Raw genomic sequence first — 111,142 nt, 5'->3', positions numbered from 1 at the left:
ACGGCTACCGCGCCGTCGACCACCTGCGCCGGCTGGGGCTGCGGCCGGTGCTGGCCACCGGGGACCGCGCGGCCACCGCCCGAGCGGTGGCCCGGCAGCTCGCCATCACCGAGGTGCACGCCCAGGCCCGCCCGCAGGACAAGGCCGCGCTGGTCGCGACGTTGCGGGAGCAGGGCGGCCGGGTCGCGGTGGTCGGCGACGGGGTCAACGACGCGGCGGCCCTGGCCCGCGCCGACCTCGGCATCGCCATGGGCAGCGGCACCGACGCGGCGATCGGCGCCGCCGACGTCACCCTCGTCCGCGAGGACCTCCAGGCCATCGCCGACGCCGTCCGCCTCGCCCGCCGCACCCTGGGCACCATCCGCGGCAACCTCCTCTGGGCCTTCGGCTACAACCTCGTCACCGTGCCGCTGGCCGCCGTCGGGCTGCTCAACCCGATGCTGGCCGCGGCGGCCATGTCCGCCAGCTCCCTCCTGGTCGTCGGCAACAGCCTGCGGCTCCGCGCCTGGCAACCACCGGGCGCCGACCGCACCTCCCGCCGCCGTCCGCACGCACCGCGCTCCGGCGCCAACCCGCCCCGCCCTCGGGGCACTCGGGAATCCGTATGAACCGCTCACGCCTCGCCGCCGGCGCCGTGCCGTTGGTCACCTGCCTGGCGACCCTCGGCGCCCTCACCGCCTGGACCGCCACCGGCAACGCCGGCACGCCCGCCCGGCTGACCGCCGCCGAGGGCCGGGTGCTGATCCCCGCCGGGAACGACGCCACCGCGGCGTTCTTCACGATCCGCAACTCCGGCACCGCGAACGACGTCCTGACCGGCGTCACCGGACCGGCCGGTCACCGCACCATGCTCAGCCGGGACGTCGAAGTCGGCCGCAACGCCCGGTCCATGGCCATGGTCCAGGGCGCCACCGTCCCCGCCCGCGGCGCGCTCACCATGACGCCGACCACCCTCGACATCATGATCAGCCCGCCGCCCCGGTTGGCCCCCGGCGACCGCCTCACCTTCACCCTGCACTTCCGGGACAGTCCGCCGCTGGTCGTCACCGCCCGGGCGGTACGCCCCGGCCAGTAGCGACGACGGGGCCGTGGCGTCCGGTCGCCACCGGGGCTCATGGGCCGGCCACCGCCCGTCCATGAGCCCCAGCAGCCCGCCGCGCCCGGCCGGTCAGGCCACCGCGGCGGCGAGCCGGCGCGGCCGCAGGTCAGCCGGCCCCGGTCTGCGGTGCGGTGCGCCGTGCGGGGCGGTGTCCGCCGCCCGCTGCCGGCCCACCCCGTCGGCGGACAGCACGGCCCCGGTATCCGCCTCCGCCCCGGTTTCCGCCTCCGCCAGCAGGGCGATCAGCGCCTCCCGGGCCCGGGCCACCCGCGAGCGCACCGTCCCCACCGGACAGCCCATCACCCCGGCTGCCGCCGCGTACGACAGTCCCAGCAGCTGCGTGAGCACGAACGCCTCCCGCCGCTGCGGCGTCAGCGCCGCCAGCAACTCGGCGAGCGCGATGCCCTCCTCGAAGCCCGGCACCCCGCGCGGCTGGACGCGCTCGGCGGCGGACTGCCAGTCGTCGGTCGCCGACAACCGAGGGCGCACCGCGTGGGTGCGGATCCGGTCCGCCACCACCCGCCGGGCGATCGTCAGCAGCCAGGTCCGCGCCGACGACCGGCCCTCGAACCGCGGCAGCCCCCGCAGCGCCCGCACATAGGTGTCCTGCATCAGGTCGTCGGCAGCCTGGGCCTCCCCGCTGAGGTGCGTCACATACCGCCGCACATCGAGTTGGGTGGCCCGTACGAACTGCTCGACGGCCCGTTCGTCGCCGTCCCGGGCAGCCAGCGCCCAGGCCGTGACCCTCTCGTCGTCACGCATTCACAACCACCCCTCGCCGGTCCGGACCAATTCGGGGAGACTGGGCGCATGCTCTGCTCGCGCATTCGTACGGCACTTTCCGCCCGCCTCGACGGCGAGGCGCTGCCCCCGGGGCTGACCGTCCACCCTCTCGACGACCACCTCGCGGGCTGCCGGGACTGCCGCCGGTGGGAGGCCCGGGCGCGAGCGTTGACCACGGCCCTCGGCGACGCCACCGCGCACGAGGACGAGGCGGCCCCGGCCGCCGTCGAGGCGCTGCTCGCCGGCCTCCGGACGGGGCGTCGGGCGGGCTGAACTGCCGGGGAGCGCCGGGCGTCCGCCGCGGCCCTCCCCCTGGCGGGAATCGGACGCGGGCGGCGGCGCCACCGGCATCCGGACAGGATTCGTCATCTGGAGTCCTTCGGAGTCCTTCGCGTGATCCGGCCACCGCGCCACGGCGCGGACGACCGGTGAAGTCGCAGCCGGAACACCGGGCACGGGGCAGTGGCCCGCGGTGCCCGTCCGTCGTTCCGGCTCGGGAATTCGACCGTGCTGTCAGCCGACAGCCGGTTCACGCGGGGGACCCCGCAAGGACATCGCATGCGCCAGCAGCAGCTGCCGCACCGCGCACCGCGGCTCCTGCCGGGCGGGGCGCGGGACCGGACGGGACGCCGGCAGCACCGCCCGCAGCACCAGCAGCAGGGGCGCGAACAGCCAGGCGGACACGCTCCGTACGAGCCGGAACGCCGCCCGCTCGCCGCCCCACAGCCACCACGCGCTGAGCAGGGCGACCAACAGGTGCGCCGCGAGCATGCCGCCGGCGCTGCCGTGCATGCCCATGGCGGACATATCGGTGTGTGCCGTGCCCAGATGGGACATCGCGCCGTGCGACAGGCCCGTCCCGCCCATGCCGCCCGAGGAGTCCATCGAACCCATCGAACCCATCGAGCCCATCGACCCGGTCGCGTCCGGCAGCCCCATCGGGGTCTGCGCCCGCGCCGCGTCGATCTCCTGGAGCGACAACCCCTGGGCGCCGCAGAGCCAGGTGTTCGCCCACGCGCGGGCGAGGGCGGCCCGGTCCGTGCCGGCGCCGGCCATCGCCTGCCCCAGGGAGAACGCGCTGTGCAGGGCGGCCTGGGTGCCGACGGTCAGCAATCCCACCAGCACGGGGCCGCGTTCGCGTGCGGCGAAGCACCAGGCCCCGGCCGCGGTCGCCAGACCGGCCGCGAGCAGCATCCAGCCGGGCACCGCGGCATCCGACATCACCGCGTGCCCGAGCGCAGCCAGGAGCACGCAGACCGCCGCGAACACCGCGGCGCGCAGCCCCCTGAGAACGTGCCCCGCATCCATGACAGGCCCCATCGTCGCACCTCGCCCCCGGAAGGGAGCCGGGAGGTCCGCAAGAGGCGCACTTCGGTGCACCGGCGCCGCTACCCGGCGTCGTTCCCCGACCGCGCCGCCGATCCGCCGCCGCAGGGTGTCCCGGACCTTCGGCCAGGTGCTCCTGCCGACCGGCTGGAACGCGGCGTTGGGCATCTGGTCGATGAACTCCCGCAGGGCGCGTTCGGACCGCTGCGCCCGCAGGCGCTCGGAGCCCGAGACGGTGACCGGGGGAAGGCCGCGTGCGCGTACGGGACGCGGGCCCGGTCGGCCGCATGGAGGAGCATCGGGTAGGCCGGCAGCATCCCCACGTCTCCCTTCAGGAAGGCGTGACGCGTTCTCGGCGCCCATCCGGGATGCCCGGGGCGTGCGCCGGCACCGGTGAACGGCCCACCGCACGCGCACGGCTGGCACATTGTGTCATGAGGGCAATGGGTGTCGGACGGTCGCGCCTTGCATCAGCCGTACTCCGACGGACGCGTCGGCGCCGGCTCCGCTACTGTCCTCCGCCATGACCGTCTCCGATGCCACCTCCCCGCCCGAACCGTCCTTCCTGCGCAGCGTCCGGACCGCCTACGACACCGTCGCCGCGGACTACGAACGACTGCTGCGCACCGCCCTCGCCGAGATGCCGATGGACCGCGCGATGCTCGGCGCCTTCGCCGACCTGGTGCGGGCGGACGGCGCCGGCCCGGTCGCCGACCTCGGCTGCGGCCCCGGCCGCATCACCGGCCATCTGCACGCGCTCGGTCTGGACGTCTTCGGCGTCGACCTGTCGCCCGAGATGGTGGCCGTGGCCCGCAGGGCGCACCCGGAGATCCGGTTCGAGGAAGGCTCGATGACGGGGCTGGACCTGGCCGACGGCGCGCTCGCCGGCGTCGTCGCCTGGTACTCGATCATCCACACCCCGCCGGAGCGACTGCCGGCGGTCTTCGAGGAGTTCCACCGCGTCCTCGCCCCGGGCGGCCGTCTGCTGCTCGCCTTCAAGGCCGGTGACGAACTCCGCCACCTGGACCACGCCTACGGCCACGACCTCTCACTGGACGTCTACTGGCTGGCACCGGACCGGGTTGCCGAACTGGCGGGCCGGGCCGGGTTCGCGGTGGGGACGCGGGTGCACCGCGAGCCCGAGGGCCACGAGAACGGTCCGCAGGCATACCTGTTGGCCCGGAAGCCGGCGGAGTAGCCGCCGGCGCCGGGCTGTTGGGGGGCCGGTCAGGAATCCCCGGCCAGGCCCTCCCAGCGGTCGGCCAGCGACGTCAGCAGATGCATCACATCGGCGCGCTGCCCCGCGTCGTAGGGCGCCAACAGCCGCTCGTCCAGCTGCCGGGTCCGCTCGCGCGCCGCGTGCAGCGTCCGCTCGCCCTCCTCGGTCAGGAACAGCAGCTTGCGGCGGCCGTCGGCGGTGTCGGTGCGGCGGACTATCAGCCCCCGGCCCTCCAGCCGCCGGGCCACGTCCGCCATCGTGGAGGTGTCCAGCGCCACCGCCGACGCCATCGACCGCTGATCCCGTCCGGGCGTCGCGTCCACCGCGGTCAGCACCGCGAACTGCGGCCCGGTCAGCGTCGGATCGACCGCGCGCACCCACACGGCCAGATACGCCTGGTAGAGCCGGCGCACCTGATAGCCGGGCGCCGCTGTCAGGGCGTGCGGGATCGCCACACCGGCCTCGGCGGTGCGGGGAGCCTCGGGGGATCCGGGAGTGGAGGATGTGGTCTCGTCAGCCATGGGGCAACTCAATCACGGTGCACGGGGACGGCTCCCGCGGGCGGCCTGTCCCGCTCACCCCACCATGGGGCGCAGCGCCGCACGCAGCGCGGCCAGTGCGGCCGGCGGGTTGTCCCAGAAGATCATGTGGCCGGCGTCCGGGACCGCGGTCACCGCGGCCGACGGCAGCGACGCCCGCGCCTCCTGTGCCCCGGCCGCGGTGACCACCGGGCTCTGCGCGCCGTACAGCAGCGCCGTGCGGCCGGTGACCGCGGGCCACCAGGCGAAGAAGTCCTCGGTCTCGAAACCGCGGTGGGTGGCGGCGATCGCCCGCCGGTCGCAGCTGGACAACCACCGTGCCCGCAACTCCTGTTCCCGACGCGGCCACCGTGGCCACGACCGGGCGACCTCCTCGGCGTCCGTACCCCGCTCGGCCTCCGCCAACTGCCCGAGGAACGCCGCCAGCGTGGTGGGGTACGGGCCGCGGCCCGGCCCGCTCATCGGCGGATCGGCCAGCACGCTGCCGCCGATCGCGACCCTGCCGCGGGCCGCGACCACCGCCGCGATCCGCGCGCCCATGGAGTGCCCGAACAGCAGCGGCCGGGCCAGCCCGAGCCCCCCGATCACCGCCTCGGTGTCCTCGGCGTAGACCTCCAGCCGGTAGCCGCGCCCGTCGCTGTCGCTGTCGTCGTCGCCGTCCGCCGGGCCGTCGGCACTCCCGTCCGACAACCCGCGCCCGCGCACGTCGATCACCAACGGCCGCACCAGATCGGTGAGTTCCCGCACCACGAAGTCCATGGTGACGGCCGGGCTGGTGATGCCCGGCAGGACCACCAGGGCGGGCCCGTCCCCGCCGTAGTCCAGGACGTGCAGCCGGGTGGCGCCCGAGCGCACCCACCGGCTGGTGGCCGGCACGTCGGCCAGGTCCGCCAGCGCGGACTGGAGAACGGACCGGCCGGACGCGGCGGGTCGCCGGGACTGAGGCATGGCGGTCACCTTCCTGAGGGTGCAAGCGGAGGCGGGGCGGGAGACGGGGCGGGCGACGGGCACGGCGGATGCTGCGGTCGTGGCTGCTCAGCCGCCCGCCGGCCCGCCCAGATAGCCGATCGCGTCCGCCAGCGCGATGACATCGCCGTACTTGGCCTGGATGTCGAAGAGGGCGGCGTCGTGCGGGCCCGCCGCCCGGTCCCCGACGCACTCCCGCGGCACCAGCACCGGGAATCCGGACTGCACCGCGTCGACCGCGGTGGCCCGTACGCAGCCGCTGGTGGTCGCGCCGCACACCACCGCGGTGTCGCAGCCCAGCCCGGTCAGGGTGGCGGCCAACGGGGTGCCGAAGAACGCCGAGGCGCCCTTCTTGACCACCAGCGGATCGCTCTCCCGCCGCGGCAGTCGCGGATCGAGGGCGACCGCCTCGCTCCCCTCCAACAGGGTGCCCAGGCCCGGTGCCTTGCGCAGCCAGGTGATGTGGTCACCGCCCACCTCTGCGGAGGTGTAGGCGATCGCGGTGAACACGACCGGGACGCCGGCGGGCCGGCCCGCCTCGATCAGCCGGGCGGTGGCCGTGACGACCTCGGTCAGATCGGCACCGGTCGGGAACCGGTCCTCGGTGAACCCCCGGGTCAGATCGACGACGATGAGCGCCGGCCGTCGACCGCGACGCACCGGGGCGCCGAACCCGGCCCGCTCGTAGGTCCGGTCGGTGGCCGTCCCGTAGTGGCTCATGCCCGCCCCCGGCGCAATGTCCGCAGCTCCCGCCGCATCCCCGCGAGCCGCCCCAGCAGCCAGCCCTCGCCCACCCCGACCGCGAACGCGACGGCCAACGGGCCGTACTTGGCCAGCGCGGGCCGGACAGCGGGTCCAAGGAGAACCGACAGACCGTCAAAATCCGTGATTGAGGCGGTGGTTGGTGTCGACGCCGGCACCCGCCCGGCCGCCGGCGCCGCTGTCGTCGCCGGCGCCGTCGTCGAGGTGCCGTCCCGTTCGGCCTCCAGCAACCCGCCCAGGTTCCGGGCGAACTGCTCCAGGATCCGCGTCGAGACGGTCCCGATCGCGCCCTTGCCGAACTGGGCCAGCTTGCCCCGGATCACCAGATCCGTCACCAGCTCCAGCCGCGCACCCTCCGGTGCCTCGGCGACGGTCAGCGTCACCTCCGCCTCCGCGTCGCCGTTGCCGTGGGCGTCCGCGCCGCGGGCCTGCACCCGCAGCCGTCGGCGGTCGGCGTCGGTCTCCAGGAACCGCACCGTGCCGGCGTACGCGGCCGTGATCGGCCCGACCCTGACCCGGACCCGCCCCTGCCAGGCATCGCCGTCCCGGCCGTCGAGCACCGCGCCCGGCATGCAGGACGCCACCCGCTGCACGTCGTTGACCAGGGCGAACACCGCATCCGGCGCGGCGTTCACCGGCACCGTGTTGCTGAGCTGCATCACTTCTCCTTCCGGACGTCCGACCGGGCCGCCCGCCGGGCCGCGGCGCACTGTTCGATCGCCTCGACGATGGGCTGGTAGCCGGTGCACCGGCACAGGTTGGCGGCGACCACCTCGCGGATCTGCTCCCGGTCGGCGTCCGGCCGCTCGGCGAGGAAACCCTCGGCGAGCATCAGGAACCCGGGTGTGCAGAAGCCGCACTGCAGGGCGTGCCGCTCCCGGAACGCGCGCTGCAGATCGCCGAGTTCGTCGGGCCGGCCGCAGGACCCCGCCGACAGCGATTCGACGGTGCGGATCCGGGCCCCCTCCGCCTGCGCGGCGAACATCAGGCAGGCCCGCACCGGCCGGTCGTCGACCAGGACCGTGCAGGCGCCGCAGATGCCGTGCTCGCAGCCGACGTGGGTGCCGGTCAGCCGCAGTTCGTGGCGGAGCACGTCCACCAGCGTGCGGCGCGGCTCGGTGATCACCTCGTGCCGCTCCCCGTTCACGTCGAGGACCATCAGCTGGAGCTCCGGCGCCTGCAGGGCGAGGGCGTCGGCGTCGGCGGCGTCGGGCGGCCGGGGGTGCGTGGTCATCGGGTGCTCTCCTGGTAGTGCCGGCGGTGCAGCGCGCGGTGCACCGTCTCCGGGGTGATCGGGGTGTCGTCCAGTTCCACGCCGGTGGGGCGCAGGGCGTCGTTGACGGCGTTGAGCACGGCCGCGGGGGCGCCGATCGTGCCGCCCTCGCCCGCGCCCTTCGCGCCGGTCTCGGTGAACGCGCACGGCGTCTGCAGGTGGTGGATCGCCACGTCGGGGATCTCGTGTGCGGTGGGCACCTTGTAGTCCATGAAGCTGGTCGCCGACGGCTCGCCCTGGGCGTCGTAGGTCACCCGCTCGAACAGCGCCCCGGCGATGCCCTGGGCGATCCCGCCCCGGCACTGGCCCTCCACCACCTGGGGGTTGATGGCCACCCCGCAGTCCTCGACGCAGACGTAGCGCAGGATCTCCACCCGGCCGGTGTCGGGGGCGAGTTCGACGACGGTGCCGTGTGTGGCGTTGGAGAACGTGCCGTCGTTGAAGACGTCGAACGACGCCGTGGCGGTGAGCCCCGGCTCGATGTCCTTGGGCAGCAGATCGGCTCGTAGGTAGGCGAGTTCGGCCAGTTCGACGTAGCCGATCGCGGTGTCGGGATCGTCCCGGCGGAACACCTCGCCGCGGCCGAGGGCGGTCCGGTCCACGGGAACGTCCCAGCGGGCCGCGGCGAGCGCGCGCAGCTTGTCGCCGAGCCGCCCGGCGGCCAGCCGTACGGCGCTGCCGCCGATCGCCGCCGAACGGCTGGCGAAGGTGCCCCAGCCGTAGGCGATCCGATCGGTGTCCCCCTGGTGCAGCCGCACCTTGTCGATGTCCAGGCCGAGTTCGTCCGCGACGATCTGCGCCAGGGTCGTCTCGTGGCTCTGCCCGTGGCTCATCGTCCCGGTGGTGACGGTCACCGCCCCGCTGGGGTCCATCCGCGCCTCGGAGAGGTCGAAGCCGGGGACGACCGCCATCCTCCGCTGCGCGAAGGCGGCGGAGCCGTAGCCGGTCCGCTCGCTGAAGCAGGCGTATCCGATGCCCAGGTGGCGGCCCTCGGCGCGGGCCGTGCGCCGCTTCTCGTACCAGCCCTCCGCGCGCAGCGTCCGCTCGCACAGGTCCAGCGATTCCCGGTAGGAGCCGGGGTCGTAGGTGATGCCGTTGACGCCGGTGTAGGGGAAGGAGGTGATGAGGTTGCGGCGGCGGATCTCCACCGGGTCGAGGTCCAGTTCCCGGGCGGCGCGCTCGAACAGCCGCTCCATGACCATCACGTACTGCGGGCGGCTGACCCCGCGGTACGGGGCGGAGGGCGCCTTGTTGGTGGCCACCGCCCGGCCGCGCACCCGATAGGCGGGCACGGTGTAGACCCCCGGCATCTCCGCGGCGGCCATCAGCGGTTCGATGCCCGCGGTGAACGGATAGCAGGAGTAGGCGCCCATGTCGCACACCACGTCCGCGTCCAGCGCCAGGATCCGGCCGTTCGCGTCGAAGGCGGCCCGCACGTCGTAGTGCTGCTCGCGGGCGAGGAACGACGCCGACAGCGCGTCCTTGCGGTCCTCGATCCACTTCACCGGGCGCCGCAGCCGGAGCGCGGCCGCCGCCGTGGCGATCTCCTCCCGCCCCACCACGCACTTCAACCCGAAGCCGCCGCCCATGTCGGGCACCACCACCCGCACCGCCCGCTCGGCCAGGTGCAGGCACCGGGACGCCACCGTCCGCACCTGGTGCGGGACCTGGGTGCAGGTGTGGAGGACCAGCTGCTCCTCCCGGTCGTCCCAGTGCGCCACCGCGCCCCGGGTCTCCAGCGGCAGGGCGTTCTGCCGGCCGGTGCGGGCCTCGACCCGGACGACGCGGTCGGCGGTGGCGAAGACCTCGTCGATGCCGTCGGTGGCGAACAGCTCCACGTCCACCAGGGTGTTCCGGGCGGCCTCGGCGTGGACCAGCGGCGCGTCGTCGGCCAGTGCCGCCGCCTCGCTGGTCACCGGGGGGCGGACGACGTAGCGGACCCGGGCGGCCTCGACGCCGTCCTCGGCGGCATAGGCGTCGCGGGCGACCACGATCGCGACCGGCTCGCCGACGTACCGCACCCGGTCGCGCGCCAGTACCGGCATCGCCGTGGGGACGAACTCCTGTGGCGGGCGATCGAGTTGGGCGACGATGTCGCCCGCCGCCAGGTCCTCCGCGGTGAACGCGGCGATCACCCCCGGCACCGCGCGCACCGCGCTCAGATCGATCGCGGTGATCTCGCCGTGCGCGACCGTGCTGCGGACGAACTGCGCGTGCAGCGTGCCCGGCAGCGCGATGTCGTCGACGAACCGCCCGCGCCCGGTCAGCAGTCGGGGGTCCTCCCGCCGCGGCACGGACCGCCCGATCAGCCGCCCCTCGCCCTCCCGCGCACCGTCCTCGCCCCGGGTCATCGTCGCCCCGCCTCCCGCCGCTCCGTCGCTTCCGCCGCCTCCGTGCAGGCCCGCTCGACCAGGGCCCGGACGAGCTGCCGCCGGTAGGCCGTGCTGCCGCCCGCGTCGTCCGGTGGATCGACGGCCGCGGCCGCCACCGCCGCGCACTCGGCGAACGATCCGCCGCCGGCCAGCACCGCCTCCGCCGCCGGCACCCGGACCGGCACCGGCGCCACCCCGCCGAGCCCCACCCGGCCTCCGCGCACCCGGCCTGCGCCGATGTCGAGGTCCACCACCGCCGACACGAGCGCGAAGTCCCCCTTGCGCTCGGCGAATTCGGTGAGCGCGGCGTGCGGCGCGGGCCGCGGGAAGACGATCTCGGTGAGCAGCTCGTCGGGCTCCAGGACGCTGGTGTACGGGCCGAGGAAGAACCCCTCGGCCGGGAGCAGGCGTTGCCCACCGGGGCCGGCGACGCGCAGCCGGGCGCCGAGGGCGACCGCGAGCAGGCACCACTCGGCGGTCGCGTCGGCGTGCGCGATGCTGCCGCCGACCGTGCCGCGGGCCCGGATCGGCAGATGGCCGATCCAGCCCATGGCCCGGCGCAGCACCGCGAATCCGGTGCCCAGCACCTCGTCGGGGGCGGTCTCCACGGTGTGATGGGTCGTCAGCGCGCCGATGCGCAGGGCACCGTCGGGCCCGACGCCGAGGTGGTCGAGTTCGCGCAGGGCGCCGATGTCGACGAGGTGACGCGGCCGGGCCAGCCGGAAGTTCATCATCGCGACCAGGCTCTGGCCGCCGGCGATGACCTTGGCGTCCTCGCCCAGCTCGGCCAGTAGCTGGGTGGTGCCGTGGACGTCGCGGGCTCGGTGGTAGCGGAAGGGGGCGGGTTTCATGGGCTTCCTGTTCGTGTCGTCAGGCCGGTGCGGTGGGGCCTCAGCGGGCGAACGGATAGGAGAACGCCACCTGGTCGGGGTCGTTGAGCGGGGTCCCGCGCCACAGCCAGTCGTAGGAGAGGTCCGACTCGCCTTCGAAGCGGCGCAGTTGCGCGTCCCGGGCCCGCTGCTCGGGGCCGTCGGGGAAGTGGTAGAAGGTCTTGTTCTGCAAGGACGCCTCCTGCACCATCCCGGCGTGCTTGGCGCGCCGGTCGACGTACCGGCGCAGTGCCTGCGACACCCCGGAGACGGTGACCGCCCCCAGCTCCTCGGCCAGCACCGCGGCGTCCTCCATGGCCTGCGAGGCACCCTGCGCCTGGTAGGGGAGCATGGCGTGGCAGGCGTCGCCGAGCAGCGCCACGTGCCCGTCCGTCCAGACCGGGTCCCGCCGCCGGTGGTAGAGGGCGAAGCAGCCGACGTTCTCCTTGGCCTTGGACAGCATCGCCGGCACCCGGTCGTCCCAGCCGGGGAAGGCGTCCACCAGGTCCTGCGGGGTGGCGGGCACCGTCCACTTCTCGGCGACCTCGTCGGTGCACGGCACGCAGGCCACCACGTTCAGATACGCGCCGCCGCGGATCAGGTAGTGGACGAGGTGCCGTTCGGGCCCGTACCAGATGGTGCTCTGGAAGCGGTCCACCAGCCAGCGGGTGGCCGGGTCGGCGGCGATCAGCTCGCCCGGGATCAGGGCCCGGTAGGCCATCTCGCCGGAGAACAGCAGGGTGTCCGGCGCCCCGATCAGCTCCCGCACCCGCGAGCGGACGCCGTCCGCGCCGATCAGCACGTCGCCGGCGAACCGCCGCCCGTCGTCGGTGACCGCCACCGGCCGCTCGGACCGGGTGCGGTCCAGCTCGACCACCCGGCTCGCGGTGTGCATCGTCACGACCGGGCCCGGACCGGTCGGATCGAGACAGGCTTCCATGATCACCTGGTGCAGATCGGCGCGGTGGTAGTGCCAGTACGGGGCGTCGAACCGGTCCTTGCACGCCTGGCCGAGCGGCGTGAGCGCCACCACGCGGCCGTCCTGCCAGCGCCGCCGCACCTGGTCCAGCGGCTCGGTGTGGATCGCCTCCAGCTGCCGGCGCAGACCCAGCCCGAGCAGGATCCGGCTGGCGTTGGGCGCGGTCTGGATGCCGGCGCCGACCTCGCCGAGCAGCGGTGCCTGCTCCAGGACGGTGACCCGCAGCCCGCGCTGGCGCAGCGCCAGCGCCGCGGTCAGGCCGCCGAGACCGCCGCCGGTGATGGTGACTTCGTAGGACTGGCTGGGCACCACGTTTCCTCCAGGACGTTCCGCACGGACACGACGGGACAGGACGCGGTGGCCGGTCAGCCGTCGGCGGGCCGGGCGTCGTCGACGAGCCGGCCGTCCACCACCACCTCCGTCCCGTCGACCGTCACCGAGCAGCCGCGCATCGCGATGTCGAGGTGGGCGTAGGACTCCCGGCCCAGTACGGGGTGCGGGCCCGTCGACCACAGGAAGTTGCCGGCGAAGGCCCGGGCGTCCATGCCCATCAGCTCGTCCTTGCCGTACATGGCGGTGGCGAACCAGTCGGCGGTCCGCATCAGCCCCCAGCCCAGGTGCGACAGGCTGCGCGCCCAGGTGTCCCCGGAGTCCTCGAAGAACGTGGTGAGCAGGTCGGCGTCGGCGCCGCCGCCGACCTTCTCGATGTGGCCGCCGGTGATCTGCAGCGTCACCGGCTCGCGGACGTACTCCTTGAACGGCAGCAGGATGTCGCCCGGCGCCAGCACGATCTGCCCGTCGGAGAGCTCCGGCCAGCACAGCACCATGGTGCTCGGCCAGTGGTCCCACCGGCCCGGATCGTCGGCGAAACCGCACTGGAACTCCGGGCGGGAGCCGCTGAGCTGGACGGTCAGGTCGGTGCCGGCGGCGGAGCGCACCCGCATCTGCGACGACCGCCGGAGCAGCTCGACGCCGCGCAGCACCTCGGCCTTGTCCTCCTCCTTGGGGAGGTTGCGGATCAGCACCTCGGGGGCGTCGCAGACGAAGAGGATGCGGGTGCCGGCCCGGAGGATCTCCTGCTGGACCGGGGCGTGGATGAAGCCCTCGCGGGTCAGATCGACCACCAGGTCCGCCGATTTGAGCAGGTCCTGGGCGGTGGTGTCGTTGAGGACGGAGGTCAGCCCGGGGCCGGCACCGGTGTGCGTGCTGGGCATCGGCGCGGGCGTGCCGCCGGGGACGGTCGCGGCGATGACGTGCGCGCCGCACGCCTTGGCCGCGCCGAACGCCGCCGCGACATAGTCGCCGCGACTGTCCGGCTCGGCCAGCACCACGACGTGTTCGTCGCTGCGCAGTTTGCACAGCCGCAGCTGGCGGGTGAAGACGTCGAGCAGATCGACGGACGAGAGGTCGAACACGGGGACCCTCCAGAAGACGCGTTCGGGGGCTGGGTGGTCGTCGGTGCGTGCGGCGGGACGCTGCCGGCCCGTCGCCGTGGTCCTGTGGACATGCTCTGATCTGTGGTGATGCCATGCTGATGGCACCCCGACGAAGATAATCCGAACACGTACTATCTCGCCTTGGCAAGGGGTGCGCGCCGAGTTCGCCCACCCGGATCCCCGATCGACCGTCAGGACCGTGTCTCCCGCGGCCCGATCGGCGCCCGGGCACGCGCAGCGGGGCGCGGCCCCCGGCCGCGCCCCGCCAACTGCCCCCGGATCCCGCTACGACAGGGGGCCGATCACCTGCCCGGAGGCGTCCCGCACCGTGATGGCCATCGCCGGGCACACCTCGGCCGCGTCCAACGCCCGCTCGTCCTCCGGGATCTCCTCCCGCACCGCCCGGGCGCGCGGCCCGTCCAGCGCGAACAGCTCCGGTGCGATCGCCGGGCAGGAACCCGAGGCGATGCACAGCCCCGGATCGATCTCCACCTTCCACGCCATCGCGCTCACCACCCCACCGGCAGGACCCGCGGACCGCGCACCAGCATCTGGGTCTTCCACTCGATGTCCCCGGCCACGTGCAGCCCGGGGAACCGGGTGATCAGCGCGGAGAGCGCCTCCTGGAGCTCCAGCCGGGCCAGCGGCGCGCCCAGGCAGTGGTGGACGCCGTGCCCGAAGCCGAGGTGCTGGGTGCCGGTCCGCTGGATGTTCAGCTTCCCCGGGGCGTCGAACCGCAGTGCGTCGCGGTTGGCCGCGCCCATCGCGACCAGCACGGGCTCGCCGGCCCGCACCAGCGTGCCCCCGACCTCGATGTCCTCCGTGGCGTACCGCGCCTGACCCGCACCGCTCCCCAGGGGGACGAACCGCAGTAACTCCTCCACGGCGCCCCCGATCAGCTCGGGCTGCTCCCGCAGCAGGGCCAGCTGTTCCGGGTGGTCCAGCAGTGCCAGTACGAAGTTGGGGATCTGGGTGGCGGTGGTCTCGTGCCCGGCGACCAGGATGCCGACGCACAGATCGACCAGTTCGAGCTCCGACAGCCGGTCGTCGACGTCCCGCGCGTCGATCAGCGCGGTCATCAGGTCGTCCTGCGGATCCTTCCGGTGCTGCGCGATCAACTTCCCCATGTACGCCCGGAGTTCCTCGCGATTGGCGTCGAACTCCTCGGCCGTCAGGGAACTCGTCGACAGGGCGGCGTCGCTCCAGGCCCGGAACTGCGGCCGGTCCTCGGTCGGCACCCCCAGCAGCCGGCAGATGACCGCCACCGGGATGGGCAGGGCGTAATGGTCGACCAGGTCGACCGGCGGCCCGGCCGCTTCCAGCTCGTCGAGCAGCTCCCGGGTCAGCTCCCTGACCTGTGGCCGAAGTCTTTCGACCTGACGGACCGTGAACGCCTTGGCGACCAGGGTGCGCAGTCGGGTGTGATCGGGTGGATCCATGCTCAGGATGCCGCTGTCGCGGCTTCCCTCGGACTGTCGGGGCTCATCGTGCTTGATGCCCTCGGCCCGGCTGAAGCGCTGGTCGCCCAGGACGAACCGGGCCTCGGCGTACCGCGTCACGAGCCAGGCCGGCTCGCCGTATGCCAACTTGACCTTGAGAAGACCGGGGCTACTGCGCACCCGCTCGTACTCCGCCGAAAGATCGAGGCTCTCAGCGATATTGAAGGGGTAGGAGACGGGTGCTGTGCCGGCTGTGGTCACGGTGACCTCCCTTGTGTAAGCACCTGCTTACAACGGTAGGACGTGCGCTCGGGGCGGTCAACGATGGATTGTGGCCGTCGTCATGGCCGGCACGGCGGGCCACGGTGGTCATCTGACGGACCGATGGAAAGGGGAGTGGCGATGCGGGAGGCAATGCAGGAGGTCGCGGCGCGGCCGGCGGGGGAGGCCCGGCGGGGCGGCGCCGCCGGCGAACACCGCCGGGACGCACAGAGCACCCGGCGGCTGTTGCTCGACGCCGCCTCGGAACTCTTCGCCGAGCGCGGCTACGAGCGCGCCACGGTCCGCGACATCGCGGCCCGGGCCGGTGTCAACCAGGCCCTGCTGTTCCGCTACTTCGGCTCGAAGAAGGCGCTGTTCGGCGAGGTGATGGCGCGCGGCGGGCACGAGCAGCTGCGCAGCACCCCCGCCGAGCGGCTCTTCGACGTCGCGCTGCGCGGCATGCTCGCCGAGGGCCGCGGCCCCGGTGCCGACCGGTCGCTGGAGGTCTGCCTCCGCTCCATCGGCGGCAGCGACGAAATCGCCGAGGCGCTGCGGGGGCTTGGTGACGAGTACGCCGAGGTGTTGGCCACCCTCTCGCGGGCCGAGGACGGCGCGCTGCGCGGCGATCTGGCGCTGTCCTGGCTGCTGGGCATCGGCCTGATGCGCGTGGTGGTCGGAAAGGAGCCACTGGCCAGCGCCGATCCGAACACCGTCTCCCGCCTGGTCGGGGAGGCCCTGGGCTCCCTGCTGGAAGGACTGCCGAAGACGGAGTGACACCGTGCGGCAGGGGGTGTGCTCGGGGTGGCGCGGCCGGTGCTGCGTTCCGGTGACCCTCCGGCGGGTCTCCGCGCAGGGCTGGATGGCCGACCTATTGTCGCGATTGCAGCAGAATGTTCCTTTTCTGCCCAGCCGAGTAAAGGTGGAAGAATGCTTCGTTCGATTCCTCGCGGGCTCGCGGTGGCCGGCCTCGCCGCGGCCACCCTGGTGGTCCCGGCGGCGGGCGCCGCCACCGCGACGACCCCCAGCAGTGCGCACACCACGCTGTGCCCTGCCCACAGCCGGTGCCACGCCAAGCCCGCCCGCCACCACGGCAAGGGCGGCAGCCACGAAGGCCGGCACGGGCACGCCCGTTACGACGACGGTTACGGGCGCAGCAGCGAGCACCGTCGCTACGACGACGACTACGGCCGCCGGGACGACGACTACGGCCGCCGCGACGACGACGGCGGCCGTCGCAGCGACTCGGGTCGGCGCGACGACGACTCCGGGCGCCGCGGTGACGACTCCGGGCGCCGCGGCGACTCGGGTCGGCGCGACGACGACAGTCGCGAGGAGTCGGCCCGCCTCGCCGACGGCCTGGGCCGGCACGGCCTCCTCGGCCTCGACTTCCTCGGGCTGCTCTAGTCGTCGAGTTTCACCGCGTCGCCACCCCAGTGGGCCCGGGTCCGGTACCCGGGCCCACGGGCATGAGGGGGCGCCGCCCTCCCCGGCCGGGCCGTCACGGGTGTGCGAGCGGCCGCAATCCGCCGTGCACCGGTGTCAGTTCGGTCGCGTACCGTGCCGGTGGCACCGGAAGGGTGCGGCGCGGCGGCAGCACGTCCGGCGCCCGGTGCGGCCGCAGTGCGGTCAGCGCCAGCTCGGTCTCCTCCATCAGCGCCCGGTAGGACACCAGCCGTTGCCATTCGGGATCGGCGACCCCGGGCACCGTCGCGCACCGCTCCGTCCAGATCTTCACCAGCCCCGCGTACACGGGGGTCTGCCGGACGACCTCGGCGTTGATCCGCGGCGGCGCGGGTGCGACCTCCGTGCCGGGCGGCAGCGACGGGTCCACCGGAGGGCGGGGGACGAAGGCGGTTCGGCCGTGGCCGGCAACGGTGACGGATGAGGGAACACTCATGGCCGTTGAAACGATGCGTCCCGACGATCGGTCACTGCGGATACGCCCGGTCGGCCCCGTATGCCCCGTCTCATGACATCCCAAAGCACTGCGCGCGATGCGGGGAATATCACCTCTTACAGTGATCTCTCATTGAGAACCGGACCAACACCGGCCAAAAGGCGTTGACGCTGACATGGAACCGAGGGAGTTGTGGGAGCGCCACGCGGTACTCGCACAGGCGTTTTGCATCAGCGATGACGAGGTCCGCCGGACGCAAGGACTCCTCGACGAGGCCGAGGCCCGCCGCTCGCGGACCCTGGCCGCCTTCGCGGTGACCGTCGGCAGCGACGAGGTGGTCGCCGATCTGCTCGGCCTCGACGCCCGCGAGGTGCGCCTGGCCCGCCGTACGGTCGGCAAGGACGACGCCCGTGCGGTGGCCAAGAGCCTGCTCGACGAGTCGGCCAGGGAGCGCCGCGCCGCCCGCCGGGCCGACACCTCGGAGCGGCCGGAGCGGCCGGAGCCGAACCGGTCCATCTCGCCGGCCGCCGCGGCCGCCGCGGCAGCGGCCGCGGCCGCTGCGATCGGCAACAGCTGGCCCCGGGCCACCACCGCCGGCAGCGCGACCTCCATCCCCGTCGCCCCGGCCGCCCCGCCGGACGCCACCCGCATCCCACCGCGCCCGCCCGCGCCCGCGCCCGCACCCATGCCCCCGCCCGCCCCCACGCCCCCGCCCGTATCCGAACCGGCCTGGTCACCGGCGTTGGACGCGGTCCTGGTGCACAGTCACCACACCGGCGCCGACCTCTCCGCGCTCGCCGCCGAACTGGGCCTGGACGTGACGATCCTGGCCGCCCGCGCCCACCAGCTCGCCGCCGAGTCCCACACTGCCCGTCCCGCGGCCCCGGACCGCATCGGCCGCCATCGACGAATGGCCGACGTCCAACCCACCGCCCCGGCCGACGCCGGCCACCTGCCCCGCACCGAGGCACCACCGCCCCAGCCCCCGTACGAGCCGCACGCCACCTGGGCGTCGTCCGGCCACCCCGCCGCATGGGCGGCGCCACAGGATCCCTATGCCTCCTGGACGCCACAGGAGTCCCATGCCGCCTGGTCAACCCCACCGCCACCGGTGGCCCCGGCGCCCACCTGGGATCCCAGTGCCGTCACCGTCGCCCAGCACGACTGGGACGGCATCCTCAGCCAATGGGAGGCCGCCAGCGCGCCGTACACCTCCAGTCCGGGGCAACAATTCCCCTGACCCCGGGCGGCCCGCGCCGCCGCCCGCGAACACCCGTTCCCACCGTCTCCCGGCCATCGCCTAAAGTGGTGCGCGAGCCGTGACTGGCGCTTGGGTGGAGTACCACCGGGAAGCGGCTCGGCCACTTCGGCCAATGCCGTGCGCCTGGGCGATCCCGTACGACGTACGACGCTCAGGAGGCGCCATGTCGCAGACCACGTCCCCCACCGCCCGCCTGATGGACGGCAGCGCGCTCGCCCGCCGGATGGTCGAGGAGGCCGCCGAGCGCGCCGCGGCACTCGCCGCGCGCACCGGCCGGGCGCCGTGCCTGGCCACCGTCCTCGTGGGCGACGACCCGGCCTCGGTCACCTACGTCCGGATGAAGCGCAACCGCTGCGCCAAGGCCGGCGTCCAGTCGCGGCACATCGCGCTGCCCGCCGACACCACCACCGCCCAACTGGTCGACACCATCGGCGAGTTGTCGGACGACTCCGGTGTGCACGGCATCCTGCTCCAGCACCCGGTCGGCCCGCACATCGACGAGCGCGCCGCCTTCGAGGCCATCGCCCCCGAGAAGGACGTCGACGGGGTCACCGCGCACTCCTTCGCCGCGATGAGCCTCGGCATGGACGGCTTCGCGTCCTGCACCCCCGGCGGCATCATGCACCTCCTGGACCACTACGACGTCGATCTGACCGGCAAGCACGCGGTGGTCGTCGGGCGCAGCGCGATCCTGGGCAAGCCCGTGGGGATGCTGCTGCTCGGCCGCGACGCCACCGTCACCTACTGCCACTCCCGCACCACCGACCTCGCCGCCCACACCAGGGAGGCCGATGTGCTGATCGCCGCGGTCGGTCGTCCCCGCTTCCTCCACGGCGACCAGCTCAAGCCCGGAGCCGTCGTCATCGACGCCGGCTACAACCCCGGGAACGTCGGCGACGTCGATTTCCCGTCCGCGGCGGCGGTCGCGAGCCTGATCACCCCCGTGCCCGGCGGTGTCGGCCCGATGACCATCGCCACCCTGCTCACCCAGACCGTCGACGCCGCCACCCGGCAGCTGGGGGCGGCGGGCTGAGGCCCGATCACGCCACCGTGACCGTGGCTTTCCAGAGCCGGACCAGGTGCGCGCAGAGCGAGCCGGGGGCGGCGTGACAGGTCCGCTGCGCGGTGAGCGTGGCGGTGCCCCGCCCGGCCGCGACGAAGCGCCCGGTGGCGCCCCCGGCCGGTGTCACGCCGGCCGTCGTGCGCCGGAGCACCGCGGTGCCGCCGGCGGTCGGAGCGCTCCAGGTGTAGGTCGTGCCGCCGGTGCGCTCACCGGTGAGCCGGACCTCGATCACGTCCCCGGTGTGCACGGTGAGCGTCCGGCCGTTGTCCGCGTCGGCGAGCAGGACGCCGTGGGCCGCGGTGGCTCGGACCGCACGGGGGAGGGCCGGGCCCGGCGCGGCCGGCGCCGTGGCGGAGGCCGTTCCCATGCCCAGTGCCGCACTCGCGGCACACGCCGCGGCCAGATACCTCGTTGCCTTCATGGGACTCCAAATGCCGGAAGAGGACTGTCGGTCGAGTGCCGGGCGCGGGCGCGGCCCGGTCGTCCGCGCGGTGGCGCCGTCATGCTCCCAGGCGGGGCGGATCGGTGGTATCAGCAGAAAGGGTGAACGGCGGCGGGGGCGGGCGGGTTGATCCGGTCAGGGTGAGACCCGGTGCGGGGCTCGGCGTGATGCCGGTTCGGTGCCTGGGGTGTTGCCCCGCGCGCGGGGTGTGCGCGCAGGTCACGGGACCGGTCGGTAGCATTCCCTGCCGCCGCAGCTGCCGGCTCATGTTCATGTCACACGGGGGGTTTGCTCTTACATGTTCGGAATCGTCAGGCCCTGTACCCATCGGCTGACCCAAGGGCTCAAGACCGAGTGGATGGCCCACTTGTGCGGCCTGTGCCTGGCGCTGCGCGCCGACCACGGCCAGTTCGCACGGATCGTCACCAACTACGACGGGCTGATCGTCTCGGTGCTGACCGACGCCCAGTCCGGCCGGGCCGAACTCCGACGCCGCACCGCCGGCCCGTGCCCCCTGCGCGGGATGCGCACTGCCTCGGTCGCCCAGGGGGAGGGCGCGCGCCTCGCGGCGTCGGTGTCCCTCGTCCTCGCCTCGGCGAAGATCCGTGACCACGTCGCCGACGGGAACGGGGTGCTGCGCCGCCGTCCGATGGCCGCCGCGGCGCGCCGGGTCGCCGCGGGCTGGGACCGGGCCGGGGCCCGCACCGGCGCCGCACTCGGCTTCGACACCGCCGTCCTCGTCGACGCGGTGGACCGGCAGTTGGGCATCGAGGAACTGGCCGGCCCGGGGACGCCGCTGACGGTGATCACCGAGCCGACCGAGACGGCCACCGCCGCGGCCTTCGCGCACACCGCGGTGCTGGCGGGCCGGCCCGGCAACGCCGCGCCGCTGGCCGAGGCCGGCCGGCTCTTCGGCCGGCTGGCCCACCTCCTCGACGCCGTGGAGGACCGTACGGCGGACGCCGCCGAGGGCGCCTGGAACCCGATCACGGCCACCGGCGCCGGCCTGGCTGAGGCCCGCCGGCTGTGCGACGACGCGCTGCACGGCATCCGACTGGCGCTGCGCGACGTGGAGTTCACCGACTCCGCCCTGGTCCATGTGCTGCTGGTGCACGAACTGCGGCGCTCGGTGGACCGGGCCTTCGGGACGTCCTCCTGCTCCCACCAGGGCCACGGCGCGACACCCGGCCCCTACGACCCGCAGGGTGGGAACCCGTACGCCAACAATCCCTACGGGAACAACCCCTACGGGAACCCGTACGGGAACGGGGGCGTGCCCAATGGGGGTTCCCCGTACGGGCAGCCGCCGGTCGGCGGTCCGTACGCCGGTGGTCAGCAGCACCTGAACGTCCCGCAGGCCCCGGCCGGCGGCGGGCCGGTTCCGCCCGGCGGCTCGGGCGGTGGCTACGGCGGCGGGGACGGCGGCTCGGGCGGCGACGGCCGGTCGCCGCACTTCCCGCAGCCGCCGAGGAAGCCGCGCGGCTTCTGGGCGGGCTGCGCGGTGGCCATCGGGCTGTGCTGCACCTGCAAGGTCTGCTGCGCGTCGGAGTTCGAGGGGCCGTGGTCGCGCAAGACGCGCGAGGGCTGCTGCCACAGCTGTGACTGTTGCGACTGCTGCAACTGCGGTGACGGCTGCGGCTGCTGCTGCGACGGCTGTGACTGTTGCGATGGTTGTGGCTGTTGCGACTGCTGAGCGGCGTGGCGCACGGGAAAAGCAGGGGTGGGGTCCGCGGCGCGAGTGTTAGCGTCGGGTCCCTGTCACCGCGTCCCGGACCTCGGCGCCGGATTGCGCCGGTCGTCGGCCCCGCACCCAGAACGGAACTGCCGTGAGCACCACCTGGACCACCCGCCCCGAGACGCCCGAGGACGCCGCCGCGATCCGCGGGATCAACCTCGCCGCGTTCCCCTCCGCCGAGGAGGCCGACCTGGTGGACGCCCTGCGCGCGGACCCGGACGCCTGGATCGACGGCCTCTCCCTGGTGTCCCGGGCGCCGGACGGCACCCCCGCCGGGCACGCCCTGCTCACCCGCTGCCATATCGACGGCCGGCCCGCGCTGGCGCTGGCCCCGTGCGCCGTACTGCCGGCCCACCAGCGCCAGGGCGCCGGGACGGCCGCCGTCCGCGCCGCGCTCGACGCCGCCCGGGCGAAGGGCGAGGGCCTGGTGGTGGTCCTCGGTCACCCCGACTACTACCCGCGGTTCGGCTTCGTCCCGGCGTCCCGCTTCGGCATCCGGGCCCCGTTCGACGTGCCCGACGAGGCGCTGATGGCGCTCGTGCTGGACGCGTCCCGCGCCGTGCCGAGCGGAGTGATCCGGTACGCGGCGGCGTTCGGAATCTGACGTACCATCAGGCGCCGGTGTGCCGACGGGGTGTGCCCGGCCGCCGGTCGCGGACGGGCACACCCCGGACTCCGGGCGGCGCCGGGCCCTACGCGGCGTCCCAGGTGACGGGGAGGCGCTGCACCCCGTGCATGGACAGGTCGTTGCGCAGCGGCACCTCGTGCGGCGGTACGGCCAGCCGCAGCGTCGGGAAGCGGGTGAGCAGCGCGGGGAAGGCCACCCGCATCTCGACGCGGGCCAACTGCTGGCCCAGGCACTGGTGGATGCCGTGGCCGAAGGCGAGATGGCCGGTGGCCTTGCGCCGCAGGTCCAGGCGGTCCGGGTCGGGGAAGCGCTCCGGGTCGCGGTTGGCGGCCTGCAGGGAGACGGTCACCGACTCCCCGGCCCTGATCGACTGCCCGTCCAGCTCGATGTCCTCCAGCGCCGCTCGGACCCCGGTGTGGGCGATGGTGAGGTAGCGCATCAGCTCCTCCACCGCCTGCTCGGCGAGGCCGGGATCGGCGCGCAGGGCGTCGGCCTGGTCCGGATGGGTCAGCAGGGCGAAGGTGCCGAGCGAGAGCATGTTCGAGGTGGTGTCCAGCCCCGCGCCCAGGAGGAAGCTCCCGAGGCCGGCCAGTTCCTCGTCGGTGAGGTCGGTGCCGGTCAGGTCGCTGAGCAGATCGTCGGTGGGCCGGGCGCGCTTGGCGAGCACCAGCTCCCCGACGAACTCCTGGAGCGCGGCCATGGCGGCGTACTGGTCCTCCACCGACCCCTCCGTGCTGGACGCCGTCATGGCGTGCTGCTGGAAGCGCGCGCGGTCGGCGTAGGGCACCCCGAGCAGTTCACAGATCATCAGCGCCGGAACGGGGTGCGCGAACGCTTTCACCAGGTCGACCTGCGGGCCCTGCCGCTCCATGGCGTCCAGGTGCTCGGCGGTGATCTGCTCGACGCGTGAGGTCAGCTCGCGCATCCGGCGGACCGTGAACTTGCCCATGAGCAGCCGCCGGTAGCGGGTGTGGTGCGGCGGGTCGATGCCGGTCAGGTCGCCGACCGTGGCCGGCGGGAGCTCCACGGCCGGCATGCCCGGGAACGGCATGTGCATCAGCTCGTAGCGCGAACTGAAGCGGCGGTCGGCGGCCACCGCACGGGCCACGGAGTACCCGGTGGCCAGCCAGCCGAGGTGCCCGTCGGGGTACCGCATCCGGCGCAGCGGCTGTTCCTCGCGCAGTTCCGCCAGTTCGGCGGGCGGGGCGAAGGGGCATCCCTCGGGGCGGGTGATCGGCAGCTCGGCGAGCGGCTCCCGCGCCGGCCGCGCGGCCTTCGTGGACGAGGGCGTCGACGGTGCCGAGGACGTCGTAGGAGTCGCGGGTTCGTGTGACATGGGTCAAGTCCTCCCGTATGCAACGCAGTTGGGTGATCGCGTGGAGTGGTCGAGGTGTGGCGTGCCCGGGGCGCGGCGGAGCCGTCGGGCCCGGTCAGCGCTTGGCGTGGCGGCGGAGGGCGATGCGCGCCCACCCGTAGCCGGCCAGGGCGAGGCCGACGCACCAGGCGAGGGCGGCCAGCCCGCTGTTGCCGATCGGCGTGCCCGTCAGCAGGCCCCGCACGGTCTCGTTGATCGGGGTGAAGGGCTGGTACTCGGCGAACCAGCGGATGCCGGCCGGCATGGACTCCGGCGGGACGAAGGCGCTGCCCAGGAAGGGCAGGAAGGTCAGTGGCATCGGGGCGTTGCTCGCCGATTCGACGGTCCTGGCCACCAGCCCCATCGCGGCGGCCAGCCAGGTGAGGGCGAAGGTCAGCAGGGCGAGCAGGCCGATCGCGGCGATCCAGTCGAGGGGGGTGGCGTGCGGCCGGAAGCCGATGGCCAGCGCGACGGCGATGACCAGGGTGAGGCTGACCATGGTCTGGACGACGCTGCCGACCACATGACCGGTGAGCACCGAACCGCGCGAGATCGGCATGGTGCGGAAGCGGTTGATGATTCCCTCGGTCATGTCGGTGCACACCGACACCGCGGTGGCGACCGCGCCCGAGGTCGCGGCCATCAGGATGATCCCCGGTGCGAGGTAGTTGATGTACCCGCTCCGGTCGTCGGCGCCGTTCGGGAGCCCGATGCCGTTGCCGAGCGCTCCGCCCAGGACGTAGACGAACAGCAGCATCATCAGGATGGGCATGGCGACGATCGAGATCGTCATGGACGGATAGCGCCGCGCGTGCTTGAGGTTGCGCCGCAGCATCGTCATCGAGTCGCGCAGCGCGTACGAGGGGGTGCTCATCGGGCGTTCTCCATCCGGGAGTCGGGTGACCGGCGGGCCTGCGGGGACCGCTCTTCGTGCTGCGGACGGCCGGTGAGGGCGAGGAAGACGTCGTCGAGGTCGGGGGTGTGCACGGTGAGGGACTCGGCCTGCAGCGACGCGGTGTCCAGGGCGTCGAGCACGGCGCGCACGGTGGGGATCCGGCCGTCGCCGGGGATCTGCAGGGAGAGCGCGTCGCGGTCCGGTGTGGCGGCGCCGAAGAGGGCGGCGGCCGACTCCAGGTCGTCGAGGCCGGCGAACCGGAGGCGGATGTGACCGCCGGGCATCCGGCGCTTGAGCTCGTCCGCGGTGCCCTCGGCGACCAGCTTGCCGCGGTCCAGGACCGCGATGCGGTCGGCGAGTTGGTCGGCCTCGTCCAGATACTGGGTGGTCAGGAAGATGGTCACGCCGTCGTCGGCGACCAGACTGCGGATGATCTCCCACATGGTCCGGCGGCTGCGCGGATCGAGTCCGGTGGTCGGCTCGTCCAGGAAGATGATGCGGGGGTCGCCGACCAGGGTCATCGCCAGGTCGAGCTTGCGGCGCATACCGCCCGAGAAGGTGGCGACGGGCTTGGTCGCGGCCTCGGTGAGGTCGAAGCGGCGCAGCAGTTCGGTGGCGCGGCGACGGCCTTCGCGGCGGTCGAGATGGTGCAGGTCCGCCATCAGGAGGAGGTTCTCCCGGGCGTTGAGGAGGTTGTCCAGCGCCGCGAACTGACCGGTCACGCCGATCGCGGTGCGCACGGCGTCGGGTTCGCGGGTGATGTCGTGGCCCGCCACGCGCGCCTGGCCGGCGGACGCCGACAGGAGCGTGGAGAGGATCTGGACCGTGGTGGTCTTGCCTGCGCCGTTGGGCCCCAGCAGGGCGAAGACCGTGCCTTCGGGGATGGTCAGGTCGATCCCGTCGAGCACCACCTTGTCGCCGTAGGACTTGGCGAGCCCGACGGCCGATATCGCCGCGGGGCGGGTGGGGGTGCGCAGGGGCGAGGTCGTGGCGGCGGACGCCGCATGAGGCGTGAGGTCCATGACGCCATCATGGCACACGTCTGGCGCCATCGCGAGATTATTGGCGTCAGATGTGTGCCGTGATGGCGTCGGGTGGGTGATCGTGTCGCATGGTCGGGTGTGTCGTGGGGTGTGGCCTGGGTGCGTCCTGGGTGTGTTCGTCGACGTCAGGTGGGTGGTGGCCGGGGTGAGGTGCCTTGCGGTGCCTGCGATATGTGCCCGGCGCGGGTCGATGGTGCGGATGGTGTTAGGAGTGACGCCATGGTGGCGTCAGGTGTGGCGCCGCCGGTCGTGCCTTCGTCGCCGTCATGGTCGCGGCTGGCCGCCGACCTTGCGGGGACGGGCGAGCCCGACCGCGTCGACGGGCATCGGACGGTGTCCCTCCTGGCCCTCCGGCCTAACCCTCCGGGTAGAACACGAACAGCGTGCAGCCCGCCGTCGTCTGCGGGACGTGCCAGGATCCGGCCGGCGCATGGATGAACGAGCCGGCCGGATAGTCCCGTTCGCCGTCGTTGAACACGCCCGAGACCACGAACACCTCCTCCGGGCCCGGCTCGTGGACGTCGATGCCCTCCCAGCAGGTCTGCGGATCCATCTCCAGGACCTGGGCCTTGGCGCCGTTCTCCCCGCTCCACAGGGGGCGGGCCCGGATGCCGGGAAATATCTCGTGCGCCGGTGCGTCCGCCAGCGCGGTCCACACATAGCCGGCCTGTCCGTTTCCTGCGTTCTCTTGCGTCGTCATGCGGACAGCCTCGTCGGCCGGCGCCGACCGGCCGAGTGTCAGAAATGACATCCTGAGGTACTTTTCTGCCATGCCTGCCGTCCACCGTGTCGTCGCACTCGTCCGCCCGCCGCAGTCCACCTTCGAACTGGGCTGTGTGGCCGAGGTGTTCGGGATCGAGCGGCGCGGGGTCGCGGTCCGGTACGTCTTCGGAGTGTGCACCGAGGACCCCGGCCCGGTGGCCACGCTCGCCGGGTACGACATGCTCGTGCCGGACGGGCTGACCGTGCTCGACCGGGCGGACACCATCGTCCTTCCCGGGTGGCTGCCGCCGGGTGAGCCGCCGTCACCCGCCATCGTCCGGGCGCTGCGCCGGGCGCACGACCGCGGGGCGCGGGTGGTCAGCATCTGCTCCGGCGCCTTCGCGCTGGCGCACGCCGGGCTGCTGGACGGGCGGCGGGCGACCACCCACTGGGCGCGCGCCGGTGAACTGGCCGAACGGTTCCCGGCCGTCCAGGTGGACCCGGACGTGCTGTACGTGGACCACGGAGACGTCGCGACCAGCGCGGGCTCGGGGGCGGGCATCGACCTGTGCCTGCACCTCGTCCGCGCCGACCACGGGGCCGGCTACGCGGCGCAGGTCGCCCGGAGCATGGTCATGCCGCCGCATCGCGAAGGCGGTCAGCTCCAGTTCACCGCCCCACCGCACCCCGTCCAGATGGACGGTTCACTGGCGCCGCTCCTGGAGTGGACGACCGCCCGGCTCGACGAACCGCTCACGGTCGAGGAACTGGCCGCGCACGAGGGCGTATCCGCCCGGACGCTGGCCCGCCGCTTCACCGACCAACTCGGCGCGAGCCCCGGGCAGTGGCTGCTCGCCCAGCGCATCGCCGCGGCGCGGGAACTCCTGGAGTCCACCGACCTCCCGCTGGACGCCGTCGCCCGCCGCGTCGGCCTCTCCTCGGCCACCAACCTCCGCCGACGCTTCCTGCGCGCCCTGGGGACGACGCCGGGGGCCTATCGCCGGGCGTTCCGGGCGGCGGCGTAGCGCGACGCGCCGGGGGGAGGCGGTCCCGTGACCTCGGCCCCCTGCTGCGGGCCCTGGTCGCCGTCGTGGACGGTGTCGCGGTCGGTCGCCGCACGGGGCGCGGCCGCCGGCGTCAGTGCGCGCGGCCGACTTCCGTGTGGGTGAGCACCATCCGGAACCGTGCCGTCCCGGAGAGCATCCGCCCGTACGCCTCGTTGGCGTTGTCCAGCGGCATGGTTTCGATCATCGGGCGGATCCCCTGGAGGGCGCAGAACTCCAGCGTGTCCTGGACGTCCTGCGCGGTGCCGGAGGGGTGGCCGCGGACGACCCTTGCGCGCATCAGGAGTTGGGTGGGGGTGAGGCTCAGCGGTTCGGTGTCCGCGCCGATGACCACCAGTTCGCCGCGGTGCGCCAGGCCGTCCACGGTCGCGGTGATGGCGGCGGAGTTGGCGGCGGTGGCGAGCACCACCTGCGCGCCGCCGAGCGACTGCAGCGCGTCCGCGACGGCGGTGCCGGCGGTGCTGTCGACGTAGTGGTGCGCGCCGAGCTGCTTGGCGAAGTCCGCCTTGTCGGCGCCGCGGGCGATCGCGACGGTCTCGAAGCCCATGGCGACGGCGAACCGCACGCCCAGGTGCCCCAGGCCGCCGAGGCCCAGTACGGCGACCAGATCGCCCGGCCGGGCCGAGCTGCGCCGCAGCCCGTTGTAGGTGGTGACCCCGGCACAGGCCATCGGGCCCGCGTCGGCCGCCGCCAGGCCGTCGGGGATCCGCGCCAGCGCGTCGGCCGGGGCGATCACCTGCTCGCCGAACCCGCCGTCGTACGCCCAGCCCGGCACCTTCAGCTGTTCGCACACGATGAAGTCGCCCTGCCGGCAGGGCGTGCAGTGGTGGCAGCTGCCGCCGAACCAGCCCACCGTGACCCGGTCGCCCACCTTCCAGCGGTCGTTCGTGCCCTCGCCGACCTCCTCGATGCGGCCGGCGATCTCATGACCGGGGACCACCGGGAAGCGGACGCCCGGCAGCACGCCGTTGACGAACATGGCGTCGCTGTGACAGACGCCGCAGGCGTCCACGGCGATGCGGACGTGCCGTGGTCCCGGCCGCGGCACCGCCCGCTCGACGATCTCGAAGGGTGCGCCGACGGCACCGACCTGCGCGACTCGGTAGCTGCTCATCTGGATCTCTCCCGCATGGACGTGCCGGCCGCCCGGACCTGCCGGCGCGGTCGCGCCACGTGCCGTCGGCTCTGCCACCTGCCGGCGCGTGACGCGCTGGTGCAACGGCCTCCTGTCACCAGCACACCAGCTCCGGGCCGATCACGCGCGCCGAGCGGGCGGCGGCGGTTCGTGGCGGAGGGCTCACGGTGGGTGGGGGCCGGTGCGGCACCGATCGAGGGACGTACGGGTGTTGCCCGGGAGGAGAAACGCGTTCAACGTGACCGGATTGGCGGGAAGTAGCCCTGCACCCGCCGCACCCCGCCGCTCCCGCACAGTCGCACCCGTTACCCTGACCGCCGCGTGCGGACCGGCCCGGCCGGGCGGGAGGGTCGGCCGGGCCGTCCGCCGCACGGCCCGGCACGTACCCGAGAAGGACACGCTCACCATGCCACTCAAGCGCCCGCACCAGCACCGCGACGCCAGCCGCAACCTCGCCGTCAACCCGGTCTTCAGCCGGCAGCCGGTCCATGTCCCCCGGTACGAGCTGCCGGCCGACGGCATGGACCCCGACACCGCCTACCAGATCGTCCACGACGAACTCATGCTGGACGGCAACGCCCGGCTCAACCTCGCCACCTTCGTGAGCACCTGGGCCGAGCCGCAGGCCCAGCGGCTGATGGCCGAGTGCGCCGAGAAGAACATGATCGACAAGGACGAGTACCCGCAGACCGCCGAGATCGAGGCGCGCTGCGTGCACATGCTCGCCGACCTGTGGCACGCCCCCGACTCCCATGCCGCGGTGGGCTGTTCGACGACCGGGTCCAGCGAGGCGGCGATGCTCGCCGGGCTGGCGCTCAAGCGCCGCTGGCAGCACCGCCGGCGCGCCGAGGGCAGGTCCACCGAGCGCCCCAACATGGTGATGGGCATCAACGTCCAGATCTGCTGGGAGAAGTTCGCCAACTACTTCGAGGTCGAGCCGCGCTACGTGCCTATGGAGGGCGACCGGTTCGTCCTCTCCCCGGAGCAGGCCGTCGAGCTCTGCGACGAGAACACCATCGGCGTCGTCGCCGTCCTCGGCTCCACCTTCGACGGCGCCTACGAACCGGTCGCCGAGATCTCCGCGGCCCTCGACGACCTCCAGGAGCGCACCGGCATCGACGTCCCGCTGCACGTCGACGGCGCCTCCGGCGCGATGATCGCGCCCTTCCTCGACCCCGAACTCGTCTGGGACTTCCGGCTCCCGCGGGTCGCCTCCATCAACACCTCGGGCCACAAGTACGGCCTGGTGATGCCCGGTGTCGGCTGGGCCCTGTGGCGGGACGCCGACGCGCTCCCCGAGGACCTGGTCTTCCACGTCAACTACCTCGGCGGCGACATGCCGACCTTCGCGCTGAACTTCTCGCGGCCCGGCGCCCAAGTCATCGCCCAGTACTACAACTTCCTGCGGCTGGGCTTCGAGGGCTACCGCGCCGTCCAGCAGACCAGCCGGGACGTCGCCACCCGGATCGCCGCCGAGATCGCCGGGATGGGACCGTTCACGCTGCTCACCGACGGCAGCCAACTCCCCGTCTTCGCCTTCCGGACCAGCGACGACGTCACCAACTTCACCGTCTTCGACGTCTCCGCCGCACTCCGCGAACGCGGCTGGCAGGTCCCCGCCTACACCTTCCCCGCCAACCGCACCGACCTCGCGGCCCTCCGCGTCGTCGTCCGCAACGGCTTCGGCCACGACCTCGGCGACCTGTTCCTGGAGGACCTCCGCCGGGTCCTGCCGCGTCTGCAGGCCCAGCAGCGCCCGCACCGCGACGCCGCCGACGCCGGCGGCTTCGCCCACGGCGCGGAGAGCAAGCAGGCCGCCCGCCCGGTCATCCCGGAGCAGACGGTCCGCGACTGACCGCGGTCGGTCACGCCCCGGCCGCCGCGCCGGGCCGGGGCGCAGGTCCGTCGTCCACAGCCCCTGCCCAAACCGGCCCGACTCGGTCACTCTGGTGGTGAGGGGGCGCTCCGGCCGGATCCGGCCACTGTGGCGGAAGGAGCTGACGGCCATGTCGACGATCGCCGCGGAGTACCAGCCGGTACGGGTCGAGGCGGACCTGGACGAGCCGCTGTCCCGCTGGCTCTGGGCGGTGAAGTGGCTGCTCCTCGTCCCGCACCACGTCCTGCTGACCGCCCTGGGCATCGGCTTCCTGATCGCCACCGCGCTGGCGGTCCCGGTGATCTTCTTCACCGGGCGCTACCCCCGGTGGCTGTTCCTCTTCAGCACCGGCGTGCTGCGCTGGGCCTGGCGCGTGGCCTACTACTCCTACGGGGCGCTGGCCACCGACCGCTACCCGCCCTTCACCCTCGGCGCGGTCCCCGACTACCCCGCCCGCCTCTTCATCGACCGCCCGGAGCACCTGCCCCGCGGCCCGGGGCTGCTCCTGTCGCGGCTGCGCGCCTTCCCGCAGCTCCTGCTGGTGGTGCTGGTCGGCCTGGTCTTCCGGCTCGTGTGGTGGATCGGCGGGCTGTCCGCCGTCCTGGCCCTGGCCGCCCTGACGATCCTGATCCTCAGCTCGCCGGCCGCCGCGCTGCTCCGCACCGGGCACTACCCCCGGAGCCAGTTCCGCAGCCTCGTCGCCTTCGACCGCTGGGCGATACAGGTCCTGGCCTACCTCTTCTTCCTGACCGACGCCCTCCCGCCGCTGCGGCCCGAGTCCGCCAGCCGCCGCTCCGGGCGCCTGCAGGCCCTCCTGCACAACCGCCACCACCGACCGCCCCGCAGTCGCGCCGCGGTCAGCGCCCGCTGATCCGCCCGGCCACGCAGGGGTCCTCGTTGCGGTAGCCAAGGCGGGTGTAGAGCCGGTCGGCGGGGGCGTTGTCGGCGAGCTGCCACAGGGTGCAGAAGCCGTACCGGCGGACGGCGTACCGGGTCAGCCACGACGTCAGGGCCGCCCCCAGGCCCTGGCCGCGCTGGGCCGCGTCGGTGGCGACCGACGCCATCAGCGGGGCGCCGCTGTCCCGCAGGCTGCTCAGCGCGCCGCACGCCACCAGCCGGCCGTCCGTGCCGCGGATCCCGGTCCACAGGCTGACGTCCGCGGAGCCGGGCCCGGTGGAGTGCGCCGGGCTGTGCTCGGTGAGGAAGGCGAGCAGCTCGTCATGGTGCGTCTCGTCCAGCGGGACCACCCGCTCCTCCGTTGGATGGGCCGGCGGCTCGGCCAGCGTCCACCGGAAGTCCCAGGCGATCGGGTCGGTCACTGCAAGGTGCCGACCGAGCAGCGTCTCGGTGCCCCGCGGCGCGGTGAACTCCCTTACGGCGTCCGGGAGTTGATGGGTGGCGCGAAGGACGAGACCGGCCGCCGCGGTCGGCTCGCCGACACTCCAGAGATGGCCGCGCGGCTCGTCGAGCCAGGCCACCGCACCCTCGCCGGACCAGCTGATCCGGCCGGCCGGGCGGGGTCGGGCGGCGCCGAAACGCAGCAGCGCGGAGCCGCTCTGCGACTCCAGGCCCTGGGTGAACAGGTCCGTGGTCCGGGGGAGAAGAGTCGTCGCCTGCATCGCTCTCTGGGGGAAGAAATCACTCGGGGGAGGGCGGACGTACGGGCAGGATCCGCGCACGGCGCGGCCTGAACCGTCGTTCGGGGATGGGGAATGTCAGAGTTCCGGCGGCCACCGCCGCACACGGCGAAACGCCCGGCCGACCGGAGGGCCCACTGTCGCACACCGCCCCCGGCCCGGGGCAAATCAGCCCACGTCAGCCGCCCCGGCGGCAGCTTCACCGGGCGGTACGGGCCGACCAGCGCGCCCTCCGCGGGGTCGCCGGAGAACAGCAGGGCCTGCGCGCCCAGCTCCTCGAACGCCGTGACGCGGTCCCCTCTGGCACAGCTGCCGACGGAGGTGCCGCCCGGCCCGTCGGGCGGCAACCCCGAGACCCGGTGGTGGGAGCCCGTACGGGTTGCCCCTCACCGCCCCCCGAGGCCGGGCGCCCGGCGCGTCGTCCGCGTGGGTGATGAACGTCCGCCGGGGCGACCGGATGCTGGAGGTGACCGTACGCAGGGGCGCGCCGCCGCTCCGCACGACAGAAGGGACCACCACCATGAACGCCCGGAGCCCGCGCCCCACCGCGGTTCCCCCCGAAGCGCTCCAACACCCCCGCACCACCAGTGCGTTACGAGGCATAAAGCTGCTGGTCGCCGGCTACCTCGGCCTGAGCGCGCTCACCCTCGCGGCCGTCTACCTCCTCCGCGGCGATCCCGCCGTCGTCAACGACGCGGTCTGGGTGCGGGCGAGCATCGTCGTCGTCAGCGCCGTGCTGACCTACCTCTTCGCCGCCGGGACGGCCCGTGGGTCCCGCGGCGCCTACCGCAGACTGCGGATCGTCTCCGCCGTCATGACGGCGGCGATCGCCGTGATCATCGCGGTCCCCGGCCCGTTCCCGACCTGGCTGAAGGTGGAGCAGGGCGTCTGCGGGCTCGCACTGGCGGGCGTCGTCGTGCTCGCCAACGGCAGCCGGCTGCGCGGCCTGTTCGCCGGTGCGTAGGCCGCCGGCCCGGCCGGTCCCGGCACGGGGGCCCGCGCCCCCGCCGGGCCGTGGCGCCGCCGCCCGTCCGCTCAGGCCGACATCGTCCGCTGGACCTTTATCGACTGCAGCAGCCCGACGGCGACCCAGCCGGCGAACATCGACGACCCGCCGTAGCTGACGAACGGCAGTGGCAGCCCGGTGACCGGCATGATGCCGAGGTTCATCCCGATGTTCTCGAACGCCTGGAAGGCCAGCCAGCCGACGATCCCGGCCGCGGTGACCGTGCCGTAGAGATCCGGGCAGTGCCGCGCGATCCGGCAGGCCCGCCACAGCACCACCCCGATCAGGACGATGATCAGGCCCGCCCCGAGGAAGCCCAGTTCCTCCCCGGCGACCGAGAAGACGAAGTCGGTCTGCTGCTCGGGCACGAACTGCCCGTTGGTCTGGGCCCCGTGGAAGAGCCCGGAGCCGGTCAGCCCGCCCGCGCCGATGGCGATCCTCGCCTGACTGGTGTTGTAGCCGACGCCCGACGGGTCGAGCGCGGGGTCGGCGAACGCCGCGAATCGGTTGATCTGGTACTGGTCCAGCAGGTGGAACTGCCAGACGGCCAGGCAGCCCGCCACGCCGATCCCCAGCAGCCCCAGGACCCAGCGCTTCGGCGCCCCCGCCGCGACGAGCATGCACAGCACGATCGCCGCGATGCCGAGCGCCTGCCCGAGATCGGGGGTGAGCAGGACGAGCAGCGCCGGGACCCCGCCCAGGGCGAGCGCCCGGACGATGCCCCGCCGGTCCGGCTCGATCAGGTCGCCGGCGTCCACCCGTGCGGTGAGCGCCACCGCCATGGCGATGATGATCGCGACCTTGACGAACTCGGCGGGCTGGATCGACATGCCGCCGCCGATCACGATCCACCGCCGGGAGCCGTTGATGGTCGCGCCGACCGGCGTCAGCACGAGCGCCACCAGCAGCACCGTCACGACGTAGAGGACGGCCGCGGTGTCGCGCAGGCGCCGGTGGCCGTACCACAGGGTGAGCGCGCCGAGGGCGAGGCCGATCCCGGTGTTGATGAGGTGCCGCACCACGAAGAAGTACGGGTCGCCCTGGTTGAGTTGCATCCGCCCGCGGGTCGCGGAGAAGACCAGCAGCGCGCCGATCACGGAAAGCGCGAAGGCCGCGCCGAACAACATCCAGTCGAGCCGGCGGACCAGGGACCCCCGTCCGAGGATCCGACCCCACACCGTTGCGGCGCGGGTCGTCCCGCGCACGGGAAAGCTGACGGCACCCAACCTTGGCCTCCTGCCCGGACGAAGCCACGACAGGCAGACAGTACTCCTGAAACTTGCGCAAGTGAGAAAACATGTGGTGTGTCGGTGCACGCGACCGGCGCACGCCGCGCGGCTACCCCCGGGCCGGGCGCCGGAACAACGCCGTCCACAGGAACGCCTCGCCGAACGCGGGGGACTGCGGCGGCTCGTCCCGCATCCGGCGCAGCTCGACCTCCGTCAGATCGGCGAACAGCGCGCGCAACGACTCCGGGGTGTACGCGAGGCCGCCGTGCAGCCCCGGCCCGCGGTAGAAGTCGGCGTCCGGGAGTTCGGACCCCATCGCCCCGGCCGCGAAACAGGCGAGGCCGAAGTGGCCGCCGGGGGCCAGGGCCCGGTCGAGGAGGGCGAGATAGCTGATCCGGCGGTGCGGCGGCAGATGGTGGAAGCAGCCGGAGTCGTAGACCAGGTCGTACGGGCCGCCGAGCCCGGTGTCCGGGTCGGCGAGGGCGGCGAAGGCGTCGCCGCAGTGGAAGCGGACGACGGCCCCCGCCTCGCGGGCCCGTTCCCGGGCCCAGGAGACGGCGGCGGGGGAGAGGTCGACGGCGTCCACCTCGAAGCCCAGCGAGGCCAGGTGCAGCGCGTTGCGGCCCGGACCGCAGCCCAGGTCCAGTGCCCGGCCGACGGTGATCAGCCCGCGGTCGAGATACGACACGAGGTTCTCGTCGGGCTTCGCCGCGAAGAACGGCACCGGCCGGTCGCGGTCCGCGTAGAACCCGTCCCACCAGGCGGCGCCGTCCGCCGTCCAGCGGTCGGCCGCCGGCGCGAACAGGCCGTCCAGCAGCCGGAGTACGTCCTCCACCGTCCGGATGTTCCGCGCGTCCGGCTCCCCCCGTCCGCCGTCGCCGGACCCCTCCGGCTGCCTGCATCCGTCCACCGTGCCCATCGGCCCTCCCCGTCCCGCTGTCCGGCTCCGTGGTCCCTGGCGAGGCTACGGCGTCATGCGACGCACGGCGACGTACGCCCAGGTCAGGCCCGTCGGCCGGAGCGTCCCCGGGCCCGCCTGGTGCGCCGCGCCGAGGCGGGCCGACCGACGCCCCACGTGCCGCGGGAAACCCCGTCCGCCGCCCCGTCGAACTCCGCCACGGGCCCCGTGAGGGCCGTGCCACGACCGGTTTTTCCCGCGATCCCCCGCACCGCGGCTCCGCTCACGCCCCTGGCACGACCTCCACCGATCCGATGTACTCCCGCGTCTCCTCGTCCGGCAGCCGCACCGCCTGCGCCCAGAAGTAGATGACGAGGCTGAAGGCGGCGATGAGCGCGATGTCCCACCACAGCGGAAGAGCGTCGGTCGCGCCGCAGGACACCTTGGCCGCCGGTCCGGTGCTGCAGAAGCCGCCCTGCCAGGAGATCACCCCCATGCCCAGCAGATACACCGGCAGCCACTGCGCGTTCCGCCAGTTCAGGCGCGGGGCCTTGGGGTTGAGCTTCAGCAGCGCCGAGCCTCCCAGGACGGCATAGCCCAGGACGATCGCCACCCCGAGGCGCCACAGCGTGTCCCAACCGGCCCAGTAAATGATCAGGTTGGCGACGATGAAGGCCACCGGGGCCCAGAACAGCCCACCGGGCAACCGGTACGGACGCGGCCGGTGGGGATCCTGCTTCCGCAGGCAGCCGAAGGCGAGCGGGGCGCCGGCGTACATCAGCACGCTCGCCGAGGTCACGAAGCCGACCAGCTTCTGCCAGGTGGGGAACGGCAGGAAGACGATCAGCCCGACGACGAACGCCACCAGCAGCCCGAACCACGGCACGCCGTGCCGGGTGGTCCGCTCGAAGACCGCCGGTACGTAGCCGTTGCGGGACAGCCCGTACGAGACCCGGGAGGTGGCCGTCACATAGACCAGGCCGGTACCGGACGGCGAGACGACCGCGTCGATGTAGACGAGCGTCGCCAACCAGCCGAGGCCGATGGAGGTGGCGAGCCCCGCGAACGGCCCCGCCTTGCCGCTGAACGTCAGATCGGCCCAGCCGCCGTGCGCGAAGGCGGTGCGCGGGAGCGCCCCGATGAACACCGCCTGCAGGGCGACGTAGACCAACACGCCGATGAAGATCGAGCCGATCACCGCCCGCGGGATGTCCCGCGCCGGATTGCGGCTCTCGCCCGCCAACTGGTCGGCCTGCTCGAAGCCGAGGAGGGCGAAGATGATGCCGCTGGTGCTGATCGCCGAGAGCATGCCCTTGGCGCCGAAGGGTGCGAAGCCCTGGTATCCGAAGTTCCCCGGGTGGAAGGCCGCGGCCCCCATCACGATGATGGTGACGACGGGGACGGCCAGCTTCCACCAGGTCGCCACGCTGTTGGTGTGGGCCAGCCACCTGATGCCGAAGAAGTTGACGACGACGAAGAACGCCATGAAGGCGACCGCGAGTCCGTAGCCGGCCGGGGTGAGGTGGTTCTTGCCGGTCTGCACCCAGGGGGCGTGCACGCTGAGGTAGTTCAGCGACGCCATCACCTCGATCGGCGCCACGGTGACCGCCTGCAGCCAGGAGAACCAGCCGAAGGACGCGCCCGCCGCGCTGCCGAACGCGTAGTGCGGGAAGCGCGCGGTGCCGCCCGCGACCGGGTACATCGCCCCCAGCTCGGCATGGACGAACGCGAGGATGACGATGGCCACCGCCCCGATGCCCCAGGAGACCAGCGCCGCAGTGCCGGCCGCCTGCGCCGCGAACAGCGCCCCGAACAGCCATCCGGATCCGATGATGGACCCCTCCGAGGTCCAGATCAGCCCGACCAGCCCGATGTCGCGTTTCAGGCCGGGATTCCGGGGCGCGGCAGGTGCGGTCGGTTGGTGCATCTCCATGGGACGTGCCCTCGTTCTGCTGCGATGGGTGCGGCGGGTTCGGCCGGTGACGCGGCACCCGCGGGGTTCTGCGGGTGTACGCACCTTTTGTCCCATACTTCAGGACGGGCGCGAGGAGACGGGGCACGCCGCGCCGGGCACGCCGCGGCCGGGTGGCACCGCCGGCGCGCCAACTGCCGCGGCGCTACGGGCGGGAGGGCGCGGCGCGGTGCGGGGACGGCGGCGGGGCGGGGGTGGCGGCGGGGCGGAGCGTGTCGCCGCTCGGCGGCGCGACCTCCACGCCGGTCTCGTCGAGGCCGGCGGTCCAGACGATGCCGGCGATGCTGCACGCCAGCGCGAGAGTGAGGCCGATGGCCCCGAACGGGATGCGGTGACGCGCCTCCCGCTCGCCTCCGTCGCGCTGCAAGCCCGTCACCGGTCCCCTCCCCGCGGCCGCGCCGGCTTCATGGAGTGCGTTCCGGCCGCGCGCTCCCTTTCATGTTCCTTGGAAATGAAGCGAGTTGGCCATCACCCATAAGGGGGGAGGGTGTCGTGCCGACCGGATCAGGTCACGGTTTGACGGCGTGCAGGACCCGCATCCCCCGCGGCCCGGTCTCGTCGTGCCGCACCTCCAGGCCGACGGCGCGGCACTGCTCCACCAGCCACTGCGCCGGGATCCGCAGCTTCGGATAGCTGCTGGTCCGCTGTTCCCAACCCGCCGCCGAGCGGGTGTGCAACAGGTCGTGGACCAGCACCGTGTCGTCGTCGACGTATTCGAGGAAGCAGGTCAGCAGGCGGTCGTCCGAGCTGCGGACCGGCAGGAAGCGGTCCGTGCCGTGCAGCGCCGCCGTCAGATCGCGGTAGGTGGCGACGAAATGGCCGCCGGGGCGGAGCGCGCGTGCCACGTCGCCGAGCAGCTCGGTGACGTCGGTCTTGGCGGGCAGGTGCGGCAGGGTGTCGCCCATGCACACCACGGCGGCCACCGAGTCCGCGGGCGCCGCCTCGGCGAGGGCGCCGCGGATGTCCCGCCGGAGGGGGCGGAGCGCCTCCGCGGCGCCGCCGGTCCCCGCGTGGGTCGCGGTCAGCTCGGCCAGCAGGTGCGCGCTGGTGTCCACGGCGACGACGGGCGCGAACCCGAGGCGGACCAGGGCCAGCGTCTGGGTACCGGGCCCGCAGCCCAGATCGACGGCGACGGCCTCCCCGCGCGCGTCGTCCGACGTGTCGGACGCGCCCCAGTCCGCGTGCACGCCCAGCTTCCGCAGGAGTTCGAGCTGGCCCGACGCGGCGGCGGGTATGTCGCCGCCCAGCATCCAGGTGTAGTGCTCGGCGAGCAGTCGCGCGTAGTGGTCGACGGCATCGGTCATCAGGAGCTCCCTTCGGATGCGTGGGGCGTGCCCCCGACGGCCGACTCGCCGGTGCGCACCCACGCCGCGAGGTCGGCGAGGTAGATATTGGCCATGGAGGCTTCCAGGGCGGCACCGAGCGCCGCCCGGTAGGTGGGGGTCGCCTCCGCGTACCGCTGTCGGCCGGCTGCGGTGATGCGGGCCGCGACCGCCCGCCCGTCGCCGGGGGCGGCGGCGCGCTCCGCCAGGTCCTGCGCCTCCAACCGGCCGATCAGGCGGGTGACCGTGCTGTCCTGCAGGCCGATCCGGTCGGCGAGTTCGCCCATCCGGAGCGCCGGCCCGCTGTCCGGGCGGCTGAGCGCGCACAGTGCCCGGTACTCCGAGAGCGGCAGGCCGTGGCGGCGCTGGAGGGTCGCGTCCAGCTGTTTCTCCACCCGGCCCAACAGCCGCACCGCCATGCACCAGCGCTCGTCCTCCGCGTTGCCGGCGGGTGCCGCGGAGCTGCCCTGTGACATCGACTCGAACCCGATCACGGACGTAACGTAACTGCTTGCTCAAGCAATTACCAGGGGTGGGGAGGGTTCTCCTTGATATCGGCGAGGCCAACGTCCCCTGCGGGGAGGGAGTTTGAGGCATCCGGCCGGCGCCCGCTGCCCTGGCCCTACTCCCGGTGCTGCCCCAGGACGACGCCGCGTCCGGCGTAGACCCGGTCCAGCCGCCGCCACTCGACGTGGGTGAACTCCTGGGAGTGGCCGGGGAGTCCGGACGGATTGTGGATCACGACGTGGTCCGGGGTGACGCCGACGGCCAGGACCAGATGGCCGCCCCGCTGCGGCGGTTCGGGGTCGGCGTCCCGGATGGAGGGGTGGACGGAGAGCAGGACGAGCCGACCGGCACCGATCAGCGCCGGGATCTCCTCCCGGGGCAGGTCGGGCCGGGACTCGGCGCTCAGTCCCCAACGGCGTTCCGCGTAGGCGGCGAACGGCGCGTAGACCAAACCGTGCAGGCCCTCCGGATGGCGGACGTAGGCGCCGGCGTCCAGGCATTCGGTGGCCAGCTCCATGGCGGTGGGAGCGGAGTGCCGCCAGAACTCCAACGCCATCCGCAGGCAGGCCATCCCGCACAGGCGCCAGGACCACCAGGCGTATTCCTCGGGGGTCCGGGCGCCGTACTCCGGCCAGCGGGGGTCCTCGGTGGCCGACGTCGTCCCGGCGAGGAGCGCGGGGACGAGTTCGGGCGAGGCCCACTGGGAGTGGTACGGGACGGGGTGGATGACGGTGCGGTGGGTGGTCATGGTGCACCGTACCCGCGAGGGGCCGCGCGGCGTCCGGGCGACCCCGGCCCGCGGTGCGTCATGGGGCGTGCGGCGGCTCCCAGACCGAGCAGTCGTGGGCGAAGTACACCCGCCGTGGAGCGAAGGCGGCGAGCCGGTCGAGCCACGGGCGGTAGCCCGGGAGCGGCCGGGCCGCGCCGTCCAGGGCGGCCTGCCGGGCCAGGTGGTCCGAGGCGTAGTGCGAGGCGAAGTCATGGGCCTGGCCGGCCAGTACCACCGTGCCGTCGGGGTGGTGGAGGACCAGTGACTGGTGCCCGTCGGTGTGGCCGGGCGTCGGGACGATCCGGACGCCGGGCCAGACCTCCGCCTCGCCGGTCAGTTGCTCGTAGCGCGCCCCGGGGAAGTCGATCAGCTCGTCGATGGTGTAGTCGCCCCGGCGGGCGGTGGCCAGCTCCACGTCCTGAACCAGGATGGGCTTGCCGGCCAACAGCGGGTTCCCGCCGCAGTGGTCGAAGTGCAGATGGCAGTTGACGACGAGCGAGATGTCCGCGAGGGTCGTCCCGACGGCGGCCAACGCGGCCTGGAGCGGGCGGCGTCGGGGGCGGTAGTGGGCCTCGGTCTCCGGGTCGGCGGCGCCGATGCCGGTGTCGAAGAGGAGCAGTCCCCGGTCGTGCTCCACCAGATAGGCCAGTGCCGGCTCCACGCGGGGCTCCGGGCCGCCGGTCTCCGACGCCGGCCGGACGAAGTAGCCCAGGTCGAGCCGGTGCACCGTCGGGTGCGCTGATGTCGAGTGCATGCCCCCATGGTCACCGGGCCGGCGTACCGTCCGCAGCCGGTTTCCGCGCCGCGCCGCACCGTGCCGCGCCACCGCCCGCCCGTACCGGGACCGACGGTGGCCGAAATCAGCCGCACCGCCCGAGTGCCGACGACGTCCCCTCAGGTCATCCCGACGCACATCACATCGAGCCGGTGCGCCGTCGGAGCGGAGATCTCCAGCTCCGGCCGCCACACGGTGAGGATCTGCGCGGACGGCGTGAACAGCGGGCCGGGCAGCGCGGTGGGGGAGTGCCACTCCCAGCTGCTGACGTGCTGCGGCTCGGCGGCGTACGGCGTGCCCTGGTAGCGGGTGACGAGCGACGCCATCGTGATGCGGTTCAGACCGTGCACGTCGTCGTGCAACATCGCGAAGACCCGGACGTCGTCCGGCGCGGTGTCCAGCCCGGTCTCCTCGCGCAGCTCCCGGGCCGCGGCGCGCCGCACGCCCTCGCCGGGATCGACCTTGCCGCCGGGCAGTTCCCAGGTCCCCGCGTGGTGCAGACCGAGCAGAATCCGCCCGTCCGGGTCCAGCACGATGACGCCGACCCCGAACGTGGCGTGTGCCTGCGGCGGTCGATCACCGCGCTGCCGGCTCGTCACCGCGCCCGTACCCCTGCCCGTTCCGCTGCCCATCCCGTCCCTCTCTCGGCTCTTGCGCGACCCGCCCCGGCGCCGGGGCGGCAACACTTTCCCCCACATTCACCCACGGGAGTGGGCCACATCCACGGTTCCGGCCAAAATCGGCGCGGCCAGCGACCACAATGCGCTCATGACCGATGACTGGAAGCGACAGATCGACCGGCTCCACGCGGAGTTGGTGCGGCGCGACGATCCGGCCGAGTGGGTCGTGGAGGCCGACGCCGTGGACGCGTCCCGCCGCTACCCGGACCTCGCCTTCCGCGGCCCGGTCTTCGGTCTCGCCGTCCTCGACCCCGCGGACGCCGAACGCGCCCCGGAATGGCGCCTGTTGAAACCGGTGACCGACGCCACGCCGCAGGACGCCCGGGACACCCTCAACTCCCATCTCTGGTTCAAGGCCAAGGACGACACCGACGATCCCGCGGTGCGGCGCGAACTGCTGGCCGCGGTGGCGCGGTTGGAACGCGAACCGATCGACGACCTGACGGTCTGCGGCGCCCGCTACCGGATCGTCCGCGGCGACGAGTTCGCCCGCGCCGGCCGGAGCGGCCTGGAGCCGCCCCGGCCCACCGACCCCGAGCCGGCCGACCGCGCCTGGGGCGGCCGGAGCGACACCCCCTCGCCGGACCGGGACTTCGCCCTCGTCCCCGGCCGGGAGACCAGCCCCATGGTCGTCGCCATGAAGGTGGCGCTCCAGGGCTACGCCTACTCCGGGGCGCGCTTCCCCGCCGCCGTCCGCGAGGAGTCCGAGCGGGCCCGCACGGCCTACCCGGAGGTCGTCCTGCTGCCCGTCGGCTTCGGCGTCGCCGAACGCCGCCGCGGGTGCTGGCAGCCGCGGGGAGCGCTGATGCCGACCCCGCACGAGGCGCGCCGACTGCTCGTCGACGCCATGATCGAATTCTGGCCGCAGCTCTACGAGTTCAGCGCCGCCGAACGCCAGCGGTACGTCGAGGCCGCCGAGGAGTTCAAGGCCGCCGATCGCGCCAACGAGGTGCGGGTGGACGACAAGAGGTTCCAGATCTGCCGCATCGAGCGGATGGTCAGGATCGGCCCCGACGGCCCGGAACCGCCCCGCCGGTCGGACGTGGACGACTACGGCCCGACGAAGATCCACCCGACCATGGACGAGGACGGCACCCTGCACTACGACAGTTGACCACCGGTGAGCACGGCCCGGTGCCGGGCCTCGGCCGCGATGTCGGCGGCGGTCTCCTCGGGCGTCTGCCCGGTGCTGTCCAGCCACCACCCCACGCCGCCCAGTTCGTCGTGCATCGCGCGGTGGAAGGGGGCGATGTCGTAGTCGACGCGTTCCCGGGCGGAGCGCGCGGCGTTGCGCCGCATGCACACCTCCGGCGGCGGGGCCAGTACCACGAACATCACCGGACGGGGCGCGAGCAACCCGACCATGAAGTCCAGGAGTTCGCGGTCGGTGATGGCGTACTCGATGATCGGGAAGATGCCGTGCTCGACGAAGTTGTCGGCCAACGCGCACATGTTGCGGGCGCACAGCAGTAGTTGCCGCCGCGACTCCTCGGCCGGCCGGCCGAGGAATCCGACCCTCCCCTGGACGACCATGTACGACAGGAAGTCCCCGTTGATGTGCGCCGCCCGCTCGAAGTGCCCCGCCACCAGCGGTGACACCGTCGACTTCCCGGCCCCCGGCATCCCCGAGACGATCAGACACCCGGACGCCGCCGGCCCGGCCGCCCGCCCGCGCTGTGTGGTCATCCGCCGCTCCCTCTCCGCCGGCTGCCGTCGGCCCGGCATCGGGGGATCATCGCAGCGTCCACCACCGCCGCGCACGCCAATTTCCGCCGCTCCGCGGAACATTCGCGCGACCGTCACCCGGGCCGTGGCGGTCAGTCGGCGGCCCGGTGCTCCCGCGCCCGGCGGTACACCTGGCGCGAACCGCCCTCCGGACCCGGCGGAGCGGGCTCGGCGGGGACGAGGCCCAGCGACGCGTAGAAGCGGCGCGCCCCGCTGGCCTCGGCCCCGGGATGGTCGCTCCCGAAGGTGACCACCTCGATGCTCGCGGGAACCGTCACGAACCGCCGTACCGCGTCCGCCATCAGGGCACGGCCCACGCCCCGCCCCCGCGCCTGAGCCGCGACGACGAGCCAATGGACGTGATGGCACGGCGCCTCCGGGGAACCCGAGGCGTCGGCCCCGAACAGCAGGCCGCCGAGCAGGGCCGGCCCGCCGGAGGAGGGGACGGCGACGAGTGCGGCGCATCGTCCGGGAACACGACGCGGAGGTGGCACCGGGCGAATTCACCCTGCTCGGGCTGCTCGTGGTCCCCGCCGCGCTGGTGCTCTCCGTGGTAGCACTGTGGCTGTCGCTGCACGTCCTCGGAAGCTGAGCACGGAGGCCGACCGCGTGACCGTCATCGTCTGGATCGCCGAGGGCACCTGGCCGGCCTGTGTGGACGCCGCCCGCCGTCACGTCCCCGAGGGCGCCGAGATCGTCCTCCTGCACGTCACCGGCCCCGACGTCCAGGCCGCCGCCCACGGTGCCTACGCCGGACTGCTCGGCCGCGGCCACAGCCGGGGGCACCGCCCGGCCGAAGGCTGGGGGAGCGCCCCCGGCACCCGCCTGGAAGACCTGGCCGCCACCTCCGCCGCCGCGCTCCTGCGCACCGCCGCCGCCCGCCTCGCCCGCCCCTGCGCCCGCCAGGAACGCCCCGGCCGCCCCGAACGCGTGGTGGTCGCCGCCGCCGACGGCGCCGACCTGCTGATCCTCGCCCGCGACGGCGACCGCCGCCACCTCGGCCCGCACAGCCTCTCGCCCGCCAGCCGGTTCGTGGTCGACCACGCCCCCTGCCCGGTCCTGCTGGTCTGGCCCGAAGCGGCCCCCGACATCGGCACGATGCCGTCCCCGCCACCCCACGACCCGGCCTGAGGGACCCGCGGTGCGGCCGGGGCGCCGGTCGTGCTCCCGCAGGAGGACCCGGTGTCGAACTCGATGACGGGCGCGGGTCGGCCGTTCGGCCGACCCGCCGCGGGCGGGCGCTTCCGTAGCCTGCCGGAGTGGAACCGCACGCACCCCTCCCGCGCCGTGCCCGATGGACGGCCACCGGCGCGCTGTACCTGCTCCTCGTCCTGCTCTGGCTCGCCGACTGGGAGAGCCTGCAACCGCTGACCGGATACCCGCACACCGCGGCGGACTTCGTCGCGCTCGCCGCCGCACCGCTCTTCGCGGCGCTGCTGCTGGCGCCCCACCGGTGGCTGTCCGTACGGCGCCGTGCCGCGATCGCGGCGGCCGCCTCGTGGGCGGTGACCCTCGCACTGGTCGCGCTGCCCGTCCGCAGCGCCGCCGGGAGCTGGGGACTGCCGGAGACCGCGGCGCTGCTCGGCCTGCTGCTGGGCACCGCCCGCCGGGCCGCCCCCGCACGAGCCGCCGTCGTGCTGTGCGCCGCGCTCGGCACCGCCGTCGTCGCGGCGCCGCTGCGCCTGCGGCACTACGGCGACCTCGTCAACTACGCCTTCGTCCTCACCCTCGCCGTCGGCGCGGCGCTCGGCCTGGGCTGTTACCTCCGCGCCCTGGACGCCCGCCGGGCCCGCGCCGTCGCCGCGGTCCGGCAGGGCGAACGCCTTGAACTCGCCCGCGACCTCCACGACTTCGTCGCCCACCACGTGACCGGCATCGTGGTCCAGGCCCAGGCCGCCCGGACGATCCGCGAGACCGCCCCCGAACGGGTCGACACCATGCTGCTCGGCATCGAGCGGGCGGGCCTGGAGACGCTGGACTCGATGCGCCGCCTGGTACGCGTCCTCCGCGAGGAGGAGGGCCGCGGGGTGCGCCCCGGAGAGCTGTACGCCGGGCTCGCCGAACTCGCCGCCGACTTCGCCCGGCGCGGCGGCCCGGACGTCACCGTCCGGATCGACGCCGCCGCCCGCCGCGCCCGCCTCGCGCCCGAGGTGGAGACCTCCGTCCAGCGCGCGGTCCAGGAGGCCCTGACCAATGTGCGGCGGCACGCGCCCGCGGCGGCCACCGTCACCGTCCGCGCCGCCCTCCGCGGCGGGCAGCTGACCGTCGAGGTGCACAACGGCCCGGCGGCCGAGCGCGCCGCCGCCCCGGCAGGCGGTCGCGGCGGCTTCGGACTGGTCGGCCTGCGGGAACGGGCCGAGGCGGTCGGCGGCGCGCTGACCGCCGGGCCCACCCCCGAGGGCGGCTGGCAGCTGACCGCGTCGTTCCCCGTGCTGGACCCGGGACCCGGCGCGGGACCGGATGCCGAAGGCGGCATGGCACGATCGGACCCGTGAGCCCTTCCCTGCCGTCCCCACCCGCGCTGGAACCCGCGCACCGGCCCCCCGCGACCCGGGTGCTGATCGCCGACGACCAGGACATGGTCCGCACCGGCTTCCGGCTGATCCTCGACGCCCAACCGGACATCGAGGTGATCGCCGAGGTCCCCGACGGCGCGGCATGCGTGGAAGCCGCCCGCCGGCTGCGCCCCGACGTCTGCCTGGTGGACATCCGGATGCCCGAACTGGACGGCCTGGACGTCACCCGGATCCTCGCCGGACCGGACGCCACCGATCCACTGCGGGTCGTCGTGGTGACCACCTTCGACCAGGACGACTACGTCTACGGCGCCCTTCAGGGCGGTGCCTGCGGCTTCCTCCTCAAGGACGCCGGCCCCGGGCTGCTGGTGGAGGCCGTCCGGGCCGCGGCCCGCGGCGATGCGCTGGTCTCCCCGTCGGTGACGGTACGGCTGCTGGAACGGCTCGGACCGCACCCCGGCCCGGCCGCCGACGGACGCCCCGCGAGCCCGCTCACGGACCGGGAGACGGACGTGGCCAGGCTGGTGGCCCGGGGCCGCACGAACCAGGAGATCTGCCAGGAGCTCTATGTCTCCCTCGGCACCGTGAAGACCCACCTCGGGAGCATCCAGACCAAGCTGGGCGTCCGCAACCGCGTGGAGATCGCCGCCTGGGCCTGGGAGACCGGCACGGTCCGCTCCCGCTGACCGCCGCCCGGCCCCCGCGGCGGCGCTGGGCGCGGCATCGGCCGTTCGGCCGAGGGCCTCCGCACGATTCCGGCCGAACGGCAGAGGTCCCGCGCACCCCCGCCGGCCGACGGTGGAACCATGCAGCCGACCACCGCCACCGCACCGCCCGCACCGGCCCGGCCCCCGGGCCCCGCCGCCCGCCGCATCCGCGCCCTCGACGCGCTCCGCGGATTCGCGCTCTGCGGCATCCTCCTGGTGAACATCCCGCAGATCACCGCCATGGCCTTCGGGCCGCGCCCCGGCGAGCTCCACCCCGTCCGCGCGTTCCTCGACCTCGCCGTCCAGGAGCGCTTCTTCCCGATCTTCTCCTTCCTCTTCGGCATCAGCTTCGCGCTCTTCCTCGACGGTGCCGCGCGCCGCTCGGACCGGCCGCGGCTGCTCCTCGTACGGCGTCTGATCGCGCTCGGCCTCCTGGGGGCGGCGCACCAACTGCTGCACCCCGGCGAGGCCCTGACGCCCTACGCGATCTTCGGGCTGCTCGTGCTGCTGCCCGCCACCTGGCTGCCCACCCCGCTCGTCCTGGCCGCCGGCGGCGGCCTCACCCTGGCCTCCGTGACGCTCGCCTCGGGCGGCCTGGTCACCATCCCCGGCCTGTTCCTGCTCGGCCTCGCGGTGGCCCGCCTGGGCGTGCCGCGCGCCCTGGAGCAGCGCACCGGCACGCTCGTCGCGGTGCTGGCGGTGGCCGCGCCCGCCGCGGCGGCGGCGCTGTGGTGGCAGTACGCCACCGACCCCGCCGATGCCCACGCCACCCGGATCGCCGCCGCGGCCGGGCTGCTGGCCGCCGTCGCCTACGCCGTCACCCTGCTCCTGCTGTTGCGCACCCCGCTGGGCACGGCGCTGTCCGCCGTCCTCGAACCGCTCGGCCGCATGGCGCTCACCAACTACCTGGCCGCCACCCTCCTGGTCGTCGCGGCCGCCCCGCTCCTCGACCTGCGGCACTCCCTCCGCTGGGGCACCGCCATGCTCCTGGCCCTGGTGATCCTCACTCTCCAGACGCTCTTCAGCCGCTGGTGGCTGGCCCGCTTCCGATACGGCCCGGCGGAGTGGTGCCTGCGCACGGTCACGTGGTGGGAACGGGTCCCCAACCGCCGCTGAAGGCCGGTGCGTTGGCGGATACGGTGTCGGGCGGGTGCCAACGTGATGGCGTCGGCACCCGCCCGCCGGGAATCCCTTTCGCCAGATCCGATTCCCGATCCGATTTCACCCCGTATTTCCTGCGAATCGCACAGAGCCTTATACTCACTCGCTTACTCAACGGAATGCCGGAAACCCGAATTTACCCACCAAGGAGTGAATTTCGGGATGCCGAACCGTTTCGCCTGGTGATGCTCTCCGGGTGTTGACCAACGCATGGTGGCGCCGCGTCGCCACCACAACAGCCCTGATCGCCGCCGTGGTTCTGCCGAGCGCGTCGACGACCGCGACAGCCGCCCCGGATCCGCAGACCACCCTCGCCTCCGCGTCGCGGCCCGCGGAGACCGCATTCGACGCCGTTCCGCTGAGACTCCCCGAGCCACCGCCGGTGGGCGCGGTGCGCACCGAACTCGCCGGACTGCACGTCGCGAAGCCGCATTCGATGGAGGGCTACAGCCGCGCGAAATTCCCGCACTGGATCAACCAGTACGGGAAATGCGACACCCGAGAGGTCGTCCTCGCCAGGGACGGTGAAGACGTCAAGCAGGACGAGGAGTGCCGGGCCATTTCGGGGGCATGGTTCAGCGAATACGACGCGGAGGTTTTCCACAACTCCCGCCAGCTCGACATCGACCACGTCGTCCCGCTGGCGAACGCCTGGCGTTCCGGTGCCGACACATGGACCACCCCCGAGCGCCGGAAGTTCGCCAACGACCTCGTCCACTCCCAGCTGATCGCGGTGTCGGCCCGCTCCAACCGGTCGAAGGGCGACCAGTCCCCGGACCAGTGGGCCCCGCCCCGGCGTGCCTACTGGTGCACCTACGCCCGCGCCTGGACCGACGTCAAGCACGTCTACCACCTCAACGTCACCGAACCCGAGAAGGCCAAACTCACCGAGATGCTGGACACCTGCGCACCGTGACCACCTCCGATCCCGACACACTCACCGACCGGGTCACCGCCGGTCCCGGTGGCGCGATGACGGTTCAGGTCGGCGTCATCACCGGCGACCTGACCATCACCACCACCGACCGGGGCGACGGCACGGCCCAGGTCGTCATCCACTACACCGGAGCCGAGGACCGCTACGACCTCGAAGGGGGCCCGGTCCGGATCCCACCCGGCGGCGTGGGCGTGCTCCACCGGGCCGTGCTCGAAGCGGTACGCGCCGGTGGTGCCGCCCAGATGCCGGGGACCGCCCCACGCCCCTGACGCTCCCCGTGACATTCACCGCACTCGTAACTTCCGATATTTCTGTGTCAGTTGTTGCTGCAGTGGTGTCAAATGACTCAAGTGGCCAGTGTGGCCACTTGAGTCTGCATGTTTGAACGGGGAGTTCATACGTGGAACGTCGAAACACATCCATATCTGCCATGAAGCGGACGGGACTTGCGGCGGCCTCGCTCGCCGCGACCGTCCTCGCCGGGGCACTGGCTGCCACGGGGACGGCGGCCGCCGCGCCCGCCGACAACGCGCCGAAGATCATCGGCGGCGGATCGGCGCCGGCCTACTCCTTCATGGCCTCGATCCAGGGAGGAGGGGCGGAGGACCCGACCCGCCACCGCTGCGGCGGCGGCCTCATCGGCGACGACTGGGTGATCACCGCCGCGCACTGCGTGACCCTGCCGGGCAAGGACGGCAAGCCCTTCGAGATCAAGCCGGCATCGCAGTTCCAGCTGCGCATCGGCTCCAACGACCGCACCACCGGCGGCACCCTGACCGGTGTCGACCGCATCGAGGTCCACCCCGCCTACGTCGCGTCGGACGACCGCAGCTCCGGATCCGACCTGGCGCTGATGCACCTGAAGACCAAGGTGGCGCAGCGACCCGTCGCACTGGCGGGTACGGCGACCGCGGCCGGCACCCCGGTCCGGGAGATCGGCTGGGGTTACGACGACCCGGCGAGCGCCGGCGACTACAGCAAGCTGCCGAAGCTGCTCAAGCAACTCGACACCAGGACCATCCCGGGCGACACGCCCAAGTGCGTCAAGAACCCGGCGAACGGGAGCGACGCCTGGGGCATCCGCGCCGGCGATGTGTGCGCCGACAACCCCGAGAACACCCTCGGTCCCTGCAACGGCGACTCCGGTTCCCCGCTGCTGCGGTGGGCCGCCGGCCGTTGGGAGATCGTCGGCGTCGACAGCCGCGGGGTCGGTTCGACCTGCGGTACGACGCCGGACATCTACACCGAGATCCACGCCTTCAAGAAGTGGGTGAACGGCGTCCGGGGCTGACCGGCCCGAAGGGACGCGCTGACAAGCGGGGGTTCGGCCGAACGGCCGGGCCCCCGCGCCCCGTTCGGCCCCGGAGCGGCGTGGCGTCGGCACGTGCGTCGCCCGATTCTCAGGGATACCACCGACCACTGACAGCGGCCCCCACTTCGCACCCGCGAACCATGCCGGTCATGCGCAGGACGCAGCCCTCGCCGGAGCGCCGGAGCGCACTCCTCGACGTACGGGCGGCAGAAGTGGCATGCGACGGGAGGGAGTTCGACGGCCGCCGCTATGCCGTGAAGCGGCGGACGTACCGCTTCTGCCAGGGGGTTTCCACGGCGTGCCGGTCGTAGTTCCGGCGGACGAACTCCACCGCCTCGTCGGCCGGGACGCCGTCGAGTACGGCGAGGCAGGCCAGCGCCGTGCCGGTCCGACCGCGCCCGCCGCCGCAGGCGAACTCGACGCGTTCCCCCGCCGCTCGCTCCCACGCGTCGCGGAGCACGTGCTGCGCCTGTGCGCGATGGCGCGGCAGTCGGAAGTCCGGCCAGAGCAACCATCGTGCCTCCCAGGGGACTTCGGGCGGTTGCTTGCCGAGGAGGTGGACGGCGTAGGAGGGTGTCGGGCCGGCGGGGAGCTGGTGGCGCAGGCCGCGTCCGCGGACCAGACGGCCGGAGGGCAGTCGCAGGACTCCGGGGTCGGTGGTCTGCCAGGTCTCGATCACCTGTTCACCCTACGTCGCCCGCAGGCGCGTTCAGGGGGAAACCGCGGGAACAGGGCGAACGCCCCTTCCGCGGCGCGGAATCCGAACGGGCGTTGCGGCGGGAGTCGGATTCGCAACTGGAAAGACAACGGCAACCGCAATCGTGCCAATAACCGACTGTAGCGTTGGTGGATGGGTTCTGTGACGATGTACCGTCCCGGGAACACGAGGTGGCCCTGGCAAGGCTCGGAACCGGCGCCAGGGCCACTCATTCGCATCCCACTCGATCAAGGAGGACAGATGCCCCCTGACCGAACACCTCGCTGGCGCCCGAGGGCAGCCCAGTTGAGGCGCTACGAAGCTAACATCCCTCGCGGGGGCCCGGTTGAAACCGGGGGCCGGCGTGACTTCCCGGTCAACGACCGGGCGGGCACCCGGTCCGCGGCCCGGTTGGGCATCCGGTGCGACGTCCAACTCGCCGTGCCGTGCGGTGCGTTCCTCGCGATTCCGTATCTGGGGAACGTCCTGGTGCAGGGTGCCGACACCCGTTGGGCGTCCGCCGTGGCGCTGGCCGGGCTGATCGCCATCTGCCGTTCCCGTCTCCGCCACCAGCGCCGACGCGCCGGCTGACCCGGTGCGGCGCGCAGCCGCCCGGTCCTGGTGAGACGCGCTCGGACGGTGGTCCGAGACCTGGGCCCGCCGTGGCGCCGGAGATCCTTCCGGCGCCACGGCGGGCCGCCCGGCACGGTGCCGGGGTCGTGACGCGGCGCCCGACGGCCCGCGGGGCGCGACTCCGATGCCCGCCGGCAAACCGCAAATCGCCCATTTCTGCGGCGAGTTCACGGTGGCACATCCCCCAGAAGGATTACAGCTGATGACTCCTAAGGATCCTGGATCGGTCCCCTGCGCGAGGGCCGGCTGCCCCAACACGGTGGAGAGCGGATCCGGCCCGGGGCGGCGTCGGAAGTACTGCGGCGACGCCTGCGGCCGGGCCGCCCGCAAGATCCGCAGCTCGCGGCGGACACCGGAGGCCAGGTCGCACGACGAGGACGCCCTCCAGGTCGCCAACGACATGGCCTGCCGGATCGCGGTGCTGCGGACCCAGATACGCGACGGCGACGCCCTCGCCGGGCTCCGGCAGGTCGTCGAGCTCACCAGCGACCTCGACCACGTCACCGCCGCAGTGGTGCAACAGGCCCGCGACCGCGGCCACAAGGGACCGGCGATCGCCGAGGCCCTGCGCATCACCGTGGACAAGGTCGGCCGGTCGTACACGGCGGAGCGGATCGTCCGGAAGATGACCAAGCGCCGCGAGCGGCGTGCGGCCACCCTCGCCGCCGTCCCGGTGGCGCTGCCGGCCGGCCGGGCCGAGCCGCCGCCCTGCCACGCCCGCCCGGAGCAGTTGACCGCCCCGCCCCGCCTGGAACCGCCGTCCGCCGCCCGCGCGGACGGCGAGCGCCGTCGGGTCGGCGCCGTCCGCACCGCCCCGCAGCGCGGCGCGTACCCGGAGGGCGAGGGCGGCGGCGAAGGCGGGGGAAGAGACGGCGACGGGGGCGCGGGCGGCGGCACGGCCGGGCCGGGTGGCGGACCGCCGGGCCAGGACTCCCGCACCGCGCTCGCCTCGGCGCTGTCCCACCTCCAGCGGGCCAGCGACAAGACCCTCCGGGCCCTGGCCGACGAGGCGCGGGTGAGCGCCTCGTACATCTCGCGGATCCTCTCCGGCGAGCGCAGCCCCTCCTGGAAGGTCACCCGCCGGCTGGTGCACGCCTGCGGCGGCGACCCGGAGACCGTCCGCCCGCTGTGGGACGCCGCGCACGGACGGCGCCCGGCGCGCGCCGGGAGCCTGCACGCGGCGCTGCGCGGGCTCTATCTCTCCGCGGCCTGCCCGGATCCCACCCAGATCTGCCTCTCCAGCGGGCACGCCCTGAACGAGCGGGAGGTCGCCGGCCTGCTGCACGGCTCCCTCGTCCCGGACTGGGAGACCGTCGGCACGGTCGTCGGCATCCTGCACGGCCGCCCGGACGACATCCGCCCGCTCTGGGACCACGCCCGACTCACCCAACTCGCCCGCCGTACCTGCGGGTTGGTGTCCGAACGTCGCACTCCGCGTGCCGAGGCGTTCGGATGACGCCGCCGCCCTCCCGTGCGCCGGCCCCGGCGAGCCGGCGGTCCGCGGCCCCCGCCGCCCCGCCGGCGGTCACCCTGCCGCCCGCCTTCGAAGCCTTCTACGCCCTGCACTGCGGGCGCTACCTCGACTACGCCCTGGCCCACGCGGCGGAACCGGCGGCCTCCCGGATCCTGGGCGAGGCCATGGGCGAAGTCGCCATCCGCTGGGCCGACATCGTCCGCCGGCCCAACCCGGCCGCCTGCGCCTGGACCCTGGTGAGCACCCGCATACGGCAGCGCGGCGGAGGCCCGGGCCCCACCCTGGAGGAGGGCGCGTTACGTCGCCGTGCGCAGCCGGCGCTCCGCCATCCCGCCCTGGAATACGACGCGTTCGTCCTGCACGAGGTGCTCGGCTACTCGGTGGAGGACGCCGCGGAGGCGATGGGGGAGGAGGCCAGCCGGGTCCGCTACGCCCTGGCGACGGGGTGCCGTCGAGCGCGGTCGGGGGCGGTGCGGCGCCCGCCCGGGAGCCGCGCACCGAGCCCGGCTCGCAATACCCCGCAGGAGTGACCCGAGCTGTTCGAGTGGTCGTCGGCGCCCGGACGTCAGATCTCCCACGGCTTCCCGCGGGCGGGGGAACGTCTGTGCAATGTCTGCCCCTGGATTACCCGTTACGGGGTCCGCGGCAGGCCGTTCTGTAGGGCACCTGTGCCCATCGACCGCCTCGGAGAGAGCGGGGCGGGCCGGCGCCCGTGTCCGGGCGCGGTCCGGTTCCGTTCGAATTCCTCTCCGGTGGCCCGTCCGGGCGCGGCGCGCGGTTGACACCGCGGGAGCCGGGACGGCGCGCCCTGCGGGCCCGGCCGGCCCGGCCGCGAGCACCAGCCGATGACCGTGGAAGGGGAACAAGAGCGATGCGCAGAACGCGAGTTGGGGGATACGGCCGGGTACGGAAGGAGAAACCCGCGTCGGTGGCCGGCGGGGTGACGAGCGGGGAGGAGCTCCAGTACGTCGACCGCACCGGCAGCCGGGAGCGGGCCGCGCGGCAGATCCGCCTGGTGGACATGGCGCGCCGACTGCCGCAACTGGTGCGGCGGTCGGTCACCCTGGCCTGGCGCACCGACCGCGCGGCGGCCCTGGGACTGCTGGTCTGCCAGGCGGCCTCGGGGGCGTTGCAGGCGCTCGGACTGCTGGCGGTCAGCGGGACGATCACGGCGCTGCTGACCGGCGGGGACATCTACGGCCGGCTGCTCGGGGCCTGGCCGTCGGTGGTTCTGCTGGCGGTCGCCGCCGGGGTGCGGGCGGCGCTCGGCATCGTGGTGGTCTGGCTGTCGTCCAGGCTGGGGCCGCAGATGTCCCGGGAGGCCGAACTCCGGCTGCTCCAGGCGGTGACCGAGGTCGAGCTGACGGCCTATGACGCGCCCGGCTTCACCCACCGCAAGGAGGCCGCCGACCGCGGTGCCGAGATCGCCCAGGACCTGGTGGGGGAGGGGCAGGACCTGATCGCCTCGCTCGCCTCGCTGGCGGCCGGCGCGGGTGTGCTGACGACGCTGCACCCGGCGCTGTTGCCGCTGTTGGCGCTGGCCAGTCTGCCCCAGGCGGTGGCCCAGGTGGGTGCGGCCCGGGTGCGGTACCTGGCCCGGCTGCGGGCCGGTGGCGACTACCGGCTGCTGTCGATCCTGCGCTGGCACGTCTGCGACCGGTACGCCGCCGACCAGGTACGGGCCGGCACCATGGCCGACTTCCTGATCGGGCGCTACCGGCAGATCACCGAACGGATCAACCGCGCCGACCGGCGCGCGGCCGACACCGGGGCACGGATGTCCGCGGCGGGCGCGGTCTGCGGCGGGCTGGCCTCCACCGCGGTCTGGGCGGCGGTGGTGTGGCTGCTGGCCACCGGCGGGATGACCATCGGGCACGCCGGTACCGCGGTGTTCGCGCTGCAGACGGTCGGCACGGCGCTGCGCGGCCTGGTCGCCGGGGGCGCCCGCATCATGCGCACCGGGCTCTACATGGACGACTGGTCGGAGTTCCTGGCGGAGGCCGGCGGCTTCCGGATGCGCCGCGGCGACGTCGTGCCCGCCGCCCCGCAGGAGATCCGCGTCCAGGACCTCGTCTTCCGGTACGAGGAGGCGGCCCAGGACGCGCTGCGCGGTGTCTCGTTCACCCTGCGGCGCGGCGAGGTCATCGCCCTGGTCGGCTACAACGGCAGCGGCAAGACCACCCTGGCCAAGCTGCTGAGCGGGCTGTACCTGCCGACCACCGGCACGGTCACCTGGGACGGCGTGCCCACTGGCGACCTCGACCCGCAGGCGATGTGGGCGCAGGTCGCCCTGGTGCCCCAGGACTACGCCCGTTGGCCGTTGACCGCCCGGGAGAACATCACCCTGGGCCGTCCCACCGAGGGCGGCGACGCCGACGTCCGCGACGCCTGTGCGCGGTCCGGTGCCGACGAGGTGATCGCCGAACTCCGGGCCGGGCTCGACACGGTGCTGGCCCGCGACTGGCTCGGCGGACAGGAGCTGTCCGGCGGGCAGTGGCAGCGGATCGCCCTCACCCGGGCGTTCCACCGCCGGGCCGGGCTGCTCGTCCTGGATGAGCCGACCTCCGCGCTGGACCCGCTCGGCGAGCACCGCATCTTCGCCGGTCTGCGGGAGAGCGCGGCGACCCGTGCGGTGGTCCTGATCACCCACCGGCTCACCAACGTGGCGGTGGCCGACCGCATCCTGGTCCTGGACAAGGGCCGGGTCGTCCAGCACGGCACCTTCCCCGAACTGGTCGCCGAACCAGGGCTGTTCCGGGACCTGTGGGCCTACCAGCACACCCGGGAGACACACCGGAACGCGGCGGGCGGGCCGATCGTCACGGAGGCCGTCCCGCTGGCTCCGGCCGATCCGGCGGACGCCCCGGCCCCGGCCGACCGGCCCGTCGTCACCGGCACCGCGGCACTGCTGGTCAACGACCGGGGCCAGTACCTCCTCCACCTCCGGGACGCCCACAAGGAGATCCACGACCCCGGCACCTGGTCGCTGCCGGGCGGCGCCCCCGAGCCGGGCGAGACCGCACACGAGGCGATCGCCCGAGAGCTGTGCGAGGAGGCCGGGTTGGTGGTGCCCGACCTGGAGCCGTTCGTGCTGCTGCGCCGCTCGGGACCGGACGGCGTCCTGCGCGGGCACATCCAGGTCTTCCTCGGGCACTGGAACGGTGACGCGATCGCGTTGCCGCTCACCGAAGGGGTGATGCTGCACTGGTTCGACGCCGGGACGCTGCCCCGGCTGACGATGTGCGACTGGGCGGCGGAGGTCGTCCGCCGACACCAGGACGAGCTGTGCGGGGCCGTCGAGGGCGCCCGCGGCTGAGGGAACGGGCCCGGACCGCCGCGCCGGCGGTCCGGGCCCGGTTCGGCGCGGGCGTTCCGGATGTCGTTTGCCTGGTCGCGAAAGTGAAGCGCGCAGGACTGACTTTCGGTCAAGTATGGCCAAGGGGGCGTCGGTCCCTTCCCTCTCGGCGCACGTTCCGTAATAGGTTTCCTACCCACCGCAGTCGGCGGGAGTGGCCCGCCGCCGGGGTCTTTCCGTCCACGGAGGAAGCGATGCCGCAGGGAACCATCGTCCTGTTCAACAAGAGCGACTGTGTGGGCATCATCGCCGACGAGCACGGCGAGCGGCTCCCGTTCTCGGGGATGGAGACGCAGACCACCGACGTCGGCCAACAGGTCGTCTTCGATGTGCACGGCGCGAAGGCCACCAATGTGATGGCCCTGCGCTGACGGGCCGGTGGCCGCGGACGACGTCGCCCCCGGGCCGTCCGCGGCCACCACTACACCGGTGGCGGGCCCGCCGGCCGGCCGCGCTGGACGAGCAGGGTTCCCAGCGGTGTCCGGCGGTGCAGCACCGCCCGGCCGGCCCGCTCCGTGGTGATCAGGCCGGCACCCCGCAGCGCCGCGGTGTGGGTCGAGACCGTGGCGTTGCTGACGCACAGCCGGCGGGCGAGCGCCCCGGTGGTGTGCTCCGCCGCCAGGACCAGCAGGATGTCCAGACGGGTCCGGCCCAGCACCGCGGCCAGCGCCTCGTCGGCGCCGCCGGCCGGGGACGGCGGAAGGGGAAGCCCCGGCCCGGCCGGATAGGTCACATACAGCGGGTGGCCGGGCAGCTCCGCGAGGAGCGGCGGGCCGGTCCGGTGGAAGGTGGGGACGAGGACCACCCCGCGGCCCCGCAGCTCGATCTCGCGGTGCGCGGTGGCGGACGTGAACTCCCAGACGCCGTGGTGCAGTCGGGCATCCTGGGTGAGAGTGCTCAGCGCCGCGCCGAGCCCGTGCTCGGCGACGGTCAGGGCGTGACGGGTGAACTCCGCGTGGTGCAGGTCCTGGATCAGTGGCCAGACGGGACGCAGGACGGCGTCGAAGGCGGCACGTCGGGCCCGGCTGAGCAGCCGCCAGGCGTCGGCGTCGCCCCGGTGCAGGCCATGGACCCAGCGTGGGGCCGGCGTCGGCTGCCCGGCGTAGACCCGCTCGATCTCGGCACGGACCACCTCGGGTCCGGTGGCCCGGACGGACTCCAGCCCCTCCGCGAGGTCGTCGCCGAACTGGTCGAGGAAGCGCGGGGCCCGCAAACCGGGGACCAGGTCCCCGAAGGGCTCGGCGGCCGGCGGCAGGGCGCGCAGCGTCCGCTGCCGCCAGCGCCCGAGGAGCGGCGCGGCGTCGCGACGGCACATCGTGCCGAGCGCCACGTTGAGTTCCTGGAGCGGGGCCGGTCGGGGCGCGAAGCGGACCCGGGCGAAGTCCGCGGCCGTGAAGTGGATCCGGATCATCGCGCCCCCTGCCGCCCGGCGCCCCGCCCCCGGTGGCGCCACCCTTTCGGCCAGACCCTAAACGATTGCCGCTCTCCGGCCCCGGCGCCAGGCTGTCGGTGACGGCCGGGCCCCCGCAGCGCCACGAGGCGACAAGCGCGGTGCGGCCGGGCCGAGTTGGCGACGGGGGCCGGAGGGGCCCCGGCGGAGAGGAGTGCGGGGAGCGATGTCGGTGCGGAGGGGCGAGGAGCGCGCGGATGCCGGTGGGGGAGGGGTGGCGCGGCGGGCCGTCACCAGGTCGGCGGTGATGCTGACGGCCGGGGCGCTGCTCGGAGGCGGCGCCGTGGGTACCGCCCGGGCAGGGCAGCCGGAGCGGGAACGGGCCCGGGCGTGGGTGACGCCCCGTTTGCCGGCGCCGAGCGGGCCGCACCCGATCGGCGCCACCACGCTCTATCTGGTCGATCCGGACCGGTCCGACCCCTGGGAGCCCGGGATCGGTGTACGGGAGCTGATGCTCACCGTCGTCTACCCCGCCCGGGACGTGCCCGGCCGCCCGGTGGCCCGGCAGATGACCGAGGCCGCCGCGGCACTCTTCGCGCAGATCGACGTCGCCGTGCACCACCTGCCGACAAGTGGCGTGAACTGGGCGGCCACCACGACGCACGCGCACCTCGATGCGCCCGCGCGGGAGGTACCGGGGCCGGTGATCCTCTACTCCCCGGGCGGTGGCGACCCGCGCACCCTGGGCACCGGCCTGGCGGAGGAACTCGCCAGCCACGGCGCGGTGGTCGTCGCCCTCGACCACCCCGGCGACACCAGCGAGGTGGACTTCCCCGTGACGCGGCCGGGGCGCCCGGAGCGGGTCCGGACGACCGTGCTCCGGGCCGATCCCCGCACCGACCCCGGCCTGTTCCGCACGATGATCGGGACCCGGATCGCCGACATCCGGTTCGTCCTCGGGCAGTTGGCGGTGCTGGCCGCCGGCGGCAACCCGGACGCGGCAGGGCGGGCGCTGCCGCCGGGCCTCGGCCGGGCACTGGACCTGGGGCGGACCGGCGTCTACGGCCACTCGGCGGGCGGCACCGCCGCGGCCCAGGCGCTGTTCGAGGACCCGCGGATCCGCGCCGCGGTCGACCTGGAGGGCTATCTGGACCACCCGGGCCCGGCTCCCGGTCGGCCGGGGGAGCTGTTCCCGGTCGCCCGATACGGGGTGGACCGGCCGCTGCTGCTGCTCGGCAGCGCGGGCTTCCCGCACCGGGGAGAGCTGGCACGCTCCTGGTCGGCGGTGCGGGCGCGCTCGGGCGGTCGGGTCCACCGGGCGGAGATCGCCGGGGCCGCGCACTGGGTGTTCACCGACTACGCGGCCCTCGCCCCGCAGCTGCAAGCCGCCGGGCTGATGGCCGCCGACGACCGTCGCGCACTGGTCGGCCCGATCGGCCCGGCGGAATCCGTGCCGCTGGTGCGCGGGTGGGTGCGGTCCTTCTTCGCCCGGCAATTGCCGCGGCGGTGACGGGGGTGACGGCGGCGCGACCGGTGGGAGGACACGGGGGTGCCGCCCACCGGTCGCGGCCACGGCTGTCAGGCCACCGCGCCCTCGGTCCACGCCCGGCCGAGGATGGCGTCCACCGTCTCCTCGACGGTCTGCTGGGTGGTGTCCAGCCACAGCCCGAGATCGCGGGGCGTCTCCGCGCGCAGCAGCACGTCCAGGTCCCGCACGCTCCAGTCCGGCCCGTACGCGGTCTTGGGCCGACCCGCCTCGCGGGCCGCGACCGCCTCCGGGTCGGGCAGCAGGGCGACGACGGCGAGCGGGCGGGTCACGATGTCGGCGGCCAGCTGCGCGAGGTGCTCGCCGAGGAGGATGTCCTGGACGACGACGGTGAAGCCGGCCCGGGCGTACTCGTCCGCGCAGGCGGCCGTCAGCCGGTGGCGCAACCGCAGTTGGGCGAGGGCTTCCTCCCCCGCATCCGGGGTCATGCCGACCTGGCCGCGGACGATGTTGCGCCGGAAGCCGTCACCACGCAGATGCACCGCCCGGGGCAGCCGCTCGGCGAGGGCCTGCGCCACGGTGGACTTGCCGGCGGCCTGGATGCCGGTGATCACCACAATTCCGGGCGCGAGCCAGGGGCCTTGCGGGGTGGTCCGGGTGGCGGCGGTGGGGGAGTCGCTCGTGGTCATGGTGCCGATTATGTCCGCCGCCGTCCCGCCGTTCCGCCGAATTATCCGCGGGGACAGGGAGACCACGACCGGGCCGCCGAGCAGCAGCCCCGCGCCGCCCGCCGGCAGTGCGTACGCGCTTTTGCCGAGCCGGTGTCGGCGGTCCGCCGTCATGGTCCTCGCTCCGACGTGCCGGGCAGGATCCGACGTCCGGAGCGCTGCGGCGGAGCGCCCGACGGGGCCTGCGCCCGACGGTGGCCAGTCGGGGGCCGCGGTCCGCATCGGGGAAGCTCCCAACTTCCCTCAGCAGAGGCGGCGTTGGGTGGTGGTTTCGTGCGGACGGTGGGAGGCGGGCTGTCGGGCCGTCAGCCGGTGGGGGCGGGTTGGGTGGCCCGGGCGAGTTCGCGGCGCAGGCGCGCGAAGGGGCGGGGGCGATTGAGGGCGAGCAGGGCGGTGGTGCGGCCGTCGCGTTCGTAGCGGGCGAGGAAGCTGCGGTCGTCCGGGGAGCCCTCGATGATGCGGGGCACGTCGCCGGACCGGCGGTGGCCGGCGAACTGGATGCGGACGCCGTACTGGTCGGACCAGAAGTAGGGGAGTGCGCGGTGGGTGCGGGCGGTGCGGCCGGCGAGGAGGTTGTGGACGGCGGTGGCGGCCTGTTCGGTGGCGCTGGTCCAGTGTTCGGCGCGGGCGCCGGCCACGTGGGCGACGTCGCCGGCGGCCACGATGGCGGGGATCGGGGTGACGCAGCCGGCGTCGCAGCGGACGCCGTCGCCGAGCGGCAGGCCGGAGCCTTCGAGCCAGTCGGTGGCGGGGCGCACGCCGATGCCGGTGACGACGACGTCGGCGGAGAGCAGCCGGCCGTCGGCGAGCTCGACCGCCGTGACCCGGCCGTCGGCGCCCGCCCGCAGCCCCCGGACGCCGGTGCCGGTGAGCAGGGCGACGCCGTGGTCGCCGTGCAGCCGGGCGCACAACTCGGCCATGGATTCCCCGAGTTGGGGGACGAGGGGCAGGGGCGCGGCCTCGACGACGGCGACCTGGTGGCCGAGGGCGGCGCAGGACGCGGCGACCTCGGCGCCGATGAAGCCGCCGCCGATCACCACGACCCGGGTCGGGCCGCCGCGGGCCAGGTCGGCGCGCAGGGCCCGGGCGTCGTCGAGGGTGCGCAGGGTGTGCGAGCCGTCCGGTGCGGGGCCGGGCAGGCGGCGCGGTGCGGCGCCGGTGGCGAGCACGACGCCGTCGGTGGTGAGGGTGCGTCCGGTGTCGAGGCGGACGGCGCGGTGGCGGGTGTCGAGGGCGGTGGCGCGGGTGCCCAGGAGCCACTCCGCGTCGAGTCCGGCGAGCTCTTCGGTGTCGGTGAGGGCGAGCGGCCCTTCGGCGGCCGGGTCCGCGTCGCCTTCCGCGGTGGCCGGCGCGGTGAGGAACTCCTTGGAGAGCGGCGGGCGGTCGTACGGGCGGTGCGGTTCCGCCCCGACGATCGTCAGGCGGCCGTCGTAGCCCTGGGCGCGCAGCGCCCGGGCGGCGTACAGCCCGGCCAGCGAGGCTCCGATGACGGTGACCGACTTCATGCGGCGGTGTCCTCCTCGGCCGTGCGGTGGACGTAGACCATGCCGTCCTCGACCGTCACGGGGTGGGTGCGGACGGGGCGGCGGGCGGGCAGGCAGGTCGGTGCGCCGGTGCGGAGATCGAATGAAGCGGCGTGCAGCGGGCATTCGACCAGACACCCCTCCAGCCAGCCGTCCGCGAGTGAGGCGTCCTGGTGGGTGCAGGTGTCGTCGATGGCGTACAGCTCTCCGTCGGCGTTGAAGACGGCGATCGGAGGCGTGGTGTCGAGGCGAACGGACTCGCCGGCGGGCAGGTCAGCGAGGTGGCAGACGGGTATCACTGGGCCCCCCTATTACTGTTCGGTACTATCGAGTTTCGCAATCCGCACGACAGAGCGTCATACGCAACAGAATCCAGTCGGGGGCCGGGCGCGTCAAGCGGTCCCCGGAAATGCCGGCCCGATCGGGCCGCTGGATGGTGGCAGCGAGCTGGGTGGTGACACGGACCTATGACGAAAACGGCTAAGTCGGAGGCGCGGGCGGAGAATCAGCCGGCGGGCAGGCCGGACGGGAAGCCGCGCCGGGCGGTGGCGGGAAAGCCACCCAGAGGCGCGGCGAGCGCGGTGCAGTCGGTGGACCGGGCGGTGACCGTGCTGGAGATCCTGGCCAGACTCGGCGAGGCCGGGGTGACCGAGATCGCCGACGAGCTGGGCGTGCACAAGTCGACCGCGTTCCGGCTGCTGGGCGTGCTGGAGAACCGCGGGCTGGTCGCCCAGGAGCAGGAGCGCGGCAAGTACTACCTCGGCGCGGGGGTGTTGCGGCTGGCCGGGGCCGCGGCCGTGCGGCTGGACATCTCCCAGGAGGGCGCGGTGGTCTGCCGTACGCTCGCCGACGAGCTGGGCGAGACGGTCAACATCGCGGTCATGGAGAGCGACGCCGCGGTCAACATCATGCAGGCCCGCGGCCCGGCGTCGGTCACCGCCCAGAACTGGCTCGGCCGCCGGACGCCGCTGCACGCCACGTCCAGCGGCAAGGCGCTGCTCGCCTACCAGCCGACGCCGGTCCAGGAGGCCGTGCTGGCCCGGAAGTTGCCGCGGCTGACCGAGCGGACCGTGACCTCCCCGGTCGAGCTGCGCGATCAGCTCGCCGAGGTCGTCGAGCGGGGCTTCGCGGTCGCGGTCGAGGAACTGGAGCTGGGGCTGCGCGCGGTCGCGGCGCCGGTGCGGGCGCACGACGGCTCGGTCATCGGCGCGATCAGCGTCTCGGTGCCCGCCTACCGGTTGGACGCGGAGCGGCTGCCGGAGGTGGTCAAGCGCACCGTCGCCGCCGGTGTGGAGCTCTCCCGGCGGATGGGGTACGCCTGTTGACCGGTTCCGGGCGGTGCGGGCGCGGCGCCCGTTGACCGCCTGTTGACGGCCGTCCGGAGCGGGGCCGGGTCGCGCGACCCGGCCCCGCTTTCGCGTGTGCGGGGCGTGCGCGGCCGGCGCGCCGTGCGTCCGCGTGCGTAACCGGTCGTTGACGAACGGCTAGCACGTACCTCTTGACGCTGCCGATACGCCGTTCCCACTATGTCTCTCATCGCGCAACCAGTCGTGCAGTGCGCAACACTGAGGGGTTAGGCATGCCACACCAAGTCCATGCCGTCGTCGCGGCGAAGAAGGGCGCACCCGTCGGTCCGCAGATGATTGTGGTGCCCGATCCCGGCCCGGGAGAAGTGCTCGTCGACGTCCAGGCGTGCGGGGTCTGCCACACCGACCTGCACTACCGCGAGGGCGCCGTCGACGACGCGTTCCCCTTCCTGCTCGGCCACGAGGCGGCCGGGATTGTCGAAACCGTGGGCGAGGGCGTCACCGACCTCGCGCCTGGCGACTTCGTGGTGCTCGCCTGGCGGGCCCCGTGCGGACAGTGCCGCTCCTGCCGGCGCGGCCGGCCCTGGTACTGCTTCGACTCCCGCAACGCCGCCCAGCCGATGACCCTCCTGGACGGCACCCCGCTCAGCCCCGCCCTCGGCATCGGCGCGTTCGCCGAGAAGACCCTGGTCGCCGCCGGACAGGCCATCAAGGTCGATCCCTCGGCCCGGCCCGAGGCGGCCGGCCTGATCGGCTGCGGGGTGATGGCCGGCTACGGCGCCGCCGTCCACACCGGGGCGGTCGGCAGCGGCGACACGGTCGCCGTCATCGGCTGCGGCGGCGTCGGCAGTGCCGCCGTGGCGGGCGCCTCGATCGCCGGGGCCCGCCGGGTCATCGCCGTCGACATCGACGAGCACAAACTGGACGGCGCGACCCGCTTCGGCGCCACCCACACCGTCAACTCCCGCCGCACCGACCCGGTCGAGGCGGTCCGGGAACTGACGGACGGTCACGGCGCGGACGTGGTCATCGACGCCGTCGGCCGCCCCGAGACCTACCGCCAGGGCTTCTACATGCGGGACCTCGCCGGCACCCTCGTCCAGGTCGGGGTGCCCGAACCCGACATGGCGATCGAACTGCCGCTGATCGACCTCTTCTCGCGCGGCGGCGCGCTGAAGTCCTCCTGGTACGGCGACTGCCTGCCCAGCCGGGACTTCCCCGTCCTGATCGACCGCTACCTCAGCGGCCGGCTCGACCTCGGCGGATTCGTCACCGAGACCATCGGCCTGGACGGCGTGGAGGCCGCCTTCGGCAAGATGCGGGACGGCCGGGTGCTGCGCTCGGTGGTGGTCCTGTGACCGGCCCGCTGCGCAACCCCGTGGACGCCCCCGTCGTCATCATCGGAGCCGGCATCGTCGGCTGCGCGCTCGCCGACGAACTCACCGCCCGCGGTTGGCGGCGGGTCACCGTCCTGGACCAGGGCCCGCTGCCCGCCGCCGGCGGCTCCACCTCGCACGCCCCCGGCCTGGTCTTCCAGACCGGGCCCTCCAAGACCATGACCGAGTTCGCCGCCTACACCGTCCGGAAGCTCGGCTCCCTCGACGTGGACGGACGGCCCTGCTTCATCCCCGTCGGCGGCCTGGAGGTCGCCACCACCGAGGCCCGATGGGCCGACCTCCACCGCAAGGCCGGCCTCGCCGCCTCCTGGGGCGTCCGCGGCGAACTGCTCGACCCCCAGCAGTGCAAGAAGCTCTGGCCGATGCTCGACGCGAGCCTGCTCCACGGCGGCTTCCACACCCCCGACGACGGACTGGCCCGCGCCCTGCCCGCCTGCCGCGCCCAGATGGCCCGCGCCGAACGCCGCGGCGCCCGCTTCCTGGCCCGGCACACCGTCACCGGCATCGAGCGGGCGGCCGGCCGCGTCACCGGCGTCGTCACCGACCGGGGCGTCTTCCCCGCCGAGCACGTCGTCTCCGCCGCCGGCTTCTGGGGGCCGGTGATCGGCGCCCTGGCCGGGGTGGACGTACCGCTGCTGCCGCTGGCCCACCAGTACGCCACCACCGCGCCGCTGCCCGAACTCGCCGGCACCGACGCCCCGCACGGGGGTCCCCTCCGCTCGACGGAAGCCGAGGGCCCGGGGGAAGAGGCCGTCCGGCCGATCCTCCGCTTCCAGGACCGCGACCTCTACTTCCGCGAGCACCTCGATGCGACCGGGGGCCGACTCGGCATCGGTTCCTACGCCCACCGCCCCATGCCCGTCGACCCGTTCACCGTGCCGGCCTACGACGACGCCCCCGTGATGCCGTCCTCGCTGCCGTTCACCGAGGAGGACTTCGCGCCCAGCTGGCGCGACAGCGTCGAGCTGCTGCCCGCCCTCGGCCGGTCGCGGATCGCCGACGGCTTCAACGGCGTCTTCTCCTTCACCCCCGACGGGATGCCGGTGCTCGGGGAGTCCCGCACCCTGCGCGGCTTCTGGCTCGCCGAGGCGGTCTGGGTCACCCATTCCGCCGGCGTCGCCAGGGCCGTCGCCCAATGGATGACCGACGGACGCCCCGACACCGACATCCACGAATGCGACCTCACCCGCTTCGAGGACGCCCAGCGCTCGCCCGCCTATATAGAGGAGCGCGGCGCCCAGAGCTTCATCGAGGTCTACGACGTCGTTCACCCCCTCCAACCCATCGAACGCCCCCGCCCCTTGCGCACCAGCCCCTTCTATCCGCGCCAACAGGAGCTCGGCGCGTACTTCCTGGAGGCCGGCGGCTGGGAGCGCCCGCACTGGTACGAGGCCAACGCCCCGCTCGCCGAAGGGATCCGGCTCCCCGAACGGGACGCCTGGTCGGCCCGCTACTGGTCGCCGATCGCCGCCGCCGAGGCCGCCGTCACCCGCGAGCGGGTCGCTCTCTACGACATGACCCCGCTGCGCCGCCTGGAGGTCACCGGGCCCGGCGCGCTGGACTTCCTCCAGCGCATGACGACCAATCAACTCGACAAGAAGCCCGGCGCGGTGACCTACACGCTGCTGCTCGACGAGGCCGGCGGCATCCGCTCCGACCTCACCGTGGCCCGCCTCGCCGCCGACCGCTTCCAGGTCGGCGCCAACAGCGGCGCCGACCTCGACTGGCTCCTGCGGCACGCGCCCCACGACGTGCACGTACGGGACATCACCTCAGGGACCTGCTGCATCGGCGTCTGGGGCCCGCTCGCCCGGGACCTCGTCCAGCCGCTGACCCGCGACGACTTCTCGGCCGCGGCCTTCGGCTACTTCCGGGCCAGGCAGACCCATCTCGGCCATGTCCCGGTCACCGCCCTGCGCCTGAGCTACGTCGGCGAGCTCGGCTGGGAGCTCTACACCACCGCCGACCTGGGACTCCGCCTCTGGGACACGCTCTGGGAGGCCGGCCGGGAGCTCGGTGTGATCGCCGCCGGCCGCAGTGCCTTCAACAGCCTCCGCCTGGAGAAGGGCTACCGCTCCTGGGGCCACGACATGACCACCGAGCACAATCCGTACGAGGCCGGACTCGCCTTCGCCGTCCGCCCCGCCAAGGGCGCCTTCCTCGGCCGGGCCGCCCTGGCGGGCCTCGACGAGGGGACCGTCGCCCGCAAGCTCACCTGTCTGACCCTCGACGACCCGGCCGCCAACGTCCTCGGCAAGGAACCCGTCCTCCTCGACGGCGCCCCGGTCGGCTATGTCACCTCCGCCGCCTACGGCTACACCGTCGGCCGCGGTATCGCCTACGCCTGGCTGCCGGCCGCTGCTGCGGTCCCCGGTACCGCCGTCCACATCGAGTACTTCGGGGAGAAGGTCGCCGCGACCGTCGCCCGGGAGCCGCTCTTCGACCCGCAGATGACCCGCATCCGCCGCTAGGTCGTGTCCGCACGACGAAGGAGCGTCCGCATGGCCCCCACCTACGACGTCATCGTCCTCGGCCTCGGCGGGATGGGCAGCGCCGCCGCCCACCACCTCGCCGCCCGCGGCGCCCGGGTCCTGGGCCTGGAGAAGTTCGGCCCGGTGCACAACAGGGGCTCCAGCCATGGCGGTTCCCGGATCACCCGCCAGTCCTACTTCGAGGACCCCGCCTACGTCCCGCTGCTGCTGCGCGCCTACGAGCTGTACGAGAAGTTGGAGCGCGACACCGGCCGGCAGATCGCCACCCTCTGCGGCGGCGTGATGGTCGGCCGCCCGGACAGTCGCACCGTGCGCGGCAGCCTGACCTCCGCCCGGCAGTGGGACCTCCCGCACGAGATGCTCGACGCGAAGGAGATCCGCCGCCGCTTCCCGACCCTCACCCCCGCGCCCGACGAGGTCGCCCTGCACGAGGCGCGCGCCGGCCTCGTCCGCCCCGAGAACACCGTCGCCGCCCACGTCCAGCTCGCCACCCAGGACGGCGCCGAGCTGCACTTCGAGGAGCCGGTCACCCGCTGGGAGGAGCTGCCCGGCGGCGCCGGAGTCCGCGTCCACACCCACGAGAACGCCTACACCGCCGGCCAGTTGGTGATCTGCCCCGGTGCCTGGGCACCCCGGCTCCTCGCCGACCTCGGCGTCCCGGTCACCATCGAGCGGCACCTCATGTACTGGTTCGCCCCCCAGGGCGGCACCGTTCCCTTCGTCCCCGCGCGCCATCCCATCTACATCTGGGAGGACGCCCACGGCGTCCAGATCTACGGCTTCCCGGCCATCGACGGCCCCGACGGCGGTGCCAAGGTCGCTTTCTTCCGCAAGGGCACCGTCTGCACCCCCGAGACCATCGACCGCACCGTCCACGACCACGAGGTGCGCGCCATGGCCGATCAGCTCGGTCCGCGCATCCCCGCCCTGCCCGGCCGCTTCCTGAAGGCCGCCACCTGCATGTACTCCACCACTCCCGACGAGCACTTCGTGATCAGCCGCCATCCGGCCCACCCGGAGACCGTCACCGTCGCCTGCGGCTTCTCCGGCCACGGCTTCAAGTTCGTCCCCGTCGTCGGCGAGATCGTCGCCGACCTCGCGCTCACCGGCGCCACCGCGCACCCCATCGACCTGTTCGCCCCGTCCCGCCGCCTCGCCGGGGAGAGCCCCGGCCGGCCCGCCGCCCCGGTCGCCTGAGGAGAGCAGCCATGACGACCACGTCCGCCGACGCGCAACCGACCGTCCCCGAGCCCGCCGCCAGCCTGATCGCGACTCTCCCCGGCCGTTCCTACACCGACCCCGAGGGCTTCCGGCAGGAACAGGAGCTGATCTTCGAACGGCTGTGGTTCTGTGCCGTCCGCAGCGCCGACCTCGCCCGGCCAGGTGCCTTCCGCACCGTCCGGGTCGGCCGGGAGAGCGTGCTGATCACCCGCAACCGCGCCGGGGCGCTCCGCGCCTTCCTCAACGTCTGCCGGCACCGCGGCGCCCAGCTGTGCACCGAGGAGTCCGGCGAGGTCCGCCGCAACCTCCAGTGCCCGTACCACGCCTGGACCTACGACTTCGACGGCCGGCTGGTGGCCGCCCCCAACCTCCAGAAGATGCCGGACGTCGACCGCACCGAGCGCGGCCTGGTGCCCGTCCCGTTGCGGGAGTGGCTCGGCTACGCCTGGGTCTGCCTGGCCGACGACCCGCCGTCCTTCGAGGACACCGTGCGGGGCGCGGCCACCGAGCGGCTGGGCGACGTCGCCGCCATCGACCGCTACCGCACCGAGACCCTGGCGCTGGGCCGGCGCATCAGCTACGACGTGCGGGCCAACTGGAAGCTGATCGTCGAGAACTTCATGGAGTGCTACCACTGCGCCACCATCCACCCCGAACTCACCGAGGTGCTGCCGGAGTTCGCGGACGGCCTCGCGGCCCAGTACTACGTCGGGCACGGCGCGGAGTTCGCCGAGCAGGTGCAGGGCTTCACGGTGGACGGCAGCGCCGGGTTCGGCCGGCTGCCCGGCATCGACGACGCCCAGGACCGCCGGTACTACGCGGTGACCGTCCGCCCGCAGGTCTTCATCAACCTCGTCCCCGACCACGTCATCCTGCACCGGATGTTCCCGCTCGCCGTCGACCGCACCCTGGTCGAGTGCGACTGGCTGTACCTCCCCGAGGTGATCGACTCCGGCGCCGACGTCGCCAAGTCCGTCGAGCTCTTCCACCGGGTCAACGTCCAGGACTTCGACGCCTGCGAGCGCACCCAGCCGGGTATGGACTCCCGTGCCTACCGCGGCGGCGGCGTCCTGGTGCCCAGCGAGCACCACATCGGGGGGTTCCACGCCTGGGTCGCCGCGCAACTGGCCGCAGGGCGCGGCTGATTCGCTCAGGGAGGCGGCCGCCGGGATCCGCCCCGGCAGGCGTGGCGCAACACCGCGCCCACGGCGCGGAACCGGTTCGACCGAGGAGGACGGCCTTGACCGCATCCGACGACGCACCACCGGAGGACGACACCGGCCTGGCCGAGTTCGGCTACCGCCCCGAACTCCAGCGCACCCTGGGCAACTTCCACACCTTCGCCGCCGGCATCAGCTACATCTCCATCCTCACCGGCACCTTCCAGCTCTTCTACTTCGGCTACGGCCACGGCGGTCCGGCCTACTGGTGGTCCTGGCCGATGGTCTTCGTCGGCCAGCTGATGGTCGCCCTCTGCTTCGCCGAGCTGGCCGCCCGCCATCCGGTCGCCGGTTCCGTCTACAACTGGGCCAAGAAGCTCGGCAATCCGCACATCGGCTGGCTGGCCGGCTGGATGATGCTGGTCGCCTCCATCGTCTCGCTGGCCGCGGTCGCCCTCGCCTACCAGCTGACCCTGCCGCAGATCTCCACCGCCTTCCAGTTCGTCGGCGACGGCACCGGCACCTACGACACCGCCACCAACGCGGTGCTGCTGGCCGCCGCGCTGATCCTCTTCACCACCCTGGTCAACGCCTTCGGCGTGAAGCTGATGGCCCGGATCAACACCGCCGGCGTCTTCGTCGAACTGATCGCCACCGTCGTCCTCGTCGTGCTGTTCGCGGTGCACATCGTCCGTGGCCCCGAGGTGCTCCTCCAGACCCACCACACCGGAGCCGGCCAGCACCTCGGCTATGTCGGCGCCTTCCTCACCGCCTCGCTCGCCTCCGCCTACGTCATGTACGGCTTCGACACCGCCGCCTCGCTCGGCGAGGAGTCGTTGGACCCCTCGCGCAACGCCCCGCGCGCCATCCTGCGTGCACTGATCGCCTCGTTCGTGCTGGGCGGGCTGGTCCTGCTGCTCGCCCTGATGAGCGTCAGCAGCCTCGACGGCAAGGGGCTGACCACCGACGGGCTCCAGTACGTCGTCCTGGACGTGCTCGGCGAGACCGGCGGCAGGGCGATGCTGTGGTGCGTACTGATCGCCGTCACGGTCTGTGCGCTGGCCGTGCACACCGCGGCCATCCGGCTCGCCTTCGCGATGGCCCGGGACACCAACCTCCCCTTCGCCGCCCGGCTCGCCCGGGTCAGCCCGCGCTTTCGGACCCCGGTACTGCCCGCGGTGATCATCGGGGTGCTCGCGCTGGCGGTCCTGCTCCTCAACATCCGCCAGCCGCAGATCTTCTCGGTCGTCACCAGCATCGGCATCATCATGATCTACGCGGCGTATCTGCTGGTCACCGCGCCCATGCTGGTGGCCAGGCTGCGCGGCAGATGGCGGCCGGCCGGCGGCGGGCGATTCGGCCTGGGCCGCTGGGGGCTGCCGGTCAACCTCGCCGCCGTCCTCTGGGGCGCCGCCATGATCGTCAACCTGGCCTGGCCGCGCGCCGCCGTCTACAACGCCGCCCCACCGCACCACTGGTATCTGCGTTGGGGCGCCGTGCTCTTCGTCGGCCTGGTCGCGGTCGGCGGCTTCACCTACTACTGGTGCGTCCAGCGTCACCGCACCGGCGTCCTCGCCGACCACGCGGCCCGTCCCGCACCGCCCGACGGCACCGCCGCCCCGGCCGCCGCCCCGGCGCGCGACTGATCCGCCCGGCCCCTGATCCGCCCGCCCCGGCCAGGCGTCCGTGCGCCCACGGGGCCGTTCACAGGCCGGGCGGGGCGGGCAGCGGCGCCATCACACGGGAATATATGTACAGTTATTCATCTATTCCGCGCCTCCGGATCCTTAGGATGGCCTTTATGGGCCACGGAATTGATGCCAACAGCAGCGCCACCACCCGCGAACGCCTGGACGCGGTAGGGGCCGCGGACGTCGCCGCCACGCTCCAGGCCCTGTCCACCCCCTCCCGGCTGCGCATCCTCGCCCGCCTCCAGGAAGGCCCCTGCGCGGTCGGCGACCTCGCCGCCGCGGTCGGCATGGAACAGTCCGCCTGTTCCCACCAGCTCCGCCTGCTGCGCAACCTCGGCCTGGTCACCGGCGAACGCAACGGCCGCTCGATCGTCTACGCCCTCTACGACCACCATGTCGCGGAACTCCTCGACCAGGCCCTCTACCACGTCGAGCACCTGCGCCTCGGACTGCGCGACACCCCGTCGACCACCGCCGAACCCCTGGGGCGCTTCTGACGGATGAACGACGCGGGCCCCGGCCGGAACCCTCCGACCGGGGCCCGCGCACGCCACCTACAGCCGCCGGTTGTCCAGCACCGCCACGGCCCGCCGCACCCGCTCGGCCTCCGCCGGGTCCACCTCGTCCACCAGCAGCCCGGGCGCACCGCCCAGCCGCGCCCGCACCGCGCCGTCCGGGCCGATCAGCGCGCTGTGCCCCACCCCGGTCGGCGCCTTGGTGGGCGCCTCCGGATCGGCGTCCTGGTCCGGGGCGGCCTGGTCCACCGCCGCCAGCCACACCGTCGCGTCCAGCGCCCGGGCCCGCACCAGCAGGTCCCACTGCTCCCGCTTGCCCGGCCCCGCGCCCCACGACGCGGGCAGCACGGACACCGTCGCGCCGGCGTCCGCATGGGCCCGGAACAACTCAGGGAACCGCAGGTCGTAGCAGGTCGCCAGGCCCACCCGGACGCCGTCCACGTCGATCGTCACCACCCGCTCGCCCGCCGCGACGGTGTCCGACTCGCGGAATCCGAAGGCGTCATAGAGGTGGATCTTGTCGTAGGACTCCTCGACGCCGGGCCCGGTGGCCAGCAGCGTATTGGCCACCCGGCCGTCCGGTGCCGGGGTGAACATTCCGGCCACCACCGTCACCCCGGTCTCCTTGGCCACCGCCCGCACCCCCTCCGCCCACGGCCCGTCCAGCGGCTCGGCCACCGCGCCGAGCGGCACCCCGAAACGCACCATCGCCGCCTCGGGCAGCACCGCCAGCCGCGCGCCCTCGGCGGCGGCCCGGCGCACCAGGTCCGCGACCAGCGCGAGGTTCTCCTTCGGCTCGGTCGACGAGGTCATCTGGCACAGCGCGATCCGCATCGGAGCTCTCTCCTGTCGTAGCCGGTCCCGCGGCCCGTGCGGGCCGCCCTGCCCTGGACGGTACGCGGTGCCGCCCCGTGCCACATCTCCCTCTCCGGAATGGCCGGAGCCCGGCCCGCGGCGGACGCGGACCGGGCCCGGCGGAGCGACCGGGGCGGCGCACGGCCGCCCGTGCCGCGGCCGGATCAGGTCCGGCCGCCGCCCGCGCCGGCGATCTCCTCGGGGCGGAGCAGCGCGGCGAGCCGGTCCGCGGGCAACAGCCCACGCTCCAGCACGAGTTCCGCCACCCCGCGCCCGCTGGCGAGGGCCTCCTTGGCGATCGCGGTCGCCGCGGTGTACCCGATGTGCGGGTTGAGGGCGGTGACCAGGCCGATGGAGTTCTGCACGCTCTCCCGCAGTGTCTCGGTGTTGGCGGTGATGCCGCGGACACAGCGCTCGGCGAGGGTGCGGCAGGCCGCGCCCAGGTGGGTGATGCTCTCCGAGAGCGCGTGCAGGATGATCGGTTCGAAGGCGTTCAGCTGAAGCTGCCCGGCCTCCGCGGCCATGGTGATGGTGACGTCGTTGCCGATCACCTCGAAGGCGACCTGGTTGACGACCTCCGGGATCACCGGGTTGACCTTCCCCGGCATGATGCTCGAACCGGCCTGCACCGGCGGCAGGTTGATCTCCGCGAGCCCGGCCCGCGGGCCGGAGGACAGCAGCCGTAGATCGTTGCAGCTCTTGGAGAGCTTCACCGCGATCCGCTTGAGGACGCCGGACAGATGGACGAAGGCACCGCAGTCCTGGGTGGCCTCCACGAGGTTGGCGGCGGTCACCAGCGGCAGCCCAGTGATCTCCGCCAGATGCCGGCGGGCCGCTTCGGCGTAGCCCTTGGGCGCGTTGAGCCCGGTCCCGATGGCGGTGGCACCGAGGTTGATCTCGTGGACGAGGGTCACCGCCTCGGCCAGCCGGCTCTGGTCCTCCTCCAGCATCACCGCGTACGCCGAGAACTCCTGGCCCAGCGTCATCGGCACCGCGTCCTGGAGCTGGGTGCGCCCCATCTTGAGGACGTCGCGGAACTCCTCGGCCTTGGCGGCGAACGCCTCACGCAGCACGGTCATCGCGGCCAGCAGCTCCCGCACCGCGCTGACGGTGGCGATCTTGACGGCCGTCGGATAGACGTCGTTGGTGGACTGGCCGAGGTTGACGTGCTCGTTGGGGTGCAGCCGGGCGTAGTCGCCCTTGCTGTGGCCCAGCAGCTCCAGTGCCCGGTTGGCGATCACCTCGTTGGCGTTCATGTTGGTCGACGTGCCGGCGCCGCCCTGGATGACGTCGACGATGAACTGGTCGTGCAGATGGCCGTCCCGGATCTCCCGGCAGGCGGCGACGATGGCCTCGGCCTGCTCCGGGGCGAGCAGCCCGAGGTCGGCGTTGGCACGGGCGGCGGCCTCCTTGACGGCGGCCAGTGCGTCGATCAGGTGCGGATAGCCGGAGATCGACGTGCCGGTGATGGGGAAGTTCTCCGCGGCGCGCAGGGTGTGCACGCCCCAGTAGGCGTCGGCGGGTATCTCACGGTTGCCGAGCAGGTCGTGTTCGCGGCGGTGGCCGGACGTCATGACGGGGGGTTCCTTCGTGCGAGGGGGCGAGGCGGGGGAGGGGAGGGGGTGGGTCACCCGGCGGGCTGCCGGGGGCAGTCGCGGTCGGGGTCGTCGGCCGGCGCGTCGACCGCCCGCAGGTGGCCGACCTCCGCGCCGCCGCCCAGCACGGGTGCGGTGGCGAAGGGCGCGAGCACGTCGGGGTCGATGCCGCAGCGGGCCAGCGCCGCGGCCGTCACCGGCATCCGGGCGCGGTCCGCGCCGTCGGCGATCTTCACGCCGACCGCCCGGCCGTCCGGCAGCGCCGCGATCTGTACGCCCTCGAAGCCGTCCTTGGCCAGCAGCCCGGGCAGCGCGCCGACCAGCCGGGCGACATCGCGCCCGCGGCCGGAGACCAGCTCCGGGTGGGTGCGCATGGCGCCCGCGACCCGGCCCTCGTCGGTGCCCGGGGCGGCTGTCGCCAGCCGGGCCGCGGCCCGGGTCAGCCCGAGCAACGAGACCGCGAACAGCGGTGCGCCGCAGCCGTCGACGGTGACGTGGGCGATGCCCTGGCCGGTGAGCTCCGCAACGGTGGCAGCCAGCTCCCGCTGGAGCGGATGCCCGGCGTCGAGATAGCCGTCCAGCGGCCAGCCCCGGGCGCGCGCGGTCAGCAGCATGGCGGCGTGCTTGCCGGAGCAGTTCTGGGCGAGCCGGCCGGGGCCCAGTCCGCGGCCCAGCCAGGCGTGCCGCTCTGCGGTCCCGTAGGGGAGGTCGGGGACGTTGCCCAGGTCGTCCTCGGTCAGTCCGCCGTGCTGCAGGATGCGCCGGGCGGTCGCCAGATGGCGCTCGTCACCGGAGTGGCTGGCCGCGACCAGCGCCAGCGCCGCCTCGTCCAGCGGCGGCAGCCCGGCCCGCAGCAGGCCGACCGCCTGGAGCGGCTTGAGCGCCGAGCGGGGGTAGAACGCGGCCTCGGCGTCGCCCAGTTGGTACGCCACGGTCCCGTCCGCCGCCAGCACCACCACCGAACCGTGGTGGACGCCCTCGACGATGCCACCGCGGACGAGCTGGGCGACGGGCACATGGCGCGGCGTGCGGACGGGCGGGGGAGCGCACGCGGCCCCGTCCCGTATGGCCGCTGTCGGAACCGCTGCTCGTATCGGTGACGCGCTCACCGGCGCTCCCCGTCCTCACTGCCGTCGGCGTCGGCGTCGGCGTCGGCGTCGGTGGCCGGGCGGTGCGCCGGCCGCACGATGGTGGACAGCGTCGACTCGACCCGTGCGAGGTGGTGCTTCATCGCCTCGACGGCGTCGTGCTCGGACCGGTCCACGAGGGCCTCCACGATCGCCCGGTGTTCCCGGTTGGCCTGCTCACGCCGTCCGCCGACGTCGTTCAGGAACGCCGACTGGCGGGCCAGGGCGTCCCGGATCTCCTCGATCACCCGTCGGAAGACCGGGTTCCGGGCGGCCTGGGCGACCGCCAGGTGGAACAGCGTGTCCATGGCGACCCAGGCGGTGGTGTCGGTCTCCTGCTCCATCCGCTCCAGCAGGTGCGTCAGGTGGTCGAGGTCCTCCGGCGTCCGCCGCACCGCGGCGTACCCGGCGACCGGGACCTCGACGTGCCGGCGGACCTCCAGCAGGTCGCTGGCCGCGTAGTCGCCGAAGGTCGGGTCCGGCACTGCGCCGTTCGAGACGACGAAGGTGCCCTTGCCCGTGCGGGAGACCGTGAGCCCCATCGTCTGGAGCGCGCGCAGCGCCTCGCGGAGCACCGGCCGGCTGACTTCGAGGCGGCGGCACAGCTCGGCCTCGGAGGGGAGCTTGTCCCCGACGGCGTATGCGCCCCGTTCGATGGCGTCGCGCAGATGACTCAGGACGGCCTCCATCGCGCTCACGCGGCGCGGTACGGGGGCGGTAGGCAGGACACCAGCTGTCTGGCTGTCTGACAGGTTCACCCCTGGATCGTCGGTCGGGGGCGGGGGTGCTGTCAAGGGAGTGGCGGTCAGGGGTTCGCCCCGAGCGGGCGGAGCGTTCCGGCCGCCCGTCCGCCGACTCCTTGATCATTCCCCAACGTCCCTTCCGCCCAGGTGAGTTGGAGTGATCGTCGCGCCTCCGTGGCTGCCGGAGGGCACCCCCTGAAGGGGCGGATCGGCGTGGGGTTAGCATATGAGCACCGCCTAGCTCGATCGAGAGATAAGCCTGTGACTGTCAACGACGACTCGTTCACCAACTGGAAGAACCGCGAGGAGATCGCGGAGTCGATGATCCCGATCATCGGGAAGCTGCACCGGGAGCGTGACGTCACCGTCCTGCTCCACAGCCGCTCCTTGGTGAACAAGTCGGTGGTCAGCATCCTCAAGACCCACCGGTTCGCCCGACAGATCGCCGGCGAGGAGCTCTCGGTCACCGAGACGCTGCCGTTCCTCCAGGCGCTCGCCACCCTCGACCTCGGGCCGTCGCAGATCGACATCGGCATGCTCGCCGCGACGTACCGGACCGACGACCGCGGTCTGTCGGTGGCGGACTTCACCGCCGAGGCCGTCGCCGGTGCCACGGGCGCCAACAAGATCGAGTGCCGTCAGGGGCGCGACGTCGTCCTCTACGGTTTCGGCCGCATCGGCCGCCTCGTCGCCCGCCTCCTCATAGAGAAGACCGGCTCCGGCAACGGCCTGCGGCTGCGTGCGATCGTGGTGCGCCAGGGCGGCGAGCAGGACATCGTCAAGCGCGCCTCGCTGCTGCGCCGCGACTCCATCCACGGCCAGTTCCAGGGCACGATCACCGTCGACGAGGCGAACAGCACGATCATCGCCAACGGCAACCCGATCAAGGTGATCTACGCCAACGACCCGTCGGAGATCGACTACACGGAGTACGGCGTCAAGGACGCCATCCTGATCGACAACACCGGCAAGTGGCGCGACCGCGAGGGCCTCTCGAAGCACCTCCGCCCCGGCATCGACAAGGTGGTCCTGACCGCCCCGGGCAAGGGCGACGTCCCCAACATCGTGCACGGCGTCAACCACGACATGATCAAGCCGGACGAGCAGATCCTGTCCTGCGCCTCCTGCACCACCAACGCGATCGTCCCGCCGCTGAAGGCGATGGAGGACGAGTACGGCGTGCTGCGCGGCCACGTGGAGACCGTCCACTCGTTCACCAACGACCAGAACCTGCTGGACAATTACCACAAGTCCGACCGCCGTGGTCGTTCCGCGCCGCTCAACATGGTGATCACCGAGACCGGTGCCGCCTCCGCCGTGGCCAAGGCGCTGCCCGACCTCAAGGCGAAGATCACCGGCAGCTCGATCCGCGTCCCCGTGCCGGACGTCTCGATCGCCATCCTCAACCTCCAGCTGGCCCGCGAGACCAGCCGCGAGGAGGTCCTCGACTACCTGCGCGACGTGTCGCTGACCTCGCCGCTCAAGCGCCAGATCGACTTCACCAGCGCCCCCGACGCGGTCTCCAACGACTTCATCGGCTCGCGCCACGCCTCGATCGTCGACGCCGGCGCCACCAAGGTCGAGGGCGACAACGCCATCCTCTACCTCTGGTACGACAACGAGTTCGGCTACTCCTGCCAGGTCATCCGCGTCGTCCAGTACGTCTCCGGGGTGGAGTACCCGACCTACCCGGCCCCGTCGGCCTGATCGCCTGATCTCCTGACCCCGAAGCGGCCTGCCCGGACCCTGTTCCGGGCAGGCCGCTTCGCGTCAACTCGGCCACCGGCGCGGCCCGTTGGGGCCGTCAGAACGCGTGCGTGCCGGTGAGCTCCGCCGAGAGGTCCCAGAGCCGGGCGGCGGCGCCGGGGTCCCTGGCCCAGGGCTTGACCCCGCCGATGAGCATGTCCTCGGTGGCGGCCGGTTCCGCGAGGTCGCAGTCCTGGCAGTAGGCGCCGCCGTGCCCGTCGAGGAGGGGCGAGGTCGCGGCCCAGACGGCGGTCGCGGCGCCCTGCTCCGGCGTCTTGAAGCCCTCCGCCGGTCGGCCGTCGGCCGCCACCCAGCCCAGCCCCGCCCAGTCCTCGCGCGGGACGTGGCGCTGCAGCGGCGTGAGGATGCTGCCGGGGTGGACGGCGAAGGCGTGCAGCCCGCTCGCGGCGCCGAGCCGGTCGAGGTGCACGGCGAACAGCGCGTTGGCGGTCTTGGACTGGGCGTAGGCCAGCCAACGGTCGTAACCGGTCCGGAAGTGGATGTCGTCCCACCGGATGTCGGAGAGGAAGTGGCCGGACGAGGCCACCGCCACCACCCGGGCGCCGGGGGCGAGGCCCGGGCGGAGACGGTTGACGAGCGCGTGGTGACCGAGGTGGTTGACCGCGAAGTGCGCCTCCCAACCGGGCCCGACACGGGTCTCCGGGCAGGCCATGATGCCCGCGTTGGCGAGGACGACGTCGAGGGTGCGCCCGGCGTCGAGGAGGCGCTCGGCGAAGATCCGGACGCTCTCCAGGTCGGCCAGGTCGAGCGGGAGCACTTCCGTGCCGGGCACGTCCCGTACGGCCTCCCGGGCGGTGGCCGTCCGCCGCGCCGGGACGATGACGCGGGCCCCGGCGCCGGCCAGGGCGCGCGTCGCCGCCAGCCCGAGTCCCGAATATCCGCCGGTGACCAGCGCGGTGGTGCCGGTCAGGTCGATCCCGACGAGGACGTCGTCGGCCGTGCTGTGCGCACCGAATCCGGTGCCGATCTTCTGCTGCTCGGTGATCATGCGGACGACGCTAGAAGCTGGAGTGCGCGCTAGGTCAAGATACGGTGCGGGGATGAGCGAGCGCACCACCGGACTGTCCATAGGCAAGGTCTCCGAGGCGACCGGCATGAGCGTGCACGCGCTGCGGTTCTTCGAGCGGGAAGGACTGTTCCTGCGGGAGATCCCCCGGTCCGGGGGCGGACAGCGGATCTATGCCCAGGCGGACGTGGACTGGCTGGCGCTCTGCAACCGGCTGCGCGCCTCGGGCATGCCGATCGCCACGATCCGGGAGTTCGCCGCTCTCGTCCGCTCCGGTCCGGGCAACGAGCCCGACCGGCTCGCGCTGTTGCGGGAACACGAGCGGGACGTGCAGGCCAGGATCGCCGAGCTCCAGGCGTGCCTGGCGGTCATCCACACCAAGGTCGTCACCTACGAGGAGCACCTGCGCGACGGCACGGCCGCCGGACTGTGGTCGCCCATGCCGGCGGACGCGCCCCCCGGCGCTTCCCGGCGGGGCTGAGCGGCCCGCGCCGGGGAGCGCCCGGCCGGCGGTGGCACCCCCCGGACCTTCGGCCAGCGCTGGAGGAAGGGCCGGCCGGGCGCGCTCCCTGGCGCGTTTCCGCCGGATCTGCCCAGCGCTCGCGCGTGCGGTCTGTTCGAGGTGGTCGTCGTGCTGGCCCGACCACATGCCGCCCCCCCCGCGTTCAACTTCGGTCCGAGAAAGCCTGGTTCAGGATGTCCAGGACGTGGCGGGGGCGAGGCGGGCGAGACGCCGGACGGGGCATAGGGGCGATCGTCCGCCTTCGGAGAATGTGCTGAAAACCGTCTCGCCATGTTGGTGTCAGGCGGTGACGATGCGACAGTGAATCGTGATCGTCGCGCCACGAACCGTCGCCGGGTTCTCCGGACCGGTCTGGCCACCCTCAGCATGTTGTCGTTGCTCCCCGCGGTGCCCGCCGCCGCGCAGATACCCAACTCGCCAACGTCCAAGTCGAGTTCCGCCCGTCCGCTCGGCGCCGCCGAGGCCCGTACCGCCGCGTACCTGGAGTCCGTCCGCCAGGACCCGGGACGGCTGCGCGACTTCTTCCGGCAGCTGCCGAAGGGCGGTGACCTGCACAACCACCTCTCCGGTGCGATACCGACCGAGTATCTGATCACGCTCGCCGCCGAGGACGGGCTGTGCATAGAAGAGAAGACGATGACGGCGGTCACGGCGCCGTGCGGGCCGGGGAAGCGGCCGGCCGCCGACGCCCGGACCGACCGGGCCTTCCATGACGCGCTGCTGCGCGCCTGGTCCATGGAGGACTTCCCGTCGGGCCAGTCGGGGCACGACCACTTCTTCGACACGTTCGGCAAGTTCGGCGAGGTGACCTGGCGCCACCGCGGCAAGTTGCTGGCGAAGGTCGCCGACGGCATCGCCGCGCAGAACCAGTTCTACCTGGAGACGCTGGTCACCCCCGCCTCCGAGGAGACCAAGAAGGCCGCCGACGCGGTCGGCTGGGTCGACGACTTCGCCGCCATGCACCGGTCCCTGGCCGCCGACGGCACGTTGGACCGCCTGGTCGCCACCGCCCGCAAGGAAGCGGACGACGCGGACGCCGAGTTCCGCGCGACCTCGCGCTGCGGCACGTCGCACGCCGCTCCCGGATGCCGTCTGACGGTGCGGTGGAACTCCCAGGTGTCCCGGGGCAGCAGCCCCGAGCGGGTCTTCGCGCAGATGGAGGTCGGCATGCGGCTGGCCGAGCGGGACTCACGGTTCACCGCGGTCAACCTCGTCCAGCCCGAGGACGGGAAGAACGCCCTGCGCGACTACTCTCTCCAGATGCGGATGCTCGGCTATCTCCACCGGGTCTATCCGCGCGCCCACATCACCCTGCACGCCGGTGAGTTGTGGCCGGGGCTGGTCAAGCCGGAGGACCTGAAGTTCCACATCGGCGAGGCGGTGAACGTCGCCCAGGCCGAACGCATCGGCCACGGCGTCGACCTCGTCCACGAGGACGACTGGCAGCGACTCGCACGCACCATGGCCGCCCGCCAGGTGGCCGTCGAGGTCCCGTTCAGCAGCAACGCCCAGATCCTCGGGGTGAAGGGCGCCGAACACCCCTTCTCGACCTACCGGGCGTACGGGGTGCCGATCGTGCTCGCCACGGACGATCCCGGTGTCTCCCGGATCGACATCACCCACGAGTACCAGTACGCCGCCACGACGTACGACCTCGGCTACGGCGAGCTGAAGGACCTGGCCCGCGCCTCCCTGCAGTACTCCTTCCTGCCCGGTCGCAGCCTGTGGCAGGGCAACCCGACGCGGAACGGCTACCACCCGGTCGCGGCCTGTCGCGGTCAGCTCCCCGGCGGCGGAACCCCCGGTCCCGCCTGCCGGCACCTGCTCGCGTCCAGCCCCAAGGCGGCCGTCGAGTGGCGGCAGGAGACCGCCTTCGCCTCCTTCGAGCGGCACTTCGCCACGCGCCGCTGAGCGGTGACCCGTCCCGGGCCCGGCGCACCGTGCACAGCGGGGCGCCGGGCTCCGGTCCCTCTTCCCGTCGGGAGAGGGACCTTTCGCGTTGTCGTGGCTATGCGTGCCCGGCCACCGGGCCCGCGTCGGACGCCGTCGCGCCGGAGGGTTCCGCGCGGAAGTCCAGCATGTAGAAGACCTTGTCCCAGCGGCGCTCGCCGATGGCGACGAAGTCGGGGAGACGCCCGTACTCGCGGAAGCCCAGCGACCGGTACAGCCGCAGGGCGTGCGCGTTGTCGGCGCGGGCGTCCAGGGTGAGGACCTCGATGCCGGCCGCGCGGGCGTCGGCGAGCAGGGCGGTGGTCAGCGTCCGGCCGGTGCCGCGGCGGTGGGCGGTGGCGGCCACCGCGAGCTTCTCCAGATCGGCGTGCGGGCGGCTGGTCGGGCGGGTGTGGCGCAGCCAGTAGCCCAGGCCGATCAGGGTGCGCCCGGCGTATGCGGCGCGCAGGGCCCCGTCGCCGGACGTGGCGGCGGCCAGTACCCGCTCGACCAGCTCGGCCACCTCGTCCCGGCACGGCGGATCGACCCAGCCGAGCGCCGCGCCGGCGCCGACCAGGTCGGCGAGTATCCGGTGCGTCGACCCGGCGAATTCCGCGGCCAGTTCGGGGTCGGCCAGCACGCCGTGGGCGTCCAGGACGACGGGCCCGGGGCCGCCGTCGGGCTCGTTGATCATGGAGTGTCGCATGGGCGCAGCCTAGATCGTGTCCGATGGGTCATGGCCGGGTCGGTCCGTCCGCCGGCAGGTTGCGGACCGCGCGCTCCAGGGCCGTGACGATGCGTTGGACGTCCTCGGCGGTGGTCCGCCAGTTGCTGAACGCGGCGCGCAGGGCGGGCCGTCCGGCGTGGACGGTGGGGGTCAGGAACACCTCGGTGGCCAGGGCGTCGGCGAGGGCGGCGAGGCGCTCGGCGGTGGCGGAGCGGGCGAGGGTGAAGCAGACGACGTTGAGGCGGACCGGGGAGAGCAGTTCCAGGCCGTCGAGGGAGGCGACCGCCGCGCCCAGGGTGCGGGCGCCCTCCGCGCAGCGGTCCACGATGTCGCGGTGGCCCTCGCGCCCGTAGGCGCGCAGCGTGAACCAGGTGGCGAGGGCGCGCAGCCGGCGGGAGTTCTCCGGGGTGAGGTGGACCAGGTCGGGGGTGTCGCCCAGTGGGCCCAGGTATGCGGCGGCGTTCTGGAAGACGCGGGCCTGGAGGTCGCGGCGGCGGGTGAACTGGACTGCGCTGTCGTACGGGACGTTCAGCCACTTGTGCAGGTCGACGCAGAGCGAGTCGGCGAGGTCGAGACCGTCGACCAGGTGGGCGTGGTGCGGGGAGAGCGCGGCGAACGCGCCGAACGCGGCGTCGATGTGCAGCCAGCAGTCGTAGCGGTCGCGGAGCGCGGCGAGCGCACGGAGGTCGTCGAAGTCGACGGTGTTGACGGTGCCGGCGTTGGCCACGATGACGCAGGGGCCGTCCGCGTCCCGCAGGGCACGTTCCAGCGCGGCCGGGTCCACCGCCTCGCGGCCGGGCAGGGTGGGGACGGTGACCAGCGCGGACCGGCCGAGGCCGAGCAGCGACAGTGCCTTGGCCACGCTGGAGTGCGCGGCGCCGGACAGGACCCGGACCGGGCCGAGGGCGGCCGTCCCGTCCTCGGCCGGTGAGATGCCGCGCCGTTCCCCGAGCCACTCGCGGGCGATCGCCAGCCCGACCGTGTTGGACATGGTGGCGCCGCTGACCAACGCGCCCTCGTGGGCGTCCGACAGTCCGAAGAGCGTGCGCAGCCACCCCACCGTCTCCCGCTCCAGGTGCTGTCCGGTGGCGTCCAGGGACGACATGGAGTTCTGGTCCGCGGCGGCGGTCAGCCAGTCACCGGCAAGGGCGGCCGGGGTCACGCCGCCGGTGACGAAGCCGAGGTAGCGCGGGCCGGCACTGGCCGACAGACCGGGCTGCCAGCGCGCCGCGAAGTCCGCGAGCGCGTCCCGCAGTCCGGTGCCGCGCGAGGGCAGCGGCCGCGGCTCGGGGGCCGGCCGGGCGGGGACGACCGGCGCCTCGGCGAGGCCGTCGAGGAAGGCCGCGGCCTGTTCCCGGGTGGCCTCCAACAGGTCGGGCAGCGCGGCGAGATCGGCGGCGAGGTGGGGGTGCACGGTGCGCTCCGTTCGTCGGGTCGGGACGACCGAGCCCAGGGTCTGTCCGATGGGTCAGGGTCGGACAGAACGTAACCGGGGGCGGGCCCCCGTTTCCTGATCCAATTGCAGGAAAGTGGACTGGAATCGGGGGCGGGGACGGGGGAGCGGAGCGGGGCCGGACCTATCCGGGCATCGCGACCGTCGACAGGTCCGGGGCGTCCTCGGTGTCGGGGGCCGGTGCAGTCTCGGTCGCCTCGGTCTCCTCGGCGGCGCGCCGCTCGTCCAGGAACGCGGCGATCAGGGCCGCGAATCCGGCCGGGTCCTCGCCCGGGGCACCGTGCCCGGCGTCGACCTCCTGGTAGCGGGTGTGCGGGATCCCGGCCAGCAGCGCCTGCTGCTGATCGGCGCCCATGATCCGGTCGTGGGCGCTGGCCAGCACCAGCGTCGGCGCCGTGACCCGGTCGAGCAGCGGCCGCAGGTCCACCGACAGGTCCACCTCGATCTGCCGGGCGGTGCCGGGTGCCAGTGCGGCGGCCAGCGTCCGCACCAGTTCCTCGTTCGCCGCGGTGTCGGTCCGTTCCCAGTACCGGGGGCCGAACGCCATCAGCGGCAGCATCCGGGCGAAGTGCGCGGTGCCGTGCTCGGCGTCGGTGCGCAACAGGTCCAGCCAGTAGGTGAATTCGGCGCGCAGCCGGGAGTCGGTGCGGACCCAGCCGGCGTGCAGGACCAGCGAGCGGATCCGCCCGGGGTGGTGGGCGGCGAGGTGGGTGGCGATCGCGGCGCCGAGCGAGTGGCCGACCAGGTGGAAGCGGTCCAGGCCGGCGTGGTCGGCGGCGGCCAGCACCTCGTCGGCGAGGTCCGCCAGGGTGAGCGGGCCGCCGTGGTCGGTGGTGTCGCCGGAGCCCGAGTAGTCCGGCGCGACCACGGTGAAGCGGTCGGCGACGGCTTCGGTCAGCGGCAGCCACTGCTGGCGGGTGGCGCCGGTGCCGTGCACCAGCACCAGTCCCGGGCCGGTCCCGGTGCGGTCGTACGCGACGCTGGCGGCGCCGCCGGCGAGGGGTACCTGGGTGACGGGCATGGTGGTCTCCTTCGAGGGGGCGGGGTGGAGTGGGGCGGGATGTTCAGGAGTGGGCGCGGGCCGCGGCCGGGGCGATCCGGGCGAGTACGGAGCGCAGCGCGGCGTTGAACTCGTCCGGGCGCTCCTGCTGCGGCATGTGGCCGGCGCCGGGGATGACGCCGACCTCGGCGCCCGGCGTGAGGGCGGCGCAGGTCCGGGCCACCTCCAGCGGGATCGAGGTGTCCAGCTCGCCGTGCAGGTAGTGGATCGGCACCTGCAGCCCGGGCAGGAGCGGCCGCGGGTCGTAGCTGCTGGCGGAGACGAAGTGCTGGTCGATGTGGACCCCGGAGTCCAGGATCTGCCGGACCGTCCAGTCGACGAGCGCGGGCGAGGTGCCCGGCGCGTACCACCCCGGGACCCAGCCGGCGAGCGTGCCGGCCCGGTCCAGGCGCAGGCCCGCCATCAGCTCCGTCATCGGCATCCCCGTGGACGGCCAGTACCCCGGTCCGTCCACCGCGATCACACCGCTGATCAACTCGGGCCGGCGCACACCCAGTTCGGTGCCGAAGGTGGCGCCGATCGACGAGCCGACGACCACCGGCCGGTCCAGGCGCAGCGCGCCGATGAGCGCCACCAGGTCGCTGACCACGCCGGCGGTGGTGTTGCCCCGCAGCGGGCGGGCCGACCGCCCGCAGCCCCGCCAGTCGACGGTGACCACCCGGTGGTCCCGGGTGAAGTCCGGCAGCTGCGCGCCCCAGACCCGGCCGCTGGTGCCCCAGCCGTGCAGGAGCAGCAGCGCGGGGCCGGTCCCCTCGTCCTCGTAGTAGAGGGTGGTGTCGTTGACGTCCAGGTACGGCATGGCGGACTCCTTCGGCCTTGCGGCTCCCTGCGGGCCGCGCGGTGTGTGAGGTCCTCAGCCAACCGCGATCACCTCCGCCGACCAATGGGCGATCCGCGCCTACACTCATCGCGTACGGTGATCAATGCAGGCGGTGATCGATGCGAACGGCGAACGGGGGGCCATGGAGATCCGACAGCTGCGCTACTTCCTGACGGTGGCGGAGGAACTGCATTTCGGGCGGGCGGCCGAGCGGCTGCACATCGTGCAGTCCGCGGTCAGCCAGCAGCTCCGCCGGCTCGAACGCGAGCTGGGCACGGAGCTGTTCGCCCGCTCCACCCGCGTCGTCCGGCTCACCGAGGCCGGCGACCGGCTTCTGCCGTACGCCAGGGAGATGCTCGCCCTCCAGGCCCGGGCCCGGGAGGCCATCGACGAACTACGCGCCGAACGGGCCGCGACGGTGCGGCTCGGCAGCAGCTCGGGACTGGGCGCGCGGCTGGACGCCCTGCTCGCCGCGTTCGACCGTCGCGCCGGCCACGCCCAGCTGGAGCTCGTCACCGGCAGCACGGAGGAACGCCTGGCGAAGGTGCGCGCCGGCGACCTGGACGCCACCCTCCTGCGCGGTGAACGGACCGACTCCGGGCTGGAGTTCCTGCCGCTGTGGCAGGACGCGCTGATGGCGGCGCTGCCCGCGCGGCACGAGCTCGCCGCGCGGGAGAGCGTCGAGCTGTCCGGGCTCGCCGGACTGCCGCTGCGACTCTCCCCGCGCACCCGCAACCCCGCGCTCCACGACCTGGTCATGCGCTCCTGCCGGGAGGCCGGCTTCGAGCCCGTCCAGGGACCGGAGTTCACCAACGCCCAGGACACCCTCGCCGCCATCGGCTACGGCAAACCGTCCTGGACGGTCTTCTACGCCCCGCACGCCGACCAACTCCCGGTCCCTGGCGTGGTGTTCCGCCCGCTGAGTGGGCCGGCGCCGGTCATGCGGGCCTATCTCGCGGTGCGGACCGGACCGCCCGGCGTCGGTCTGCGCGCCCTGATCGAGGCGTGCTACGAGGCCGCGGAGGATGCCGCGCCCTAGGGCCTGTGTCACACTCCCGCCTGCCTCGCGGGCGAACGACGGGAGTGTGACGACAGGCCCTAGCTCGCGCGGGCCCGGGTGTACCGGTGTTCCGGGCGCCCGGTGTCGCCGTATTTGAGGGTGAGGCTGATGCGGCCGGTGCGTTCGAGGTGCTTGAGGTAGCGCTGGGCGGTGGAGCGGCTGACGCCGGCGCGCTCGGCGACGTCGTGGGCGGAGAGCGGCAGCCCGGCCTCGTCCAGGATGCGGCGGATCAGGTCGACGGTCGCCGCCGAGTGGCCCTTGGGCAGTTCGGTGTGCGGGGAGTCCGGGGTGCGCAGTGCAGCGAAGATCCGGTCCACCTGCTCCTGGCCGGCCTCGCCCCGGCCGCCGACGCCCTCGACGGTGCGGCGGAGCGCGGCATAGCCGTCGAGCTTGGCGCGCAGCCCCGAGAAGCCGAACGGCTTGACCAGGTACTGCAGGGCGCCGTACCGCATCGCGGCCTGCACCGTCGCCACGTCCCGGGCCGCGGTCACCATGATCACGTCGGTGTGGTGGCCCATCTGGCGCAGCCGCCGCACCAGGGTCAGGCCCGTCTCGTCCGGCAAGTAGTGGTCGAGCAGCACCAGGTCGATGTGGCCGCGCTCCAACGTGGCCAGCGCCTGGGCCGCGGTGTGGGCGCGGCCGACGACCCGGAAGCCGGGCACCTGGGACACATACGCAGCATTGATCTCCGCGACGCGGAAGTCGTCGTCCACGACAAGGACATCGATCACGGTGACTCTCCTGTGGCCGTCATCTGGGGGTGGAGGTCGGGCGCCAGGGCCTCGGGCAGGACGACGGTGAAGACCGCGCCGCCGCCCGCGCGCGCGGTGACCCGGGCCATCCCGCCGTAGCGTTCGGACAGCCGGCGCACCAGCGCCAGGCCGAGCCCCCGGCCCCGGGACGCGACGGTGGCGGTTTTGGTGGACCAGCCCTCGGCGAAGATCCGGTCGCGCATCTCGGGCGGCACGCCCGGCCCGGTGTCGCTGACCCGGACGACCGCGGTGCTGCCCTCGGCACGCAGCTCCACCTCGACGAACGGTTCGGCGCCGCGGCGCTCGGCGGTGGCGTCCAGCGCGTTGTCGATCAGATTGCCCAGGACCGTGACCAGGTCGCGCGGGTCCACCACCGCGTCCGGCAGCAGCGTGGCGGACGACACCCGCAGCGCGACGCCGCGCTCGGCGGCGATCGCCGCCTTGCCGACCAGCAGCGCGGACAGCAGCGGGTCGTGCACCCGCTCGGCGATCTGCTCCGCGGACGCCCGGTGGGCGCTGGCCACCTCGGCGACGAACTCCACCGCCATGTCGTACCGGCCCAGTTCGAGCAGCCCGCGCACCGTGTGCAACTGGTTGGCGTGTTCGTGGTCCTGGGCGCGCAGTGCGTCCAACAGGCCCTGGGTGCTGTCCAGTTCCCGGCCCAGCAGCTCCAGTTCGGTGCGGTCCCGCAGGGTCACCACCGCGCCCCCGTCCCGGGTGGCGACGCGGTTGGCGACCAGCACCCGGCCGCCGCTGATCGCCAGCAGGTCGCCGCCGGCCACCCGGCCGGCCAGCACGTCGGTGGTACGGCCCGGCGGCAGCACCTCGTCCAGGGCCCGGCCGGCGGCGCTGGCGTCCAGGCCCAGCAGCCGTCCCGCCTCGTCGTTCACCAGCCTGATCCGGCCCCGCCGGTCGAACGCCACCACGCCCTCGCGGATGCCGTGCAGCATCGCCTCCCGCTCGTCCAGCAGCGCGGAGATGTCGGCGGTGGCCACCCCGTGCGTGCGCCGGCGCAGGCTCCGGGCGACCACCACCGCGGCCAGCACCCCGGCCGCCAGCGCCGCGCCCGCGTACCGCAGCAGCCCCGGGATGGTGCCGAGCAGCAGGCCGTGCACGCTGTCGTAGGCGATGCCGACCGAGACCGCGCCGACGATCGCGCCGTCGTCGTCCCGCAGCGGCACTTTCGCGCGGGCCGACCGGCCCAGCGTGCCGGTGTCGATCTGGCGGACCTCCTTTCCGGCCAGCGTCCGGCTGGGGTCGGTGGAGACGTGGTGGCCGATCTCCGCGGCGTTGGTGTGCGACCAGCGGACCCCGCGGGTGTCCATCACGACGACGTACAGCGCCCCGGTCGACCGCCGGATCCGCTCCGCGGTGGACTGCACCGGGCCGCGCGGGGCCGGCACGGTGGCCTTCACCTCGTGGGCCAGCTGCGGGTCGGCGGCCGTGGTCTGGGCGATGGCCAGGGCCCGGCGCATCGCCTGGTCGTCCAGGGCGTGGCCGAGCGGGGCCAGGAACAGCCCGGTGGCCAGCACCATCACACCGGTGGTGATGACCAGCTGCGCGGTCAGGACCTGCGCGAAGACGCGACGGGGCCAGTGGATCCGCATGCGGTCCCCCCTGTCTCGGCCGGCCCTCCGCGGGATGCGGAACCGACGCCTTCCGTTCATGACGCTGTCTGTTGATCTCGTGTGAACGCAACGTAAGCCGCCGCGGCCCGGCTGCCCAGCCCCCGTCGAACTTTTGTTGTTCTAGCGTGAGCAAAATGGGCACAACAGGGTTTGCGCGCAGAAAGACGGCTTGCGCCCACAAGGCTGCCGCGGTGGCCCGGCCCGCTCCTAGCCTCCCGGTCCATGAACAGCCACACGAGCCCCGCCATCGAGCTACGGGGCGCGAGCAAGACCTTCCGCACCCCCTCGGGCGGTCTGCACACCGCCGTCCGGGACCTGGACCTGACCGTGGAGCGCGGCGAGTTCGTCGCCGTCGTCGGGCCCACCGGGTGCGGTAAGTCCACGACCCTGACGCTGGTCAGCGGCCTGGAGGAGCCCACCGAGGGCGAGGTGCTGGTGGCCGGCGAACCGGTCCGCGGCATCGGCGACAAGGTCGGCTTCGTCTTCCAGCAGGACGCCGTCTTCCCCTGGCGGACCGTGCTCTCCAACGTCATGGCCGGCCCGCGCTTCCGCGGCGTCCCCAAGACCGAGGCCAGGGAGCGGGCCCGTGAATGGCTCGCCCGGGTCGGCCTGGCCGCCTTCGAGGACCGCTATCCGCACCAGCTCTCCGGCGGCCAGCGCAAGCGCGTCGCGCTCGCCGCGACCTTCGTCAACGACCCCGAGATCCTGCTCATGGACGAGCCGTTCTCCGCGCTCGACGTGCAGACCCGGGCCCTGATGTCCGACGAGCTCCTCGACCTGTGGTCCGGCACCGGCGCGTCCGTCGTCTTCGTCACCCACGACCTGGAGGAGTCGATCGCGCTGGCCGACAAGGTCGTGGTGATGACCGCCGGCCCCGCCACCGTCAAGGAGGTCTTCACCATCGACCTGCCGCGGCCCCGCCGGGTCGAGTCGGTGCGGCTGGAGCCGCAGTTCGTGGAGATCTACCGGGAGATCTGGTCCTCGCTCGGCGAAGAGGTCCGGATCACCCGCGAAAGGGGTGCCGCCCGTGTCGCCTGAGACCGTCGCCGCACCGGCCGCCACCACCGAGGCCGGTGTCCCGGGCGAGCGCAGCCAGGCCCGTGCCCGCGCCGCCCGCAACCACAAGATCCTGGTCTACGGCACCCGGGTCGCGCTCCTGGTCGCACTGCTCGCCCTGTGGGAGGGGCTGGCGCGCGCCGCCGTCATCGACCCGTTCAACTTCTCCATGCCCTCGAAGATCTGGGACCAGATCAGCCAGTGGGCGCTGAACGGCACCCCGCAGGGCCCCCTGATCGAACAGGTCTGGTACACCCTCTACGAGGCGCTGCTCGGCTGGGTCATCGGCGTCATCGGCGGCGTCGTCCTGGGCATCGCGCTCGGCCGGATCCGCTTCCTGGCCGATGTGCTGGGCCCCTACATCAAGGTCCTCAACGCGCTGCCGCGGATCGTCCTGGCCCCCATCTTCCTCATCTGGTTCGGCCTCGGACCGGCCTCCAAGGTGGCCTCCGCCGTCGTCCTGGTCTTCTTCCCGGTCTTCTTCAACGCCTTCCAGGGCGCCCGCGAGGTCGACCGCAACCTGGTGGCCAACTCCCGGATCCTGGGCGCCAGCAGCCGCCAGGTCACCCTCCAGGTCGTCATCCCCTCCGCCACCTCCTGGATCTTCACCAGCCTGCACGTCAGCTTCGGCTTCGCGCTGATCGGCGCCATCGTCGGCGAGTACATCGGCGCGACCAAGGGCCTGGGCCTGTTGGTCTCGGCCTCCCAGGGCACCTTCAACGCCGCCGGTGTTTACGCCGCCATGGTGATCCTCGCGGTCGTCGCCCTGCTCGCCGAAGGGCTGCTGGCCTTCCTGGAGAAGCGGCTCTTCCGCTGGAAGCCGGCCGACGCCGGCGACGGCCGCTGACCCCCGTACACCCGCCCGCACCGCCTCACCTCACAAGGACGTGACCATGCGCACCCCGCTCAAGATCTCGGCCGCGGTCGCCGCCACCGCGCTCGCCCTCACCGGCCTCACCGCCTGCGGCGGCTCCTCCTCCGGCTCGGCCGCGGACGCCGGGGACGGCCGGATCCAGATCATGGTCGGCGGCCTGGACAAGGTCATCTACCTGCCGGCCCGACTCACCCAGCAGCTCGGCTACTTCAAGGCCGAGGGCCTCAACGTCACCCTGCTGACCGAGCCCGCCGGCGTCCAGGCCACCACCTCCCTGATCTCCGGCGACGTCCAGGGCGTGGTCGGCTTCTACGACCACACCCTGGACCTGCAGGCGAAGAACAAGCAGGTCGAATCGGTGGTGCAGCTCGCCCACGCGCCCGGCGAGGTGGAGGTGGTCTCCACCAAGGCCGCCTCCGAGATCACCTCGCCCAAGGACTTCACGGGCAAGAAGCTGGGCGTGACGGGGCTGGGCTCGTCCACCGACTTCCTCACCAAGTACCTGGCGGTCAAGAACGGTGTGAAGCCCGAGGAGATCACCCCGGTCGCGGTCGGCGCCGGCCAGACCTTCCTCTCCGCCATGGAACAGGGCTCGATCCAGGCCGGGATGACGACCGACCCGACCGTCGCCCAGGTCGTCAACAAGAAGATCGGCAAGGTGCTCGTCGACCTGCGCACCCCGGAGGGCTCCCGGCAGGCGCTCGGCGGCCCCTACCCGTCGTCCAGCCTCTACATGAACACCGACTGGGTGAACAGCCACAAGGACACCGTGCAGAAGCTCGCCAACGCCTTCGTCAAGACCCTCAAGTGGATGTCCACCCACACCGCCGAGGAGATCGCCGAGAAGATGCCCGCGGACTACGCGCAGGGCGGCAAGGAGCTGTACGTCCAGGCCATCAAGGACACCCTGCCGATGTTCACCAAGGACGGGGTGATGCCGACGGACGGACCGGCCACCGTCGAGCGGGTCCTCAAGGCGTTCAACCCCACCCTGAAGAACGCCACCATCGACCTGAAGAAGACCTACACCACGGAGTTCGTCAAGAAGTGAGGGAGTGACGGGGTGAGGGCGCGCCCGGGCTCCGGATCCCGGCCCGCCGACATCGCCGCCGGGCGTCCTCACCCTCTACCGGCGCCGTACCTGACTCGCCAGCGTCCCCAACTCCAAGGCGCCCCGCTCTGCTTCGGCAGGGCGGGACGCTTCGTTGTTCAGCTTGTGGGCGTGCGGGTGTGCACGGAGTTCGCCCGGGCGGCGAGCCTGCGCCCGTACTCGGCCTGTTCCTCGGACGACAGGGCCCGACCGGCGCGGGTCACCATGAACTCGTGCGTCCACTCGTTGGCCTCGGCGGTGGTGTCAGGGACGCTCGTGGCCACCGTAGTTGAATTCTACGGCCATCGACTGACAATCTGCTCGATTGCGGCAAATGCGAGATGCCACGGGTATCCCTCGGCTCGCCGTTCTCCTGGCTGGTTCGGCTCGAACCCGCCGGATCCGTACAGCACGGTCACACCGGCCCTGCGCAAGGTGGCGATTGACTGGTCGAACTGCGGGTGCTGTACGTAGGCGGCGTTGACGCACGGCATGGTCACCGTGGGGATGGCCTTGCCGATACCTTCGGCGATCACGCCGACGACGAAGTGGTGAGTGAGTCCGAGCGCCCAGTGGTTCAGGGTGTTGAAGGTGGCTGGGGCCACCAAGATCACGTCGGCTTTCGGCCAGACGTCCGACTCGCCTGGCATCTTGTACTCGGACCGCACGGGGCGGCCAGTCACCTCGGCGAGATCGCCGACATCATCGGCCAGCCAGCGGGCGGCCGTGGGCGTCAACCCCACGCACACCTCGAATCCTTCAGCCTGCGCCCGCCGCACTACCTCGGGGAACTCGCGAACGGGTGGCGCGGCGGATCCGAACAGATACAGGACAGGGCGCGTCATGCACTCATCCCACCACAAGCAACCGTCCCCGGTCCGTCAAGAGTCGGGGCGGAGTGCTCACCCGCCCTCCCCGCGGCGGGTATGTTCCAAGTGGCTGCAAGGAACTGGAGACCCGTATGGCTTCATTCGACGGTGAGCACGCCGGCGCCCGGATCAAGGAGCAGCGCCGACTCGCTCAGCTCACGCAAAGGGAACTCGCCCAGTTGCTCCCGTACTCGTACAGCCTGCTGAACCAGGTGGAGTGCGGCGCCAGGCAAGCCACACCCGATTTCGTGGCGGCCGTCGCAAAGGCGCTGCGGGTAGACGTAACCGCTCTGACAGGGCAGCCGTACGTGACCGAACTCCAGCAAGATCGCCTCGCCGCGCTCGTGCGGCCTATCCGTGAGGCTCTGGACATCTACGACCTGGGGGCGGACCCGGACGTGCGTCCCCGGCCGGCGCGCCAACTCGTCGCCGAGGCAGACCAAATGTGCCGTGCTGTGCGTGCGACACACCTGCGGAAGGCCGCAGCCGACCTGCCCCTGCTGATCACGGAATTGACCACTGCGGCGTGGTCTGCCCCGACGACAGCACTGTGGCAGGCGCTTGCGTCGGCCTACCGCACCGCGCACGACATCTCGGTGAAACTCGGCTACTACGACTTGTCGAGTGTGGCTCTGGATCGCATGGCCTGGGCCTCCGAACGCGCATCGGATGCCTGCCTGGCTGCGGTTCGCCAGTACATGCGCGCGCTGGTCTATTTCCGTGAGGGCGAATACGTGATCGGTCGGCGTCTCATTCGAGCGGGACACGTACTTATCGAGGGCATGGACACCCGCGAATCGATCGCCGTCGTCGGGCAACTGCACCTGGGTGCCTGTGTGATCGCGGCGCGCGCCGGGGCCTGCAACCAGGCTGCGGTGGACTCACACTTGGAGCAGGCCGCTGTCTGTGCAGATCGGACGGGGGACGCGAGCGAGGTGCACTGGCTCAGCTTCGGGCCGACCAACGTCAAGCTGCATCGGATGAGCGCGGCAGTGGAAATGCGCCTGTACGACGATGCATTGGGGCAGGCACGTGAGATTGCCCTGCCCGCCGGCCTCGCAACGTCCCGTCGAGCCCACTACCTGATCGATCGGGCCCGCTCCGAGGCCGAGACCGGGCACGCAAAGAGGGCCTTGGCCAGCCTCGTTGAGGCACGAAAGGCTGCGCCCGAGCAGACGCGTTACCACCCCGGCGCACGGGAAACGATCAGCAGCCTGGTGCACCAGTGGCGCCAGACCCCGAACACGCTCGGCAACATGGCAGCGTGGGTGGGCATGTAGTCCTTCGCCGCGACTGCCACGCTCACAAAACCGTGAGCATTGTGCGTACCGTGCTCTGCCACGGTTGGCCTTGTACCTGATGGCCGACGGAATGGGGCACGGTGATGCGAGCCGACCTCGCGCAAGTGACCGGGGCTGCACCCCTGGAACAAACGCCGATCGACGCTGACTCGATCAGCGAGACGATCCGCCAAGCCCTCCACTTCGGCTCGGTCCGGCCGAGCCGGGACGAACGTGCCGCAGTAGATGAGATTCTGCGCGGGCACGTGCGGCTGCTTCTCGGTGATGTCCGAGCGGCAACCGAGCGGCAGCGCCACAGCTTCGAGGCCGAGCAGTTGCTCAAACGGATGGAGCGGATCGAGCAGCACATGGTCCACCCCTTTGGCCAGGGCCTGCTGACCGCGGACGCCGAGGCGCACCAGCGTGCCCGGGACTGCCAGTGGCTGCTCGCCCACCACACCGCGAGGGTCGGCTGGTGACCGAGGGCGAGTCGGAGCACCGGCCCCCTCACGTCGCCGATGAGTCAGCGGAGGTACGGCCGGGCTATGTGCTTCCCGGCGTGACGTTCGTCCCGGCAGACAAGGTCCGCGCCTGCCCGTTCCGTTGCGAGCGCTGCCGCACATCAGGGAGGCAGCCATGAGGACAGGGACCGTCGGCCGGGACGTGCTCACCGTCCATGAACTCATCTGGGCCGGTGACGCCCTGCGGCCCAGATGCGGAGACGCCGGGCTGGAGGACGAGGCGGTCGAGTGGCGCCGCTCCGTGAACTGCCCCGAGTGCCTGCGCTGCACATTGCCGCCCTCGGCCTGTCTCCGATAACCCCCGGCGTCGTAGCCGCCGGGCGCGCTCCTCACGGCGGGTCCAAAGCCCCCTCGGCCCCAGCCCCGTCTACGAAAAGGCAGCCGGCCCGCCGGGGTCAGGTGCGGAAGCCCATGTGCACATGGTCCCGGTGGGTGGCGTCCGAGAAGAACTGGCCGGCCGTCCCGCCCGACAGCAGGAACGGCCCGCCGACGTTGTAGGACCCGGCGGCGGCCGCCGCGCGCATCACCGACTCCACCAGCCGCCGCGGTGTCGCCGGATCGACCACCGCATGCCCGTCGATCCGCCACACGTCGACCGCCCTGCCCCGCGGATGATCACTGGGCCGGTCGGTGCCGAACACCTTCAGCGGATGCCCGGACCGCACCACGCTCACCGCCAGCCGGTGCTTCCGCGCCAGCTCCAGCAGCGCCTCCAGCACGCTGGTGTGCACCTCGCCGCTGCGCACGTCCGCGGCCGCCGCGGGCGGCAGTTCGATCGCCGGGCCTGCGGCCAGCACCCGCCGCGCCGCCTCGCCCGGCGCCGCCGCCGGAGCCCCGGGCGCCGCCGGGTGCAGCGCCGTCACCGTCCAGCGCGGGTGCGCCCGGCGCAGCCGGACGTCCACCGTCGTCCCGCCCGCCACCACCGTGCCGTCGGCCCGGCGCACCCACTGCCGGCACACCACCAGCACGCTCGCCGCATCTGTCAGGATCCCCCCGTACTGGGCGTCCACCACCTCCAGTACGGCTTCCGTGCCGCCGGGCCGGAGCGGGCCCGCCTGGTCGACCAGCGCCGGCTCCAGGCCCAGCGCCCCGACCCGCGCCATCGCCGCGTCCCGCTCTCCGGACGGCCACGCCCCGATCGACCGGACCAGTTCCACGGCCCGCGCCTTCACCTCCGGCTGCACGTCACCCGGACTCGGTTGCCAGGCACCGATCGCGGGCAGCCGCGGAGCCGTCCGCGTCGCACCGGGCCGGGCCGTCGACGGTGCTTGCGCCGGCTCTCCGCCCGTACACCCGGCCACTCCCCACAGGACCGCGGGCGCCGCCTTGAGAAGGGCCCGCCGCGGGGGCCGTCCGCCGCCTTGAAGCAGGCTCATACGAAGTTCACCCCTCCCCGCACCAGCAGCGGGTCCTCCACCAACTGCCACAGCGGCACCGCGTAGTTGCCCAGTCCGTACCGGCCGCCGAAGTGCAGGCCGAGGACGCGGTGGTCGGTGAGGTCGATGACCGGGGAGCCGCTGTTGCCGCCCAGGGTGGAGCAGTCGTGGCGCATCACATCGCCCTCCGCCTCCAGCCCGGTGGTCATGCCCGGCTGGAGGCGCTTGACGTTGTAGACGTCCATGAAGATCCGGCGCATGGACTCCGGCTCGTTGCGACGGCCGTCCCAGGCCGGATAGCCGACGCAGTACACCGGGTGCCCCGGCAGGTCCGCGGGCGCGTCCGCGGCGACCGCCAGGGGAGTGGGCAGCGCACTGCCGCCCAGGTACGGGGCGATCCGCAGCAGGGCCAGATCGACGTCCTCATGGATCCCCAGGACCTCGGTGACCTCGTACGACGGTCCGCCGTCCGCGGGCTCCTGGCCGGCCTCGTACTCCTCGCCGAGGTCCAGCGCGGCGCCCAGCCCCTGTTGGAAGGCCCAGCCCTCGCCCGCGCTCCGGGCGAACTCCACCGCCACGTGGCGGTTGGTCATCACCGTCTCCGGCCCGACCAGGAACCCGGTGCCCAGCCAGTCCAGGCTGATGTGCCCGGAGACCTCCACCCGGCCGACCCGGGCCAGGGACTCCCGGATCGCCGCCCGATGGCCCTCCAGCACCGCCCAGTCGCCCTGCTGCGGCGCGAAGTCGTGGTGCTGGACGAGGATGGCCGGGCGCCCCTCCAGCAGGACGATCGCCTCCATCCCGAAGGACTCGTCGTCGCTGATCTCGTCGGCCCGCCCCTCGGCGAGCTTCTCCAGACCGCTGGCGCCGGCCGACAGCACCCGGGTGCGCTCCTGCCGGGCGTACTGCGAGATCTGCCCGGCCGGCGCTTGCGCCGCGGGCAGCTCCACGGCGGACTCGGGTTCCTCCCAGGACAGTTGGTCCCGCACCCGCGCCGCCACCGCGTGCAGATCGGAGAAGACCCGCTCGGGACCGGTCGCCACCGGTGATCGGCTCCGCTTGTCCATCTCGTCCTCCTCGGTCGGGTCGGCCGGGCCGTGGCGCCGGTCGGCCGGCTCAGCCCCGTTCGTCGCCCTGTGCCGCGGTGATCTCGGCGTGGACGTCCGGGGCATGGGTCTCCAGGTGGCGCAGCACGCTGGTGATTTGGGTGCCGACGTTGACGAACGCGGTCGTCCGTCCCTGGAACAGCACGTCCTCCACCCGCCGGGTCCCGCGGTGCAGCGCCACCACCCGCCAGTCGTCGGTGAGGACGGGGGAGCCGGAGGAACCGCCGCGGGTGTCGGTGAAGTAGCGGACGTCGTGCTCGTCCGTCTCGTAGACCAGGTTGTTGCGCAGCGCCACCCGCTTCGACTGGCCGCCGGGGTGCTGGATGATGTTGACCGCCACGTACTCGCCGTCGGCGACCTCCAGCGGGCGCCGGGCCAGCTTCAGCACCGGGCGGTCGGGCGGCGCGGACAGCCGCAGCACCGCATAGTCCAGATCCGGGTCGGCGGCGACGAGTTCGGCGACCTCGACCTCCTCGGCCGCGGAGTCGTCGAGGTAGCCGGATTCGCTGTCGTAGCCGAAGCGGGCGCGGGTGTGCCGGGCCTGGAGCCGCAGGTCCTCGGGGGCGGCCAGGGGGCGTTCCGCGCCGGTCCCGGTGCGGGCGTTGACCACGTGGTGATTGGTCATCAGCAGGGCGGGGGCGATCAGCCAGCCGGTGCCGGCGTGCGGGAAGCCGTTGGGCTGCAGCGGGGCGCCGTCCTGGTACGGCGGCACCTTGAGGCGGGCGACCGCGGTGCCGGCCAGGTCGCCGCCGCGCAGGAAGCCGATCGGGACGGTGTCGTCGCGGTGGACGATCTGCTCCTTGATCTCGGGCGCCGGGCGGTCGGCCAGGATGTCGGGTTCGCCGCCGGCGCGCCGGGCCACCTCGTCCAGGGCGCGCTGGAAGACCTTCAGCGGCTCGGCCTCGGTGGTCTGCGCCACCGCGTTGCGCAGCCAGATCTCCAGCGGGACCGAGCCGTCGACCAGCCGTTCCACCTGGTTCATCTGGGCCAGGTCGGAGTGCAGTTGATGCATCGGGGCGGCCAGCATCGGCAGCGTGCCGCGGTATCTGGGCATGATCCCGTCGAAGAGCAGCGGGCGCACGCCGGGGTCGGTCAGCCCGCTCTCCAGCGCCGCGTCCCGCAGTTGGAGGATCTCGTCCGGGGAGAGATAGGCGGTCATCGGCGCTCAGGCCCGGCCGGGCCGCTCCTTCCGTCCGGCCGGCGGCGCCCGGCCTGTGGTGCCGCTGCCCCGTCGGGCGCCCCGTCCGGCGTCGTATGGCCGTGGGTCCCGACGCCCATCGCCGCGGCGACCCCGGCGACGAGTTCGCCGCTGCGGTCGGGGACCGACAGCAGCCGGCGGGCCAGCGCGTTGAGGGTGCCGCGGTCGCGCGCCAGCCGCAGGATGCCGGTGATGCCGGTGGGGCGGGAGGGCGGGGCGGGGCGTGCGGGGGCCTCGGGGGCCGCCGTGGTGCCGGCGGTGGGCGCGCGCGGCCCGGTGGGCACGGGGCTCGGTGCCGGTGGACCCGGCGTCTGCGGCGCCGGCGTCGGCGATTCGGATCGCGGCGGTGCCCCGGACGGCCCCGCGGCCTCGTCCAGGATCCCCATCACCGGCCCCAGCAGCGCCGGTTGTCGACGGGTCGCCCGGCACATCGCGGCCCCCAAGGTGTCCAGCGTCGCGTCGTCGGTCGGCAGGCCCACCACGTCCAGGGCGTGGGACAGCGCACCGGGGTCCTGGCCGTAGATCTGCGAGGCGACGGCGCGCACCAGCGCCGGCTGGTCGGCCAGCACCTTGTCCGGCAACTCCCGTAGCTGGGTGGCGAGTTGGCGGCCGGCCTGGGCGCCGGAGCGGGCCGTGTCGCGGCTGGCGGGCAGCCGGGCCCGCGCCAGCCGCACGCCCATCGCCTCAAGATCCTGCCCGAGGTCCACCGCGACGTCCTCGGCCACCCGCAACTGCCGGTCGGCGTCCGCCAGATCGCCGGCCTCCTCGGCCAGCCGGGCGCCGAACAGCAGCAGCTCCAGCCGCCGCTCGGCGCAACCGGCCCGCTCCGCCTGCCCGATGGCCTCCGCCACGCCCTTGCGAGCCTCGTCGCGCCGCCCGAGCCGGTTCTGGGCGTCCGCGCTCAGGGAGTGCAGCGGACTGCACGGCGTCCACGGCCGCCGCTGCCCCAGCCTGGCCAGCGCCGCGTCGGCGAACCCCTGCGCCAACAGGTCCTCCGCCTCGCGGGCCGCGATCCGCTCCCAGTCCTCCTGGTCGGCGGCGGCGGCCACCCGGTCGGGCGCGCCCCTGCCCAGGCGGGCCGTCAACAGCCCCGCGGCCCGCGGCGGCATGTCCTGCTGCGCCCCGGCCAGGAACCGCTCGACGCCGGGCAGCCAGCGCTCCTCCACCGACCGCGGGTCCTCGTCCAGCCGCAGCCGGTGGTAGATCTCCTCGGCGCGCGCCTCCAGCCCCTCGCGCGCCGCGTAGTGCGCCACCGCCCGCCGCTCGACCTCGCGCATCACCTTGCCGTGGTCCCCGTCGGGCAGCCGCAGCATGATCGCGCGGACGTCGCGGCGGTAGCGCACCGCCTCCGGCCCGGCCGGCTCCACCATGTCCAGGCGGCTCAGCTCGGCGAACAGCCGGTGCGCCGCCCCCGCGTCCGTCACCGTCAGCCCGCACGGCCCGGCCAGCACGTCCTGGACGACCTCGGGAGTGATCACCCGCAGCACCAGCCCGGGGCGCGCGAGCCGCCGCACGTCCTCGTCGGCGACATGGCTGAGGATCCGGTCGTAGAGGGCGCCCTGGAGCAGCAGTCGGTCGACCCGGTGGAAGACCTCCGGCCCGCGCTCGGGCAGGCTGCGGATCAGCTCGCCGGTCTGCTCGGCCTCGCTGCCGGCGAGCGCGGCGGCCCGGGCGGCCAGCCGCAGGCTGAGCGGATGCCCGCCGACCCGCTCGGCCAGCGCCTCGGCCACATCGGCGTCGTGGACGCCCAGGGAGTGCAGCAGCGCCACGGCGGCCGGCCGGTCCAGCTCCCGCAGTTCGATCTCGGCCAGCGCCATGGTGCGGGCCGGGTGGCCGACCGGCGCCCGCCCGGAGATGATCATCCGGAACTTCGGATAGACGCTCTGCAGCGCGGTGCAGATCGCCCAGATCCGGCCCAGCACCGGGGAACCGCGGTACTGCGCCTCCTCGAAGGAGTCGACGGCCAGCACGAACGGCGGATCCTGCTGGCCGGCCGCGGCCACCGCGCGCACCAGGACGTCGGCCACCCGCCGGATCAGACCGGTCTCCCGCTCGGTGGCCTGCAGCTGGAACGCCTCCGACGAACTGCGGCCCAGCACCCGGGTGGTGGCCAGCTGGTGCAGCTGGGTGACCCGTTCCTGTTCCTCGCGCTGGGTGGCGGCGGCCTCCTGGCACTCGTCCGCCAGCGCCGCCAGCTCGGCGCCGAACTCCGGGTACTGCACGCAGAGTTGGCGGGCCGCCTCGGCGATCAGGGTGACCGGTTCCCGGATGGAGAGGGTGGGCCGCTGGAAGTCGATGTACGCGAACGGGAACGCCGACGGGCCCCCGCCCGGTCGTTCGCCCTCCGCCCCGGCCACCTGGCCCAGCAGGAACGTGGCCAGCAGCGTGCTCTTGCCCATCCCGCCCGGCCCGTGGATGACCAGTGGCGGTACGAAGGCCGGGCGGGCGTCGTCCTCGCCGGCCGCCGGCGTCCCCTGGTCGGCTCCGGACCCGTGGACGTAGGCGTGCAGTTGGCGCAGTTCCCGGGAACGGCCGTGGAACGGCGTGGCCACCAGGCGGCGGAGCGGCTCCAGCAGCCTGGTCCGGTCCAGGGCGGCCTGCAGCTCGGCAGGGTCCGGGAGGCCGCCGACGCCGGGGATCCGGGAGAGCCACAGCACCGCCTGGAGGGTGTCGGCGAGTTCCTCGGCCGACCGGCGGGCCGGTCGGTCGGCCCTCGCGGGCAGCGTGCCCTGGAGGTAGGCCAGGCAGAGGGCTTCCGGGCCGCCGGGTGCGTCGGGGAACTGCTCGCGGTTGGCCTCCAGGGCGCGCAGGGCGGCCTCGGGCCCGGCCATGCCGTGCAACGCGTCCTCCCTGGCGTCGGGTTTGAGCACCCACGCGGTGCCCCCGCGGCGGTGCCCCAGGGTGGTGCAGTCGTCGAGCAGCGCCAGCACCGCGCCGCCGCTCGGCCGGTCCTCACCGGGCAGCCGCAGCCGCCGCGGGTCGAAGCCGGCGAGCAGGCAGGCGGCCTCGCGATAGGCCCGGCGGCTGCCGGCGACCGCTGCGCGCGAGGGCTCCTCCGCCCGCAGTGCGCGCCGCAGCCGGGCGGCGAACTCCTCGCGCAGCGGGGAGCGGGCCCGACGGCCGGGGTCAGAAGCTGCGGTAGACATCGATGGCCTTCTCCGTCGCCGTGCAGAGCCTGCGCATATAGCTCTCCCCGCCGTCGTCCTGCGCGGCGTGCAGCACCTCCGTGACCGCCTCCTCGACGAATCCGTCGATCTCCGCGGGGTCGGCGTCGTCCAGGCGGGCGGGCCGCGACTCGTGGAAGAGCTGGTCGAAGAAGCGGCGCAGGTCGTCCGGTTCGACGATCCGGGCGGTGTCCCAGCACAGGCTGCTCTGCACGTCGTTGGGGAGCTTGGGCATCGCGCGGCCGTAGCCGAGCAGCACCAGCCGCGGCGCCCGGTCGCCGTGGACGGCGGCGTGCTCGTAGATCGCCAGCGCCAGCTGACCGATGAGGTCCCAGACGTCGGAGTGCGGATCGAGCTTGTCGCACTCGTCGAGCACCAGCCAGAAGCGCAGGTCGGAGGAGGTGGCCAGGCCGACCACCCAGTGCACCGCGTCGTCCAGCGACAGCAGCGGATCGTTGAGCGTGGAGGACGGGAACGGCTGTGCCCCGGCCTGCGGATCGGTGACGAAACCGGCCAGCCGCTGCAGCACCTGCCGCGGGGTGGAGGTGCGGGACAGGGTGACCCGGGCCGGCCGGAATCCCCGGTGCTGCCCGACGTGGCACAGGAAGTGATAGGTGTACGACCGCCCACTGTCCGGTTCGCCGTCCACCAGCAGCACCGACTTCTCCGGGTCGACGACGAAGCGGCGCAGGGTCTCCCGCAGGTCCTCGCGGTCGATGAACGCCTCGGTGCCGCCCTTGAGGACGCGGGTGCCGAAGGGGTCCTGCGTGGCGTGGATCCGGGCGTCCTCGCGCAGGCGGTGCAGGAACTCCGCCGCCTCGCCGAACTCCGGGCGGACCCGGATCTCGTCGATGGTGGTGACCACCTCGATGAGCTTCACCTGGCGCTGGATGTCCCGGCGCGAGGCGGACACCAGCACCCGGGCGTTGTGGGAGCTGATGTTGCTCAAGGGGAGCGCCGCGATGAACTCCTCGTCGAAGTACGGGGCGAGCCGGGTGTACGGGTCGACGACGTTGAGCAGATACCTCTCCAGCCACGTCGTGACGGATTCCCACTCGGTCTCGCGCAACGGCATGCCCGCACCTACCCGGCCGGCCTGCGGGCGGGGACGTCGGCCCGCCCCCGTCCTTCCTCCTCTTTGTCATGCTTACATCCGGTCTGCCCCTGTGCAAGGCGCGGCCCGGCACCGGAAATCCCAGCTCAGGCGGGCTGACCGAAGAGGCGCTGCACCGGCTCCCGGACCGCCGCCTGGGCCAGGTACTGGGTGATCCCGTGGTGGTTCTCGCTGTTGTTGGTGACCAGCGCGTCGGTGATCCGCTCCGGCGGGCCGTACTCCGGCCGCAGGGTGTGCCCGAGCGCCACCAGGTCCCGCAGGTCCGACACATTGCGCCAGGCCCGCACCCCCGCCGGCACCGCGGGCGGCCGCGCCAACCGGTCCCGCACCTCGGTGATCGCCAGCGGCGACCCCAACGTGACCAACAGCGCCACCTCCTGCTCGCGCTCCCGCAGCACCTCGTAGGCGGCCACCGACCCCAGGCTGTGGCCGACGACCACCACGGGCCCCGCGCCCGGCGGCGGCAGCGCGTCCTCGACGACCTGCCGGATCGCCGGCCCCCGGGCGCCGAAGAAGTACGCATGGACGTCCTGGAACGTGCGCCGGACCAGCTCCCGGAACAGCGCGGTCCGCAGCGGCCTGGGCAGCGGCAGCACCTCCAACGGCAGCGCCGCGTCGTCCTCGGTGCCCTCATGGCCGCCGGTCTCCGCCGCGCCCAGCGTCTCCGCGAGATAGGTCATCTCGCGCAGCCAGCCGACCAGCGCGCCCTCCGCCGCCTCCACCGGGGCCTCGGCGGCCCGGCTCTCCGGCGGCGGGGCCCCGGCCTCCCGCCGGGCCTCCTGGACGGTGCGCGCCACGAACTCCTCCGGCGAGTCGAACACCCCGGCCCCCGCCGCGGCCACCGACTCGGTCTCCGTCACCGGACCGCCGTCCAGCGCGTCCACCCGGAAATCCGGCAGGGGCCGCTCGTACTGGAGCGCGGCCCAGTACGCCATGCGGGACGCGTCCGCCATGTCCCGGCCGAAGAGTGCCTGGTCCCACTGTGACTTGAGCAGTCCCGAGCGGACCTTGTTCCCGTTCCCGTGCACATAGACCACGGTGGGCCGCGTGCGGTGCATTCCGCCTCCTGCCGCCGTTCCTCCGCCGCACCTCCTTCCCGGGGACGCGGACGGCGCACCGGCACCCGGCCGTAAGCCACTCGAACAGCCGGGCGTGCGGCGCGCGGCGGTGCGGCCCGGCCGCCGGCGTCCCGAAGTGCTCAACTCCCCTGATCGCAGGGCGAAGGATCACTGCGAGGGGTAGATGTCGCCGCCCCGCATCGCGCTCTCCTGCTCGCTCCGGCTCTGCAGCCGGCGGGACTTCTCCTGGAGGCGCTGCCGCTCCTCGGGATCGCTGGTGCGCTCCGCGGCCTCGGCCAGCTCCTGAGCCTTCTCCCGCATGTGCTGAAGGCGTTCGCGTGTCTCTTCCGATCCCATGACCCGTCCCTCTCGTCCGGTGCCGATACCCGGCAGCCCGGTGACGCGCGGTGACCGGCGTCCGTCCGGGGAAGCCGCTGCTACCAGCGAATCAGGGCCCGCCGCCGTCGGCACCTCGAAACGTCACGCTGCGCCGCTGACCAGGCACGGAAGCGTTCTCGGGCCCGGGGGTCCGGACCGAGAGGGGGCGACCGCGGAAGCGCATAATGGTGGCCAGGTAGGGAACCAGCCTGTCCGGAGGTGGATCCCGATGGCCCCTCTCCTCCTCGTCCTGCTGCTCGTGCTGCTCCTGGCGGGCGCCGGTCTCGTCATGAGGGTGCTGTGGCTCGTCGCCCTCGCCCTCGTCGCCGTCCTGCTGATCGGCTTCCTCTTCCGCACGTCGGGCCCGCGTGGCACACGGGGCCGCCGCCAGCCCCGGTAGGCGGATTCCGATGTCCGCGACCATAGCCCGCAACACCACCGCCGCCATCGGCGGCGCCCCGTGCTGGGTGAGCCTGGTGACCCACGATCTGAAGGGTGCACAAGCCTTCTACGGGGAGGTCCTGGGCTGGACCTTCCGCCCCGGCACGCTGGGCGGCGACTGCTCCATCGCACTGGCCCACGGCCAGCCGGTCGCCGGGATCGGCACGCTGGCGCCCGAGTGGCCTGTCGCCGTCGCCTGGACGCCGTACTTCGCGGTGGAGAGCGCGAACGACACCGCCGCCCGGATCCGCGAGCGCGGCGCCACGGTCGCCGTCGGCCCGCTCGAACTGGGCAAGGGGCGCGGCGCGCTCGCCGCCGACCGGGACGGTGCGGTGTTCGGCCTCTGGGAGGGCCAGACGCTCTCCTGGGCGGTGGGGCAGGGCGCGGCGCCGATGTGCCTGGAACTGCGCACCCGTGACGCCTTCGAGGCGGCGATCTTCTACGGCGAGGTCTTCGGCTGGGCCCCCGACCGCCCCGGCGGCTGCGACATCACCTACGAGCACGACGAGGTCATGGTGCGCGACATGGCGGGGCGCACCGTGGCCGCGCTGCGCGGCGGCGCCGTCGAGGCGGCCCCCGACCCGCACGTCCGCCCCCGCTGGCACGTGTACTTCCCGGTGCACGACATCGAACGGGTCACTGCGGCCGCGGTCGCCGCGGGCGGTTTCGCGCTGCCGGTGACGCCGATGGTGGACGACAGCGGCTGCGAGGCCGTGATCCGGGATCCGCAGGGCGGACTGTTCACCGTCGCCACCGCGCAGGACTGATCCCGCCGGGCCGACACGCCCGGTCGTTCTCCCGTCCCGCGGCGTGTCTCCACCAGATGGCCCGCCAGCATTGGCGCCCGCGGCCAAGAGGGACGTTGGCTGAACCAGAGCAGGCACAACCAGTACGCACAACGCCCGATGAGCGCCGGCGCCTCCGGTGCTCTCACCTCGTTCAGTGGAGTCCCTACATGTCACCTGAACCAGCTCCTCGTGGGGGCCAATCCGATCCGTCCCCGACAGACCACGGCGAACACATTCCGTCCAGCAGCCAGGAGAACGTCTCGTTCCGCACCCTTGTGTGGACGGCGGCCACCACGAGACCGGTGGAGGAAGTCGCCGCCCTCGTGGAACTGCTCAAGCGCAGTGGTGACGACCCCAATCCGGGCGACGAAGCCCTGCGGGTGGCGGCGATGACCCGCCCGGTGAGCGAGCTCGGGCCGCTGCTCGCGATGCTTGGTCAGACCCCGCACACCGCGGAGGCGAGCTATGAGGCGCTGCGTGCGGCGGCGGTGGGTCGATCCGTCGACGAGGTCGTCCAGCTGATCAGGCTGTTCGACCGGGCCCAGGAGGGCCACATCCCCGTCACGGGGGTGTCGGACGGCGACGCCTACTCCGACGGCCATGCCGACACCGCGACCATGGGCACCACGGGTCCGCCCGCCTACAACGACCCCTACGCCGACCCCTACCCCGATCCCTACGGCCAGCAGGCGCCCGACGGCTACCCGGCCGGCGCCCACGGCGAACCGGCGATGCGAGACGGGGCCCCGCCGGAGCCGCCGCCGCGGCCCCAGCGCGCCCCGTGGCCGTCGGCCACCGCGGCACACGGTGGCCGGGACTGGCCGGCGGGCGAGACGCCCGCCCAGGCCGCTCAGGCGGTCGGCGGCGTCCTGCGGTCGGTCCTGCGCTGGCCCGCCGCGGCGGCCCTGGCCCTGTGCGGGCTGAGCCACCTGCCGGTGGGCCCGGTGGAGACCAGCGGAGGCTCGTCGGACGCCATCTCGCTGATCATCGCGGTGGTGTACCTGCTGCTGGCCGGCTGCCTGGCGGTGCGCGACACGGCGGCCATCTGGACCGCCAGCGCCGCCGCCGCGGTCACCGTGATCATCCTGCACGCGCTGTCCCGGGCCGGCGTCCTGGTCCCGCTGCGCAGCAGCCTGGGCGATGCCACGATCTGGCCGGAGCTGCTGGCGGTCGGGCTCGCGATCGTGAGCGCCGGACTCGCCGGTGCCGCGCTGCTTCTGCGCCCGCGCAGGGTGATGCCCGCGACGGCCAGTGTGTGAGCGGCGAGCGGGGTGCGGCGGCCGTCCTTCGGTGACGGCCGCCGCACGCATGTCCGCGCCGGCGCCCATCACCGATGTGACGTTGCGTCAGTTCACGTTCCGTGGCGCGCCGAGCCGCACCGGGCGACCACCGCGCGGCGTCACGCCACGCTGTCGGCCAGCTCGGTGACCCCACGGGTCCGCGCGCAGTGCGCGCAGCAGAAGTAGCGGCCACTGGCCTCCAGCCCGTGCCCCAGGATCCGGCACTGGCAGTTCTCGCAGGTCGGTGCGAGCAGATGCGCGGCGCATTCCACGCAGTCGAAGGAGTGCACCTCGCCGTCGATGCGCACCTCGAATCCCCGCGGGTAGTCGTTCCCGCAGACCTCGCAGACCGTCATGGTGATCCCTCCATCCCGCGGTTCCGTCGACGGCGCCGGGCCTGCGTCCTCCCCGCCGCCCCACCCGGCGCGCCCCACACCTCCCCTCCATCCTCGCACCGCCCCCGCCGGCCCGCAGGGCGCTCAGGGCCGGGTCCGACGGATCAGGGCCGGGCACTCCTGAGCCACTCCACAGGCGCTAGTCCGACGACGAATAGCGGTGCAGCACCCACGCCGGCAGCACGAACCAGCACACCACGAACCACAGCACCAGGGCCGTCACCACCCACGGCGCCGCGCTGCCGTTCAGCGCCAACCGCAGGATGAGCAACAGCGCCGACGCCACCGTGCCCAGCAGCAGCACCACGCCGGTCAGGGCCAACCGCGACGCCCACAGCACGGTCTGCGGTTTGAGCCGGTGCCCGGAGACCAGTCGGTGGAAGGTCACCGTCCCCACCAGCGCACCGGTGGTGGACGCCCCCAACAGCAGGGTGATCACGTAGATGTTCCGGTCCGCCGCGTCGAGCGTGGCGAACCGCTGGGTGAAGACGACGGTGAGCAGGAAGCCGAACAGGATCTGCACGCCGGTCTGGATGACCCGTACCTCCTGCAGGAGTTCGGTCCACCTCCGGTCGGCGCGCTCCTCCTCGGTCTCATTGCGGCCCCGCGGCCAGATCAGCTCCGACTCGCTCTCGTCATCCGGCTGGCCGTTCAGGTCGACTCCTCCCGTTGCCCGCGGTCGCGCCGCTCACTTCTCCTGGTTCACTTCACCTGCTCCGCCGGACTGGCCTGGAACGACAGCGCGTCGTCGGCGACGTCCACCCGCACCCGGTCCCCGCTGGACAGCGCCCCGTCCAGCAGCATCCGCGACAACCGGTTGTCGATCTCCCGCTGGATGGTCCGGCGCAGCGGCCGGGCACCGTATTCGGGCTGGTGGCCGCGGTGGGTGAGCCAGTCCACGGCGCTGGGGGAGAAGTCGACGGCGATGTTCTGCGCGTGCAGCCTGCGGCGGGTGCCCTCCAGCAGCAGCCCGGTGATCTGGTGCAACTGCTCGTCGGTCAGCTGCCGGAAGAGGATGATCTCGTCCAGTCGGTTGAGGAACTCGGGCCGGAAGTGCCCGCGCAGCGCGCTCAGCGCCCGCTCCCGCGCGCCATCGTCCGCGCCCGCCTCGGACGGCCCGAAGCCGAGCACCCCGCGACCGCTGCCGAGTGCTTCCGAACCGAGGTTGCTGGTCATCACGATCACGGTGTTCTTGAAGTCCACCGTGCGGCCCTGAGAGTCCGTCAGATGCCCGTCGTCGAGCACCTGGAGCAGCATGTTGAAGACGTCCGGATGCGCCTTCTCCACCTCGTCGAGCAGCAGCAGCGAGTACGGGTGGTGGCGGACCGCCTCGGTGAGCTGCCCCGCGTCCTCGTGGCCGACGTATCCGGGCGGCGCGCCGATCAGCCGGCTGACCGTGTGCCGTTCCTGATACTCGCTCATGTCGAGCCGCACCATGCGGTCCTCGCTGCCGAACAGCGCCTCCGCCAGCGCCCGCGCCAACTCGGTCTTGCCCACTCCGGTCGGGCCGAGGAAGAGGAAGCTGCCGATCGGCCGGTTCGGGTCGGCCAGGCCGGCCCGCGACCGCAGCACCGCCTCCGACACCGCCGTCACCGCGTCGTTCTGCCCGATCACCCGGGTCTGCAGCCGCCCCTCCAGCCCCAGCAGCCGATCCTTCTCCTCCTCCGTCAGACTGCTCACCGGCACCCCCGTCTGCCGCGACACGATCTCCGCGATGTCCTCGGCGGTCACCTCCACGATCCGCCCGTCGCCGCCCACCGGCCGCTCCTGCTGCGTCTCCTCCTGGACGTTGCGGATCCGCTCGGTGAGCGCGGTGATCCGGTCCCGCAGCTCGGTGGCCCGCTCGTACTGCTCCGAGGCGACCGCCTGGTCCTTGTCCCGGCCCAGCTGCTCCACCTCGCGCTCCAGATCGCGCACGTTGGGAGTCTTGGTGGCCGACCGCAGCCGCACCCGGGCACCGGCCTGGTCGAGCAGGTCGATCGCCTTGTCCGGCAGGAACCGGTCGGTGATGTAGCGGTCCGACAGCTCGACCGCCGCCAGCACCGCCTCGTTGGCGTACCGCACCTGGTGGTGGGCCTCGTAGCGGTCCTGGAGACCGCGCAGGATCTGCACCGTGTCGGGCACCGTCGGCTCGGGCACCAGGATCGGCTGGAAGCGGCGGGCCAGCGCGGCGTCCTTCTCGATGTACCGCCGGTACTCCTCCAGCGTGCTCGCGCCGATCACATGCAGTTCACCGCGCGCCAGTGCCGGCTTGAGCATGTTGCTGGCCTCCAGCGCACCGCCCTCCCCGGTACCGCCGCCCGCCCCCACCACAGTGTGCAGCTCGTCGATGAAGACGATCAGCGCGTCGGAGTGCGCCCGGACCTCCTCGATGATGTTGTTCATCCGCTCCTCGAAGTCACCGCGGTAGCGGGTGCCGGCCACCACCGCGGTCAGGTCCAGCGCCACGATCCGCCGCCCGGCCAGCGTCTCGGGCACCTCCCCGTCGGCCAGCCGCTGCGCCAGCCCCTCCACGATCGCGGTCTTTCCCACGCCGGCGTCGCCGACCAGCACCGGGTTGTTCTTCCCGCGCCGCGACAGCACCTCGATGGTCTGCTCGATCTGCTCCTCCCGCCCGATGACCGGATCGATCCGGCCGGCCCGGGCCAGGTCCGTCAGATCCCGGCTGTATTTGTCCAGCGTCGGCGTCTCGTGATGCGGCACGGGACCGTGCTCGGCCCCCGCCCCCGACGGCTGGTGCGTCCCGCCACCGCCGTGCCCGCCCGTGGACGCCTGCGGGTCGAAGTGCGCGAGGTGCAGGATCCGGCCGGCCGCCGAGTCCGGATTCGCGGCCAGCGCCTCCAGCACGTGCTCCGGCCCGATGTAGGAGGCCCCCGTGCCGCGCGCCAGCTCGTGCGCCCCCAGCAGCGCCCGCTTGACCGCCGGGGTCACCGCGACGCTCTTCTGCAGCGGCCCGGACCCGGCGTTGCGGTCGATCTCGGCGGCCAGCACATCCGGATCCGCCCCCGACTGCCGCATCAGGCTCCGGGTCGGCTCCGCGCTGAGCGCCGCCCGCAGCAGGTGCTCGGTGCCCAGCTCGGGACTGCCGTGTTCGGCGGCGTACGCGGCGGCGGAGGTCACCAGATCCCGGGCCGGCCCGCTCATCAGCCGGGCGATGTCCGCCTGCCGCGGCATGGCGGTGCCCCCCTCCTCACCCGGCGACTGCGCGGAACGCCCGAAGAACCGCGCGAGGAAGTCACCAAACGAGTCCGGGCCATAACCCTCCGGACCCAGGGATCCGTTGCTCATGTGCGTCCGTTCCGCTGTCACGACGGTGCCGCGACACGCTGCCTAGTCAGGTACCTCGTGCTCATTTCCGGTGCTGTCGCCCGGTGCGTCGTCGCCGCGACGTGCGACTCCTCTGCTTCAGGATCGACGCCACCGGGACCGTTCGCACCTCCGGCACCTCCCCGCCCGGGCCCCACCGGCCGCCCGAGCGACCCGCCCGCCTGCGTCCCCCGTGCCCCGCCCCTGGCGGAGCCCCCGAACGATCCGCCCGGTCCCCCGCCCGAACGCCCCGCCCGAGCGACTCCCCCGAATGGCGCCGCCGCCCCGGCCCGACATGGCGCGCCGGCCCGCCACGTGGCCGGATCGCTCCCTCGTCGGCACCTCCGGTGGCGGCCCAGCCAGGCCGGTCCCGGGCCCGCGGCTCATGCCGCCGCCCGCCGGCTGTCCGGCACGCCGGGCCGTTCCGCGTCGCGCCGCCAGACGAGCACCGTCAGGGCGATCACGGCGACGAGGACGGCGAGGGCGCGGTAGCCCTCGCCCATCGCATCGGTGAACGCCCTTGTCGCGGCGGCGTGTCCGGCACTGCCCAGGTGGCCGGCGGCCGTCATCGCGTCCGACGTCGAATGCGCGCTGGCCGCGACGGCCGGCGGCAGATGGGCCAGGAACCGGGTGGTGACGACGGTGGCGACGACGGCGATGCCGAGGGCGCTGCCGATCTCGCGGGCGGCGCTGTTGAGCGCGGAACCCAGACCGCTCTGCGTCCTGGGCAGGGCGGCGACGATGCCACTGGACAGGGGCGGGGTGGCCAGTCCCATACCGGTGGCCATGATCAACAGATCGATCGCGTACCGCCAGTACGGCGTCGCGGAGGTCGCCAGCGACAGCAGCACGAGCCCGGCGACGATCAGCGCCATACCGGTGGCCACCACCCGGCGGCTGCCCCACCGCCCGGCCAGTCGGGCGGAGCGCGGCGAGACCACCTTCATGCACAGGCCCTGCGGCAGGATCGCCAGACCCGTTTCGATGGCGCTGAACCCCTTGGCGTAGTGCAGGTACTGGGCGTTGAGGAAGAACAGGCCGAACATCCCCAGGAAGGCACCGGCCACGCCCAGGACGCCGGCGCCCACCGCAGGCTCCGCCAACAGACGCAGGTCGATCAGGGGATGGTCGGCGGACAGGCAGTGCACGACGAACAGCGCGCCGAAGGCGACGGCCGCGGCGAACGCCGCCAGCACGGACGCTGAGGCCCAACCCAACTCCCGTCCTTCGATCAACCCGAACAGCACGGCCGTGAGCGCCCCGACCAGCAGCACGGTGCCCGGCACATCGGATCGGCCCGCGTGGCGCTCGGTGGCCGGAGCCCAGCGGCAGGCCAGCCCGGCGAGCAGGGCGGCGACCGGGACGAAGAGGGCGAAGAACACCGGCTGGGGGGCGCGCTGCACTGTGGCATGGCCACCGCGCGGGGAGTGGGCTGCATCTGCGCGAACGACGCGATGGTCACCTCCGTCGGCGACCACCTGCTCACCTGTGTCGAACGGCAGGCCCCACGGGTGACGTTGCGGTTCCTCGCCGAACCACCCGGCGACCACGCCGGACTGCGGGACGGCAGCGTCGACCTGCAGATGGGCGTCCTGGGCCCGCTTGCGCCCGAGGTCCGCACCGAATCCCTCGCCACCGACCACACCGTCATGGTCATGCGCCCCGACCATCCCCTGGCCGCGGGCGACCTCACCGCCGAGCGGGTGGCCGATGCCAGACACATCGTCACCTCGCGCCGCGGCCGGCTGCGCGGACCGCTGGACGACGCCCTGGCCGCGCTGGGCCTCAGCCGCCGCGCCGCCGTCGTCGCCCCGACGTTCGCCGCCACGCTGCTGATGCTCGCCAACCGGCACGACGTGATCGGGTTCTTCCCCTGGCGCCAGTACCGGACCAACGTGCGTACCCTCGGCCTGGTCGCCCGTGAACTGCCCTTCGCCCTGCCCCCGCTACGGCTCTCCCTGGCCTGGCATCCACGCGACGACGCCGACCCCGCCCATGAGTGGCTGCGTTCCCGCATCCGCGGCTCCGTCCAGGCGGTCCTGGAACGAGACGACACGCCCACCCATCCGTGGGGCGCCGATCGGCTCGGCCGTCGCTCCCGGTGATTCGCCCCTTCGGGTTGCTGCCGGCGGAAAGGCGTTCCGGGGCCCGATCGGGCCGCTA

109 protein-coding genes, 2 pseudogenes and 1 riboswitch (1 of these 112 only partly in view) are annotated in these 111,142 nt (G+C 73.4%); of the genes and pseudogenes, 50 read left to right on the top strand and 61 right to left on the bottom strand.

Going from position 1 to position 111,142, the window contains the following annotated elements; translation table 11 throughout:
* Both JNO44_RS07825 and JNO44_RS07820 read left to right on the top strand, forming a co-directional pair.
* Positions 1-608 carry the final stretch of a heavy metal translocating P-type ATPase gene (locus JNO44_RS07825; protein WP_240167953.1) on the top strand. The gene continues 1,717 nt to the left of window position 1, outside the view, so the window shows 608 of its 2,325 coding nt (coding positions 1,718-2,325); its start codon lies beyond the left edge, outside the window; it ends in the stop codon at positions 606-608.
* Entirely contained in the window at positions 605-1,075 is a 471-nt protein-coding gene (locus JNO44_RS07820) for a copper chaperone PCu(A)C (protein WP_039638467.1), read from the top strand. The genes JNO44_RS07825 and JNO44_RS07820 overlap by 4 nt, the downstream gene beginning before the upstream one ends.
* A 93-nt stretch (positions 1,076-1,168) precedes the next feature.
* Here JNO44_RS07820 and JNO44_RS07815 read toward each other — a convergent pair whose 3' ends face one another.
* Positions 1,169-1,861 carry a sigma-70 family RNA polymerase sigma factor gene (locus JNO44_RS07815; protein ID WP_205362502.1) on the bottom strand — a complete coding sequence of 231 codons (693 nt, stop codon included), beginning with the start codon at positions 1,859-1,861 and terminating at the stop codon, positions 1,169-1,171.
* A 48-nt stretch (positions 1,862-1,909) separates the two neighbouring features.
* Here JNO44_RS07815 and JNO44_RS07810 point away from each other — a divergent pair, with 48 nt between their 5' ends.
* Positions 1,910-2,155 (top strand): zf-HC2 domain-containing protein, encoded by a 246-nt coding sequence (locus tag JNO44_RS07810; protein ID WP_205362501.1) that lies wholly within the window; start codon positions 1,910-1,912, stop codon positions 2,153-2,155.
* Positions 2,156-2,395: 240 nt separating this feature from the next.
* Here JNO44_RS07810 and JNO44_RS07805 read toward each other — a convergent pair whose 3' ends face one another.
* Positions 2,396-3,190 (bottom strand): PE-PGRS family protein, encoded by a 795-nt coding sequence (locus tag JNO44_RS07805; RefSeq protein WP_240167477.1) that lies wholly within the window; start codon positions 3,188-3,190, stop codon positions 2,396-2,398.
* A 541-nt stretch (positions 3,191-3,731) separates the two neighbouring features.
* Between JNO44_RS07805 and JNO44_RS07800 the strand changes: the two genes are divergently transcribed.
* Complete coding sequence (locus JNO44_RS07800) at positions 3,732-4,406, top strand: class I SAM-dependent DNA methyltransferase (RefSeq protein ID WP_205362499.1); 675 nt, start codon at positions 3,732-3,734, stop codon at positions 4,404-4,406.
* Between the two features lie 29 nt (positions 4,407-4,435).
* Here the strand turns inward: JNO44_RS07800 and JNO44_RS07795 are convergent, their stop codons facing one another.
* The 11 genes from JNO44_RS07795 to JNO44_RS07745 all read right to left on the bottom strand — a co-directional run bounded on the left by JNO44_RS07795 (position 4,436) and on the right by JNO44_RS07745 (position 15,323).
* Positions 4,436-4,948, bottom strand: a complete 513-nt coding sequence (locus JNO44_RS07795) for a MarR family winged helix-turn-helix transcriptional regulator (protein WP_205362498.1) — start codon at positions 4,946-4,948, stop codon at positions 4,436-4,438.
* 54 nt (positions 4,949-5,002) lie between these two features.
* Positions 5,003-5,914, bottom strand: coding sequence for an alpha/beta fold hydrolase (locus tag JNO44_RS07790; protein ID WP_205362497.1), 912 nt, complete (start codon positions 5,912-5,914; stop codon positions 5,003-5,005).
* 87 nt (positions 5,915-6,001) lie between these two features.
* A complete protein-coding gene (locus JNO44_RS07785) occupies positions 6,002-6,652 on the bottom strand; it encodes an isochorismatase family protein (protein ID WP_205362495.1) in 651 nt (216 codons plus the stop codon).
* A complete protein-coding gene (locus JNO44_RS07780) occupies positions 6,649-7,353 on the bottom strand; it encodes an SRPBCC family protein (RefSeq protein ID WP_205362493.1) in 705 nt (234 codons plus the stop codon). Before JNO44_RS07780 ends, JNO44_RS07785 begins: the two co-directional genes overlap by 4 nt.
* Complete coding sequence (locus JNO44_RS07775) at positions 7,353-7,928, bottom strand: (2Fe-2S)-binding protein (protein WP_205362491.1); 576 nt, start codon at positions 7,926-7,928, stop codon at positions 7,353-7,355. The genes JNO44_RS07780 and JNO44_RS07775 overlap by 1 nt, the downstream gene beginning before the upstream one ends.
* Entirely contained in the window at positions 7,925-10,318 is a 2,394-nt protein-coding gene (locus tag JNO44_RS07770) for a xanthine dehydrogenase family protein molybdopterin-binding subunit (RefSeq protein ID WP_205362490.1), read from the bottom strand. The genes JNO44_RS07775 and JNO44_RS07770 overlap by 4 nt, the downstream gene beginning before the upstream one ends.
* Positions 10,315-11,190 carry an FAD binding domain-containing protein gene (locus JNO44_RS07765; RefSeq protein WP_205362488.1) on the bottom strand — a complete coding sequence of 292 codons (876 nt, stop codon included), beginning with the start codon at positions 11,188-11,190 and terminating at the stop codon, positions 10,315-10,317. The genes JNO44_RS07770 and JNO44_RS07765 overlap by 4 nt, the downstream gene beginning before the upstream one ends.
* Positions 11,191-11,230: 40 nt before the next feature.
* Entirely contained in the window at positions 11,231-12,499 is a 1,269-nt protein-coding gene (locus tag JNO44_RS07760) for an FAD-dependent monooxygenase (protein WP_205362486.1), read from the bottom strand.
* Between the two features lie 53 nt (positions 12,500-12,552).
* Positions 12,553-13,602: a 2,5-dihydroxypyridine 5,6-dioxygenase NicX family protein gene (locus JNO44_RS07755; RefSeq protein ID WP_205362484.1), complete on the bottom strand. Its 1,050-nt coding sequence runs from the start codon at positions 13,600-13,602 to the stop codon at positions 12,553-12,555.
* A 306-nt stretch (positions 13,603-13,908) separates the two neighbouring features.
* Positions 13,909-14,127: a ferredoxin gene (locus JNO44_RS07750; RefSeq protein WP_205362482.1), complete on the bottom strand. Its 219-nt coding sequence runs from the start codon at positions 14,125-14,127 to the stop codon at positions 13,909-13,911.
* A gap of 5 nt (positions 14,128-14,132) precedes the next feature.
* Positions 14,133-15,323 carry a cytochrome P450 gene (locus JNO44_RS07745; RefSeq protein WP_205362480.1) on the bottom strand — a complete coding sequence of 397 codons (1,191 nt, stop codon included), beginning with the start codon at positions 15,321-15,323 and terminating at the stop codon, positions 14,133-14,135.
* Positions 15,324-15,464: 141 nt separating this feature from the next.
* Between JNO44_RS07745 and JNO44_RS07740 the strand changes: the two genes are divergently transcribed.
* Together JNO44_RS07740 and JNO44_RS07735 are read left to right on the top strand one after the other, a co-directional pair.
* Positions 15,465-16,097, top strand: coding sequence for a TetR/AcrR family transcriptional regulator (locus tag JNO44_RS07740; protein WP_205362478.1), 633 nt, complete (start codon positions 15,465-15,467; stop codon positions 16,095-16,097).
* Positions 16,098-16,250: 153 nt separating this feature from the next.
* Positions 16,251-16,727 (top strand): hypothetical protein, encoded by a 477-nt coding sequence (locus JNO44_RS07735; RefSeq protein WP_205362476.1) that lies wholly within the window; start codon positions 16,251-16,253, stop codon positions 16,725-16,727.
* 94 nt (positions 16,728-16,821) lie between these two features.
* On the opposite strand, the gene JNO44_RS07730 is transcribed toward JNO44_RS07735, so the two are convergent.
* The gene (locus tag JNO44_RS07730) at positions 16,822-17,220 is read right to left on the bottom strand and encodes a hypothetical protein (RefSeq protein ID WP_205362474.1); all 399 of its coding nucleotides are present in this window, start codon (positions 17,218-17,220) and stop codon (positions 16,822-16,824) included.
* 175 nt (positions 17,221-17,395) lie between these two features.
* Between JNO44_RS07730 and JNO44_RS07725 the strand changes: the two genes are divergently transcribed.
* Together JNO44_RS07725 and JNO44_RS07720 are read left to right on the top strand one after the other, a co-directional pair.
* Positions 17,396-18,460, top strand: a complete 1,065-nt coding sequence (locus tag JNO44_RS07725; protein ID WP_205362472.1) for a hypothetical protein — start codon at positions 17,396-17,398, stop codon at positions 18,458-18,460.
* Positions 18,461-18,529: 69 nt separating this feature from the next.
* Positions 18,530-18,617: riboswitch (ZMP/ZTP riboswitch) on the top strand.
* A gap of 27 nt (positions 18,618-18,644) precedes the next feature.
* On the top strand, positions 18,645-19,514 hold the full coding sequence (locus tag JNO44_RS07720; RefSeq protein WP_205362471.1) for a bifunctional 5,10-methylenetetrahydrofolate dehydrogenase/5,10-methenyltetrahydrofolate cyclohydrolase: 870 nt from the start codon (positions 18,645-18,647) through the stop codon (positions 19,512-19,514).
* 7 nt (positions 19,515-19,521) lie between these two features.
* On the opposite strand, the gene JNO44_RS07715 is transcribed toward JNO44_RS07720, so the two are convergent.
* Positions 19,522-19,965 (bottom strand): hypothetical protein, encoded by a 444-nt coding sequence (locus JNO44_RS07715; protein ID WP_205362470.1) that lies wholly within the window; start codon positions 19,963-19,965, stop codon positions 19,522-19,524.
* A gap of 319 nt (positions 19,966-20,284) precedes the next feature.
* Here JNO44_RS07715 and JNO44_RS07710 point away from each other — a divergent pair, with 319 nt between their 5' ends.
* Together JNO44_RS07710 and JNO44_RS07705 are read left to right on the top strand one after the other, a co-directional pair.
* A complete protein-coding gene (locus JNO44_RS07710) occupies positions 20,285-21,679 on the top strand; it encodes a DUF5685 family protein (RefSeq protein ID WP_205362469.1) in 1,395 nt (464 codons plus the stop codon).
* A 133-nt stretch (positions 21,680-21,812) separates the two neighbouring features.
* Complete coding sequence (locus tag JNO44_RS07705) at positions 21,813-22,325, top strand: GNAT family N-acetyltransferase (RefSeq protein ID WP_205362468.1); 513 nt, start codon at positions 21,813-21,815, stop codon at positions 22,323-22,325.
* 88 nt (positions 22,326-22,413) lie between these two features.
* On the opposite strand, the gene JNO44_RS07700 is transcribed toward JNO44_RS07705, so the two are convergent.
* The 4 genes from JNO44_RS07700 to JNO44_RS07685 all read right to left on the bottom strand — a co-directional run bounded on the left by JNO44_RS07700 (position 22,414) and on the right by JNO44_RS07685 (position 26,341).
* A complete protein-coding gene (locus tag JNO44_RS07700; RefSeq protein ID WP_205362467.1) occupies positions 22,414-23,685 on the bottom strand; it encodes a cytochrome P450 in 1,272 nt (423 codons plus the stop codon).
* Positions 23,686-23,779: 94 nt separating this feature from the next.
* Positions 23,780-24,577: an ABC transporter permease gene (locus JNO44_RS07695; protein ID WP_205362466.1), complete on the bottom strand. Its 798-nt coding sequence runs from the start codon at positions 24,575-24,577 to the stop codon at positions 23,780-23,782.
* Positions 24,574-25,620 (bottom strand): ATP-binding cassette domain-containing protein, encoded by a 1,047-nt coding sequence (locus JNO44_RS07690; protein ID WP_205362464.1) that lies wholly within the window; start codon positions 25,618-25,620, stop codon positions 24,574-24,576. Before JNO44_RS07690 ends, JNO44_RS07695 begins: the two co-directional genes overlap by 4 nt.
* Before the next feature lie 376 nt (positions 25,621-25,996).
* On the bottom strand, positions 25,997-26,341 hold the full coding sequence (locus tag JNO44_RS07685; RefSeq protein ID WP_205362463.1) for a cupin domain-containing protein: 345 nt from the start codon (positions 26,339-26,341) through the stop codon (positions 25,997-25,999).
* Positions 26,342-26,411: 70 nt separating this feature from the next.
* On the opposite strand from JNO44_RS07685, the gene JNO44_RS07680 reads away from it, so the two are divergent.
* Positions 26,412-27,368 carry a helix-turn-helix domain-containing protein gene (locus JNO44_RS07680; protein ID WP_205362461.1) on the top strand — a complete coding sequence of 319 codons (957 nt, stop codon included), beginning with the start codon at positions 26,412-26,414 and terminating at the stop codon, positions 27,366-27,368.
* A 112-nt stretch (positions 27,369-27,480) separates the two neighbouring features.
* Here JNO44_RS07680 and JNO44_RS07675 read toward each other — a convergent pair whose 3' ends face one another.
* On the bottom strand, positions 27,481-28,521 hold the full coding sequence (locus tag JNO44_RS07675; protein WP_205362460.1) for an alcohol dehydrogenase: 1,041 nt from the start codon (positions 28,519-28,521) through the stop codon (positions 27,481-27,483).
* Positions 28,522-28,948: 427 nt separating this feature from the next.
* Here JNO44_RS07675 and gad point away from each other — a divergent pair, with 427 nt between their 5' ends.
* Together gad and JNO44_RS07665 are read left to right on the top strand one after the other, a co-directional pair.
* Positions 28,949-30,397 carry a glutamate decarboxylase gene (gad, locus tag JNO44_RS07670; RefSeq protein WP_205362458.1) on the top strand — a complete coding sequence of 483 codons (1,449 nt, stop codon included), beginning with the start codon at positions 28,949-28,951 and terminating at the stop codon, positions 30,395-30,397.
* A 151-nt stretch (positions 30,398-30,548) separates the two neighbouring features.
* Positions 30,549-31,289 (top strand): DUF4389 domain-containing protein, encoded by a 741-nt coding sequence (locus tag JNO44_RS07665; RefSeq protein WP_205362457.1) that lies wholly within the window; start codon positions 30,549-30,551, stop codon positions 31,287-31,289.
* On the opposite strand, the gene JNO44_RS07660 is transcribed toward JNO44_RS07665, so the two are convergent.
* Positions 31,276-32,037, bottom strand: a complete 762-nt coding sequence (locus JNO44_RS07660; protein WP_205362456.1) for a GNAT family N-acetyltransferase — start codon at positions 32,035-32,037, stop codon at positions 31,276-31,278. The two genes, JNO44_RS07665 and JNO44_RS07660, sit on opposite strands and share 14 nt — an antisense overlap.
* A gap of 538 nt (positions 32,038-32,575) precedes the next feature.
* Between JNO44_RS07660 and JNO44_RS07655 the strand changes: the two genes are divergently transcribed.
* Positions 32,576-33,019: a hypothetical protein gene (locus JNO44_RS07655; protein ID WP_205362455.1), complete on the top strand. Its 444-nt coding sequence runs from the start codon at positions 32,576-32,578 to the stop codon at positions 33,017-33,019.
* A gap of 71 nt (positions 33,020-33,090) precedes the next feature.
* Here the strand turns inward: JNO44_RS07655 and rodA are convergent, their stop codons facing one another.
* The 9 genes from rodA to JNO44_RS07610 form a co-directional block, all read right to left on the bottom strand.
* A complete protein-coding gene (rodA, locus tag JNO44_RS07650; RefSeq protein ID WP_235092631.1) occupies positions 33,091-34,287 on the bottom strand; it encodes a rod shape-determining protein RodA in 1,197 nt (398 codons plus the stop codon).
* Between the two features lie 112 nt (positions 34,288-34,399).
* On the bottom strand, positions 34,400-35,209 hold the full coding sequence (locus tag JNO44_RS07645; RefSeq protein ID WP_205362454.1) for a class I SAM-dependent methyltransferase: 810 nt from the start codon (positions 35,207-35,209) through the stop codon (positions 34,400-34,402).
* Positions 35,210-35,471: 262 nt separating this feature from the next.
* A complete protein-coding gene (locus JNO44_RS07640; protein ID WP_205362453.1) occupies positions 35,472-37,121 on the bottom strand; it encodes an APC family permease in 1,650 nt (549 codons plus the stop codon).
* A gap of 184 nt (positions 37,122-37,305) precedes the next feature.
* Complete coding sequence (locus JNO44_RS07635) at positions 37,306-37,536, bottom strand: hypothetical protein (RefSeq protein WP_205362452.1); 231 nt, start codon at positions 37,534-37,536, stop codon at positions 37,306-37,308.
* Positions 37,537-37,669: 133 nt separating this feature from the next.
* Positions 37,670-38,464 carry a class I SAM-dependent methyltransferase gene (locus JNO44_RS07630; RefSeq protein WP_205362451.1) on the bottom strand — a complete coding sequence of 265 codons (795 nt, stop codon included), beginning with the start codon at positions 38,462-38,464 and terminating at the stop codon, positions 37,670-37,672.
* Positions 38,464-38,976, bottom strand: coding sequence for a MarR family winged helix-turn-helix transcriptional regulator (locus JNO44_RS07625; RefSeq protein ID WP_240167475.1), 513 nt, complete (start codon positions 38,974-38,976; stop codon positions 38,464-38,466). The genes JNO44_RS07630 and JNO44_RS07625 overlap by 1 nt, the downstream gene beginning before the upstream one ends.
* Before the next feature lie 128 nt (positions 38,977-39,104).
* Positions 39,105-39,737: a C39 family peptidase gene (locus tag JNO44_RS07620; protein ID WP_205362450.1), complete on the bottom strand. Its 633-nt coding sequence runs from the start codon at positions 39,735-39,737 to the stop codon at positions 39,105-39,107.
* Positions 39,738-39,795: 58 nt separating this feature from the next.
* The gene (locus JNO44_RS07615) at positions 39,796-40,512 is read right to left on the bottom strand and encodes an N-acyl homoserine lactonase family protein (RefSeq protein ID WP_205362448.1); all 717 of its coding nucleotides are present in this window, start codon (positions 40,510-40,512) and stop codon (positions 39,796-39,798) included.
* A 140-nt stretch (positions 40,513-40,652) separates the two neighbouring features.
* Entirely contained in the window at positions 40,653-41,165 is a 513-nt protein-coding gene (locus tag JNO44_RS07610) for a nucleotide triphosphate diphosphatase NUDT15 (RefSeq protein ID WP_205362447.1), read from the bottom strand.
* Between the two features lie 136 nt (positions 41,166-41,301).
* Between JNO44_RS07610 and JNO44_RS07605 the strand changes: the two genes are divergently transcribed.
* Positions 41,302-42,327: a DUF5954 family protein gene (locus JNO44_RS07605; RefSeq protein WP_205362446.1), complete on the top strand. Its 1,026-nt coding sequence runs from the start codon at positions 41,302-41,304 to the stop codon at positions 42,325-42,327.
* On the opposite strand, the gene JNO44_RS07600 is transcribed toward JNO44_RS07605, so the two are convergent.
* Positions 42,315-42,899, bottom strand: coding sequence for an AAA family ATPase (locus JNO44_RS07600; RefSeq protein WP_205362445.1), 585 nt, complete (start codon positions 42,897-42,899; stop codon positions 42,315-42,317). The two genes, JNO44_RS07605 and JNO44_RS07600, sit on opposite strands and share 13 nt — an antisense overlap.
* 131 nt (positions 42,900-43,030) lie before the next feature.
* Positions 43,031-43,396: pseudogene (locus tag JNO44_RS07595) on the bottom strand (GNAT family N-acetyltransferase); the annotation flags it as partial.
* A 151-nt stretch (positions 43,397-43,547) separates the two neighbouring features.
* Here JNO44_RS07595 and JNO44_RS07585 point away from each other — a divergent pair.
* From JNO44_RS07585 to JNO44_RS07555, 7 genes are all read left to right on the top strand, one after another.
* Entirely contained in the window at positions 43,548-44,069 is a 522-nt protein-coding gene (locus JNO44_RS07585) for a universal stress protein (protein ID WP_205362444.1), read from the top strand.
* Positions 44,070-44,197: 128 nt separating this feature from the next.
* Entirely contained in the window at positions 44,198-45,433 is a 1,236-nt protein-coding gene (locus tag JNO44_RS07580) for a sensor histidine kinase (protein WP_240167474.1), read from the top strand.
* Positions 45,434-45,492: 59 nt separating this feature from the next.
* Positions 45,493-46,140: a response regulator gene (locus tag JNO44_RS07575; RefSeq protein WP_205369485.1), complete on the top strand. Its 648-nt coding sequence runs from the start codon at positions 45,493-45,495 to the stop codon at positions 46,138-46,140.
* A 120-nt stretch (positions 46,141-46,260) separates the two neighbouring features.
* Positions 46,261-47,277 (top strand): DUF418 domain-containing protein, encoded by a 1,017-nt coding sequence (locus JNO44_RS07570; RefSeq protein WP_205362443.1) that lies wholly within the window; start codon positions 46,261-46,263, stop codon positions 47,275-47,277.
* Between the two features lie 244 nt (positions 47,278-47,521).
* Positions 47,522-48,238: an HNH endonuclease family protein gene (locus JNO44_RS07565; protein WP_235095937.1), complete on the top strand. Its 717-nt coding sequence runs from the start codon at positions 47,522-47,524 to the stop codon at positions 48,236-48,238.
* Positions 48,235-48,528, top strand: coding sequence for a hypothetical protein (locus JNO44_RS07560; RefSeq protein WP_205362442.1), 294 nt, complete (start codon positions 48,235-48,237; stop codon positions 48,526-48,528). The genes JNO44_RS07565 and JNO44_RS07560 overlap by 4 nt, the downstream gene beginning before the upstream one ends.
* 161 nt (positions 48,529-48,689) lie before the next feature.
* On the top strand, positions 48,690-49,550 hold the full coding sequence (locus JNO44_RS07555) for a S1 family peptidase (protein ID WP_205362441.1): 861 nt from the start codon (positions 48,690-48,692) through the stop codon (positions 49,548-49,550).
* A gap of 268 nt (positions 49,551-49,818) precedes the next feature.
* On the opposite strand, the gene JNO44_RS07550 is transcribed toward JNO44_RS07555, so the two are convergent.
* Positions 49,819-50,250, bottom strand: coding sequence for a protein-tyrosine phosphatase family protein (locus JNO44_RS07550; protein WP_205362439.1), 432 nt, complete (start codon positions 50,248-50,250; stop codon positions 49,819-49,821).
* A gap of 429 nt (positions 50,251-50,679) precedes the next feature.
* Between JNO44_RS07550 and JNO44_RS07545 the strand changes: the two genes are divergently transcribed.
* From JNO44_RS07545 to JNO44_RS07525, 6 genes and pseudogenes are all read left to right on the top strand, one after another.
* The gene (locus JNO44_RS07545; protein WP_205362437.1) at positions 50,680-50,859 is read left to right on the top strand and encodes a hypothetical protein; all 180 of its coding nucleotides are present in this window, start codon (positions 50,680-50,682) and stop codon (positions 50,857-50,859) included.
* 244 nt (positions 50,860-51,103) lie between these two features.
* Positions 51,104-52,357, top strand: a complete 1,254-nt coding sequence (locus JNO44_RS07540) for a helix-turn-helix domain-containing protein (protein ID WP_205362435.1) — start codon at positions 51,104-51,106, stop codon at positions 52,355-52,357.
* Positions 52,354-52,905: a hypothetical protein gene (locus JNO44_RS07535; RefSeq protein WP_205362434.1), complete on the top strand. Its 552-nt coding sequence runs from the start codon at positions 52,354-52,356 to the stop codon at positions 52,903-52,905. Before JNO44_RS07540 ends, JNO44_RS07535 begins: the two co-directional genes overlap by 4 nt.
* Positions 52,906-53,303: 398 nt before the next feature.
* Positions 53,304-55,163: pseudogene (locus JNO44_RS07530) on the top strand (ABC transporter ATP-binding protein); the annotation flags it as partial.
* Complete coding sequence (locus JNO44_RS45095; protein WP_240167951.1) at positions 55,137-55,691, top strand: NUDIX domain-containing protein; 555 nt, start codon at positions 55,137-55,139, stop codon at positions 55,689-55,691. The pseudogene JNO44_RS07530 and the gene JNO44_RS45095, both read left to right, overlap by 27 nt.
* Before the next feature lie 233 nt (positions 55,692-55,924).
* Positions 55,925-56,101: a hypothetical protein gene (locus tag JNO44_RS07525; RefSeq protein WP_167390850.1), complete on the top strand. Its 177-nt coding sequence runs from the start codon at positions 55,925-55,927 to the stop codon at positions 56,099-56,101.
* Between the two features lie 50 nt (positions 56,102-56,151).
* On the opposite strand, the gene JNO44_RS07520 is transcribed toward JNO44_RS07525, so the two are convergent.
* Positions 56,152-57,141 (bottom strand): ArsR/SmtB family transcription factor, encoded by a 990-nt coding sequence (locus tag JNO44_RS07520; protein WP_205362433.1) that lies wholly within the window; start codon positions 57,139-57,141, stop codon positions 56,152-56,154.
* Positions 57,142-57,346: 205 nt separating this feature from the next.
* On the opposite strand from JNO44_RS07520, the gene JNO44_RS07515 reads away from it, so the two are divergent.
* Positions 57,347-58,630, top strand: a complete 1,284-nt coding sequence (locus JNO44_RS07515) for an alpha/beta hydrolase family protein (protein WP_240167473.1) — start codon at positions 57,347-57,349, stop codon at positions 58,628-58,630.
* A gap of 68 nt (positions 58,631-58,698) precedes the next feature.
* Here the strand turns inward: JNO44_RS07515 and JNO44_RS07510 are convergent, their stop codons facing one another.
* The 3 genes from JNO44_RS07510 to JNO44_RS07500 all read right to left on the bottom strand — a co-directional run bounded on the left by JNO44_RS07510 (position 58,699) and on the right by JNO44_RS07500 (position 61,156).
* Complete coding sequence (locus JNO44_RS07510) at positions 58,699-59,220, bottom strand: AAA family ATPase (RefSeq protein ID WP_205369471.1); 522 nt, start codon at positions 59,218-59,220, stop codon at positions 58,699-58,701.
* A gap of 419 nt (positions 59,221-59,639) precedes the next feature.
* Positions 59,640-60,839 carry an NAD(P)/FAD-dependent oxidoreductase gene (locus tag JNO44_RS07505; protein WP_205362432.1) on the bottom strand — a complete coding sequence of 400 codons (1,200 nt, stop codon included), beginning with the start codon at positions 60,837-60,839 and terminating at the stop codon, positions 59,640-59,642.
* Complete coding sequence (locus JNO44_RS07500) at positions 60,836-61,156, bottom strand: bifunctional 3-phenylpropionate/cinnamic acid dioxygenase ferredoxin subunit (RefSeq protein ID WP_039638513.1); 321 nt, start codon at positions 61,154-61,156, stop codon at positions 60,836-60,838. The genes JNO44_RS07505 and JNO44_RS07500 overlap by 4 nt, the downstream gene beginning before the upstream one ends.
* A gap of 282 nt (positions 61,157-61,438) precedes the next feature.
* On the opposite strand from JNO44_RS07500, the gene JNO44_RS07495 reads away from it, so the two are divergent.
* The 7 genes from JNO44_RS07495 (at position 61,439) to JNO44_RS07465 (ending at position 70,622) form a co-directional block, all read left to right on the top strand.
* Entirely contained in the window at positions 61,439-62,182 is a 744-nt protein-coding gene (locus JNO44_RS07495; protein ID WP_039638514.1) for an IclR family transcriptional regulator, read from the top strand.
* Between the two features lie 254 nt (positions 62,183-62,436).
* Positions 62,437-63,522 (top strand): S-(hydroxymethyl)mycothiol dehydrogenase, encoded by a 1,086-nt coding sequence (locus tag JNO44_RS07490; protein WP_205362430.1) that lies wholly within the window; start codon positions 62,437-62,439, stop codon positions 63,520-63,522.
* A complete protein-coding gene (locus JNO44_RS07485; protein ID WP_205362428.1) occupies positions 63,519-66,032 on the top strand; it encodes a GcvT family protein in 2,514 nt (837 codons plus the stop codon). Before JNO44_RS07490 ends, JNO44_RS07485 begins: the two co-directional genes overlap by 4 nt.
* A gap of 30 nt (positions 66,033-66,062) precedes the next feature.
* Positions 66,063-67,250 carry an N-methyl-L-tryptophan oxidase gene (gene solA, locus JNO44_RS07480; RefSeq protein WP_205362426.1) on the top strand — a complete coding sequence of 396 codons (1,188 nt, stop codon included), beginning with the start codon at positions 66,063-66,065 and terminating at the stop codon, positions 67,248-67,250.
* 11 nt (positions 67,251-67,261) lie between these two features.
* The gene (locus tag JNO44_RS07475) at positions 67,262-68,419 is read left to right on the top strand and encodes an aromatic ring-hydroxylating oxygenase subunit alpha (protein WP_205362425.1); all 1,158 of its coding nucleotides are present in this window, start codon (positions 67,262-67,264) and stop codon (positions 68,417-68,419) included.
* A gap of 95 nt (positions 68,420-68,514) precedes the next feature.
* Positions 68,515-70,080 carry an APC family permease gene (locus tag JNO44_RS07470; protein WP_205362424.1) on the top strand — a complete coding sequence of 522 codons (1,566 nt, stop codon included), beginning with the start codon at positions 68,515-68,517 and terminating at the stop codon, positions 70,078-70,080.
* A 155-nt stretch (positions 70,081-70,235) separates the two neighbouring features.
* Positions 70,236-70,622, top strand: a complete 387-nt coding sequence (locus JNO44_RS07465; protein ID WP_205362423.1) for an ArsR/SmtB family transcription factor — start codon at positions 70,236-70,238, stop codon at positions 70,620-70,622.
* Positions 70,623-70,679: 57 nt separating this feature from the next.
* Here JNO44_RS07465 and JNO44_RS07460 read toward each other — a convergent pair whose 3' ends face one another.
* From JNO44_RS07460 to JNO44_RS07445, 4 genes are all read right to left on the bottom strand, one after another.
* On the bottom strand, positions 70,680-71,474 hold the full coding sequence (locus JNO44_RS07460) for a carbon-nitrogen hydrolase family protein (protein WP_205362422.1): 795 nt from the start codon (positions 71,472-71,474) through the stop codon (positions 70,680-70,682).
* Positions 71,475-71,659: 185 nt separating this feature from the next.
* Positions 71,660-73,069, bottom strand: a complete 1,410-nt coding sequence (aspA, locus tag JNO44_RS07455) for an aspartate ammonia-lyase (RefSeq protein WP_205362421.1) — start codon at positions 73,067-73,069, stop codon at positions 71,660-71,662.
* A gap of 53 nt (positions 73,070-73,122) precedes the next feature.
* A complete protein-coding gene (locus JNO44_RS07450) occupies positions 73,123-74,157 on the bottom strand; it encodes an asparaginase (protein WP_205369470.1) in 1,035 nt (344 codons plus the stop codon).
* 38 nt (positions 74,158-74,195) lie between these two features.
* A complete protein-coding gene (locus JNO44_RS07445) occupies positions 74,196-74,975 on the bottom strand; it encodes a FadR/GntR family transcriptional regulator (RefSeq protein WP_240167472.1) in 780 nt (259 codons plus the stop codon).
* Between the two features lie 246 nt (positions 74,976-75,221).
* Here JNO44_RS07445 and JNO44_RS07440 point away from each other — a divergent pair, with 246 nt between their 5' ends.
* Positions 75,222-76,667 (top strand): glyceraldehyde-3-phosphate dehydrogenase, encoded by a 1,446-nt coding sequence (locus JNO44_RS07440; RefSeq protein WP_205362420.1) that lies wholly within the window; start codon positions 75,222-75,224, stop codon positions 76,665-76,667.
* A 97-nt stretch (positions 76,668-76,764) separates the two neighbouring features.
* Here JNO44_RS07440 and JNO44_RS07435 read toward each other — a convergent pair whose 3' ends face one another.
* Complete coding sequence (locus tag JNO44_RS07435; protein WP_205362419.1) at positions 76,765-77,715, bottom strand: SDR family NAD(P)-dependent oxidoreductase; 951 nt, start codon at positions 77,713-77,715, stop codon at positions 76,765-76,767.
* A gap of 52 nt (positions 77,716-77,767) precedes the next feature.
* On the opposite strand from JNO44_RS07435, the gene JNO44_RS07430 reads away from it, so the two are divergent.
* Both JNO44_RS07430 and JNO44_RS07425 read left to right on the top strand, forming a co-directional pair.
* Positions 77,768-78,214, top strand: coding sequence for a MerR family transcriptional regulator (locus tag JNO44_RS07430; protein ID WP_205362418.1), 447 nt, complete (start codon positions 77,768-77,770; stop codon positions 78,212-78,214).
* A 408-nt stretch (positions 78,215-78,622) separates the two neighbouring features.
* Positions 78,623-80,167, top strand: a complete 1,545-nt coding sequence (locus tag JNO44_RS07425; RefSeq protein ID WP_235092610.1) for an adenosine deaminase family protein — start codon at positions 78,623-78,625, stop codon at positions 80,165-80,167.
* Positions 80,168-80,264: 97 nt separating this feature from the next.
* Here the strand turns inward: JNO44_RS07425 and JNO44_RS07420 are convergent, their stop codons facing one another.
* From JNO44_RS07420 to JNO44_RS07405, 4 genes are all read right to left on the bottom strand, one after another.
* Positions 80,265-80,891: a GNAT family N-acetyltransferase gene (locus tag JNO44_RS07420; RefSeq protein WP_240167471.1), complete on the bottom strand. Its 627-nt coding sequence runs from the start codon at positions 80,889-80,891 to the stop codon at positions 80,265-80,267.
* A 28-nt stretch (positions 80,892-80,919) separates the two neighbouring features.
* A complete protein-coding gene (locus JNO44_RS07415) occupies positions 80,920-82,326 on the bottom strand; it encodes a pyridoxal phosphate-dependent decarboxylase family protein (protein ID WP_205362414.1) in 1,407 nt (468 codons plus the stop codon).
* Positions 82,327-82,489: 163 nt separating this feature from the next.
* Positions 82,490-83,386: an alpha/beta fold hydrolase gene (locus JNO44_RS07410; RefSeq protein ID WP_205362413.1), complete on the bottom strand. Its 897-nt coding sequence runs from the start codon at positions 83,384-83,386 to the stop codon at positions 82,490-82,492.
* A gap of 43 nt (positions 83,387-83,429) precedes the next feature.
* On the bottom strand, positions 83,430-84,224 hold the full coding sequence (locus tag JNO44_RS07405) for an alpha/beta fold hydrolase (RefSeq protein WP_205362411.1): 795 nt from the start codon (positions 84,222-84,224) through the stop codon (positions 83,430-83,432).
* A 163-nt stretch (positions 84,225-84,387) separates the two neighbouring features.
* On the opposite strand from JNO44_RS07405, the gene JNO44_RS07400 reads away from it, so the two are divergent.
* Positions 84,388-85,284 (top strand): LysR family transcriptional regulator, encoded by an 897-nt coding sequence (locus JNO44_RS07400; RefSeq protein ID WP_205362409.1) that lies wholly within the window; start codon positions 84,388-84,390, stop codon positions 85,282-85,284.
* 59 nt (positions 85,285-85,343) lie between these two features.
* On the opposite strand, the gene JNO44_RS07395 is transcribed toward JNO44_RS07400, so the two are convergent.
* Both JNO44_RS07395 and JNO44_RS07390 read right to left on the bottom strand, forming a co-directional pair.
* Positions 85,344-86,036, bottom strand: a complete 693-nt coding sequence (locus tag JNO44_RS07395) for a response regulator (protein ID WP_205362408.1) — start codon at positions 86,034-86,036, stop codon at positions 85,344-85,346.
* On the bottom strand, positions 86,033-87,664 hold the full coding sequence (locus tag JNO44_RS07390) for a sensor histidine kinase (RefSeq protein ID WP_205362407.1): 1,632 nt from the start codon (positions 87,662-87,664) through the stop codon (positions 86,033-86,035). Before JNO44_RS07390 ends, JNO44_RS07395 begins: the two co-directional genes overlap by 4 nt.
* 243 nt (positions 87,665-87,907) lie before the next feature.
* Between JNO44_RS07390 and JNO44_RS07385 the strand changes: the two genes are divergently transcribed.
* From JNO44_RS07385 to JNO44_RS07375, 3 genes are read left to right on the top strand one after another with little or no spacing between them, the layout of a single operon-like run.
* Positions 87,908-88,723, top strand: coding sequence for an ABC transporter ATP-binding protein (locus JNO44_RS07385; protein ID WP_205362405.1), 816 nt, complete (start codon positions 87,908-87,910; stop codon positions 88,721-88,723).
* Positions 88,713-89,588 (top strand): ABC transporter permease, encoded by an 876-nt coding sequence (locus JNO44_RS07380; RefSeq protein ID WP_205362404.1) that lies wholly within the window; start codon positions 88,713-88,715, stop codon positions 89,586-89,588. Before JNO44_RS07385 ends, JNO44_RS07380 begins: the two co-directional genes overlap by 11 nt.
* A gap of 46 nt (positions 89,589-89,634) precedes the next feature.
* The gene (locus JNO44_RS07375) at positions 89,635-90,666 is read left to right on the top strand and encodes an ABC transporter substrate-binding protein (protein WP_205362403.1); all 1,032 of its coding nucleotides are present in this window, start codon (positions 89,635-89,637) and stop codon (positions 90,664-90,666) included.
* Positions 90,667-90,824: 158 nt separating this feature from the next.
* Here the strand turns inward: JNO44_RS07375 and JNO44_RS07370 are convergent, their stop codons facing one another.
* Together JNO44_RS07370 and JNO44_RS07365 are read right to left on the bottom strand one after the other, a co-directional pair.
* On the bottom strand, positions 90,825-90,989 hold the full coding sequence (locus JNO44_RS07370) for a hypothetical protein (protein WP_205362402.1): 165 nt from the start codon (positions 90,987-90,989) through the stop codon (positions 90,825-90,827).
* Between the two features lie 12 nt (positions 90,990-91,001).
* On the bottom strand, positions 91,002-91,550 hold the full coding sequence (locus JNO44_RS07365; RefSeq protein ID WP_205362401.1) for a flavoprotein: 549 nt from the start codon (positions 91,548-91,550) through the stop codon (positions 91,002-91,004).
* Positions 91,551-91,666: 116 nt separating this feature from the next.
* Here JNO44_RS07365 and JNO44_RS07360 point away from each other — a divergent pair, with 116 nt between their 5' ends.
* From JNO44_RS07360 to JNO44_RS07350, 3 genes are all read left to right on the top strand, one after another.
* Positions 91,667-92,854 (top strand): helix-turn-helix domain-containing protein, encoded by a 1,188-nt coding sequence (locus JNO44_RS07360; protein WP_205362400.1) that lies wholly within the window; start codon positions 91,667-91,669, stop codon positions 92,852-92,854.
* A 104-nt stretch (positions 92,855-92,958) separates the two neighbouring features.
* On the top strand, positions 92,959-93,333 hold the full coding sequence (locus JNO44_RS07355) for a DUF6415 family natural product biosynthesis protein (protein ID WP_205362399.1): 375 nt from the start codon (positions 92,959-92,961) through the stop codon (positions 93,331-93,333).
* Positions 93,334-93,490: 157 nt separating this feature from the next.
* Positions 93,491-93,673 (top strand): hypothetical protein, encoded by a 183-nt coding sequence (locus JNO44_RS07350; RefSeq protein WP_205362398.1) that lies wholly within the window; start codon positions 93,491-93,493, stop codon positions 93,671-93,673.
* A 97-nt stretch (positions 93,674-93,770) separates the two neighbouring features.
* On the opposite strand, the gene JNO44_RS07345 is transcribed toward JNO44_RS07350, so the two are convergent.
* From JNO44_RS07345 to JNO44_RS07315, 7 genes are all read right to left on the bottom strand, one after another.
* Positions 93,771-94,559, bottom strand: coding sequence for a hypothetical protein (locus JNO44_RS07345; RefSeq protein ID WP_240167470.1), 789 nt, complete (start codon positions 94,557-94,559; stop codon positions 93,771-93,773).
* 188 nt (positions 94,560-94,747) lie between these two features.
* Entirely contained in the window at positions 94,748-95,818 is a 1,071-nt protein-coding gene (locus JNO44_RS07340) for a trypsin-like serine peptidase (protein WP_205362395.1), read from the bottom strand.
* A 49-nt stretch (positions 95,819-95,867) separates the two neighbouring features.
* A complete protein-coding gene (locus JNO44_RS07335) occupies positions 95,868-97,016 on the bottom strand; it encodes a trypsin-like peptidase domain-containing protein (protein ID WP_205362394.1) in 1,149 nt (382 codons plus the stop codon).
* Positions 97,013-100,201 (bottom strand): AAA family ATPase, encoded by a 3,189-nt coding sequence (locus tag JNO44_RS07330; protein WP_205362393.1) that lies wholly within the window; start codon positions 100,199-100,201, stop codon positions 97,013-97,015. The genes JNO44_RS07335 and JNO44_RS07330 overlap by 4 nt, the downstream gene beginning before the upstream one ends.
* The gene (locus JNO44_RS07325; RefSeq protein ID WP_205362392.1) at positions 100,182-101,294 is read right to left on the bottom strand and encodes a hypothetical protein; all 1,113 of its coding nucleotides are present in this window, start codon (positions 101,292-101,294) and stop codon (positions 100,182-100,184) included. The genes JNO44_RS07330 and JNO44_RS07325 overlap by 20 nt, the downstream gene beginning before the upstream one ends.
* Before the next feature lie 125 nt (positions 101,295-101,419).
* Positions 101,420-102,391 carry a thioesterase domain-containing protein gene (locus tag JNO44_RS07320; RefSeq protein WP_205362391.1) on the bottom strand — a complete coding sequence of 324 codons (972 nt, stop codon included), beginning with the start codon at positions 102,389-102,391 and terminating at the stop codon, positions 101,420-101,422.
* 168 nt (positions 102,392-102,559) lie between these two features.
* Complete coding sequence (locus tag JNO44_RS07315; RefSeq protein ID WP_205362390.1) at positions 102,560-102,748, bottom strand: DUF6381 family protein; 189 nt, start codon at positions 102,746-102,748, stop codon at positions 102,560-102,562.
* Positions 102,749-102,998: 250 nt separating this feature from the next.
* Here JNO44_RS07315 and JNO44_RS07310 point away from each other — a divergent pair, with 250 nt between their 5' ends.
* From JNO44_RS07310 to JNO44_RS07300, 3 genes are all read left to right on the top strand, one after another.
* The gene (locus JNO44_RS07310) at positions 102,999-103,169 is read left to right on the top strand and encodes a hydrophobic protein (RefSeq protein WP_205362388.1); all 171 of its coding nucleotides are present in this window, start codon (positions 102,999-103,001) and stop codon (positions 103,167-103,169) included.
* A 10-nt stretch (positions 103,170-103,179) separates the two neighbouring features.
* Entirely contained in the window at positions 103,180-103,977 is a 798-nt protein-coding gene (locus JNO44_RS07305) for a VOC family protein (protein ID WP_205362385.1), read from the top strand.
* Between the two features lie 323 nt (positions 103,978-104,300).
* Positions 104,301-105,257: a hypothetical protein gene (locus JNO44_RS07300; protein ID WP_240167469.1), complete on the top strand. Its 957-nt coding sequence runs from the start codon at positions 104,301-104,303 to the stop codon at positions 105,255-105,257.
* A 140-nt stretch (positions 105,258-105,397) separates the two neighbouring features.
* On the opposite strand, the gene JNO44_RS07295 is transcribed toward JNO44_RS07300, so the two are convergent.
* From JNO44_RS07295 to JNO44_RS07280, 4 genes are all read right to left on the bottom strand, one after another.
* A complete protein-coding gene (locus tag JNO44_RS07295) occupies positions 105,398-105,634 on the bottom strand; it encodes a hypothetical protein (protein WP_039638547.1) in 237 nt (78 codons plus the stop codon).
* 178 nt (positions 105,635-105,812) lie between these two features.
* Positions 105,813-106,289: a DUF6328 family protein gene (locus tag JNO44_RS07290; protein ID WP_420882743.1), complete on the bottom strand. Its 477-nt coding sequence runs from the start codon at positions 106,287-106,289 to the stop codon at positions 105,813-105,815.
* An 86-nt stretch (positions 106,290-106,375) separates the two neighbouring features.
* Entirely contained in the window at positions 106,376-108,961 is a 2,586-nt protein-coding gene (locus JNO44_RS07285) for an ATP-dependent Clp protease ATP-binding subunit (protein WP_205362383.1), read from the bottom strand.
* Positions 108,962-109,362: 401 nt separating this feature from the next.
* The gene (locus tag JNO44_RS07280) at positions 109,363-110,382 is read right to left on the bottom strand and encodes an MFS transporter (protein ID WP_205362381.1); all 1,020 of its coding nucleotides are present in this window, start codon (positions 110,380-110,382) and stop codon (positions 109,363-109,365) included.
* Positions 110,383-110,388: 6 nt separating this feature from the next.
* Here JNO44_RS07280 and JNO44_RS07275 point away from each other — a divergent pair, with 6 nt between their 5' ends.
* Positions 110,389-111,084 (top strand): LysR substrate-binding domain-containing protein, encoded by a 696-nt coding sequence (locus JNO44_RS07275; protein WP_240167468.1) that lies wholly within the window; start codon positions 110,389-110,391, stop codon positions 111,082-111,084.
* The last annotated feature ends 58 nt before the right edge of the window (positions 111,085-111,142 follow it).

It is taken from the genome of Streptomyces noursei (assembly GCF_016917755.1).
Taxonomy (GTDB): domain Bacteria; phylum Actinomycetota; class Actinomycetes; order Streptomycetales; family Streptomycetaceae; genus Streptomyces; species Streptomyces yunnanensis.
This window is presented reverse-complemented; position numbering and strand designations above follow the sequence as displayed.

What these genes read in the sequence shown, in the direction of transcription:
- JNO44_RS07820 (WP_039638467.1), top strand. Translation starts at nt 605, where the DNA reads ATGAACCGCTCACGCCTCGCCGCCGGCGCCGTGCCGTTGGTCACCTGC.
- JNO44_RS07815 (WP_205362502.1), bottom strand. Translation starts at nt 1,861, where the DNA reads ATGCGTGACGACGAGAGGGTCACGGCCTGGGCGCTGGCTGCCCGGGAC.
- JNO44_RS07810 (WP_205362501.1), top strand. Translation starts at nt 1,910, where the DNA reads ATGCTCTGCTCGCGCATTCGTACGGCACTTTCCGCCCGCCTCGACGGC.
- JNO44_RS07805 (WP_240167477.1), bottom strand. Translation starts at nt 3,190, where the DNA reads ATGGATGCGGGGCACGTTCTCAGGGGGCTGCGCGCCGCGGTGTTCGCG.
- JNO44_RS07800 (WP_205362499.1), top strand. Translation starts at nt 3,732, where the DNA reads ATGACCGTCTCCGATGCCACCTCCCCGCCCGAACCGTCCTTCCTGCGC.
- JNO44_RS07795 (WP_205362498.1), bottom strand. Translation starts at nt 4,948, where the DNA reads ATGGCTGACGAGACCACATCCTCCACTCCCGGATCCCCCGAGGCTCCC.
- JNO44_RS07790 (WP_205362497.1), bottom strand. Translation starts at nt 5,914, where the DNA reads ATGCCTCAGTCCCGGCGACCCGCCGCGTCCGGCCGGTCCGTTCTCCAG.
- JNO44_RS07785 (WP_205362495.1), bottom strand. Translation starts at nt 6,652, where the DNA reads ATGAGCCACTACGGGACGGCCACCGACCGGACCTACGAGCGGGCCGGG.
- JNO44_RS07780 (WP_205362493.1), bottom strand. Translation starts at nt 7,353, where the DNA reads ATGCAGCTCAGCAACACGGTGCCGGTGAACGCCGCGCCGGATGCGGTG.
- JNO44_RS07775 (WP_205362491.1), bottom strand. Translation starts at nt 7,928, where the DNA reads ATGACCACGCACCCCCGGCCGCCCGACGCCGCCGACGCCGACGCCCTC.
- JNO44_RS07770 (WP_205362490.1), bottom strand. Translation starts at nt 10,318, where the DNA reads ATGACCCGGGGCGAGGACGGTGCGCGGGAGGGCGAGGGGCGGCTGATC.
- JNO44_RS07765 (WP_205362488.1), bottom strand. Translation starts at nt 11,190, where the DNA reads ATGAAACCCGCCCCCTTCCGCTACCACCGAGCCCGCGACGTCCACGGC.
- JNO44_RS07750 (WP_205362482.1), bottom strand. Translation starts at nt 14,127, where the DNA reads ATGGCGTGGAAGGTGGAGATCGATCCGGGGCTGTGCATCGCCTCGGGT.
- JNO44_RS07740 (WP_205362478.1), top strand. Translation starts at nt 15,465, where the DNA reads ATGCGGGAGGCAATGCAGGAGGTCGCGGCGCGGCCGGCGGGGGAGGCC.
- JNO44_RS07735 (WP_205362476.1), top strand. Translation starts at nt 16,251, where the DNA reads ATGCTTCGTTCGATTCCTCGCGGGCTCGCGGTGGCCGGCCTCGCCGCG.
- JNO44_RS07730 (WP_205362474.1), bottom strand. Translation starts at nt 17,220, where the DNA reads ATGAGTGTTCCCTCATCCGTCACCGTTGCCGGCCACGGCCGAACCGCC.
- JNO44_RS07725 (WP_205362472.1), top strand. Translation starts at nt 17,396, where the DNA reads ATGGAACCGAGGGAGTTGTGGGAGCGCCACGCGGTACTCGCACAGGCG.
- JNO44_RS07720 (WP_205362471.1), top strand. Translation starts at nt 18,645, where the DNA reads ATGTCGCAGACCACGTCCCCCACCGCCCGCCTGATGGACGGCAGCGCG.
- JNO44_RS07715 (WP_205362470.1), bottom strand. Translation starts at nt 19,965, where the DNA reads ATGAAGGCAACGAGGTATCTGGCCGCGGCGTGTGCCGCGAGTGCGGCA.
- JNO44_RS07710 (WP_205362469.1), top strand. Translation starts at nt 20,285, where the DNA reads ATGTTCGGAATCGTCAGGCCCTGTACCCATCGGCTGACCCAAGGGCTC.
- JNO44_RS07700 (WP_205362467.1), bottom strand. Translation starts at nt 23,685, where the DNA reads ATGTCACACGAACCCGCGACTCCTACGACGTCCTCGGCACCGTCGACG.
- JNO44_RS07695 (WP_205362466.1), bottom strand. Translation starts at nt 24,577, where the DNA reads ATGAGCACCCCCTCGTACGCGCTGCGCGACTCGATGACGATGCTGCGG.
- JNO44_RS07690 (WP_205362464.1), bottom strand. Translation starts at nt 25,620, where the DNA reads ATGGACCTCACGCCTCATGCGGCGTCCGCCGCCACGACCTCGCCCCTG.
- JNO44_RS07685 (WP_205362463.1), bottom strand. Translation starts at nt 26,341, where the DNA reads ATGACGACGCAAGAGAACGCAGGAAACGGACAGGCCGGCTATGTGTGG.
- JNO44_RS07680 (WP_205362461.1), top strand. Translation starts at nt 26,412, where the DNA reads ATGCCTGCCGTCCACCGTGTCGTCGCACTCGTCCGCCCGCCGCAGTCC.
- JNO44_RS07675 (WP_205362460.1), bottom strand. Translation starts at nt 28,521, where the DNA reads ATGAGCAGCTACCGAGTCGCGCAGGTCGGTGCCGTCGGCGCACCCTTC.
- gad (WP_205362458.1), top strand. Translation starts at nt 28,949, where the DNA reads ATGCCACTCAAGCGCCCGCACCAGCACCGCGACGCCAGCCGCAACCTC.
- JNO44_RS07665 (WP_205362457.1), top strand. Translation starts at nt 30,549, where the DNA reads ATGTCGACGATCGCCGCGGAGTACCAGCCGGTACGGGTCGAGGCGGAC.
- JNO44_RS07660 (WP_205362456.1), bottom strand. Translation starts at nt 32,037, where the DNA reads ATGCAGGCGACGACTCTTCTCCCCCGGACCACGGACCTGTTCACCCAG.
- JNO44_RS07655 (WP_205362455.1), top strand. Translation starts at nt 32,576, where the DNA reads ATGAACGCCCGGAGCCCGCGCCCCACCGCGGTTCCCCCCGAAGCGCTC.
- JNO44_RS07645 (WP_205362454.1), bottom strand. Translation starts at nt 35,209, where the DNA reads ATGGGCACGGTGGACGGATGCAGGCAGCCGGAGGGGTCCGGCGACGGC.
- JNO44_RS07640 (WP_205362453.1), bottom strand. Translation starts at nt 37,121, where the DNA reads ATGGAGATGCACCAACCGACCGCACCTGCCGCGCCCCGGAATCCCGGC.
- JNO44_RS07630 (WP_205362451.1), bottom strand. Translation starts at nt 38,464, where the DNA reads ATGACCGATGCCGTCGACCACTACGCGCGACTGCTCGCCGAGCACTAC.
- JNO44_RS07620 (WP_205362450.1), bottom strand. Translation starts at nt 39,737, where the DNA reads ATGACCACCCACCGCACCGTCATCCACCCCGTCCCGTACCACTCCCAG.
- JNO44_RS07615 (WP_205362448.1), bottom strand. Translation starts at nt 40,512, where the DNA reads ATGCACTCGACATCAGCGCACCCGACGGTGCACCGGCTCGACCTGGGC.
- JNO44_RS07610 (WP_205362447.1), bottom strand. Translation starts at nt 41,165, where the DNA reads ATGGGCAGCGGAACGGGCAGGGGTACGGGCGCGGTGACGAGCCGGCAG.
- JNO44_RS07605 (WP_205362446.1), top strand. Translation starts at nt 41,302, where the DNA reads ATGACCGATGACTGGAAGCGACAGATCGACCGGCTCCACGCGGAGTTG.
- JNO44_RS07600 (WP_205362445.1), bottom strand. Translation starts at nt 42,899, where the DNA reads ATGACCACACAGCGCGGGCGGGCGGCCGGGCCGGCGGCGTCCGGGTGT.
- JNO44_RS07570 (WP_205362443.1), top strand. Translation starts at nt 46,261, where the DNA reads ATGCAGCCGACCACCGCCACCGCACCGCCCGCACCGGCCCGGCCCCCG.
- JNO44_RS07555 (WP_205362441.1), top strand. Translation starts at nt 48,690, where the DNA reads ATGAAGCGGACGGGACTTGCGGCGGCCTCGCTCGCCGCGACCGTCCTC.
- JNO44_RS07540 (WP_205362435.1), top strand. Translation starts at nt 51,104, where the DNA reads ATGACTCCTAAGGATCCTGGATCGGTCCCCTGCGCGAGGGCCGGCTGC.
- JNO44_RS07535 (WP_205362434.1), top strand. Translation starts at nt 52,354, where the DNA reads ATGACGCCGCCGCCCTCCCGTGCGCCGGCCCCGGCGAGCCGGCGGTCC.
- JNO44_RS07525 (WP_167390850.1), top strand. Translation starts at nt 55,925, where the DNA reads ATGCCGCAGGGAACCATCGTCCTGTTCAACAAGAGCGACTGTGTGGGC.
- JNO44_RS07520 (WP_205362433.1), bottom strand. Translation starts at nt 57,141, where the DNA reads ATGATCCGGATCCACTTCACGGCCGCGGACTTCGCCCGGGTCCGCTTC.
- JNO44_RS07515 (WP_240167473.1), top strand. Translation starts at nt 57,347, where the DNA reads ATGTCGGTGCGGAGGGGCGAGGAGCGCGCGGATGCCGGTGGGGGAGGG.
- JNO44_RS07505 (WP_205362432.1), bottom strand. Translation starts at nt 60,839, where the DNA reads ATGAAGTCGGTCACCGTCATCGGAGCCTCGCTGGCCGGGCTGTACGCC.
- JNO44_RS07490 (WP_205362430.1), top strand. Translation starts at nt 62,437, where the DNA reads ATGCCACACCAAGTCCATGCCGTCGTCGCGGCGAAGAAGGGCGCACCC.
- solA (WP_205362426.1), top strand. Translation starts at nt 66,063, where the DNA reads ATGGCCCCCACCTACGACGTCATCGTCCTCGGCCTCGGCGGGATGGGC.
- JNO44_RS07475 (WP_205362425.1), top strand. Translation starts at nt 67,262, where the DNA reads ATGACGACCACGTCCGCCGACGCGCAACCGACCGTCCCCGAGCCCGCC.
- JNO44_RS07465 (WP_205362423.1), top strand. Translation starts at nt 70,236, where the DNA reads ATGGGCCACGGAATTGATGCCAACAGCAGCGCCACCACCCGCGAACGC.
- JNO44_RS07460 (WP_205362422.1), bottom strand. Translation starts at nt 71,474, where the DNA reads ATGCGGATCGCGCTGTGCCAGATGACCTCGTCGACCGAGCCGAAGGAG.
- aspA (WP_205362421.1), bottom strand. Translation starts at nt 73,069, where the DNA reads ATGACGTCCGGCCACCGCCGCGAACACGACCTGCTCGGCAACCGTGAG.
- JNO44_RS07435 (WP_205362419.1), bottom strand. Translation starts at nt 77,715, where the DNA reads ATGATCACCGAGCAGCAGAAGATCGGCACCGGATTCGGTGCGCACAGC.
- JNO44_RS07430 (WP_205362418.1), top strand. Translation starts at nt 77,768, where the DNA reads ATGAGCGAGCGCACCACCGGACTGTCCATAGGCAAGGTCTCCGAGGCG.
- JNO44_RS07425 (WP_235092610.1), top strand. Translation starts at nt 78,623, where the DNA reads ATGTTGTCGTTGCTCCCCGCGGTGCCCGCCGCCGCGCAGATACCCAAC.
- JNO44_RS07420 (WP_240167471.1), bottom strand. Translation starts at nt 80,891, where the DNA reads ATGCGACACTCCATGATCAACGAGCCCGACGGCGGCCCCGGGCCCGTC.
- JNO44_RS07410 (WP_205362413.1), bottom strand. Translation starts at nt 83,386, where the DNA reads ATGCCCGTCACCCAGGTACCCCTCGCCGGCGGCGCCGCCAGCGTCGCG.
- JNO44_RS07405 (WP_205362411.1), bottom strand. Translation starts at nt 84,224, where the DNA reads ATGCCGTACCTGGACGTCAACGACACCACCCTCTACTACGAGGACGAG.
- JNO44_RS07400 (WP_205362409.1), top strand. Translation starts at nt 84,388, where the DNA reads ATGGAGATCCGACAGCTGCGCTACTTCCTGACGGTGGCGGAGGAACTG.
- JNO44_RS07390 (WP_205362407.1), bottom strand. Translation starts at nt 87,664, where the DNA reads ATGCGGATCCACTGGCCCCGTCGCGTCTTCGCGCAGGTCCTGACCGCG.
- JNO44_RS07385 (WP_205362405.1), top strand. Translation starts at nt 87,908, where the DNA reads ATGAACAGCCACACGAGCCCCGCCATCGAGCTACGGGGCGCGAGCAAG.
- JNO44_RS07375 (WP_205362403.1), top strand. Translation starts at nt 89,635, where the DNA reads ATGCGCACCCCGCTCAAGATCTCGGCCGCGGTCGCCGCCACCGCGCTC.
- JNO44_RS07365 (WP_205362401.1), bottom strand. Translation starts at nt 91,550, where the DNA reads ATGACGCGCCCTGTCCTGTATCTGTTCGGATCCGCCGCGCCACCCGTT.
- JNO44_RS07360 (WP_205362400.1), top strand. Translation starts at nt 91,667, where the DNA reads ATGGCTTCATTCGACGGTGAGCACGCCGGCGCCCGGATCAAGGAGCAG.
- JNO44_RS07355 (WP_205362399.1), top strand. Translation starts at nt 92,959, where the DNA reads ATGCGAGCCGACCTCGCGCAAGTGACCGGGGCTGCACCCCTGGAACAA.
- JNO44_RS07350 (WP_205362398.1), top strand. Translation starts at nt 93,491, where the DNA reads ATGAGGACAGGGACCGTCGGCCGGGACGTGCTCACCGTCCATGAACTC.
- JNO44_RS07340 (WP_205362395.1), bottom strand. Translation starts at nt 95,818, where the DNA reads ATGGACAAGCGGAGCCGATCACCGGTGGCGACCGGTCCCGAGCGGGTC.
- JNO44_RS07335 (WP_205362394.1), bottom strand. Translation starts at nt 97,016, where the DNA reads ATGACCGCCTATCTCTCCCCGGACGAGATCCTCCAACTGCGGGACGCG.
- JNO44_RS07330 (WP_205362393.1), bottom strand. Translation starts at nt 100,201, where the DNA reads ATGTCTACCGCAGCTTCTGACCCCGGCCGTCGGGCCCGCTCCCCGCTG.
- JNO44_RS07325 (WP_205362392.1), bottom strand. Translation starts at nt 101,294, where the DNA reads ATGCCGTTGCGCGAGACCGAGTGGGAATCCGTCACGACGTGGCTGGAG.
- JNO44_RS07320 (WP_205362391.1), bottom strand. Translation starts at nt 102,391, where the DNA reads ATGCACCGCACGCGGCCCACCGTGGTCTATGTGCACGGGAACGGGAAC.
- JNO44_RS07315 (WP_205362390.1), bottom strand. Translation starts at nt 102,748, where the DNA reads ATGGGATCGGAAGAGACACGCGAACGCCTTCAGCACATGCGGGAGAAG.
- JNO44_RS07310 (WP_205362388.1), top strand. Translation starts at nt 102,999, where the DNA reads ATGGCCCCTCTCCTCCTCGTCCTGCTGCTCGTGCTGCTCCTGGCGGGC.
- JNO44_RS07305 (WP_205362385.1), top strand. Translation starts at nt 103,180, where the DNA reads ATGTCCGCGACCATAGCCCGCAACACCACCGCCGCCATCGGCGGCGCC.
- JNO44_RS07295 (WP_039638547.1), bottom strand. Translation starts at nt 105,634, where the DNA reads ATGACGGTCTGCGAGGTCTGCGGGAACGACTACCCGCGGGGATTCGAG.
- JNO44_RS07285 (WP_205362383.1), bottom strand. Translation starts at nt 108,961, where the DNA reads ATGAGCAACGGATCCCTGGGTCCGGAGGGTTATGGCCCGGACTCGTTT.
- JNO44_RS07275 (WP_240167468.1), top strand. Translation starts at nt 110,389, where the DNA reads ATGGCCACCGCGCGGGGAGTGGGCTGCATCTGCGCGAACGACGCGATG.